Source organism: Streptomyces sp. NPDC059582 (assembly GCF_042735715.1).
Lineage (GTDB): Bacteria > Actinomycetota > Actinomycetes > Streptomycetales > Streptomycetaceae > Streptomyces.
Window position 1 is genome coordinate 56857 of the sequence record NZ_JBHWCC010000016.1, and the last position, 98342, is coordinate 155198.

Here is a 98342-nt window from a genome sequence, read left to right on the forward strand (position 1 = left end):
ATATTCGGGGGTGCAGCGAGGGATGACCATGGTCAAGGCGCACGTCTTCACGCACGAGTTGGTGGCCGGTCGATATCGGCTCCTCGACGTCGTCTCCCGCGAAACGAACCGGGTCTGCTGGTACGGCGAGGACCTGGAGGCCCAGCGCCCCTGCCTCCTGACCCAGATCGGGTTCCCGCCCGCCGCCGATGACGGCGACGCCGCCGGGGAGGGGGACGCGCGCCGGACCACCGGTCGCATCCTGCGCATGTCGGAGACGCTGGACCGGGTGTGCCCGGGCCGGGTCGTGCCGGTCGTGGACGCCGTCGAGGAGGCGGGCGCCCTGTGGACCGTCACGGAGTGGGTCGACGGCACGCCCCTGAGCGAACTCCTCGGCCGGCACGGCACGTTCAACTACGTCCGCACGGCGCGCATCGGGCTGGAACTGCTCGACGTGCTGGAGGCCGCGCACGGCCAGGGCATCACCCACGGCGAGCTCAGCCCGGGACAGGTGTACGTCCGCGACGGCGGCCCGGTCGTGGTCACCGGCTTCGGGCTGGCGGGCGCGACGCTCGCCCCCCGGGTCACGGCACCGTCGTACGCCTCCCCCGAGCAGGCACGTGACGAACGCATCGGTCCCGCGGCCGATCTGTGGGCCCTCGGCGCGATCCTCTACACGATGGTCGAGGGACGTCCGCCGTTCCGGGAGCGGGACCGGACCGAGGCCACCCTGAAAAGTGTGGACCGGCTGCCGCTGCGCACCCCGCTGCGCGCCGGGCCGCTCACCCAGGCCGTGCAGGGGCTGCTGCGCAAGGACTCCCGGGAGCGGCTGACCCGCCCGGTGGTCCGCGAGGTCCTCACCCGCGTGCTCAACGAGGATCCCGACGCGGTCCTGCCGACCGTGCCCACGCCCCGGCTGCGACGCGCGTACGCCACCGTCCGCCACGCCGGTCCGGGCTGGAGCGGCCGGACCATGGCCGCCGGGACCGGCCTCGCCGTCGTCACCGTCGCGGTCGCCGTCCTCGCCACGACCGGTCTGCCCGGCACCGAGAGCTCCGCGGCCGGCGGCCGCACCAGCCCCTCGGCGGCCGCGGCCCCGTCCGCCCCGGCGACGGCGCCGGACGACGCCGACGGCGAAAGAGCCTCCGGCACGCCGACGCCCCCACCGACTCCGACACCCACGCCCACCCCGTCGTCCTCGGCGTCCGCCAGCACCCTGCCGTCCGGGTACCAGCTCTTCGACGCGCCGGAGGGCTTCTCCGTCGCCCTGCCCGACGACTGGAAGCGGTTGCGCACCGAACGCTCCGACCAGGCCTACCGGGTCACCTTCGGCGCCGAGGGCGACCCGCGCACGCTCGCGGTGACGTACAGCGAGAGTGCCGGTGCGGATCCGGTCGCCGTCTGGCGGGACGACGTCGAGCCCGGGCTACGGCAGGACGCGGGCTTCCAGCGGATCGGGGCGATCCGTGCCACGACGTATCTGGGGTACCGGGCCGCCGACATGGAGTGGCTCGTCGACGTGGACGGCACCCAGGTGCGCACCTTCGGCCGCGGCTTCCTCCTCGGCGGCCGGCGCAGCTTCTCGCTGCGCTGGACGACGCCCGCCGCCGACTGGGGCAGGACGGCGAACCGGCAGGCGCTGGACGTCTTCCTGCGTACGTTCGAACCGGACTCGAACTGACCGGAACGGGACCCGGACGGATTCGAGCCGACCCCGTGGACCGAGGGGACCGAGGGGACCGAGGGGACCGAGGGGACCGAGGGGACCGAGGGGACCGAGGGGACCGAGAGGACCGAGAGGACCGAGGGGACCGAGAGGACCGAGAGGACCGAGGGGACCGAGAGGACCGAGGGGACCGAGGGGACCGAGAGGACCGAGGGGACCGAGGGGACTCATCGGAATCGCGCTCCGACTGATCCGGACCGGCGTCAGACCGAACCGCGTGGCGCGCGCAGGGAGCGCAGTCGCCCGCCGTGCAGGGGCTGGGTGAGCCAGCGGGCGGTGAAGGTGAGGTCGTCGAGCGAACAGGTCAGCACCAGCCGGTGCGGCGTCTCCAGGAAGGCCACGTGTGCCTTCAGGGTCCGCGCGTCGGCCCACCCGCCGCTGACGGCGGTGGGCAGCGGCTGCTCGGCGCTGTGCCATCCACCCGGCCCGAGGCCGAGTTCGAGGCGCTCGCCGTCCTCGGTGAGCGTCAGCGTCCAGCCGTCCGCGCCGGCCGAGACGCCGACCGAGGCCAGGCCCGGCTGGGCCGCGCACACTCCGCCGGCCGGGGTGAACCGGGCCCCCGACCAGGCCTCGGCCCGCTCGGGCGGGGCGCTCGCTCCCGCGGCCGGGGGCAGGGCGAGCCGCGCCAGCCGCCGCGCGAGGGCCGCGTCCGACTGCTCGCCCCCGGACCGGGGTTCGGGGCCGAAGGCGGGCAGCAGATGTGTCCAGACCAGGTTCAGCAGGTCCTGCATCTGCACGGTCGCGGCGGTCGTCGCGATCACGGCGTCGTACTCGGGCAGCACCAGGCAGAACTGGCCGTACGCCCCGTCGCCGCGGTAGCCGTGCCGGGACCGCCAGAACTGGAACCCGTAGCCCTGCTCCCAGTCCCCCCGGTCCGCCTCGGGCGTGCCGACCGCGGTCGGGATGTGCTTCCGGGTCGCCAGCTCGACCCAGTCCCGGGACAGCAGCCGTACGCCCTCCCCCACGCCTTCGCGCAGATAGAGCAGGCCCAGCCGGGCGACGGCGTCGGTGGTGGCGTGCAGTCCGCTGTAGCCGAGTTCACGGCCGGCCCGGTCCCGCAGCCACGACACGGCGCCGACACCGAGCGGGTCCAGCAGCCGGGGCCGCAGGTAATCGGTGAGGCGCTGCCCGGTCACCCGTTGCACGATCGCGGCCAGGGTGTACGTGGTGGGCTGGTTGTAGGCGAAGACCGTGCCCGGGTCGCGTTCGGGCGGCAGCAGCAGGAACCCCCGTACGGGCTCCTCGGGGTCGAGGGCGAGGGACTCGTGGACGGTGTCGGCGAGATGCCCGCTGGACATGGACGCCACATGCCGGACACGCATCGCGCGGCTGCGCGGATCCGTGATGTCGGCCTCGAACTCGGGAAAGTACGAGATCACCGGGTCGTCGAGCCCGATCAGCCCCTCGGCCAGGGCGAACCCGGCGGCCGTCGCGGTGAAGCTCTTGCTGAGCGAGTAGAGGAGATGGGGGCGCTCGGGCGTGTACGGGGCCCACCAGCCGGACGCGACCAGCCGGCCGTGCCGCATGATCATCAGGCTGTGCGGCTCGATGTCCGGGGCCGCCTCCAGGGCGTCGAGGAAGGCGTGCACACCCGAGGCGTCGACGCCCCGGTCGGCGGGGGTGCTCGTGGGCAGGGTACGAACGCTCATACGGGCATCCTGCCTCCGGCCGGGCGCCGGAACAGGCCGGAAGAGGAACGTGCGCCGGAAAAGCGTCGCCAAAGGGTCGATATAGGCTGCCGGTCTGCATGCCGCGTGGAGGCATCCAGACCGACCGGCCGCACCTCCAGCTGACAGGAGAGTCACCCGTGACCCTGGCGATCGTCCCGCCCGAGACCTCCCCCGCGCCCCTGTCCGACCTCGTGGCGCGGGACGCGCGCGAGTTCGGCGTCTACGCGCGGACCGGCGGCTGGGCCTTCGGCCTGATGGTGGCGCGGAGCGTACGGCCCGGCGGGCAGAGCGCGGACGAGACACCCAAGGTGTCGGCGAGGGAGTTCGCCGAGCTGGCCGGGTGTTCCGCCGAACGGGTCATGCGCTACTACAAGGCGTGGGACCGAGCCGCCGACGACGGCATGGTCCCGCACTTCGAGGCTCTGGCACCGGGTCAGGAGGTGGAACTGCCGGACGCCGAGGTGTGGCTGAGCTACTACGTCTCCCGCTCCGGCGCCACGTCCGAGCGCGGTACCGCCATCGCCGAGGCCGCCGCGGCCGAGGGCATCCGCCCGACGAAGGCGCTGGAGGTGGCCGAGAACCCGACCGCCCTGCGGGCCGCGATCCTCGCGGACCCCTCCACCGCGCGGGCGGCCCGGCAGGCGCTGCTGGACCGGGTCCGGGAGGACCCCGAGCTCCAGACCGAGCTGGCCCGTGACGTGGTACGCACCGACGACCTCAAGAAGGCGGTGGCGTCCGAGAGCCGGTCTGCCGACCGCATCGGGTACGTGCGTCAGATCGCCGAGTCCGGTCAGATCAGGACGCCGGCCGGGCAGACCGTCGACGCGCCCGTCCCGCTGCGCCAGGAGGCCGAACGGCATCTGTCGCTCCTCGACGAGCTGGAGGACGACGAGGACACCGTCGAATGGGCGGCCGAGGCCTACGGCACCATGAAGTCCCTCGTCGTCGAGGCGGTGGAGACGGACCCCGAACTGCGCGTGCAGGAACGGCGCACGAAGTTCTACAGCAGCCTCCAGAAGGCGACGAAGGTCTTCGAGGAGCTGACCTTCGACGACGCCGAGGAGTTCTACGAGGACGACATGGTCCAGCAGCTCGAGGAGCTCCGGAGCGCGATCGGCACGTGCATCGCCGCGCTGCGCGGGTCACGCGAGAATCACCCTGAAGGCTGAGCATTCCCCGCGCAGCAGGGGTACTAGAGGGCTCTACGACCGTTCTTCTCGGAAGGCCCGCTGTGATCCCCTTCGTGCGCAAGACCCTGGTGATGCAGTTCCGGGCGGGCGCCACGAACCGATTTCCGGTGCTCGCCCACCTGGGCTACGACGCCGAGGACCCGTTCGCCGTCACCGCGGTGTTCAGCCACGACGGCCGGGTCCTGGCACGGTGGCGGCTGGACCGGGAGATGCTCGCCGCCGGACTGCGCGGCCCGGTCGGGGTGGGCGACGTGCGGTTTCGCCCGGTGGCGACGGGCCAGTGGGAGGAGCTGCGCATGGAGTTCCTCGGCGACGCCCGGACCGACGGCGGCCGGCACCAGGCCGTGGTGTTCGCCTGGGCTCCGGCGGTCGCCGCCTTCCTGCGCGAGACCCGCGAGGTGGTGCCCCCCGGGCGGGAGCGGGTCCGCGTCGACGACTTCCTCACCCAGGTGCTGGCTGGTGGCTGAGCGCGCCGTGAGCTGAGTAGCCGTACTCATGCCGGGCTGCGCCCGGTGACGCCACCATGGGGCCCTCACCGACAAGGAGCCCGCTCATGCCCGCTGCGAGTCCCGTACCGCGCCGGACGACGCCCGCCGTGTTCGCCTGTGTGGCCGTGACGGGTCTGGCCGTGTCCGGCTGGAATCCGCACGACCGCGCCACATGGTTCCTGGAGACGGTCTGGGTGATCGTCGGACTGCCCCTGATCCTGCTCACCTGGCGGCGGTTCCCGCTGACCGGCCTGCTGTGCGGCCTGCTGACGGTGCACGCCCTGGTGCTCGCCCTCGGCGGCCACTACACGTACGCGCAGGTGCCGCTCGGGGATTGGGCGCGCGACACGTTCGGCCTGGACCGCAACCCCTACGACCGCTTCGGCCACCTGATGCAGGGCTTCGTCCCCGCCGTGCTGGTACGGGAGTTGCTCAGCCGTACCTCACCGCTGCGCGGCAGCCGCTGGCTGGCCCCGCTGACCGTGTGCGCCTGCCTCGCCTTCAGCGCCCTGTTCGAGATGTTCGAGTGGGCGGCGGCCGTCATCGGGGGGCATTCGGCGGACGCGTTCCTCGCCACCCAGGGCGATGTGTGGGACACCCAGTGGGACATGTTCTGCGCGCTGATCGGCGCCGGCGTCTCGGTGCTGCTGCTCGGGCGGGTGCACGACCGGCAGCTGGCCGCTCTGCGCCTCAGTGCGAGGTGTAGCGGTGCCGGGTCCACATCGGCAGCGCGAACCAGCACAGCAGGTACCACATGACCACGCCGGAGACCAGGTAAGGCACATAGCCGTCATGGGTCGCCACCCGCAGGATCAGCAGCAGCGCGGCGGTCATGGTGGCGAGCAGCAGAACCAGCCCGACGAACGTCAGCCGGGCGGCCCACCGCACCGCCTCGGGCTTGACCCGGCGCCCGGCCACGACGCGGTGCAGCGCCACCGGGCCGATCAGGGCGCCGGTCGCGGCGGCGCCCAGCACGACGGTCACGATGTAGATGACCTGGTCGACGTGTTCCAGTTGGGCGTACTTCGGGGTGAACACGACGGTGAGCAGGAAGCCGAACAGGATCTGGACGCCCGTCTGGGCCACCCGGACCTCCTGGATCAGCTCCCCCCACATGCGGTCGGCCCGCTCCTCCGCGGTCTCGTCCCGCCCTCTGCTCCGGTCCGTCCCGTCCCCGCCACCCGCCACGATGCCTCCTTGTCCCGGCCGCAGCCGTTCCCGTTCGCCTTCAAGTTCCCCGGGAACGGCCGTCGATACAGCCGAGGTGGCCGTCGCACTACCAGCGGGCTTCCACCTGGTCCTTGATCCGGCGGTCGTAGAGGTCCCGGATCGCGGCGAGGGTCGACTCGGACAGCTCGGGGAGCTTGGCGGCGGTCGCGTTGGCGCGCGCCTGTTCGGGTGAGCGGGCGCCGGGGATCACGGTGGTCACACCGGGCTGCTGGACGACCCAGCGCAGCGCGAGCTGGGCCGGGGTGTAGCCCTCGGGGGCGAGGGCGGCGAACTCCGCGGCCGCCTCGACGCCGGTCGCGAAGTCGACACCCGAGAAGGTCTCGCCCTGGTCGAAGGACTCGCCGTGCCGGTTGTAGGTGCGGTGGTCGTTCGCGGGGAAGACCGTGTCCTTGGTGTACTTACCGGACAGCAGGCCGGAGGCGAGCGGCACGCGGGCGATGATGCCGACTCCCGCCGCCCGGGCCGCCGGGAGCACCTCGCGCAGCGGCTTCATGCGGAACGGGTTCAGGATGATCTGCACGCTCGCCACGTTCGGCCGGGCGATGGCGGTCAGCGCCTCCTCGCAGGTCTCCACGCTGACGCCGTAGGAGGCGACGCGCTCCTCCGCGACCAGGGTGTCGAGGGCGTCGAAGACCTCGTCGGAGGAGTAGACGGGCGTCGGCGGGCAGTGCAGCTGCACCAGGTCGATGCGGTCGACGCCGAGGTTGCGGCGGGAACGGTCGTTCCAGGCCCGGAAGTTGTCCAGGACGTAGTTCTCGGGGATCTGGTCGACCCGGCGGCCCATCTTGGTGGCGATCTCCACGTGCAGGTCCGGCCGGCCGCTCAGGAACGCGGCGATGGTCTGCTCGCTGCGCCCGTCGCCGTACACGTCGGCGGTGTCGAAGAAGGTCACCCCCGCCTCCGCCGCCGCCTCCAGCACCGCCAGGGCTTCCTTGTCGTCCACGTCGCCCCAGTCGGCGCCCAGCTGCCAGGTGCCGAGGCCGACGACGGATGCGTGCTGGCCCGACCTACCGAATTCGCGCTCGTCCATACCGCCAGTCTGTCATCCGTCACGCGCCGGCGCGGACTTGGCTCCCGCCGCCCCTCACCTGGGCGTATTTCACCCACGCGAGTGAACCGCCGTGTGCCGTCGCCGTCTGCGCCGGGTCCCCGCACGGCAGGCGTCCGCCGGGCGCTACGGCGTGAGCTGGGCCTGCACCGTGGGGCCGTAGCGGTCGACGATCGCGTCGATCCCGGCCGAGCGCAGTTCGGCGCCCCGGGCGATGCCGAACATCACCCCCAGGCCGAGCAGCGTGGCCAGGGCGAGTTCGGCGCGCAGGCCCGCGTCGGGGCCGTCGAGGCGGTCGGCCAGGCGAGCGGTGACCTGGCTGCGGAAGTTGGCGCGCAGCACGTCCCCGTGCGCCCCGTGCAGGGGTGCGAAGGCGATCCGCAGGACGGGGTCGGCGCCACGTTCGACCTGGCTCTCCAGCACGTGACGGACCATGTGGCGGCCGAGTTCGCCCACCGGGGCGTCCAGCAGGAAGTCGGCGTCGGTGTCGAAGGACATCACGCGGGCGAACAGGGCGTCCTTGTTGCCGAAGTACTTCAGGATCAGCGGCGGGCTCACCCCGGCGCGCTCGGCGACGGCCCGCAGCGTGATGTCGGCGTGCGCGTGCCGGGCCAGCAGATGGCGGGCCGCGCGCAGGATGGCCGCCTTGGTGGCCTCGGCGTCCCGGCGGGCGGGGGCGGACACGCCGGACGGAGTGCTGCTCATGGCACTCATGCTCCCTTCATCGCGCCGCCGCGCGCGGAGCGGGTGCGTCCACGGGCACGCCGGGTGCCGTCGGACGGGGTGTCGCCCGGGATGGTCAGCGCCACCGCGCTCGCGGCCAGGGCCACGACGCCGGCGATCGCGAACGCCATCAGGTAGCCGTGCAGCGTCGGCACCGGGATCCCGCCGACCGGGCTGGTGTGGCGGACCAGGACCGCGGCGACGGCGGCGCTGGAGACGGCCTGGCCGATGGTGCGCATCAGCACGTTGACGCCGTTGGCGGAGGCGGTCTGGTCGGCCGGTACGGCGTGCAGGATCAGGGACGGCAGCGCGGAGTAGGCGAGGGTCGTACCGGTGGCCACCACCGCGGCACCCACCATGATCATCCATAGTTGGCGGCTGTCCGCGATGCGCACCGCGTACCCGGCCGCGATGACGCCGGCCCCGACGGCCAGCGTGACGCGCGGTCCGCGGGCCGCGGAGATGCGCGCCGAGAGCGGCGAGAACAGCAGCATGATGATCCCGCCCGGCAGCAGGCACAGTCCTGTCTGGACGATGGTCAGGCCGAGCCCGTATCCGGTGGCCCGGGGCGCCTGCACCAGCTGTGCCGTCACCAGGGTGTTGGCGTAGAACGCGAACCCGGTCAGCAGGGCGGCCACATGGGACAGGCCGACCTTCGGGCGGGAGACCAGGCGCAGGTCGACCAGAGGCAGGCGGGCACGCAGTTGCTGTCGGCACCACAGACCGAGCGTCACGGCCGCGGCGAGGAACAGCCCGGTGATCCGGCCGCTGCCCCACCCCCACTGGCCGCCCTGCGACACGCCCAGCAGCAGACAGATCAGCCCGGCGGCCAGTCCCAGCGCTCCGGTGATGTCGAACCGGCCGGGCGAGCGCACGGGTGACTCCGGCACCGCCCACCGGATCAGCGCCACCCCGGACGCGCCCAGGGTGGCCGTCACCCAGAACATGACGTGCCAGTTGGCGTACTGCACGATCAGGGCCGCGGCCGGCAGGCCCAGGGCCGCGCCGATGCCGACGGTGGAACTCATGAGCGCCACCGCGGAACCCCGGCGTTCCGGGGGCAGTTCGTCCCGCAGGATGCTGATCGACAGCGGTACGACGGCCGACGCGGCGCCCTGGAGGGCGCGGGCGGCGATGAGAACGCGGATGTCGGAGGTCAGGGCACAGGTGACGGAGCCCGCGGTCATCAGAGCGAGGGCCGCGAGCAGCACCCGTCGTTTGCCGTACATGTCGCCGGCCCGGCCGAGCACCGGGGTGAGCACGGCACCGGACAGGAGGGTCGCCGTGACCATCCAGGAGACCGTGCCCGGCGAGGCGCCCGTCAGCCGCGGCAGGTCCGGGAGCAGCGGTACGACGACGGTCTGCATGACGGCCATGAGCGTGCCGCCGAAGGCCAGCACGGGGATGGTGAGCCGGCCCCGCAGGGTCCCGGCACCGCGGCTGTCGGCAGTGCCGGTCGTGGGTCCGTCGGTGGTGGCGGACGGGTCGGGTATCGGGGCGGGCGACGCCATGGGCACTCCAGCGGCCGACGCGAAAGACAAACGGGTGAATGACGATTCACCTTATCGGTGAATCGTCATTCACCCCACCGGACCGGCGCGCGGGGCTATGTGCGGTCGGACAGCGTCCGGGCGTGCACGCCGCGCGCGACCTTCGGCCCCAGCCAGCGCTTGAGCCGGCGCAGCGCCTCCAACTGCCCGGCCGCCCTGTCGATCCGGTAGTAAAGCTGGGGCGGCACATGGGGCAGCAGGGGCGAGTGTCGCTGGCCGAGCAGGGCGAACATCTGCTCCGGGGGCAGGTGGATGTAGCGCGTGAGGTTCTCGTACCACTCGGCGCTGTAGCGGGCGGCGCTCTGGACGGACAACAGGGCCGCCCTGCGTTCCTGTTCGTAGCGGACGAGGGCGCTCGGAAGGTCGGTGTGGTCGCGCAGCGCGGCGGCGAGCGCCATGGAGTCCTCCAGGGCGAGGGTGGTGCCGGCGCCGATGGAGTAGTGGGTGGTGTGGGCGGCGTCGCCGAGCAGGACCAGGTTGCCCCGGTGCCAGGTGCGGTTGGTGAGGGTGCGGAAGGTCAGCCACTGGGCGCTGCCGTCACCGGAGGAGCGCCCGACCAGGGGACTGCCGTCCAGCACATGGGCGAAGAGCTTCTCCAGCCGGGCGAGTCCGTCGCTCTCGCTCGCCCGGTCGAGGCCGAGGCCCGTCCAGGTCTCGGGGGCGCATTCGACGACGCAGGTGCTGTGCCCGGGGCCGAAGGGGTAGCCGTAGCACCAGATCCAGCCGTGCCCGGTCTCGACGAACGCGAAGGTGAAGGAGTCGAAGACCTTGGGGGTGCCGAGCCAGATGTAGGAGTTGCGGCCCGGCCTCAGCTCCGTGCCGAAGTGTCCGGCGTGGTGGGTGCGCAGGGCGCTGCGCACGCCGTCACCCGCCACGACCAGGTCGGCGGCGGGCAGGTTCTCGGGGGTGACCTCGTGGTCGTACTCCAGTCGCACGCCGAGGGAGCGGGCGCGGGCGGCGAGGATCTCCAGCAGTCGGTGGCGGCCGATGCCGTGGCCCTCGTCGCCGGGCTGCCGGGTCGCCAGGTCCCGTACGTGGGCTACGCCCTGGTTCCAGCGGACCGAGCTCTCCTCGACGGCGCGCGCCGACTCGGGATCGTGCGTGTGGAGCTTGTCGAGCAGTTCGCGCCAGTACGTGACGCCCCAGCCATAGGTGGAGCCCTCGGGGTCGCGCTCGTGCACGGTGATGTCGTGGGACGGGTCCTGCCTTTTCAGCAGGATGGAGAGATACAGGCCGGCGGGCCCGCCGCCGACACAGGCGACCTTCACGCGCACCCCTACTAATTACCCAGAGCCGTCAGTTGACGACGCAGAGTAGCAGGCCATGGACGGGGGTCCGCGCCCCCCGGATCACGCCAGTTTCGCGAGGTGAGCGGCACCACCCCCGCCCCCTCCCCTCGCGAAAGATCGTCCGAAACCCGGCCGCCAGGGGCAGGATTTCCCCCGTCCGGGGGTCCGAAGCGCCCCGCGACGACAAGATCATCTTCGTTCAACCTTGCACGACATGTGGTTAATTGTCCGGATCGGAGCCAACCACTCCACAGCGATTTCTCCCGCTCTGAACCGGACCGATAGGCATACGGGGTCGTCAACCCAACACACCCCGGAGGTCCCGTATGCCCGAACTCAGCCGTCGTCGCGCCCTCGCCGCCGCGGCCGCCCTCACCGCCGCGGCCGCCGCCGCGACCGTCGCCGGACCGGCCGAGGCCGAAGAGCACTCCCACGACACCCCCGAGACGTTCGACGAGATCTACCGGGGCCGCCGGATACAGGGCCGGGCGAGCGCCGGGGGCGGTCACCACGGGGACCACCACCGCGGTGGCTACGCGGTGTTCGTCGACGGCGTGGAACTGCACGTGATGCGGAACGCCGACGGGACCTGGATCAGCGTCGTCAGCCACTACGCCCCGGTGGCCACCCCACGGGCCGCCGCACGCGCCGCGGTCGACGAACTCCAGGGCTCGCGGCTCGTCCCGTTCCCCGCCAACTGAACCGCCCGCACGCACCTTTGGAGCACCCGCACATGACCGTCCGCAAGAACCAGGCGAACCTGTCCGCCGACGAGAAGCGGCGCTTCGTCGCGGCCGTCCTCGAACTCAAGCGCAACGGCCGCTACGACGCCTTCGTCACCACGCACAACGCCTTCATCGTCGGGGACACCGACAACGGCGAGCGCACCGGCCACCGTTCGCCGTCGTTCCTGCCCTGGCACCGCAGATTCCTGCTCGAGTTCGAGCGGGCGCTGCAGTCGGTGGACCCCTCGGTGGCGCTGCCGTACTGGAACTGGTCCGCGGACCGCTCCACGCGGGCCTCGCTGTGGGCGCCGGACTTCCTCGGCGGCACCGGGCGCAGCCTGGACGGCCGGGTGATGGACGGCCCGTTCGCGGCGGCCGCCGGCAACTGGCCGGTCAACGTCCGGGTGGACGGCCGGACCTATCTCCGGCGCTCGCTCGGCACCGGCGTGCGCGAGCTGCCGACCCGGGCCGAGGTCGACTCCGTACTGGCGATGGCGACGTACGACATGGCGCCCTGGAACAGCGGCTCGGACGGCTTCCGCAATCATCTGGAGGGCTGGCGCGGGGTCAACCTGCACAACCGGGTGCATGTCTGGGTCGGCGGGCAGATGGCGACCGGGGTGTCCCCCAACGACCCGGTGTTCTGGCTGCACCACGCGTACATCGACAAGCTGTGGGCCGAGTGGCGGCGCAGGCATCCCGCCTCCGGCTACGCGCCGGCCGGCGGGACGCCGGACGTCATCGACGTCGGCGAGCGGATGAAGCCCTGGAACGACACGTCCCCGGCGGACCTGCTCGACCACACCGCCCACTACACCTTCGACACCGACTGAGCGGCGCGCGGCGGTGTCGGGGGGTGCCGCCGCCGGTCAGCCGGTGGCCGCCGTGCGGCACTCCGGGTGGCCCCAGCCCTGGTCGTTCTTGGCGATCGCCTCGCCCGCCGCGTAGGGACGTCCACAGACGCAGCGGCCGGGGAACTTCGCGTTGATCGTCCGCACGGAGCCGCCGCCACGCGGCCGGGAGGCGGCCTTGGACGACGACGGGGCGGACCGGCGGCGGGGCGCCCCGGCCGACGGGGTGTCGGGCGAGGGCGGCGGCTCCGGCGAGCCGAGGTCGCTGCCCGCGGCCTCCTGGACGGACGCCGCCTGGCTGGCGGCGCGGTCGGCGAAGTCGTTGAGCCGGTCGCCGTCGACCTGGTGGGCGGGCACGTAGCGGAACTCGACCGAGCGGCCGTCCAGGAGCTCGTCGATGCGTACGACGAGCTCCTGGTTGGCGACCGGCTTGCCGGCGGACGTCTTCCAGCCGTTGCGCTTCCAGCCGGGCAGCCAGGTGGTGACCGCCTTCATGGCGTACTGCGAGTCCATCCGGATCTCGAGCGGCAGATCGGGGTCTGTCGCTGCCAACAGCCGCTCCAGGGCGGTGAGTTCGGCGACGTTGTTGGTCGCCCTGCCGAGCGGCCCGGCCTCCCAGCGGGCGGGGGTCTCCGCCTCGTCGGCGACGACCCAGGCCCAGGCCGCCGGTCCCGGGTTCCCCTTCGATGCCCCGTCGCACGCGGCCACCACACGTTCACGCATGCGCACGATCATGCCACGGCCGGCCGGGGTGCCCGGCCACGGGTCAGGAGACGTCGGTGGCCTTCGGCATCTCCCCCGCCGTCGTGGTGATGTCGATCACCGAGAAGTTCGCGCCCTGCGGGTCGCTGATCGCCGCGAACCGGCCGAACGGGCTGTCCATCGGCCCGAACCGCAGCACACCGCCGAGCTTGGTCGCCTTCGCGACCGCCTCGTCGCAGTCGGCGACGGTGAAGTAGACGTTGACGTACGACGGCACCTCGGGCGGGAAGTCGTCCGTCATCGTCATCCGGCCGAGGACCGTCTGGTCGCCGAGGTCGAACATGCGGAAGTCGATCGCCTCGTCCTCCAGCTGCTTCGCCGTGTACGAGAAGACCGCGGGGAGGAACGCGTCCGTCTTCTCGGGCTCACGGGTGAAGACCTCGGCCCAGCAGTAGGCGCCGGGCACTGCCGTCGCCTCGAACCCCTCGTGGAGGCCGCCCTGCCACACGCCGAAGACGGCGCCGCTGGGCTCGCGGGCCAGGCACATGGTGCCGAACTCGCCGACCTGCATCGGCTCCATCAGCACCTCGCCGCCGTTCTCCCGGATCTTCGCCGCGGTGGCGGCGGCGTCCGGCGAGGAGAAGTAGAGGCACCACTGCGACTGGCCCTCCTGACCGGGCATGGGCGGTACGACCGCGGCGACCGCCTTGCCGTCCGCGTAGGCCTGCGTGTAGTTGCCGAACTCCGACGACGACTCGCCGAACGTCCAGCCGAGGACGTCGCCGTAGAAGCGCTTGGCTCCCTCGACGTCACTGAACATCGCGTCGGCCCAACAGGGGGTTCCCTCAGGTGGTACGGCCATGACTGCGGCCCTCTCGGATCGGTGGGACGGATCGGTGGGTTGTCCGATTCCTCACGCTAGTCACGGCCAGGGCCTCGCGCGCGCCGAACACGCTTCTCCGTTACAGACTGGAGGAGAGGAGGGAAGACCGACGGACCACGGACAGACACCCATGGACACCGACGGGCCCGGCGAAGCCGGGTGAACCCGGGGTGGCTCTGCGGCGGACGGGGCACGCGATGACGGACGGCACGATGCGGGCATGGGCGGTGGGCACACCGGGACCGGTGACGGAGGGCTCCCTGCGGCTCGTGGAGAAGGCGGTGCCGGTGCCCGCGGAGGACGAGTTGCTGGTGCGGGTGCGGGCCTGCGGGGTGTGCCGGACCGACCTGCATGTGACCGAGGGCGATCTGCCGGTGCACCGGGCAGGGGTGACGCCCGGACACGAGGTGGTCGGCGAGGTGGCGGGCCTCGGGACGGCGGTGCGCGGCTTCGCGCCGGGCGAACGGGTCGGGGTGGCCTGGCTGCGCCGCACCGACGGCACCTGCGCGTACTGCCTGCGCGGGGCCGAGAACCTGTGCCCGGCCTCGCGGTACACGGGCTGGGACGCCGACGGCGGTTACGCGCAGTACACGACCGTGCCGGCCGCGTTCGCCCACCGGCTGCCCGCCGACGTCGGCGACGTGGCGCTGGCGCCGCTGTTGTGCGCGGGCATCATCGGCTACCGGGCGCTGCGGCGGGCCGCGCTGCCGCCGGGCGGACGGCTCGGGCTCTACGGCTTCGGCGGCAGCGCCCATCTGTGCGCGCAGGTCGCGCTGGCGGAGGGGGCCACCGTGCATGTGCTGACCCGGGGCGCGGCCGCGCGGCGGCTGGCGCTGGACCTGGGGGCCGCCTCCGCGCGGGACGTCCACGAGATGCCGCCGGAGCCGCTGGACAGCGCGATCCTGTTCGCCCCGGCCGGTGACCTGGTGCCGCTCGCGCTGCGCGCCCTGGACCGGGGCGGGGTGCTGTCGATCGCCGGTATCCATCTCAGCGACGTACCGCCGCTGCACTACGAGAGCGAGCTGTTCTACGAGAAGGAGGTGCGCAGCGTCACCTCCAACACCCGCGCGGACGCCCGGGACTTCCTGGCGCTGGCCGCCCGCCACGGTGTGCGCGCGACCACGCACACCTATCCGCTGTCGCAAGCGGCGCGGGCGCTTCAGGATCTCGCGGCCGGCCGCTTCGACGGAGCCGCGGTACTGGTCGACGACCTCTCCTGACCTCCTCGTTCACACAGCTGTTCCAGCGCACGGCAGCACACAGAACACCCCTTCCGCATCATCCGACGGGTTTGCACTTCCATGGTGCGAAGCCGCCCCCTTCACGCCGTGTCCCGAGCGCCGCCCGGGCTGTTTGGCTTGGTCCAGCGCACGACCCACCAGCGCAACGACGACCACGACCGTTCCGCTCACCCTCGTTCACCTCCCAGGAGGGGATGTGTCCACACCGGACAGCGCCACCGGTCCCGCCCTCGCCGAAGCCGCACCCGTACCGCCGGCCGACGAACACCGCACCAGCCTCGGCACCCAGGCCGCACGACAGCTCGCCACCACCACCAAGTCCGCACCGCAGATGCAGGGGATCAGCTCACGCTGGCTGCTGAGATCACTGCCCTGGGTGGACGTCAGGGGCGGCACCTACCGGGTCAACCGGCGGCTGACGCTGCGGGTCGGCCGGGGCCGGGTGCAGTTCGAGCAGAACGGCGCCGACGACATCAAGGTCGTGCCCCGGACTCTGACCGAACTGCCGTCCCTGCGCGGCTACTCCGACATCGAGGTCCTCAAGGAGCTCGCCTCCCGGTTCCGCGTCCGGGAGGTGCGGGCCGGCCAGGTCCTCTTCGAGGCCGGGCAGCCGGTGACGGAGGCGTACCTGGTCGTCCACGGCCGGTTCACCCGCTTCGCGGCCGGCAAGTACGGCGAGGAGGAGATCGTCGGGGTCGTCAGCGGCGGCGACCAGCTGGGGGACGAGGGCGTCGGCGAACCCGACCCGCTGTGGCTGACCTCCATGCGGGCGGAGACGGCCGGGGTGCTGATGGTGCTGCCCTGGGACGTCGTCACGGAGCTCACCGAGCGGGTGCCCTCCCTCGCCGCGCACCTCCAGGCGTTCGCCGAGCGGCAGAAGCTGCCGATGAACCGCACAGGCGAGGCGGACGTCCCGCTCCAGGCCGGTCATGTCGGCGAGCCGACGCTCAACGGCGGCTACGTGGACTACGACCTCGCCCCGCGCGAGTACGAGTTGTCGCTCACCCAGACCGTGCTCAAGGTCCACACCCGGGTCGCGGACCTCTACAACAACCCGATGAACCAGACGGAGGAACAACTCCGGCTGACCGTCGAGGAGATCCGCGAGCGCCAGGAGTGGGAGCTGGTCAACAACCGGGAGTTCGGGCTGCTGCACAACGCCGACTACGGGCAGCGCATCAGCACCTTCACCGGCCCGCCGACCCCCGACGACATGGACGAACTGCTGTCCATGCGCCGCGAGACCAAACTGTTCCTCGCCCATCCGAAGGCGATCGCGGCCTTCTTCCGGCAGTGCAACCGGCGAGGTCTGATGCCCGGTTCCACGACCGTCGACGGGCATCGGATCCCGGCCTGGCGGGGCGTACCGATCTACCCGTGCGGCAAGATCCCGGTCAGTCGGCAGCACACCAGCAGCATCGTGGCGCTGCGCACCGGGGAGTCCGACCAGGGGGTCGTCGGGCTCTACCAGACGGGCATCCCCGAGGAGTTCCAGCCGGGGCTGAACGTGCGGTTCATGGGTATCGACTCCGCCGCGATCATCCGTTACCTCGTCACCGCCTACTACTCGATGGCCATCCTCGTTCCCGACGCGGTGGGGATCCTGGAGAACGTGCAGATCGGCCGGACGGCCGAGTGACCGCGTGGAGAACGACATGAGCACGCCCCCCGCCCCCGGCGCCCCGCTGTCCCTGCCCGGGCCGCCCAATCTCGCCCGCAGCCTCACGACCCGGCGCGGCGGGGCGATCCCGGGCCTGAGGTACCGGCCTGTCGCCCCCGCCGACCCCGAGAAGGCCGCGGAGATCGACCGCAGACTGGAGGAGTGGGCCCGCGGTCTCGACCTGTTCCCCGAGGCCTGGAACGGGGACTTCGCCGGATTCCAGTTCGGGCGCGCCGTGGTGCTCCAGCACCCGGAGGCGGCCGACCTGGAACGCCTCACGGTCGCGGGCAAGCTGCTGCTGGCCGAGAACATCGTCGACGACTGCTATTGCGAGGAGGACGGGGACAAGGGCGGATCGCGGCGCGGCCTGGGCGCCCGGCTGATCCTGGCCCAGTCGGCACTGGACCCGTACCACGGCACACCCGAACTCCAGGAGCAGTGGCTCCAGGGGATGCAGTCCGACGGACCGCTGAGGTCGTACTACTGGGCCCTGAAGGACTACTCCGCCCTCGCCACGCCCAGCCAGACGGACCGCTTCGTGCACGACATCGCCCGGCTTCACCTGGGCTATCTCGGCGAGGCGGCCTGGGGCGAGACCGGGTACCGGCCGCGGGTGTGGGAGTACCTGGTGATGCGCCAGTTCAACAACTTCCGGCCCTGTCTGTCGATCGTCGACGCGGTGGACGGCTACGAACTGCCCGAGGCGCTCTACGCCCGCCCCGAGATCCAGCGCATCACCGTGCTCGCGAGCAACGCGACCACGATCGTCAACGACCTGTACTCCTTCACCAAGGAGCTGGCCGACCCGACCCACCTCAACCTGCCGCAGGTCATCGCCGCCAACGAGCGGTGCGGACTCAAGCCCGCCTACCTGAGGGCCGTCGAGATCCACAACGAGATCATGGACGCCTTCGACGCGGAGTCCGCCCTGCTGGCCGCCACCTCGCCGCTCGTCGAGCGGTACGCCCGGGGCCTGTCGGACTGGGTGGCCGGCAACCACGAGTGGCACGCGACCAACACCCACCGCTACCACCTGCCCAACTACTGGTAACGCGCAAGCACGTCGCTGACTGACCGTCAGACAGAACACGAGGAGCCATAGTTGACCACCGTCCCCGCCGCCGTCCGCACGACAGCCCCGGTGCCGACCCAGTCCACGTACCAGAACCGCGTCGCGGACTACTGGAACGCCGAGGAGAACCCGGTCAACCTCGAACTCGGCAGGCTCGACGACCTCTACCACCATCACTACGGCGTCGGAGCCGTCGACTGGACCGTGCTCGACGAGCCGGATCCCCTGCGGCGCCAGGCGCGGATCACCGCCGAACTGCACCGCCTGGAGCACGCCCAGGCCGAGATCCTCGCCGGCCGCCTGGGCGCCCTCACCCCCGACGACCACGCCTTCGACGCCGGCTGCGGCCGCGGCGGCGGCAGCGTGGTGGCGCATCTGCGGCACGGCTGCCACACGGACGGGGTGACGATCTCCGCCAAGCAGGCCGCCTTCGCCAACGATCAGGCCCGCAAGCGGTGCATCGACGGCAAGGTGCGCTATCACCACCGCAACATGCTCGACACCGGCCTGGAGACCGGCGCCTACGCGGCGTCGTGGAACAACGAGTCCACCATGTACGTCGAGTTGGACCTCCTCTTCGCCGAGCACGCGCGGCTGCTGCGCCGCGGCGGACGCTACGTGGTGATCACCGGCTGCTACAACGACACCTACGGGCAGGCCTCCCGCGAGGTGTCCCTCATCAACGCCCACTACATCTGCGACATCCATCCGCGGTCGGCGTACTTCCGGGCCATGGCCCGCAACCGGCTCGTGCCCGTCCACGTCGAGGACCTCACCGAGGCGACGATCCCTTACTGGGAACTGCGCCAGCAGGCCGACCACCTGGTCACGGGCATCGAGGAGACGTTCCTGACCGCGTACCGCAACGGCAGCTTCCAGTATCTGATGATCGTGGCCGACCGGGTCTGAGCCGCGGTGCCGCACCGGTCCCGGGAAACGCCCCGGGGCCGGTGAAAACCGTTCGCCCACGGCGATCCCCGTGCGCTGGAATGGGGCCCATGTGTGCCCTGAAGATGCGTCCGGACGAGGTGGACCTCGATGCCTCGCTCGTCGGCCGGCTGGTCGCCGGGCAGTTCCCGCAGTGGGCCGGTCAGCCGGTCGAGCGGCTGAAGTCGTCCGGCACCGAGAACGCCATGTTCCGGCTCGGCACCGGTCTGGTCGTACGTCTGCCCCGGTATCCGGGCGCGGTCGGGGACGTGGAGCACGAGCAGCGTTGGCTGCCCCGGCTGGCACCCCGGCTGCCCGTCGCCGTACCCGAGGCGCTGGGCCGGGGCGAACCGAACGCGGAGTTCGCGTGGCCCTGGTCCGTCTTCCGCTGGCTGGACGGGCACAATCCCGTCGCGGGCGCCGTCGAGGAACCGCGACCGCTCGCCCAGGACCTGGCGGAGTTCGTCCGCGCGCTGCGCCGGATCGACCCGCAGGACGGGCCGCCGAACCCCCGGGGCGTACCCCTCGCGACCCGGGACGCGGCGACCCGCTCGGCTATCGCCCAGCTCGACGGCAGGATCGACACCGGCGCGGTGACGGCCCTGTGGGAGGAGGCCCTGCGGGCCCCCTCGCGGCAGGCACCGCCCGTCTGGGCCCATGGGGACCTGTCGCCCGGGAACGTCCTGGTGGCGGAGGGACGACTCCGTGCGGTGATCGACTTCGGCACCGTGGGCGTGGGCGACCCCGCCGTCGACCTCGTCGTGGCCTGGAACCTGTTGCCCGCGTCGGCCCGCGGGACCTTCCGGGACGCTGTGGGCGCCGACGACGCCGAATGGGCGCGCGGCCGCGGTTGGGCGCTGTCGATCTCGCTGATCCAGCTGCCGTACTACTGGCAGACCAACCCGGCGCTGGCGGAGAACTCACGGCACGTGATCCGCGAGATCCTGGCCGAGGCCGGATGACGCGGCCGGGACGACGCGGCCCGGCCGGCGACCCGCCGGGCCGGCCGGGCCGCCGGCCGCCCGGCGCCTCACTCGCCCGCGTAGGCCCGCTCCAGGGCGGCGACGTCGAACTTGCGCATGGAGAGCATCGCCTCGGTCGTGCGGGCCGCCTTTCGCGGATCGGCGTCGCCGATCATGTCGATCAGCGTCTCGGGTACGACCTGCCAGGACACGCCGTACCGGTCCTTGAGCCAGCCGCAGGGGCCGGGTTCCCCGCCGTTCTCGGTGAGCTTGGTCCAGTAGTAGTCGATCTCCTCCTGGTCCGCGCAGAAGATCTGGAACGAGACCGCCTCGTTGAACGTGAACTGCGGCCCGCCGTTGATCCCGACGAACCTCTGGCCGTTGGCCGTGAACTCCACGGCCAGCACCGAGCCGGCCGGGCCGGGACCGGCCTCGGTGTAGCGGCCGATCCGGACGATGCTGGAGTTCTTGAAGATCGACACGTAGTAGTGGGCGGCCTCCTCCGCCTGGCCGTCGAACCAGAGACACGTGGTGAATCCGTCGGTGGTCATGAGCACCTCCTGGGGCGTGGAACGCGGTCAACAGTGTCGACCCGTGCCGACCGGTAAACTCATCGGCCCGGCGGCCGACTCATCCGAGTGGCGCAGTCGCCGGGGCGAACCAGGGCGTGTTTCGAAAGTCCCGTCCGGCCGCCCTCCGGGCGGAGGACGCCACTTTCGAACCACGCCTTAGCATCCCGACCATGACGTCATCATTCGCCGACGACGGTGTCCGCCCCTTCCGTATCGACATCCCGCAGAGCGACCTGGACGATCTGCACGACCGCCTGGACCGCACCCGCTGGCCGGACGAACTGCCGGGCGCGGGATGGTCGTACGGGGTTCCGACGGACTATCTGCGCGAGCTCGTCCGCCACTGGCGGCACACGTACGACTGGCGGGCCGCCGAGGCACGGCTGAACGAGTGGCCGCAGTTCGTGACGACCATCGACGGGACGAACGTCCACTTCGCGCACATCCGCTCCGCCGAGCCGGACGCCACCCCGCTGATCCTCACGCACGGCTGGCCCGGCTCGATCGTGGAGTTCCTCGACGTCGTGGAGCCGTTGACCGATCCGGCCGCCCACGGCGGCGACCCGGCCGACGCGTTCCACGTCGTCGTACCGAGCGTTCCCGGCTTCGGGCTGTCCGGGCCGACCCGGGACAGCGGCTGGGAGGCGGGCCGGATCGCCGACGCGTGGGCGGAGTTGATGACCCGGCTCGGCTACGCGCGGTTCGGCGCGCAGGGCGGGGACTGGGGCGCCGCCATCTCCCGCGAGCTGGGACGCGCCCATCCGGACCGCGTGATCGGCGTGCATCTGAACCTGCTCCCGGGCGCGCAGCAGGCCACCGAGCCGACGCCCGACGAGTTGGACGCCCTCGGCACGCAGGAGCAGGAGCGGGCGCTGCTGTCATGGCGCCGGTGGAGCGAGTGGTCCCGCGAGGGCACGGGGTACGCCGTCCTGCAGTCGACCCGGCCGCATACCCTGGCGTACGCGCTCACCGACTCGCCCGTCGGCCAACTCGCCTGGATCGTGGAGAAGTTCCGGGAGTGGACGGACTCGGAGCTGCTGCCCGAGGAGGCCGTGGACCGCGACCGGATGCTCACCGACGTGATGCTGTACTGGCTGACCGGGACCGCCGGTTCCGCCGCCCGTATCTACTACGAGCGTGCGCACTCCACGGGTCGCGCCGCCCGCCCCACCGAACCGTCGACCGTGCCGACCGCGCTCGCGCTCTTCCCGGGCGAGCTTCAGCTCCCGCTGCGGCACAAGGCCGAGCGGACCGAGAACCTGGTCCGGTGGACCGAGTTCGACCGGGGCGGGCACTTCCCGGCGATGGAGGAGCCGGACCTGCTGGTCGGTGACGTGCGGGCGTTCTTCCGGCAGGTGCGCGAGAAGGGCTGAGGGCGGGCTCTGCCCGTGGCGAATCTGCCGCGGGCAGAGAAACCGCGGCGACGGGCCGCTCCGGGCCGACAGTGGAGTCGACGGCATCACCGCTCGACGGGAGGACCCATGACTCCACTCACCGCACTCACGCCCCGGGCCGAGGAGGGCGACACCCTTCCCACCCGGTTCGACGACCAACTGGCCGCCCAGCTGCTCGCGCAGCGGATCGTGCTGCTGGGCACCCAGGTCGACGAGGTCTCCGCGAACCGGGTCTGCGCCCAGTTGCTGATCCTCTCGGCCGAGGACCCGCGCACCGACATCGGTCTGTACATCAACAGCCCCGGCGGGTCCGTGCACGCGGGTCTCGCCATCTACGACACGATGCGGCTGATCCCGAACGACGTCTCCACGCTCGCGATGGGGTTCGCGGCCAGCATGGGCCAGTTCCTGCTGAGCGTCGGCACACCCGGCAAGCGCTACGCGCTGCCCCACGCGCGGATCATGATGCACCAGCCGTCGGCCGGGATCGGCGGCACCACCGCGGACATCGAGATCCAGGCGGAGAACCTGGAGTTCACCAAACGGACCATCGAGCGGATCATCGCCGAGCACACCGGCCAGAGCCCGGAGACCGTCTCCCGGGACGGCGACCGCGACCGCTGGTTCACGGCCGAGCAGGCCAAGGAGTACGGCATGGTGGACGCGGTCGTGGAGTCCCTCGCGGACGTTCGCCCGGCCGCCTCCCGGCGACGGACGGGGCTGTGACATGGGGACCTACACGATTCCGAACGTCGTCGAGCGGACCGCGCAGGGCGAGCGGTCGTACGACGTGTTCAGCCGGCTGCTGGCGGAGCGGATCATCTTCCTCGGCACCGAGATCGACGACGGCGTCGCCAACGTCGTCATCGCCCAACTCCTGCATCTGGAGTCGGCGGCACCGGAGAACGAGATCGCGATCTACCTCAACTCGCCCGGTGGCTCGTTCACCTCGCTGATGGCGATCTACGACACGATGACGTTCGTACGGGCGCCGATCTCGACGTTCTGCGTCGGGCAGGCGGCCTCCACGGCGGCCGTGCTGCTGGCCGGCGGCGACCCGGGGCGGCGGTTCGTGCTGGAGCACGCGCGGGTGCTGCTCGGGCAGCCGGCCAGCGGCGGCCGGCAGGGCATGGTCTCCGACCTCGCGCTCCAGGCCAAGGAGATGGTCCGGATCCGCGCCCAGGTGGAGGAGGTGCTGTCCCGGCACACGCATCACGACATCGCGACGCTGCGCGCGGACATGGACCGGGACAAGGTGTTCACCGCACGGGAGGCGGTGGCGTACGGGCTGGCCGACGAGGTGCTGGACCGGCGCCTCATGCCCTGACGCCGGCCCGTCACCCGGGCGGTCAGGCGACCAGGCAGAGCCCGTTGTGCGGCGAGGTGTTCCTCGTGGCACGGCTCCGGTCGGGCCGCCGCGCGAGCTCGCGGTGGGCCAGCGACAGCAGGTCGCCGAGCCCGAGACCGAGGGCGTGGGCGGCGGCCGCGAGCACCTCCGAGGAGGCCTCCTTGCGGCCGCGTTCCACCTCCGACAGGTACGGCATGGAGATACGGGCCTCGTCGGCGACGTCCTTGAGCGTGCGTTCCTGCGCGAGGCGCTCGCGGCGCAGGACCTCGCCGATCAGGTCGCGCCAGAGGGGTTCCCGGGGAGCGGGCGGGCGGGCGTCCGGGCGTTCGGACAGGGGGCGGGCGGTCCCCGGGCGCGCGGCCGGCGGGCGCAGGGGGATGACGCGGGCTTCGTTCGGCGCTTGGTTGCTCACCGTCCCAGCCTAGGAGCGGCGGTGGTGAGGGGAAGGGTCCGGCGTTCCGCCCTCGGTGGAATCGGCGCCGCCTGCCGGGGACACTGGTCGGGACCGCTCGGGCAGGGACGGAAGGGACGGGCCGCCGGTGCTGCGTGACACGTTCGACGAGGTGGCGGAGCTCTACGACCGGGTCCGGCCGCGCTATCCCCCTTCCCTGGTCGAGGAGCTGGCTCGGGCGGCCGGGCTGGGACCGGGCAGCCGGGTGCTTGAGATCGGCCCCGGCACCGGTCAACTGACCGTTCCACTGGCCGGGTTCGGCTGTGAGGTCACGGCGGTGGAGCTGGGGCCGGCCCTGGCCGCCGTGGCCCGGCGCCGGTTGCGGGAGTTCCCGTCGGCGCGCGTGGTGGTGGCGGACTTCGAGCAGTGGGAACCGCCCCGGGAAGCGTTCGACCTGGTGGTGAGCGCGACCGCGTTCCACTGGCTCGATCCGGCGCTGCGGGTGCCCCGGGTCGCCGACGCCCTGCGGCCGGGCGGGCTGTTCGCGCTGGTCACCACGCACCATGTGGCGGGCGGCACGGTGGACTTCTTCGCCCGTGCCCAGCGCTGCTACGAACGCTGGGACCCGGACACCCCGCCGGACTGGCGCCTGCGGGACGCCGCCGAGACCGCCACGGACACGGGTGAGCTGGAGCGGGAGTCACGCCTCTCGGACATCACGGTCCACTGCCACACCCAGGACCTCGCCTACAGCGCCGACGGGTACCTCGACGTCCTGCTGACCTACTCGAACCACCGGGCCCTCGACGCGACCGCCCGCCGAAATCTGCTGACGTGCATTCGGCAACTGATCGAGTCGGACTACGACGGCAGCGTCACCAAGCGCTACCTCCATGAGCTGATCACGGCTACGCGCGTGTGAGCGCCTACTGGCCGACCCGTCCGTCGATGCGTTCCCGGAGGAAGTCGGCGTGGCCGTTGTGCCGGGCGTACTCCTCGATCATGTGGACCAGCACCTCGCGCAGCGCGACCGGCTCGTCCCCGTCGATGCCGACGATGTCGAGGCTCCTGGCCCCGGCGACGAAACGTTCGGCGAACTCGACCTCGGCCCGCCAGGTCCGCCAGGCCTCGGCCACGACCTCGGGATCAGGCACGGCACCGTCGAAGTCCGCGTCGGGGCGGTCCTCGGCCCAGAAGTGACGCGGTACGTCCTGACCGGCCAGGACACGGCGGAACCAGTTCTGTTCCACCCGGGCCAGATGCCGCACCAGGCCCAGCAGCGAGAGGTTCGAGGGCGCCACCGCACGGCGGGCCAGGTCGTCGGCGTCCAGTCCGGCGCACTTCAGTTCCAGGGTCAGCCGCTGGTCCCGCAGGTACCCGACGAGCGTGTCGAACTCGCCCACGAACCCGCCGTCGCTGCGGGGATCCTCCTCGGGCCGGACGAAGACGTCCCACCATCCGAAGTTCCGGTCGGGCCGCGCGGACCGCGCCTGCGTGTCGTCTGTCATGCGGCCGAGGATTCGCCCCGCTCGCCATGACCGCCACCGAATTTCCACCGCCCTCGCACACGGCGTGCATGCGCCGCCGCGCCCCGGGTAGGCGAAGTGCCGAGGGGGCCGCCGGTGTCTCACTGTGCGGGCGGCCGAGGAGGCGGACGGGTGACCGTCACTTTCGTGGGAGGGGTCGGCAATGTCCACCGTCGTGATCCGGTCGGAGGCGGGATGCGCCGAGGAGAGCGCCGGAACCGGCACGGGTGAGGGACCGCTGCCGGGGGTCACGGACCCGCGGAGCGTGGCTCCGCGCGACGCGCGGGCGCTGTCCCGCCCGTTCTTCCGGCGCCTGGCGGAGCTCGACGAGGGCACGCCGGAGTACCAGTACGCGCGCAACACCCTGATCGAGATGAACATGTCGTTGGTGCGGTTCGCGGCCGGGCGGTTCCGCGGGCGCGGTGACGACATGGAGGACGTCGTCCAGACCGGGATGATCGGTCTCATCAAGGCCATCGACCGGTTCGAGCTCGCGCGCGAGGTGGAGTTCACGTCCTTCGCGCTGCCGTACATCGTCGGCGAGATCAAGCGCTTCTTCCGGGACACGACCTGGGCCGTGCATGTGCCACGCCGACTCCAGGAGTTGCGCGTCGAGCTGGCCAGGGCGCGCGACGAGCTCGCCGGGCGGCTGGACCGGGAGCCGACGGTGGCGGAGCTCGCCACGCTGATGAACCTCTCCGAGGCCGAGGTGGTCGAGGCGCAGATAGCCTCCAACGGCTACAACTCCACGTCCCTCGACGCCGCGCTGACCGGCGACGGAGGCGAGCACGGCGAGGCGGTTCTCGCCGACTTCATCGGCGTCGAGGAGGAGGGTCTGCGGCTCGTCGAGGACTTCCAGTCGCTCGCCCCGCTGATGGCCGGGCTCGGCGAACGCGACCGGCGGATCCTGCACCTGCGGTTCGTGGAGGAGGCCACCCAGGCGGAGATCGGCGAACGGCTCGGCTGTTCCCAGATGCATGTGTCCCGCCTGATCAAACGGATCATCACGCGACTGCGCGAGGGCATGCTGGGGGACCTGGACCGCGCCTGATCGGGGGGCCGCGCGGCCTGAGCCGGGTGCGGCTCGGTTCGGTGGTGCGGCTCGGTTCGGTGGTGCGGCTCGGTTCGGTGGTGCGGCTCGGTGCGGTGGTGCGGCTCGGTGCGGTGGTGCGGCTCGGTGCGGTGGTGCGGCTCGGTGCGGTGGTGCGGCTCGGTGCGGTGGTGCGGGTTGAGCCGCGTGCTGCGGCTCGGCTGCGTGGCGGCGGCTGGTCTGCGTGTCGGCCGCTCAGTCGCATGCTGCGACGTTGCGTGCTGCGGCCGATTCCGTGCCGCGGCTCAGTTCGCGCTCAGCCGCAGCACGGCGCACACGCGCTTGCCGACCGGCACCCGCTCGGCGCTGACCTGCGCGGCCAGAGCGTGCACGATCTCCAGTCCGTGCCGGCCCACGCGCTCGGGGTCACGGGGAAAGCGCAGGGGCAGGGCGGCGCTGCTGTCGTAGACGCTCACCGTCACCGCGGCGTCCGTGCCCTCCAGTTCCAGGATGTACGGCCCGTTGCTGTGCCGGTCCGCGTTGGTGACCAGCTCGCTCACCACCAGGAGCAGCGCGCCGCTGGTGCGCTCGCCGATCGTGGCGCACCACTCGGTGCGCAGCTGCTCGAGAAAAAGGCCGGCGAAGGCCCGCGCCTCCGCTATGCATCCGGGCTCGCCGGTGAAGTGGGTCGCCCGCCGCAGGGGCTCCACGGGTACATCGAAACCAGTCGGTATCACTGCCCCGTCCAGGTGCTTGATCATGCGTTTCTCTCTCGGAAGCCGGACTGGCCGGACGCTGCTGCACCTGTGCTCGTACCCCGAGCCGCGCCCCGCACTCCCCGTAACCGCTGTCCCTCTTCGGGAGGACGTGGCGGACCGCGCCCCGGTGGCACGGAGGGCGCCGGATCCGGGGCCTCGGCGCGGCGGTGTGCGGGCCTCCGGCCCGGCGTCAGGCGACCGGCATGGCCAACGCCGGGGCGGCCCGCTGCATCCGCAGCGCGTCGACGGACTCGGCGAGCAGCTCGTACTCGGTGGTGTCGTCGCTGGTGGCGATCCGCACCAGCCGACCGCCGGCCAGCTCCTCGGCGACCGACGCCTGCCGCTCCACGTCGGCGCACCAGTCCCGCAACAGCTCGGGAACGTCGGGGGCGCTCGCGGCGACCGGGACGAGCGCGCCCGACGGGAAGTGCGGGCTCTCCGGGCTGGGGTCCAGCCGCTCGGCGATCCAGGAGGCCCGGTCGCGCAGCCACCACAGGGCCAGTGCGAGGGTGGGCGCCCGATAGGTGCCGAGCGGTACGCCGATACGCCGCCCGTCGCACACGCCGTACGCGGTGACATGGCACAGGAATTCGTCGTGCACGGTTCACTCCCCCGTCGCGTCTGTCGCTTGCCGGTCGGGCCTCGCTTTCCGTGCGGCTCCTGTGCGATGAACTGCCCTTGACATTCGAGTATGTTGACTACTGAAACACTGTCACCACGACTTTCCGGCCACTCTCTTGGCATATTCGCGGCCGCTATTGGCCGAAACGTGACGAGTGGGTCGATCACCGGTATTACCCGCGAGGTAATCGACCTTTCCCGCGGAGCCGGGCATGGTCGATGGCACCGGATTGCAAGCACCGTTATCCGGGTCCTGACCAGCACATACGACCTCGACGGAGGCTGATTTCCCATGTCCGCGAACATCGACCGTCACAAGAACGCCGTCACCCGTTACTTCGAGGCCTGGAACGCCGCCGAGCCGGACGCCGTGGCAAAGACGGTCGCCGCCGCGTGGTCGACGGAGGGTACCTACACCGACCCGCTCGCCGACGTCCGCGGCCACGACGCGATCGCGGCGGTGATCGCGGCCGCGCACGCACAGTTCCCGGGATTCGTCTTCCGGCTCACCGGCGCCGTCGACGGCCACCACGACACGGCGCGCTTCTCCTGGGAACTGGTGAGCGAGGCCGACGGCTCGGCGCCGGTGGCCGGGTCCGACGTGATCACTCTGGACGCCGAGGACCGGATCAGGACCGTGCTCGGATTCCTGGACCGGGTGCCCGGCGGTGCGTGACCGAGGGGCCACCGCGGCGACAGCCTGACCACGCTCGCGGGTGAGGGGCGGGAGGGAGGGGGAGAGGGACAGGGACAGGGAGGCGGCCCGGTGGTCGGCCGCCCCCGGCGGGACCGCTCAGTCGGTGGCCGCGCCGCCCCGTGCCGTCTCCCGGTAGCGCCGCGGAGCGACACCGACCGTCCGCTTGAAGGCGTTGCTGAAGGCGCTCTCGGAGGTGTAGCCCACCGACCGGGCGAGCGCCGCCACCGAGGTCTCGTCCTCCCGCAGGGCCCGCGCCGCCAGGCTCATGCGCCAGTTGAGCAGGTACGTCAGCGGCGGTACCCCGGCCGCCTCCTTGAAGCGCAGGGCGAAGGTGGTGCGCGACATCGCCGCCGCCCAGGCCAGCTCCTCCAGCTGCCACGGCCGCTGCGGCTCACCGTGCATCAGGCGCAGGGCCGGGGCGAGCCGCTCGTCGGCGAGGGCCCGCAGCCAGCCCGCCGGGAGCCTGTCGGCGTCCGCGAGGCAGACGCGCAGCACCTGCACGAACAGCAGCTGGGCGAGGTGGTCCGAGGCGAACTCGCCGCCGGCCCGGCCCGCTGTCATCTCCCGCAACAGCTGCCCCGTCAGCCAGCTCAGCACCGGCGCCTCGACCGCGCCGGCCCGGACGTGGATCAGCCGCGGCAACGCCCGGCGCAGCAGGTCACCGCTGTCCCGGCTGACGTCGATGTGGCCCGAGACGCAGACGACGTCCTCGCCGTCGCCCAGGTGCGCCATGCGGTTGCGGGGATCCACGTGGACCTCACCCGCGCCCACCGGCTCCAGGCCCGGGTCGCTGCACAGGACGTAGGAACGTCTGCCGTCGGAGACGACGATGTCGCCCTCCTCGAGCACGAGGGGCGCTCCGCCCTCCTCGGGGACGAGCAGACAGCTGCCCCGCACCACGGCGTTGACCTTGAGTCTGTCCCGCCCCCGGAGCCTGATGGCCCACTCGCCGCCGGCCGTGAAGCCACCGGAGAAGACACAGCGGGCGTCGGCGACCGCGAGGGCGTCGGAGAGGGGATCCACGGACATGCCCGAACTATCGCGCAAGTAGTGCGGACTCTCAAGCATTCATCGTCCGGATTCGCGGATCTACGGTGGTCCGGACAGCTCGCCGCGGCCGTCCGCCGCCGGCGAGCGGACCACCCGTTCGACTCACCGACCGAGCGCACCTGAATCAGCTCGTCGGTTCAGCTCACCAGCAAGGAGTCACCGCCCATGGCCACCGCCCAGCAGCCACTTCCCTCCGGCTTCGGCCCCGCGTCCACCGCGGACGACGTCATCAAGGGCGTCGATCTCACCGGCAAGGTCGCCGTCGTCACCGGAGGCTATTCCGGCATCGGGCTGGAGACGGCCCGCGTGCTGCGTTCCGCGGGCGCAGAGGTCGTCGTGCCCGCCAGGGACGTCGACCGGGCCCGGACCGCCTTGAAGTCCGTCGAGGGGGTGGAGGGGGTCGAGGTCGAGCCGATGGACCTGATGGACCCCCCGTCGGTCGACGCGTTCGCCGAGAGCTTCCTGGCGTCCGGCCGTCCCCTGCACATCCTCGTCAACAGCGCCGGCATCATGGCGACCCCGCCGGCCCGCGACGCCCGCGGCTACGAGTCCCAGTTCGCCACGAACCACCTGGGGCACTTCCAGCTGGTCTCCCGGCTGTGGCCCGCGCTGGTCGCGGCCGGCGGGGCGCGCGTCGTCGCGCTGTCGTCGCGGGGCTTCCGCTTCTCCCCCGTCGTCTTCGACGACCTGCACTTCGAGCACCGCCCGTACGAGCCCTTCGCCGCGTACGGCCAGTCGAAGACCGCCAACTCCCTGTTCGCCGTCGAGCTGGACCGGCGCGGCCGAGCGGACGGTGTGCGGGCCTTCGCCGTGCACCCCGGCACGATCATCGAGACGGGGCTCGCCAAGCACGTGTCCGACGAGGCCGTACGGGCGGCCGGCGCCGTCGACGAGGACGGCCGTCCCGTGCGGGACCCCGCCCGGCAGCTCAAGACCGTCCCGCAGGGAGCGGCGACCAGCGTCTGGTGCGCCACGAGTCCGCTGCTGGCCGGGCTGGGCGGGGTCTACTGCGAGAACAGCGACATCAGCCCGCTGGTCGCCGAGGCGGACGAGGCCGCCTGGCGGGCGGGGGCCGAGACGAGCGGCGTCCTGCGGTACGCGGTCGACCCGGAGGCGGCCACCCGCCTCTGGGAGGAGAGCGAGCGCCTCACGGCTCGGTGAGCACCGCAGGGCTCGAGGCACGGCGAGGAGGACCGCGGGACCCGGGGACCACGATGGGCGTGGGATCCCGGGGCACGGCGGCCGTGGGATCCCGGGACCACGGCGGCCGTAAGGAGGTGACAGCCGCCGTAGGGGGACAGAGGGCGACGACCGCCGTACGGATCAGAGGGGGACGGCCGCCGAAGGCCTCAGCCCTTGATGACCGCGTCGATCCGCGCCAGCTCCTCCGCGTCGAAGTCGAGGTTGCGGATCGCACCGACGCTGTCCTCGACCTGCTGGGCGCTGCTCGCCCCGACGAGGGCGGAGGTCACCCGGCCGCCGCGCAGGACCCAGGCCAGGGCCAGCTGGGCCAGGGTCTGGCCGCGCGTCTTGGCGATCTCGTCGAGGGCGCGCAGCCGGCCCACGAGGGTCTCGGTGACCGCGTCCGAGTTCAGGAAGGGGCTGTCGCTCGCGGCCCGGGAACCCTCCGGGATGCCGTCCAGGTAGCGGCCGGTCAGCAGGCCCTGCTCCAGCGGGGAGAACACGATGGAGCCGACCTGGAGCTCGTCCAGCGCGTCCAGCACACCCTCCTCCTCGGGACGCCGGTCGAGCATCGAGTAGCGCGGCTGGTGGATGAGCAGCGGGGTGCCGAGCTCGCCGAGGATGCGCGCGGCCTCGCGGGTCTGCTCGGCGGAGTAGTTGGAGATGCCGACGTAGAGCGCCTTGCCCTGCTGGACCGCCGTGTGCAGCGCGCCCATCGTCTCCTCCATCGGAGTCTCCGGGTCGGGGCGGTGCGAGTAGAAGATGTCGACGTAGTCCAGGCCCATCCGGCTCAGGCTCTGGTCGAGCGAGGACAGCAGGTACTTGCGGGAGCCCCACTCGCCGTACGGGCCGGGCCACATCAGGTAGCCGGCCTTCGTGGAGATGACCAGTTCGTCGCGGTAGGGCGCGAAGTCCGCCCGGAGCGCCTCGCCGAACGCCGACTCGGCGGCGCCGGGCGGCGGGCCGTAGTTGTTGGCCAGGTCGAAGTGCGTGACGCCGAGGTCGAAGGCGCGGCGCAGGATGGCCCGCTGGCTCTCGACCGTACGGTCCGGGCCGAAGTTGTGCCACAGTCCGAGCGACAGCGCGGGGAGCTTGAGTCCGCTGCGTCCGGTGCGCCGGTAGGGCATGTCCGCGTAGCGGTCGGGGTGTGCGGTGTACAACGCGACTCCATCAGGGGTTGGTACAGGCAATCAGGTCCAGGGAACCGGTATCCACTCTCGCGCGCCCCGCGGGCAGTGGTCCAACAGAAGAATCCGATGGTATTCAGCGGATACGCTTCTCAATCATGGAACTGCGCCATCTCCAGCACTTCGTCGCCGTCGCCGAGGACCAGCACTTCACCCGGGCCGCCGAACGGCTGCTGGTGTCCCAGTCCGGTCTGTCGGCGTCGATCCGGGCCCTGGAACGGGAACTGCGGGCCCCGTTGTTCGTGCGCACCACCCGCCGGGTGACGCTGACCGAGGCCGGGCGGGCGCTCCTCGCCGAGGCGGAACGGATCCTGGCACAGGTCAGGTCCGCGCACGAGGCGGTGGCCGCGGTGCAGGGCGTGCTGCGCGGCACACTGGCGGTCGGCACCGAGCAGTGCATCGCCGGGGTGAACGTGGCGTCGCTGCTCGCCGCCTTCCGTCGGCGCCACCCGGACGTGGAGATCCAGCTGCGGCAGACCGGGTCGGGCGCGCTGGCCGAGGAGGTGGCCGCCGGGCGGCTGGACCTGGCGTTCGCCTACCGGACGGAGGCGGACAGCGACCAGCTGCGCTCCGTGTCGCTGGCCGGTGAGCCGATGACGCTGCTGTGCCACCCCGACCACCGGCTGGCCACGGCCGGTGCCGCGGTGACGCCTCAGGAGGTCGGCGGCGAGGTCTTCGTGGACTTCCACCCGGACTGGGGCGCGCGCCGCGCCACGGACGCCGCGCTGGCCGCGGCCGGGGTGCGCCGGAGCGTCGCCCTGGAGGTGAACGACGTGCACAGCCTGCTCGACCTGGTCGACGAGAACCTCGGTGTCGCCGTCGTGCCGCGCCACTTCCGGCACAAGCGGGAGTCGCTCACCGCGCTGCCGCTGAAGGGCACCGGCGAGAAGGTGTACGAGACCGCCGCGCTGCTGCCGTCACCGCAGGCCACCAGTCCCGCGGCCCGCGCGCTGATGGGGCTGCTGGAAACAGGGGGCGTGTGAGCGACGGCTGGGCGATGGTGGACGTATGCATGCAAAGGACGTCCTCATCGACGCGTACGACCGCATCCGGGAAGAGGTCCACGCCGTGGTCGACGGACTGGGCCCCGACGACCTCAACGCACGGCCCGGCCCGGCAGCCAACTCCATCGCGTGGCTGGTCTGGCACCTCGCCCGGGTGCAGGACGACCATGTGGCCGACGCCTTCGACCTGGACCAGGTGTGGGTGTCGAAGGAGTGGGAGAAACGCTTCGGCCTCGACCTGCCGCGCGGCGACATCGGCTACGGGCACTCCTCCGCGAAGGTCGCCAAGGTGCGCGTCGACGCCGGCGAGCTCTTGACCGGCTACTACGACGCCGTGCACGAACAAAGCCTCCAGGCCCTGCGCGGGCTGGCCGCCAAGGACCTGGAGCGCGTCGTCGACACCCGCTGGGACCCGCCGGTCACCCTGGGCGTGCGCCTGGTCAGCGTCCTGTCCGACGATCTCCAGCACGCCGGACAGGCCGCCTACGTCCGGGGACTGCTTCAGAGCGCGGCGGCGTAACCCGGCAGGACGACGTCCTCGATGAGGGCCTTGCGCTCGTCGAACGGGATGAACGCGCTCTTGACGGCGTTCACCGTGACCGTGCGCAGGTCCTCTAGGCTCCAGCCCGCCTCCGCGACGAGCAGCGACATCTCTCGGGTCATCGTCGTGCCGGACACCAGACGGTTGTCGGTGTTGAGGGTGACCCGGAAGCCCAGGTCCTTCAGGGCCGTGATCGGGTGTTCGGCGATCGAGGTGGCGGCGCCGGTCTGGAGGTTGGACGTCGGGCACATCTCCAGGGCGATACGGCGGTCGCGCACCCAGCCGGCCAGGTGGCCGAGCTTGCCGTCGACGATGTCCTCGGTGATGCGCACGCCGTGGCCGATGCGCTGGGCGCCGCACACCTGGAGGGCCTGGTGGATGCTGGGCAGCCCGTGGGCCTCGCCGGCGTGGATGGTGAACGGCACGCTCTCACGGCGCAGGTGCTCGAAGGCGGCCAGGTGGTCGGCGGGCGGGAAGCCGTCCTCGGCGCCCGCGATGTCGAAGCCGACGACGCCGCTGTCGCGGAACGCCACCGCCAGGTCGGCGATCTCACGGGTGCGGTCGAACATCCGCATCCCGCACAGCAGCGTGCCGACCCGGAGCGGGGTGCCCGCCGCCGCGGCCTTGGCCATGCCGGCCGCGAGTCCCTGCTGCACGGTCCCGACGACCTCGGGCAGGGTCAGCCCGCCGCTCACCATCAGCTCGGGGGCGTAGCGCACCTCGGCGTAGACGACGCCGTCCGCGGCCAGGTCGAGGACGTACTCCTCGGCGGTGCGCAGCAGGCCCTCGCGGTTCTGCATCACGGCGAGGGTGTGCTCGAACGTGGCGATGTAGCGGACCAGGTCGCCGGAGTTGGCCGCGTCGTAGTACCAGGCGGCGAGCGCGTCGGGGTCGGTGGTCGGCAGGGTGTGGCCGACCTCGGCCGCGAGTTCCACCACGGTGGAGGGGCGCAGTCCGCCGTCGAGGTGGTCGTGCAGGACGACCTTGGGCAGGCGGCGGAGGGTGTCGGCGTCTATGCGGGCGGCGGTCATGGGCGGTCTCTCTGTGACGGGCGGAACGAGGGCGCTACGCGGCAGAACGGGCTACTGGACGGCGGGCTGGAGCAGGTCCCAGCGGTTTCCGTAGAGGTCCTGGAAGACGGCGACGGAGCCGTACGGCTCGTGGCGCGGCTCCTCCAGGAAGGTCACGCCCGCGGCGCGCATCCGGGCGTGGTCGCGGGCGAAGTCGTCGGTGTGCAGGAAGAAGGCCACCCGCCCGCCCGTCTGGTCGCCGACCCGGCCGCGCTGTGCCTCGTCCTTGGCCCGGGCGAGCACCAGTCCGGTGCCCGCTCCCCCGGTCTCGGCCGTACCGGGTTCCACGACGACCCAGCGGGAGCCGTCCGGGCGCGGGGCGTCCTCGACGAGGCGGAATCCGAGCGCCTCGGTATAGAAGCGGATCGCCTCGTCGTAGTCGTCGACGACGAGGGTGACCAGGGCGATGCGAGTCATCGGGGCCTTCCGGTACGGGTGATTGACGGGAGAGGTTATACGTAAAACTCGATGCACGCCAATCACTCCGCACCCGGCTGGACATCCCTGCCGCCCGGGCGGCAGGAAGTCTGTACCTACCAGTACGTATAGGCCGGTACGCATCGGTGCAGTCGCCGCGCCCGGAAGGAGAGCACCGTATGGGCCGGCGCGGTACGCGGTGGACGCGGAGGGCCCGGCCCAGGTCCGAGGACCGATCCCCCGGCAGCGCGGCCGCCCGTCCGGGACGCCGCCTCGTGCGGGAAGGGTGCCGCCGTCCTCTCAGCCGGACTTCCGCCGCAGGGCGTCGAGCCGGCGCACCTCTTCGTCCGTGAGGTGCAGCGCGCCCGCCGCCACGTTCTCCACCAGGTGGTCGGGGTCGCCGGTGCCGGGGATGGCGAGGACGTGCGGACCCTGGCGCAGGGTCCAGGCGAGCCGGACCTGGGCGGGGCTCGCACCGTGCGCGCGGGCGACGGCGAGCACCTCCTCGCCGTGCGCGCCGGCGGCGCCCCGGGCGCCGCCGTCCCCGGCGATGGCGAAGAACGGCACGAAGGCGATCCCCTGTTCGCCGCAGAGCCGCAGGAGCTCGTCGGTCGCGGGCTCGTGGAAGTCCAGGGCGTACCGGTTCTGCACGCTCACCACCGGGGCGATGGCCCGCGCCTCGGCCAGGTGCCGGGGTTCGACGTCGGAGAGGCCGAGATGGCGCACGAGGCCCGCCGCGCGCAGCTCGGCGAGCGCGCCGAAGTGCTCGGCGACGGAGTCCTGTCGCATGCGCCGCAGATAGACGAGGTCGAGGTGGTCGCGGCCCAGCTGGCGCAGGTTCTCCTCGACCTGGCCGCGCAGCTCCTCGGGCCGCGCCGAGCGGCCCCACTCGCCCGCGTGGTCGCGGAACGGGCCGACCTTCGTGGCGATGACGAGGTCGTCGGCGTACGGGGACAGCGCGCTGTTGATCAGTTCGTTGGCCGAGCGCAGCGAGGAGAAGTAGAAGGCGGCCGTGTCGATGTGGTTCACGCCGAGTTCGACGGCCCTGCGCAGAACGGCGATCGAACGGCCGCGGTCGCTCGGTACGCCGTGGTGGAAGGCCGCGCTGCCGGTCAGCCGCATCGCGCCGAAGCCGATGCGACGGACGGACAGGTCGCCGAGCTGCCGGCTGCCCGCGGCGTCCGCGGTGATCGTCCGTGAGGTCATCGGCGGAGTCTGGCACACCCCGACGGGCGGGGGCGGGCGCATCCACCGCCCCCCGGCCCGGGTCAGGCCAGCGGCTTCTCCAGCACCGCCTTGCGGTGGCTGAACGTCTCGATGGAGTAGCGGCCGTGGTAGCTGCCCGTGCCGCTCTCGCCGACCCCGCCGAACGGCAGGTCGGAGACGGTGAGATGGGCGAGCGGAAGGCCGTACCCGAGGCCGCCGGAGGAGGTCTCGGCGGCGATCCGGCGGCGCGTGTCGTCGGAGTCGGTGAAGACGTACAGGGCGAGCGGCTTGTCGCGGTCGTTGATGAACTCGACCGCCTCCTCCAGGCCGGGCACGGTGACGATCGGCAGGATCGGGCCGAAGATCTCCTCGCTCATCACGGGCGACGCGGGGTCGACGTCGGCCAGCACGGTCGGCGCGATGTACTTCGTCGTACGGTCGGCGCCGCCGCCCACGACGACCCGGCCCGAGTCGAGCAGCCCGTGGAGCCGGTCGAAGTGCCGCTCGTTGATGATGCGGCCGTACTCGCCGGAGGCGGACGGGTCGCTGCCGAACAGTTCCTCGAGGGCGGCGGTGAACAGGGGTTCCAGGGCGGCGGCGGTCTCCGGGTCGGTCAGGACGTAGTCCGGGGCCACACAGGTCTGGCCGGCGTTGAGGAACTTGCCCCGGACCAGTCGGTCGGCGACGACCCGGAGGTCGGCACCCCGGTCGACGAACGCCGGGGACTTGCCGCCGAGTTCGAGGGTGACCGGGGTGAGGTGCTCGGCCGCGGCGCGCATCACGATACGGCCGACGGTGCCGTTGCCGGTGTAGAAGATGTGGTCGAAGCGCTCGGCCAGCAGGGCCGTGGTCTGCGGGACGCCGCCCTCGACGACGGCGACCGCGTCGGTGTCGAGATACGCGGGCAGCAGCGCGGCGAGGGCGGCGGAGGTGGCCGGTGCCAGCTCGCTGGGCTTGACGACGACCGCGTTGCCGGCGGCCAGGGCGCCGGCCAACGGGGCGAGCAGCAGTTGGGCCGGGTAGTTCCAGGGGGCGATGACGAGGACGACGCCGAGGGGGTCGTACTGCGTCCAGGCCGTGGCGTCGGCGCCGAGGTGGGCCGGGACGGGGGCGGACTCGGGGCGCAGCCACTCGTCGAGGTGGTCGAGGGTGTGGTCGATCTCGCGGATCGTGAAGTCGATCTCGGTGCGGTAGGCCTCGGTGGCGCTCTTGCCCAGGTCGGCGTGGAGGGCGGTGGCCAGATCGGCGCCCTGCTCGGTGAGCATCTCCCGCAGTCGGCGCAGCTGGGCGGTACGCCATTCGACGGGCTTGGTGCGGCCGGTGCGGAAGGTGGCGCGCAGCCGGGCCACGGTGGCCGCGGGCTGCTCGGGGATCTGGTTCACGGTGCCTCGCAGGTGGTGTGCGGGTCTGCGGCCCGCCGGTTCGTTCGTCCGCGGCCGGCCTGTCGCGCCGGCCGCCTCAGCTGGATGTAATTGCCAACCTTTCATGTGGCAAAGCACATGCCGGGGGCCCGGTACAGTCGCACCACCACTTTCCCCGATTCTTGATCACCTCGCGCGTTCGAGTTCTCCGCGTCGGCGTTCGAGGTACGCACGTTCCGCCGGGCTTGCGGTGAGCGCGATCGCCGCCTCGTAGGCGCGGACCGCCTCGGCGGGCCGGTCCAGGCGGCGCAGCAGGTCGGCGCGGACCGCGTGGAAGACGTGATAGCCGTCCAGGCCGAGGGCGTCCAGCAGGTCGAGCGCCGGGCCGGGGCCTCGCACCTCGGCGACGGCCACGGCCCGGTTCAGGGCGACGACCGGGCCGGGGGCGAGGGCCGTCAACTGGTCGTAGAGCCGCAGGATCTGTCCCCAGTCCGTGGCGGCGGCGGTCGGCGCGTCGCTGTGCACCGCGTTCACGGCGGCCTGGATCTGGTAGGGGCCGGGGCGGTCGCGGCGCAGGCAGCGGCGGACGAGGTCGTGTCCCTCGGCGATCAGCCCGCGGTCCCACCGGGTGCGGTCCTGCTCGGGCAGCGGGACCAGCGCGCCGTCGGCGCCGAAGCGGGCCGGGCGACGGGACTCGGCCAGCAGCATCAGCGCGAGCAGGCCGGTGACCTCGGGTTCGTCCGGCATCAGCGCCGCGAGGAGCCGGCCGAGGCGCACCGCCTCGGCGCACAGGGCGGGATCCCCGGTGTACCCCTCGTTGAAGATCAGGTAAACGACGGCCAGCACGCCCTTCAGCCGGTCGGGAAGGTCCGCGTCGCGGGGCACGCGGTACGGGATCCGGGCGTCGCGGATCTTGGCCTTGGCGCGGACCAGGCGCTGGGCCATCGTCGGCTCGGGGACCAGGAAGGCGCGGGCGATCTGCGCGGTGCGAAGGCCGCCGAGCAGGCGCAGGGTCAGCGCCACCTGGGCCTGCGGGGCGAGCGCGGGGTGGCAGCAGGTGAAGATCAGCCGGAGCCGGTCGTCGCGCACGGGTCCCTCCTCGGCGGGCGGATCGGCGGCGTACAGCCGGGCGGCCTCGGCCTGGCGGGCGTCCCGGGTGGACTCGCGGCGCAGCCGGTCGACGGCCCGGTTGCGGGCCGTGGTGATGATCCAGCCCGCCGGGCTCGGCGGCACGCCGGTCTCCGGCCAGTGCCGTACCGCCGTGGCGAAGGCGTCCTGGACGGCTTCCTCGGCGAGGTCGATGTCACCGAGGAAGCGGACCAGCACGGCCACCGCGCGCCCGTACTCCGCGCGGAAGACGGCCTCGACGTCCAGCGGCATCAGGCCTCGCCCATGAACGGGCGCACCTCGATGGGCAGAGTGGTGGCCCAGGTCGCCCGGCGGCCCCAGTGCAGGGCCGCGTCCAGGTCGGGCGCCTTGATCAGGCAGATGCCGCCCAGATACTCCTTGCCCTCGGCGTACGGTCCGTCGGTGACGAGGACATCGCCGTCAGCGGGCCGCAGCACGGTGGCCGTCTCCGTGCCGTGCAGGCCGCCCGCGAAGACCCAGGCGCCCGCCTCGTGCAGCTCCTGGTGGAAGGTCTCCAGGTTGCGTCCGATCTCCGCCATCCCCTCGGGCGAGGGCGGCTCTCCGTCGGTCGGCGTGATCACGCTGAGCAGGTAGTACTTCATGGCGGCCTCCTGGGCGTCGTGGCGTTCTCTCACCTCCTACACGAACGGCGGCCGGGCGGATCGACATCCCGCGCCACGACACCGGAAGAATCTTCCTCATGACCGTCGCACCGCACCCGCTCGTCAGCCGCGCCCGCCGTCTCGCGGACGGCCTCCTCGCCCCGCACGCCGAGCGCGTCGACCAGGAGGGCGTGCCCGCGAGCCATGTCGAGGCCGTCAAACGCTCCGGGCTGCTCGGGGTGAACGCGCCGAGTGAGTACGGCGGCTCGGCGGCACCTGGCGCGGTGGTGCGGGAGACGGCGGAGATCCTGGCCGGGGCGTGCTGCTCGACCTGGTTCGTGCAGACGCAGCACCACACGCCGGTGCTGACCCTCGCGAAGTCGCAACGTCCGGTGCGCGAGCGGCTGTTGGGCCCGCTGGCGAGCGGGGAACTGCTGTCCGGGGTGGCGTACGCGCAGCTGCGCGCCCATCCGCGGACGCCGGTGCGGGTCACGCGCGAGCGGGGTGGCCGACGGTTCGACGGGAGCGTGCCCTGGTACACGGGGTGGGGCCTGAACGACGTGATGCTGCTGGCCGGGGTGACCGACGCGGACGAGGCGCTCTTCGCCTTCGCCGAGGCGCGGGAGCAGCCGGGCCTGCGGGCGTCGCCGCCGATGCGGCTGGCGGCGCTCACCGCCGCGCGCACCGTGTCGCTGGAGCTGGACGGCCTGTGGCTGCCGGAGGAGGCCGTCGTCCTGTGCACACCGTACGACCGGTGGGCCGCGACGGACCGGGCGAAGGCGGTGAACGCCTCACCCGCGGTGTTCGGGGTCGCGCGGGCGGCGCTCGACCTGCTGGACGAGGACACCGCGGGCCCGCTGCGCACCCGTCTCGACGAGGTGCGGCGCCTCGCCTACGACCTCGCCGACCACCCGCTGGCACACGAGCACCTGACGGACCGGCTGGCGCTCAGGACGCGGGCGTTCGAGGTGCTGCGGGCGGCCACCACGGCGGCGGTGGTGGCCGGCGGCGGGCGCGCGATGGCCCTGACCAGCAAGGCCCAACGCCTTGCCAGGGAGGGCCTGTTCCTGCTGGTCCAGGGCCAGACGGCACAGTCCCGGCGGGCACACCTGGACGCGCTGGCCGGACGGGACTTCCGCAGCACTCCCTAGTGCCGTGGCAGGCGACGTCTGCCCGTGCAGGAGCGGCGTCCTGTGCGTGCTCCCGGCGGGCCGGCCGGAAGTCCTCGTACTGGACGTACTCGGGCTTTCGGCCTGTGCGGCGGGAGTGCGTGCCGGGCGTCGCGACGGGGCGAACGTCGCCTGCTGCGGCACTAGGACGCGAAGGGCACCCGCACGGCCGGCTCGGCCGTCGGTCCGGCCGGATGACGCCACACGCCGTCGGCGGCCAGCCTCGGCAGCACTCCCTCCCCGAACCAGTACGCCTCCTCCAGGTGCGGATACCCCGACAGCACGAACTCCTCGATGCCGAGCGCCGCGTACTCCTGGATGCGCTCGGCGACCTCCGCGTGACTGCCCACCAGCGCCGTGCCCGCGCCGCCGCGGACCAGTCCGATGCCCGCCCAGAGGTTGGGGTGGATCTCCAGTCCGTCGCGGGCGCCGCCGTGCAGCGCCAGCATCCGCCGCTGCCCCTCCGACTCGCTGCGCGCCAACCCGGCCTGTACGGACCTCACCGTCTCCGGGTCGAAGCCGTCGAGCAGCCGGTGCGCCTCCGCCCAGGCCTGCTCGGCGGTGTCCCGGGTGATGACGTGCAGCCGGATGCCGAAGCGGAGGGCGCGGCCCTCCCGCGCGGCCAGCGCCCTGATCCACGCGATCTTCTCGGCGACCTGCGCGGGCGGCTCGCCCCAGGTGAGGTAGACGTCGGCGTACCTGGCGGCGACCTCGCCCGCGACCGGCGACGACCCGCCGAAGTACACCTCGGGCACCGGGTCGGGTACCCTCGCCAGCTTCGCGTCCTCGACCCGGAGATGCTCGCCCGAAAGGTCGACGGTCCTGCCCTCCCACAACTCCCGCACGATCTCGAGGAACTCGCCGGTACGGCGGTAGCGCGCGTCCTTGTCGAGGAAGTCGCCGTAGGCGCGCTGCTCGTGGCTCTCGCCGCCCGTGACGACGTTGAGGAGCAGCCGCCCACCGGTCTGCCGCTGGTAGGTGGACGCCATCTGCGCGGCGAGCGTGGGCGAGACGAAGCCGGGGCGGAAGGCGACCAGGAACTTCAGGCGTTCGGTGTGCCGGCTGACCATCGCGGTGGTGAGCCACGCGTCCTCGCACCAGGCGCCGGTGGGGGTCAGCGCGCCGACGAAGCCGAGGTCCTCGGCGGCGCGGGCGATCTGGCTCAGATAGGCGACCGTCGGCGGCCGGTCCCGTCCGGAGGCGGTCGCCGGGGTGCCGTGGCCGCCGCCGACGACATGGCGGCTGTCGCCGTTGGTGGGCAGGAACCAGTGGAAGGTGAGGGACACGTGGGGTCTCCGATCGGGGCGGTCGGCCGCGGCGGCTCACGGCGGTCTGTGTCAGGCCTGAGTTCTGCCTGCGTTTTTGCTAGAGCAGGCCGTGGCGGGGCGGTTTCGTTCCGTTGAGCACGTACCGGCCGATGTGCTGGATCTTCCAGCGGGTCGGGTCGTGCAGCGTGTGGGTGCGCGCGTCGCGCCAGTGCCGGTGCAGATTGAGGGCGTTGAGCGCGGAGCGGGTGCCGGCCAGCTCGAACAGCGCGTCGGCGACCTCGACCGCGGTGAGCGCGGCCTGGACCTTGGCGGCGGCCACGGCGATCGACGCCTCGGCCGCCGTGTCGTCGGTGAGGTCGGCGTGCGCCGCGTCCACGGCACGGGCCGCCTCCCGCAGCAGCGCCTCGGACGCCCGCACCCGCACGGCGAGTTCACCGAACCGCTGGATGAGCAGGGGGTCCTCGGCGGCGGTCTCGACACCGCTCTCGAACCACGGCCGGCTCTTCGTCCGTACGAACTGCGCGGCCTGCGCGAGCGCTCCCCCGGCGATCCCCGCGTCGATTGCCGCGTGCAGCAACTGGGCAACCGCACCGTGAAGTTGCGGACCCTCGAAGGTGAGGTGGTGCGGCAGGACGCGGTCGGCGGGGACCGGCACGCCGTCGAGTCGGACGGTTCCGCTCGCGGTCGTGCGCTGGCCCATGCCGTCCCAGTCGTCGACCACCGTGAGGCCGGGGGTGTCGCGCGCCACGTACGCCACGTGGAGGAGGTCGTCCTCGGTGCGGGCCAGTACCGGGATCCAGTCGGCGAACAGGGCGCCGGTGCAGTAGTGCTTGACGCCGGTGAGGACGTACGAGCCGTCCGGCCGCGGGGCGAGGCGGGTGCGGATGTCCTGCACGTGCCGGGTGCCCGCCTCCGACTGGGCGTTGCCGAAGCGGCGCCCGGCGAGCAGCTCCGCGAAGAAGAACTTCTGCTGTTCGGGGGTTCCTTGACGGCAGATCACGTTGACGTAGACGAAGTGGCTCTGCGGGATCTGGGCGAGGCTGCCGTCGGCGGACCCCAGCAGCCGGAAGATCTCCGCGAGGGTCCGCGTGCGGACGTCGGCGCCGCCGTGCTCGGCGGGCACGGTGACGGCGAGCAGCCCGGAGGCGGACAGCCTGTCCACCTCGGCGTGCGGGAGCCTGCGGGCGAGGTCGCGCTCCGAGGCGCCGGCGCGGAACTCGTCGGCGAGGACCGTCGCGACGGCGACGGCTTCGGCGTCGTCGCTGATGACGTGGACGCTCATGGGCTCAGCTCGCCACGGCGAGCAGCGGAGTGCGGCCCAGCGCGGCCGAGAACTGGTCGACGACCTGGGTGAGGGCCTCCGCCGCGCCGGGGGCGACGGTCAGCGAGCCGTTCTCGTGCACGGTGATGTCCGTGTCGAGGGTGAACCAGCCCTGCACGATGTGCCCAGCGCCCATGGAGCTGAGCACCGGCCGCAGCGCGTAGTCGATGGCCAGGACGTGCGCGACGGAGCCGCCGGTGGCCAACGGCAGCACGGTCTTGCCGGTGAGGGCGTACTGCGGGAGCAGGTCGAGGAGCGCCTTGAGGACACCGGAGTACGACGCCTTGTAGACGGGGGTGCCGACGACGACGCCGTCGGCACGGGCGAACAGTTCGGTGGCCTCGACGATGGCCGGGTGCCGGAAGTCCGCGCCGAGGAGTGCCTCGGCGGGGACGGTGCGGATGTCGAGCGGGATCACCTCGTGGCCCTGGGCGATCAGCCGCTGGTCCAGGTGGCGCAGCAGACGGTGGGTTCGGGAGGAGGCGGAGGGGCTGCCGGACACGGTCAGGACGGTGGCCATGAGTTCTCTTTCGGGGCGGCGGGACGCGGCAGGTGGCGGCGGGGCGCGCCAGGGGCGGCTGAGTCGTCGGGCGGCCGCGGGGGCGGAGTCGAACTCGCTGTCCGGGAGTTGGGTTTCCAGCTCCCGGTCCAGGGGCTGCCGGCGAAGGTCGAGTCCTGACTGCGGTCGCGGAATTCCGGGAACGCCGAATTCACCTGGCGCGGTGATCCGGCGTGGTGAACTCGGCACTCGGGCAGCGGCGGGCGACGCAGGTCTGCCCGACGGCACAGAGAGGGAAAGAAACCGCGACGAAAAACCGGCGAAAAACGACGAGAAACCAGCGAATCGCAGCGACTTTCAGGCTGCGGCGCAACAGGAGGCGCTGGAGACGCGCGCGAGGTCGACGTGGCGTCGCCGCGTGAGGTCCAGTCGCATCGTCATACCGTCGATCGTGGCAGCCACCGCTCAAGGCAGTCAAGGAGAACCCGGCCGGTCTCGAATCGCGGACCATGGAATTTCACCGAGTTCGGTCAGTCGCGCTCACCACCCGGCGATCGCCGGGAGTTCGGCCCCGGCGAGCACGACGGAGCACAACGGCGCCTGCCCGTGCGTCCCACGCGGTCAGGCGCGTTGTGCTCCGTCGTAGTCCTCAGCAGTAGTGCTCGGTCGTCGTCCTGCGTAGTCGTGCTCGGTCGTCGTCCCCAGTAGTCGTGCTCCGTCGTCGTCCTCAGTCGTCGTCGCCCCGGGGGACCACCACGAGGAAGGCGTCCGACTTCAGATCCATCACCACGGTCGCGGGCTCGCCCTGCGCGCGGCGCGCAGCCGCGTACTCCTCCGCGGGCCAGGAGCCTCGCGGTGCTCCCGCGGGAAAGCGCTGCAACACCTTCGCGCCCATAGCGGCGGTCACCTCCGGAATCGCTCGTCCACCGACTTCTTCTTGTACGTGTCTGTCTCGTAGGGATCGCCTGCCCCCGATCGACGCGACCATGTGCGTCGGCCATGGACCCCGCTGCCGCCAGGTCCCCGCTCAGCCAGGCGAGTGCTCGGGCGCCGTGGACCCCGGCCCGGCCGTGTCGGCCGGCCGGTCGTCCGCGGCGGTCGCGGCGGGACTGCGGCTCAGCCGTCCCGGCCACCACGCCGCGGCGCCGATGTCCCGTACCAGGGCGGGCACCAGCAGCGAGCGCACCACGACGGTGTCGAGCAGGACTCCGAAGGCGACGATGAAGGCGATCTGCACCAGGAAGGCGAGCGGGATGACGCCGAGGGCCGCGAAGGTCGCGGCGAGCACCACCCCCGCGGAGGTGATCACCCCTCCGGTGGTGACCAGGCCCCGCAGCACGCCCTGGCGCACCCCGTGCCGCAGGGACTCCTCCCGGACCCGGGACATGAGGAAGATGTTGTAGTCGACGCCGAGGGCGACCAGGAACACGAAGCCGTACAGCGGTACGGACGCGTCCGTACCCGTGAAGCCGAACACGTGTGGGAAGACGAGTGCCGAGATGCCCAGCGTGGCGAGGAAGTTGAGCGCCACGGTGGCCACGAGCAGCACGGGCATCAGCAGCGAGCGCAGCAGCGCCATCAGGATGACGAGGATGATGGCGAGGACCACGGGGACGATGAGTGTGCGGTCGCGTTCGGCGGTGCGCAGGGTGTCGTACTGCTGGGCCGGGTAGCCGCCGACGAGGGCGTTCGCGCCGGGGACCGCGTGCAGCGCGGTCCGCAGCCGGGCCACGGTCCGCTTCGCCGCGTCGCTGTCCGCCGCGGCGGCGAGGGTGACCTCGACGCGCACTCGTCCGTCGACGACCAGGGCGCCGCCGCCGGGGCGGCCCGACTTCGCCACCCCGGCGGCGGAGGCGACGCCCTCGGTGTCGCGGGCCACCGCGACGACCCGGTCCAGGGTGTCGGCGTCGGCGACGACCACCGTGGGGTTGCCCAAGCCGCCGGGGAAGTGCGCGCCGAGGGACTTCTGCGCGGCGACCGAGGGTGCGTCGGCGACGAAGATCTCGTCGAGGGGGACACCCCGGGAGGTGAGGGCCGGCGCGAAGGCGGCACACGCCAGCAGCACGGCGAGGGTGGCCGCCCAGACCTTGCGCGGCGCACGGTCGACCAGGTTCGCGACGCGGTGCCAGATCCCGCCCCCGGCGGTGCCGCCGTCCGTGCTCCGGGGCTTCGCCGGCCAGTACGCGGCCCGGCCCAGCAGGACGAGGACCGCGGGCAGGAACGTCAGGGCGCTGAGCACCGCGCAGCCGATGCCGATGGCGCCGACCGGTCCGAGCGCCCGGTTGTTGGTCAGGTCGCTCAGCAGCAGTGCGAGCAGCGCGAGGGCGACGGTCGCCGCACTGGCCACCACGGCGCCCCAGGACTGCCGCAGCGCGGCCCGTACGGCCATGAACCGGTCGTCGTGCCGGGCGAGTTCCTCCCGGAAGCGGGCGGTCAGGAGCAGGGCGTAGTCGGTGGCCGCGCCGATCACCAGGATGGAGAGGATGCCCTGGACCTGACCGTCGACGCGGACCACGTCGTGGTCGGCGAGCACGTACACCACCGCGCAGGCGAGTCCCAGCGCGAAGACAGCGCCGAGGACGACGACCAGCGGCAGCAGCAGGCTGCGGTAGACCAGTAGCAGGATCACCAGGACGGTGGCCAGCGCGACGGCGAGGAGCAGGCCGTCGATCCCGGCGAACGCGTCGGACAGGTCCGCCTGGCTCGCGGCCGGCCCGGCCAGCTGGACCGTGCTGCCGGGCACTCGCTCGGCGGCGGCGCGGATCCGGTCGAGGGTGCCGGGGAGTGCGTCGCCGAGGTCGGGCCGCAGCTGGACCACGGCCTCCAGCGCCGCGCCGTCCTCGGCGACGAGCGCGGGCGGCACCCGGCCGACCACGCCGGGCACACCGGACAGGGAGGCCAGCGCGCGGTCGGCGTCCGCCCGCCGGTCACCTAGTCCGGCGCCGGATTCGCTGTCGGTCCCGCTGTCGGTGTCGCTGCCGGTCCCGCCGCCACTGTCGCTGCCGGTGCCGGTGCCGGCGGTCCAGAGGACGATCGCCGGCAGCGTCTCGTCCTGGCGGAAGGCCCGTTGTTCGGCGATGACTTCGGTCGACTCGGCGCTGCGGGGCAGAAACGCGGCCTGGTCGTTCGTCGCGACCTCGCCGAGGCGCCCGGCGAAGGGGCCGAGGACGCCGCCGATGCCGAGCCACACGACGAGCAGGAGCAGCGGGACGAGCCGACGGGCCCGTCGAGGAGTGGGGGACATGGTTCTCCGGGTTCCGAGGGGGCAGCGGCGGGTGCCTCGAGGGAAACAATCTCGAAGACAAGCAATCTCAATGACAAACAATCTCAATAGTTGAGATATACGGGTCGCCGGTGATCGTAGACGACGCCTGCTCTTCCGTCGCCGACCGGGCCACGGATGCACCGGCCCAGCCGCGGTTCCACCCGGTCACGCCGCGCTCCGCCGCGCGGTCACTCCCCGAGCGTCGTGGTCCCGGCGAGTTCCTCGTTCATCGCCGCGAGGAACCGCAGCACCAGAGCCAGTTCGTCGTCCGTGAAGTGGGCCCGTGCGGCCTCGGTGGCCTCCGCGAGGGGACGGAAGTACGTACGGGCCGTCGGCCGCGCGTCGGCCGCGTAGTACAGGTGGACCACCCGGCGGTCGGCGCTCTCCCGGACCCGGCGGATGTGTCCCGCGCGCTCCAGCCGGTCCACGCACGCGGTCACGGCGCCCGAGGTGAGTCCGAGGTGTTCGCGCAGCCGCTTGGGGGTCATCGGCTCGTCGGCGTCCAGGATGGCCGCGAGCGCCTGGACGTCCGTGGGGTGCAGCCCGTGCGCGCCCGCGAAGCCCTGCATCAGCCGGTTGATCCCGCCGTTCATCCGCCGCAGCTGGACGGCGAAGGCGTGCAGGTCGGTCGGCACCGCGCCGGCGGGGGACCGCTGTCCCCGCGCGCGCTGCTCCCGGTCGTTCGCTGTGGCCACGTGGCCAGCGTATAGACACCCGTACGCCGCATCCGGGGCGGTCTCGCGCGGGGAAGTCAGTGAGGGAGGGAGTGATCACCGGGGGCCGCGACGGGAAGGGCCGAGTGCACATGAACGCAGACGACCGCGTGAACGCGGGCGACCGCGAAGGCGGACTGCGCTGCCTGGTGACAGGCGCCACGGGGTACATCGGCGGCCGGCTCGTCCCGGAGCTGCTCGACGCGGGACACCGGGTGCGCTGTCTGGCCCGCTCCCCCGACCGGCTGCGCGACCATCCGTGGGTGGGCGACACCGAGGTGGTGCGCGGCGACGTCACCGACGCCGCGTCGCTGGGCGCCGCCCTGCGGGACATCGACGTGGCGTACTACCTGGTCCACGCCCTCGCCGGCGGTGGGGACTTCGAACGGACCGACCGCGAGGCCGCCCGGATCTTCGGCGAGCAGGCCAGGGCCGCGGGCGTACGACGGATCGTCTACCTCGGCGGTCTGACCCCCGCCGACGTCCCCGAGCGGGAGCTCTCGCCCCATCTGCGCTCCCGGGCGGAGGTCGGCCGCATCCTGCTGGACTCGGGTGTGCCGACCACCGTGCTGCGGGCGGCCGTCATCATCGGCTCGGGCTCGGTCTCCTTCGAGATGCTGCGCTACCTCACCGAACGGCTGCCGGTGATGGTCACCCCGAGCTGGGTGCACACCCGGATCCAGCCGGTGGCGGTGCGGGACGTGCTGCGCATCCTCGTCGGCAGCGCCCGGCTGCCCGCGGAGGTCAGCCGCGCCTTCGACATCGGTGGTCCGGACATCCTGACGTACCGGGAGATGATGGTGCGCTACGCCACCATCGCCCAGTTGCCGCGCCGGCTCATCGTCTCCGTGCCGATGCTCTCCCCGGGCCTGTCCAGTCACTGGGTCGGCCTGGTCACGCCGGTGCCCGCGGCCATCGCCCGGCCGCTGACCGAGTCGCTGCGGCACGAGGTCGTCTGCCACGAGCACGACATCGTCCGTCACCTGCCCGACCCGCCGGGGCATCCGTTCGGCTTCGACAAGGCGGTCCGGCTGGCCCTGACGCGGGTGCGCGAGGCGAAGGTGACGACGCGGTGGTCGTCCGCCTCGGTGCCCGGCGCACCGAGCGACCCGCTGCCCACCGACCCGGACTGGGCCGGGGGCAGCCTGTACGCCGACGAGCGCGAACGGACGGTCGACGCCTCGCGGGAGGCGCTGTGGCGGGTGGTCGAGGGCATCGGGGGCGAGAACGGCTGGTACTCCTTCCCGCTGGCCTGGGCCGTGCGCGGCTGGCTGGACCGGCTGGTCGGCGGCGTCGGACTGCGCCGCGGGCGCCGGGACGCGGCGCGGCTGCGGGTCGGCGACTCGCTGGACTTCTGGCGGGTGGAGGAGATCGAACCCGGGCGGCTGCTGCGGCTGCGGGCCGAGATGCGGCTGCCGGGGCTGGCCTGGCTGGAGATGTACGCGGAGACGGACGACGACGGCCGTACCCGGTACCGCCAGCGGGCCCTGTTCCATCCGCACGGACTGGTCGGCGAGGCGTACTGGTGGAGCGTCTCCCCGTTCCACGCCGTGGTGTTCGGCGGCATGGCCCGCAACATCGCGCGGGCCGCCGCGGCGGCGGACCCGCCCTCCCGGGAGGGGGAACGCGCACCGATCGAGTGACGCGTGCATCCGTCGGACACCCCGGGCCGGAAGCACCTCAACGCCCCTCACCCTCTCCCGGAGCCTGCCCCATGAACGTCTCGGTCGTCCTGTTCACCTCCGACCTGCGTCTGCACGACCATCCTGCGCTGCGGGCCGCCCTCGACGGTTCCCGTCAGGTCGTGCCGCTGTTCGTGCGCGACCGGGCCGTGGACGACGCCGGATTCGCCGCCCCGAACCGGCTGGCGTTCCTCGCGGACTGCCTGCGGGACCTGGACGCGGGACTGCGCGAGCGCGGCGGGCGGCTCGTGCTGCGCTCCGGTGACGTCGTCGAGCAGGTCTGCAAGGTGGCCGCCGAGACGGATGCCGACGAGGTGCACCTGGCGGCCGACGTCAGCGGCTACGCGCAACGGCGTGAGGAGCGACTGCGGCGCGCGCTGGAGGCGCAGGGCGTACGGCTGCACGTCCATGACACGGTGACCACGGCCGTCGCTCCGGGCGCGGTGACGCCGGCCTCCTCGGACCACTTCGCCGTCTTCACGCCCTACTTCCGGCACTGGTCGCAGCAGGCGCTGCGGGACACCCTCGGCGCACCGCGCGCCGTGCCGGTCCCGGACGGCGTCGGCTCCGAGGAGATCCCCTCCCGTGGCAGCCTCGGCGTGTCGCCGCTCCTGGCGGCCGGCGGCGAGACGGAGGGCAGGAGACGGCTCACGTCCTGGCTGCGCTCCGGCATCGCCGACTACGAGGGCGGCCGCGACGACCTCGGCGGCGACGCGACCTCCCGGCTCTCGCCGCACCTGCATTTCGGCACCCTCTCCGCCGTCGAGCTCGTCCACCGGGCGCGTCACGCGGACGGTCCCGGCGCCGAGGCGTTCGTACGACAGCTCGCCTGGCGCGACTTCCACCGCCAGGTGCTCGCGGCGCGCCCGGCGGCGGCCACGGACGACTACCGCACCAAGCGGGACCGCTGGCGGTCCGAGCGCACGGCGCGGGACGAGGTGGCGGCCTGGCGGGAGGGCCGCACCGGCTACCCGGTGATCGACGCGGGGATGCGCCAACTGCGCGACGAGGGCTGGATGCACAACCGCTGCCGCCTGCTGACCGCGAGCTTCCTCGTCAAGACGCTGTACATCGACTGGCGGGTCGGCGCCCGGCACTTCCTGGACCTGCTGGTCGACGGTGATGTCGCCAACAACCAGCTCAACTGGCAGTGGATGGCGGGGACCGGCACCGACACCCGCCCGAACCGGGTGCTCAACCCCGTCGCCCAGGGCAGGCGCCACGATCCCGACGGGGCCTACGTCCGGCGGTGGGTACCGGAACTGGCGGACGTGGCGGGGCAGTCGGTGCACGAGCCGTGGAAGCTCCAGGGCCTGGACCGGGCCGCCCTCGACTACCCGGAGCCGATCGTCGACCTCGCGGACGGTCTGGCCCGCTTCCGGCAGGCCCGCGAACGCGACTGACGGCGATGGGGGCGCGGGCGCGGGACGCGCAGGGGGCGGGGCGCGCGGGGGGCGGGGCGCGCAGGGGGCGGGGCGCGCGGACCGGGCAGCGCGCGGACCGGGTGCCGGCCGTCTATCCGCCGTACGTCCCGTACAGCCCCGCCAGCAGGTCCACCGCGTCCTTCAGGGAGTTCGGCCGTGCCATGCCGTGGGTGGAGCGCCCGAGCCAGCCGGGACCGGCGAGTATCACCAGCGGCTGCCGGCGCGCGCCCTTCACGCCCCACTGCGCGGCGGCGACGTGCTGGGCCAGCGGCAGGGTCGCCGAGGAACGTGCCTGCGCCCACAGCACGACGGCCGCGGGGCCCAGCCGGTCGACCGCGGCCATGAGCGCCTCGGCGGGCACGGCCGCCCCGAACATCCGGGTGGGGAGGCCGGCTTCGCTCAGCCCGGCGTTGAGCGCCTCCAGCGGCAGCGTGTGCTGTTCGCCGGGGACGCACGCCAGGACGGCCGGCCCGGGGGCGGCGGCGTCGCCGCGCCGCGGCTGGGGCCGGGTGTGCCGGTGCAGCGTGCCGGACACCTGCCAGGACAGCAGATGTTCGACCTCGACGTAACGGTCCCCGGAAGAGGCCCACTTGCGTCCGACCGCGTGCAGCGTCGGCACCATCACCTCCTGCCAGGCGACCGTCAGCCCGTGCTCCTCGACGGCCGCGGACAGCTGCTCCCGGACGGCGGGGGCGTCGAGCCGGACGGCGGCACGGGCGATACCGCGGCACTCCTGGCGCACGTCGCCGAGCGGCAGCGGGCCGGCCGGCCGCGCACGGCCCGCCGGCCGCGGCGCGGCGTGGGCGATGGCAGCGGCAGCGGTGTCGTCGGCACCGGACGGGACATCGTCCGACTGCGCCTTCGCGACCCGGGCCGCCTCGGCGGGCGGTACCCCGGTGGAGGTCAGCCGGCACATCGTCTCCAGCATCGCCACGTCCTGCCCGGTCCAGCGCCGGTGACGGCCGTCGGAACGGACCGCGGGACCGATGCCGTACCTGCGGTCCCAGGAGCGCAGCGTGGTGGGTGACACCCCCAGCCGACGTGCCACCGCACCGGTGGTCAGACCCGTGGCGGCGAGCTCCTCCGGCGATTCACCCATGAGGCCGACTATACGATGCAGAACCGATGCACATTGAGCCTTTCGCCCTCCTGCTCGCACCATGACGGCACCGGGGCTCGCCGACGGTGGCGTGGACCGGTCCGTACGACGCGAGGAGTCTCCGTCATGAGTCCGCAGCCGAGTCCCGCACCCCCTGCCGTCGCGCTGTGGGCCCCGGCGCAGGAGTCGCTGACCGACGAGGAGCTGGCACGGGGTCTGGTGGCGGGCGACGAGGACTGTCTGGCCGCCGCCTACCATCGCTGGTCGGCTCTGGTGCACACGCTCGCCCGGCGTTCCCTGGGGGACCCGCGGGAGGCGGAGGACGTCACACAGCAGGTGTTCCTCGGGGTCTGGCGCGGCCGCCTGGGCTACCGGCCGGAGCGCGGCACGATCGCCGGGTGGATCGTCGGCATCACCCGGCGCAAGATCGCCGACGCGCTGGCCGCGCGCACCCGTCGCGCGGACCTCCTCTCCTCGGCCGGTTCCGCGCTCGCGCTCCACGACCCGGCTGCGCAGTGCCCCGAGGCCGTCCTCGACCGGGTGCTCGTCCACGAGGAGCTGGCCCAGCTCCCGGCGCCCCAGCAGCGGGTGCTGCGGCTGACCTTCTACGAGGACCTGACCCAGACCCAGATCGCGGAGCGCACCGGGCTGCCGCTGGGCACGGTCAAGAGCCACGCGCGCCGTGGGCTGCACCGGTTGCACAGCTGCCTGCGGCAGGAGATGTGCGCCTGAGTGGAGAGACAGGCGAACGGACCACCTCCTCGCACGCATTTTCGATGCACAAACAGTGCGTCGAACTCGCCCGTCGTGTCCTGCCGGACCGAGCCGTCGCTGCCTCAGGCCCGGAGCAGGCCCGGAGCAGGCCCGGAGCAGGCCCGGACAGCTCGCACTCCGCCCGGACAGCTCGCACTCCCGAAGGACTCCCCCGTGAAAGAAGCCGTGCACCTCGGCAGGAATCCCTCGCCGCGGCCCGACCTGGAAGAGCTGCTGAGCATGGTGGCACTGGGCGACCAGGGTGCCTTCGCCACCCTCTACGACGCCGTGGCGAGCCCCGTCCTCGGCGTCGTGCGCAGTGTGCTGCGCGACCTGGCGCAGTCGGAGGAGGTTGCCCAGGACGTGCTGGTCGAGGTCTGGCGCACCGCCCCCCGGTACCGGCCCGACCGGGGCACCGCCGTCAACTGGATCCTCACACTCGCCCACCGCCGGGCGGTGGACCGGGTCCGGTCGGCCGAGGCCGCCGCCGCGCGGGAGCACCGGGCGGCGCTGCTCGACCGGATGCCCCCGTACGACGAGGTGACCGAGCAGGTGGAGGCGCAACTCGAACGGGAACAGGTACGGCGCTGCCTGGGCACACTGACGGAGATCCAGCGGCAGGCCGTCACACTGGCGTACTACCGGGGGCTGACGTACCGGCAGGTCGCGGAGGACCTCGCGCTGCCCCTCGGCACGGTCAAGACCCGGCTGCGCGACGGGCTCATCCGGCTGCGCGACTGCCTGGGGGTGAGCGCGTGATCCCACCGAACCGCACACGTCGACGGGGGCCTGCGCCCTGCTCGCCCGCGCCGACGACGAGCGCGCCGCATGCGAGCGTCGTGTCGCCCGCCGCGAGAGACGAAAGCGGCCGGACGACGGGCCGTCAGCGCCGCGGCGGCCACGGGAAGAACCCGCTGGTGCGGGCGACGTACCCGGCGTAACCGGGACGCCCCTCCATGTGCCGCTCCAGCAAAGACTTTCCGCTCCCCTTCAGCAGCAGGAAGCTCATCACCACGGGCGAGACGAGCGACACCGCGGCCGCCGCGCCGGCGTCGCACGCGATCAGGTACAGGCCCCACCAGACGCAGAAGTCGCCGAAGTAGTTGGGATGCCGGGTGTAACGCCACAGACCCCGGTCCATGATCCGGCCTCGGTGGGCGGTGTCGGCCTTGAAGCGGGCCAGCTGGGCGTCGCCGACCGCTTCGAAGAACAGGCCCACCGCCCACAGCGCCGTGCCCGCCCAGGCGAGGCCGGACATCTCGGCCCGCACGTACGGCGCGGCCTGGACCGGCAGCGAGACCAGCCACACCAGAGCACCCTGGAGCAGGTACACCATGCGCAGGGCGTACAGGTCACGGTTGCCCGGAGCCTTCGCGAGCAACGCCTCGTAGCGCGGATCCTCCCCGTGGCCGCGCCCGCGCCGGGCGATGTGCACGGCGAGGCGCAGACCCCAGACGGACGTCAGGACGCTCACCAGCACCCGGCGCCCGGTGTCGCCCTCGCCCGCCGAGGCCGCGCAGCTGACGAGGGCGACCACGGTGAAGCCGACACCCCAGGCGCTGTCCACGATCCGGTGCATGCCCCGGCGTACCGCGACGGCGAAGGTGACCAGCATGACGGCGAGCGCGGCGAGGGCCGCCCACAGCAGGTTGAGGGCGAAGGCCCCCCAGGCGAACCCGTTCACGGCCGGCCCCGTCCCGCGTACCACCCCGCCGGTGTCGCGGGCATGCCGCTCAGACCGTCGGCGGTGGGGCGCACGCCGAGGATCTGGTCGACGCCCATACGGCCCTGCTCGAAGGCGAGCGCGCCGCCGACCAGGTACAGCCGCCACACCCGCGCCGTCTCCTCGCCGACAAGCCGTACGACGTCGCTCCAGCGGTCCTCCAGCGTGCGGTGCCAGGCGCGACGGTGCGGACGTAGTGCTCGCGCAGCGACTCCACGGAACGCACCTCGAGCCCGGCCCGCTCCAGCAGCGAGACGGTCTTACCGAGCGGCCGCATGTGCATGTCGGGCGCGATGTACGTCTCGATGAACGCCCCGCCGCCGGGCGCGGTGGCGCCCCGCGACATCTGCTGCACCAGCACCCGGCCACCCGGCCGTGCCAGCCGGTGCAGGGAAGCCGCGAACGCCGGGTACTCGGCGTCGCCGACGTGCTCGCCCATCTCGACGGTGGCGACGGCGTCGTAGGCCCCGCCGCTGATGTCCCGGTAGTCCTGGCAGACCACGTCCACCCGGTGCTCCAGGCCGCGTTCGCGCACCCGTTCGCGCACATGGGCGGCCTGCTCCCGGGCCAGGGTGACGGCGGTGACCTGCGCCTTGTACTCCTCGGCCGCGTACAGGCCGAGGGAGCCCCAGCCGCAGCCGATGTCCAGCAACCGGGCGCCGGGCACCAGGCCCAGCTTGCGGCAGACCAGCTCCAGCTTGGCGTGCTGCGACTCCTCGGCGGTGCCGCCGGGCTCCTCGCCCGGCCAGTAGCCGCACGAGTAGGCCATGGTGTCGTCGAGAAGCAGCCGGTAGAAGTCGTTGGACAGGTCGTAGTGGTGGCTGATGGCGGCCCGGTCGCGGGCCCTGCTGTGCAGGCCGCCGCGCAGCCGCGCCTGCGACGCCGGGGCGGCCGGGCGCGGGCCGACGGCGCCGAGCCGCAGCGCCGTACCGAGCGCGCGGGCCCGGTCGCCGAGCGCGGGCCGCGGCGCGTGCGGGCCCTGCTCCCGTACGGCGGCCCACAGGACGCGCAGGCCCTGGGCGAGATCGCCGTCCACGTCGAGTTCGCCGGTGACGTACGCCTGGGCGAGTCCGAGTTCGCCGGGCTGCCACAGCAGTCGGCGCAGGGCGCGCCGGGAGCGTACGACCACGGTGGGGCCGTCGGCCGGGCCGGTCTCGCTGCCGTCCCAGGCACGCAGCCGTACCGGCAGCGGGCCGCCGAGCGCGTCCTCGACGACTGCGGCGAGCCGGTGCGCGGCACCGGTGCGGGTGATGCGGGCAGGGCGCGCGGTACTCATCGGGTGTGGCCTTCCTTCGTGTCCTTCGTGTCCTTCGTGTCCTTCGTGCACAGGTACTGCTGTAGGTCGAGGTAGCCGGAGCGGAATCCGGCCTCGGAGTAGGCCAGGTACAGGTCCCACATCCGGCGGAAGGTCGCGTCGAAGCCGAGGGCGGCGATCTCGTCCGTGTGCCCGGCGAACCGCTGCCGCCACAGACGCAGGGTCTCGGCGTAGTGCGCCCCGAAGGCGTCGCGCCGGGTGACGGTGAGCCGGGTGTGGTCGCGGACGGTCTGTTCGACGGCTTCGACGGAGGGCAGCAGGCCGCCGGGGAAGACGTACTTCTGGATCCAGGTGTAGGTGTTGCGGGTGGCCAGCATGCGGTCGTGCGGCATCGTGATGGCCTGGAGGACGGCGCGTCCCCCGGGGGCGAGCCGCTCGTCGAGGGTGCGGAAGTAGACCGGCCAGAACTCCTCGCCGACGGCTTCGATCATCTCGACGCTGACGACGGCGTCGTAGGTGCCGCGGGCCTCGCGGTAGTCGCACAGCTCGACGGCGACCCGGTCGGCGAGTCCGGCGTCGCGGACGCGGGCCAGGGCCAGGTCGCGCTGCTCGCCGGAGAGGGTCAGCGACGTGACGTGCGCCCCGCGCGCGGCCGCCCGGATCGCGAGTTCGCCCCAGCCGGTACCGATCTCCAACAACCGTGTGCCCTCGCCCACTTCGGCGAGGTCCAGCAGCCGGTCGATCTTGCGGTGCTGGGCGGCGGCGAGGCCTTCCCAGCGGGCCGGGAACCCGCGGAAGACGGCCGAGGAGTAGCTGAGGGTGTCGTCGAGGAAGAGGGCGAAGAGGTCGTTGGACAGGTCGTAGTGGTGACTGATGTTGCCGCGGGCGCCGTCGGGCGTGTTGCGCCGGCCGCCCGGCTGCCGCAGCGCCCACAGCCCGCGCAGCCGCTGGAGCGGGGCGGGGATCAGGTCCGCCGCGTGGGCGGCGAGCACGGTGAGGGCTCCCACCAGGTCGGGGGCGTCCCACTCGCCGGCCAGGTAGGACTCGCCGAAGCCGATCAGGCCCTTGGCGCCGATCCGGCCGTGGAACGCGCGGGGATCGTGGATCTCCAGCAGCGGTCCGCCCCGGCCGGCCTCGGTGCCGTCGCCGTACCGCACCCGCAGCGGCAGCCGGTCCAGGGCCCGGCGCACGACCGCCGCGGCGACGGCGGTACGCGGCCACGAGGCGTCCGGCGGGGCCGCCACGTCCGGCCAGCGGGCCGGGTCGACGCCCGCGGGGCCCGAGCGTACGGCGCGCCGCGCGGCGGCGGGACGGGGCTCGACTGTCGTCATCTCACGCTCTCTTCGGTGGTGCGGGTCGGTGTGGACGGGCGCGCGGGGCGGGGTTGGACGGGAAGTCCCCGCAGCAACAGGCGGATGCCGTGCAGCCGGATGGCGGCGGACACGACGGCGGTGGACCACGGGTGGCGCAGGGCCTGGCGCAGTACTTCCGTGCGCGTGACCTCGCGCCGGGCGCCGCGCACGGTCGCGGTGAAGGGACGGCCGCCGTCCCGCTCCAGGTGCACGGTGAGGTCGAGCCGCCGGTCCGGGGCCGGCAGGCGCATGCGGTAGCGGCCGTCGACGGGGAAGAACGGCGAGACGTAGAACTCCTTGTCGACGTGCGCGGTCCCCGACGGGTTCGGGCGCAGCAGGTAGCTGTGCCGTTGGCCGTAGGTGTTGTGGACCTCGGCGACGACGTGCCGCGGAACGCCGTCGGGGTCGTGGCACCAGTAGAGGGTCAGCGGGTTGAAGACATGGCCGAGGACGCGGGCGTGCGTGAGCATCAGCACCGGGCCGCCCGGCGCTCGCACCCCGTGCGCGGCGAGGAACTCCTCGAGGCCCGCCCGGACGGAGCGCCCGTCGCCGGCGAAGTGGTCACGCGGGTCGAACCGGGCCAACGGCCGCAGCGGAAGCGGGAGTTCGGGCGGCTGGTCGATGTCGACGAGCCACATGTACGTGCGGTGCCGCAGCGCGTACCGGGTGGGTGCCGTGCGCACATGGGTGATGGTGCACGGGTAGAGGGCGGGTACGGGTGTCACCAGCGCACCCCGAGTGTCTCGGCGGCCCGCACGCCGGAGCCGCAGCCGTCCTCGTGGAACCCCCAGCCGTGATAGGCGCCCGCGTACGCGGTGACGGACGTGCTCAGCTCCGGGAGCCGTTGCTGGGCGGCGACCGACTCGGGCGTGTAGACGGGGTGTTCGTAGACCATGCGGGCCAGCACCCGGCCGGGGTCGACCCGGTCCTCGCCGCCGAGGGTGACCACGAACGTCTCGGTCGCGTCGAGGCGTTGGAGCCGGTTCATGTCGTAGCTGACCCGGACCCGGTCGGCACCGGCGGCGCAGGAGGGGAGCAGGTGGTTCCAGGAGGCGCGGGCGCCGCGGGCTCGCGGGAGGAGCGTGGTGTCCGTGTGCAGGAGGGTGGTGTTGCGGCTGTAGCGGAACGCGCCGAGGATCTCCTTCTCCTGCGGGGTGGCGTCGGCCAGCAGTCGCAGCGCCTGGTCGGGGTGCACGGCGACGACGACGGCGTCGTACGACTCGGTGGTGCCGTCGTGGCCGGTGATCTCGGCCCCGTCGGCGTGCCGGCGCAGGGAGCGGACCGGGGTCGCGGTGCGCACCTCGTCGAGCCGTTCGGCGACGCGGTCGACGTAGGTGCGGGAGCCTCCGGTGACCGTGCGCCACACCGGCGAGCCGCCGACCGAGAGCATGCCGTGGTGCGCGAGGAAGCGGAACAGGTAGGCCGCCGGGTACCGTTGGGCGGTGGCGGAGTCGCAGGACCACACCGCCGACACCAGCGGCGCCATGAAGTGCGCGCGGAAGTACGGCGAGAAACCCTCGCGGTCCAGGAACCCGCCGAGCGTCAGCGCGTCGTCGGCGTCCCGGCGAAGCTGTCCGCGCGCCGCCCGGTGGAAGGCCGGGATCTCGGTGAGCATGCGCAGGTAGGCGCCGCGCACGGCGTTGCGGGGCCGCGCGAGCAGTCCGGCCGGGCCCCGGGCCCCGGCGTACTCGAGGCCGCAGCCCTCGCAGCGTACGGACAGGCTCATCTCCGACTCCTGGGTGGCGACGCCGAGTTCGGCGAAGAGACGCAGGAGGTTCGGGTAGGTGCGGCGGTTGTGCACGATGAAGCCGGAGTCGACGTGGTGGACCCGGCCGTCGGGTGATGTCAGCCGGTGGGTGTGGGCGTGTCCGCCGAGCCTGTCGTCGGCCTCGTACAGGGTGACGTGGTCGGTGCGGGCGAGCACATGGGCGGCGGTCAGACCGGCCACCCCGCTGCCCACGACGGCGGTCCGCCGCCGTCCGACCCGCGCCGCGTCCCCGGAACCCTCCGGCATGTCCTGCCACCGCCTTCTTCCCGCCGCGTCCCACCAGGGGCTGTCACGCGTAATCCGTGGCTGGGACGGGAGTGGATTGGTCGGTGTTCGCCCGGCGGGGACGGGTGGAGCGCGGCCGGGCCGGGGGCGGCGGCCACCTGACTCACGGCTGTTCCATCGGTCTCCACACTCCCCCTACACATAAGGGAGAAATAAGGGCAGAATGGACACACACGGCATATACCGCTACCGCATCAGACGCGGTCGGGCCTGCTACCCGAAGGAGACGAGTCATGGCCAACGTCTCGCCCACCAGAGGTGACATATCCACTCACCCCGACGTAACCGAAATGCGGGAGCGCTACGCCCGCATGCTCGGCGGTCGTGATGTGGCGCTCGTGGACGGACCGGTGTTCCTGCTCGGTCTGTACTGCGCCGTATCCCCATGGATACTCCACTACACGACGAGCCAGCCCTCACTCGTGGCCCACAACCTGATCATGGGAATCGCGATCGGCCTGCTGGCCCTCGGGTTCACCGCCGCTCCGGCACGGATGTACGGACTCAGCTGGGCCATGTGCGCCCTGGGCGTGTGGATGATCATCTCGCCATGGATCGTCGGCCGGAACCCCGACGCCGGCGTCATAGTGAACAACATCGTCATCGGCGCCCTGGCGCTGATCCTCGGGCTGGTGTGCGCGGTTACGGCGGCGAGGACGGCGAAGACGGCAAGGAACGCACACAGGCCATAAAAGTCTCGCAACTATCACAGGAGGCGAGTCAGAGGCCGGCCGGTCCGCGTGCCGCGGGCCGGCCCGCCCGTGTCCGCTCAGTCGTGGGGCACCAGCCACGGTTCCTGCGGAAGCGGACCACCCGTCTCAAGAAGAGACTTGAGGTTGGACAGCACCGCCGGCCAGCCCGTGGACACGTCGGCGAGTTCACCCTCGCCCGACAGGTTCTCGTGGGTGACGGTGAGCCGGACGATGTCCGCGTACGGCTGGATGTCGAAGGTGACCCTGGAGCACCTGTCCTCGCGCCCCTCGTCCGCGGGCGCCGCCCAGGTGGTCACCAGCCGGGTCGGGCGTTCACTGGTCACCACGGTGCCGACCACGTCGGCGATGCCGGAGCCGTCCGTGCGGACGTGTTCCCAGCGGGAGCCGGGCCGCCAGTCCGAGACGTTGGCATGCCCCCAGTAGGAGGCGGTCAGGTCGGCGTCGGTGAGGGCGTCCCAGACCTTCTCGGGCGTGCTCGCGATGTAGGTGACGTAGACGAATTCGGGCTTGTCGGTCATGGCTTCCTCGGCTTGTCGCTTCACGGCGCCGAGCACGCGCAGGCGCGGGCGCTCGAACTTGTCGATCCACCGCTCCTGGATCTCGTGGAGCGGGACCGGATTGAGGTAGTGCAGCTTCTCCCGCCCCCGCCGCACGGTGGCGATCAGGTTGGCGGCCTCCAGGACGGACAGGTGCTGGGTCACCGACTGCCGGGCCATGGCGATGTGCTCGCACAGCTCACCCAGCGTCTGCCCGTTGTCCTGGTGCAGCCGGTCCAGCAGCCGCCTGCGCGTGCCGTCGGCCAGCGCCTTGAAGACCTTGTCCGTCGCGGAGTCGTCGTCTGATCGCACACCCGACGTTATGCAGGCGATTGCCTGCATGTCAAGCGCAGGTGTTCACCTGCATGTCGATACGGCACCGCGCGCCCGGTTGCCGCCGTGAGCGGCTCCGGGCGCGCGGTGTGCCGGACGTGGACAGTGAGCGGTACGGCGTAAGGGGCGCGCGGCGCGCCGAGGACGATTGTGAGCGCCGCTCCGATGGGGCGTCCGATCAGGTGCCGGCGGGCTCTCCCTCCGGCGCGGGCGCACCGGCGTACTCCTCGACGATCTCCTTCTCCCCGAACGGCCACACCTTCTCCAGCCGCGCCCAGACCAGGAACGCCACGCAGCCGAGGCCGACCCAGGCCAGGGACCATTCGATGGGATGGCGGCCCGGGGAGTTCTTGTCGGCGTAGCCGTAGATCACGCACCAGCCGACGAAGGCCAGGATGCTCGGCAGCGGGTAGAGCCACATCCGGTACGGGCGGCGGAGCGTCGGTCGGCGCCTGCGCAGGACCGTCAGCGCGACGATCTGGGCGAGGGCCTGGACGATCACCATCACCGTGGTAAGGAGCTGGATCAGTGTCGCCAGGTCGGTGTGACGGCCGATGAGGAAGCCGATCGCGGTGATCACGCCCATCGTGGCCAGGCCCAGCATGGGGAACCGGTGCCGGGGGTGCAGCTTCCCGTACGGGCGGAAGAACACCCGGTCACGGGCGGCGTCGTAGGGCACCCGCGAGCCGCCGAGGAGGCCGGTGAACACGGAGGCGAAGGCCGTGATCAGGATCAGGACGGTCACCGTGTCGGCGGCGCCCTTGCCCCAGGTCTCCTCCAGCACCGCCGACGCCACCGAGGTGGAGGCGATGTCCTGCGGGTCGGCCATCCGGTGCCAGTCGATGACACCGAGCGTGCCGATCTGGAGCAGCAGGTAGATCGCCATGATGCCGAGGATCGAGAAGAGGATGGAGCGCGGCAGCGTACGGCCGGGATCCTTGATCTCGGCGCCCATGTACGCGGTGGTGTTGTAGCCGAGGTAGTCGTAGATGCCGATGGTCAGGCCCGCGGCGAAGCCGAGCCAGAAGTGGTCGCTCGTGAGGTCGAAGGCGTGCGCGGGGTAGGTGAAGGCGAGGTGCGGGCTGAAGTCGGTGGCCGCGGCGACGATCACCAGCAGCACCGAGGCGATCATCACGGTCCACATCACGGCGGTGATGCGGGCGATGTGCTCGATGCCGCGCCAGAGCAGGAGGACCACCAGGGCGATGATCCCGAGGCCGATCACATCGCCCGTGGTCCGCCCCAGATCGGGGGCGAGATAGCCGAGGTACTGGACGAAGCCGACCACGCCGGTGGACATGATCAGCGGGATGAAGAGCATCGCCGTCCACACGAACAGGAACGGCATCAGCCGTCCCGTGCGGTATTGGAAGGCCTGCCGGAGATAGACGTAGCTGCCGCCGGAACCGGGCATGGCGGCGCCCAGTTCGGCCCAGACGAGCCCGTCGCACAGCGCCAGCACCGCGCCCGCGACGAACCCGATGACTGCTTGGGGACCGCCGAACGCGGCGACCATCAACGGGATCGTCACGAACGGACCGATGCCGCACATCTGGCTCATGTTGATGGCGGTGGCCTGGAACAGGCCGACGCGGCGGACGAAGCCACCCGTGGGTGGCGGGCTACCGGACATGGGGACTCCTGACGCGCGACAGGGACAGGGGCTCGCCCGGCGGGACCGAGTGGCCGAGTGGCCGATATAGTTAAGGAGACTTACAAGAGGCGTCAAGTATGCGCGGGGAATGCACGAGAATGGTCTGATGTCCGCAAGCGACGCCGTAGAGCGAGCCGTAGAGCGACCGGAACCCTGGAACCGGCAGCGCCTGCGCAGCACGAACGAGCGGCTTCTCCTGGACCGGTTGCGCGGCCTCGGCGCCGCGTCACGCGCCCAACTGGCCCGTGAGACCGGGCTCTCCAAGCCGACCGTGTCCAGCGCGCTCGCCTCGCTGAAGACCGCGGGACTGGTCCGCGAGGTCGGCACCCACGCCCCCGAGCGCGGCCGCACGGCGGTGCTCTACGCCCCCGACCCGGCCGCCGGGTACGCGCTGGGCGTGGACGTCGGCCGCGGCTGGCTGCGGGTGGCCGTCGCCGACCTGGACGGCACGCTGGTCGCCCGGGCCGACGTCCGCAACCGGGCCCGCGGCTCCGGCGCCCTGGCGGACCTGATCGTCTCCGCCGCCCGCCAGGTGGTGGCCAACTCCGGCGTGGACCCGGCCGAGGTGGTGCACGGGGTGGTGGGAACCCCCGGGGTGTACGACGAGAAGCAGCGCCGGGTGCGGTACGCGATGCATCTGCCGGGCTGGGGCCGCGCCGGGCTGCTGGACCGGCTGCGCACGGACCTGGGCGTTCCGCTGGAGGTGCACAACGACGCCAACCTGGCCGCGCTGGGCGAGTACACGTACGGGGTCGGGGCGGGCAGCCGGCTGTTCGCGTACATCCTGATCGGCACCGGACTCGGCATGGGAGTCGTCAGCGAGGGGCGGCTGTTCACCGGCGCGCACGGACTGGCCGGGGAGATCGGGTTCCTGCCCTGGCCGGGACAGCGCAAGCCGGAGCGGCTGGAGGACGCGGTGTCGGGGGAGGCCGTCGTGGAGGCGGCGCGCGGGTTCGGGATGAGCGGGCAGCTCACCGCGAAGGCGGTGTTCGACGCGGCTCGGCACGGCAACCCGGCCGCGCGCCGGGCGGTGCAGCTGGAGGCCGAGCGGATCGCCCACACGGTGGCGGCGGCGACCGCCGTGCTCGACCCGGACCTGGTGGTGCTCGGCGGGGGCGTCGGCCACAGCGTGGACCTGCTGCTGGGCCCGGTCCGGGAGCATCTGCGCACGCTCACGCCGTTGCGCCCGAAGATATCCCCGAGCCGGCTGGGTGAGGACGCGGTACTGCTCGGCGCGGTGGCGACGGCGCTCGGGACGGCGCGTGACACGGTGTTCGAGCGCAGGTCGTCCACGGCGTGAGCGACAGGTCACCGGAAGTGTCGGTGACGGGCCGTCACAAAGGGTCGGCGACAGGCCGTTGACCGTGTGGGCGGCAGGCCGCGCAGGGCGTCGGCAACAGGCCGCCACGGTGATTGACACGCCCCACTCCGCGTCCTAGCTTGAGCCGAGTTAGTAAAGTTTCCTAACCTTACGAGGCTGGAGACCGACGTGTTCCCTCGCCCCGCCGCCCGCCGCCTCGCCGCGTCCGCCGTGGCCCTGGGCCTGGTCTGCTCGCTCGACCCTGGCGCGTGGGCCGGGGCCCGCCATCTGGCACCGCCGCACGGGCAGGCCTGGACCACCAGGGTCCCCGGCGCGGCGGGCACCGCCACCCGGCTCTCCGGCTACGCGATCCAGTCCACGGCGAAGGTGCGCGACACACCGGCGGCGGTCTCCTCCCCCGGCTACCCGGCGACCGGCTGGCACCCGGCCGGGCCCCGCTCCACCGTCCTGGCGGCCCTGCTCGCCGACGGCGTGTACGCCGACCCGTTCTACTCGACCGACCAGCAGAAGATCCCGAAGGCCGACTTCCAGGTCCCGTGGTGGTACCGCTCCGACTTCACGGTCGCCGACCCCCGGCAGCGCACCTATCTCGACTTCAGCGGGGTGATCTCGGCGGCGGACGTCTACGTCAACGGCCGGCAGGTGGCCGGGACCTCGGACGTCACCGGCGCCTACACCCGGCACGAGTTGGACATCACCTCCCTCGTCCAGGCGGGCACCAACACGGTCGCCTTCCGCATCCGGCCCAACGAGCCGAGCAGCATGCTGACGATGGGCTGGCTCGACTGGCTCCAGCCGCCGCCCGACCAGAACATGGGCATCGTGCGTGACGTCCTGGTCCGCCGCGGCGGCCCGGTCGCGCTGCGCGACGCGCACGTGGTGACGAAACTGACCGTGCCGTCGCTGGCGGCGGCCGACCTGACGGTGAAGGCGCGGGTCCGCAACGACTCCGGCGCTGCCGTCACGGCCGAGGTGGCCGGCCGCGTCGGCGAGGCGTCCTTCACCCGGACGGTCGCACTCGCCGCCCACGAGACGAAGACCGTGGCCTTCACCCCCGCCGACGTCCCCGGTCTCCGGCTGGCGTCGCCGAAGGTCTGGTGGCCGGCGGGCATGGGCGAACAGCCCCTGTACGACCTGGACCTGACCGCGTCCGTCGCGGGCACGGTGTCGGACGGCACGCACGAGAGCTTCGGCATCCGCGACGTCCAGGCACCGCTGAACTCCGACGGCGCCCGTCAGTACCGGATCAACGGCCGCAGGCTGCTGATCAAGGGCGGCGGCTGGTCACCGGACGAGTTCCTGCGCTGGGACACCACCTACGTCGAGGACCGCCTGAAGTACGCCCTCGACCTCGGCCTCAACACCATCCGGCTGGAGGGCCACATCGAGCCGGACGAGTTCTTCGACCTCGCCGACCGGCTCGGCGTCCTCACCCTGCCGGGGTGGGAGTGCTGCGACAAGTGGGAGGGCCAGGTCAACGGGACCGAGAACGGCGAGAAGTGGACGTCCGCCGACTATCCCGTCGCCAAGGCCTCGATGGCCGCCGAGGCCGCCCGGCTGCGCGACCACCCGAGCGTCATCTCCTTCCTGATCGGCAGCGACTTCGCACCCGACGCCACGATCGAGAAGAACTACCTGGACGCTCTGGCGGCCGCCGACTGGCCGACCCCCGTGGTCGCCGCCGCCTCCGACAAGTCCGCACCGCGGTCGGGGAGTTCCGGGATGAAGATGACCGGACCCTACGACTGGATCCCGCCGGACTACTGGTACGCCAAGCGGGAGGGCGGCGCCACCGGCTTCAACTCCGAGACCAGCGCGGGCCCCGACATCCCCACCCTCGACACCCTGCGCCGGATGATGACCCCCGCCGAGCTGGACACCCTCTGGAAGAACCCGGACGCCAAGCAGTACCACCGCTCCCCGTCCGCCACCTTCGGCACGCTCAAGCTCTACGACAACGCCCTCACCGGCCGCTACGGCGCCCCGAGCAGCCTCACCGACTACGTGCGCAAGGCGCAGCTCGCCCAGTACGAGGCCGTGCGCGCCCAGTTCGAGGCGTACGGGCGCAACGCCACCGACTCCTCGAAGCCGTCCACCGGAGTGATCTACTGGATGTTCAACAGCGGCTGGACGTCCTTGCACTGGCAGCTGATGGATCGTTACCTCGACCAGGGAGGCGCCTACTTCGGGGCGAAGAAGGCGAACGAGCCGCTGCACGTCCAGTACTCGTACGACGACCGCTCGGTCGTCGTGGTGGACAACCGGCACGCCCCCGCCGAGGGACTCACCGTACGGGCCACGCTGTTCGACCCCGACGGCACGCAGAAGTACGACACGACGGTCAAGGGGGTGACGGTCGACGGGGACGGCGCGCGCACCACCGCACTGACACTGCCGTCGTCCGTGAGCGGACTGTCGACCACATACCTGGCCCGCCTGGTCCTGTTCGACTCGGCCGGCACCGAGCTGAGCCGGAACGTGTACTGGCTCTCCACCAGGCCGGACACCCTCGACTGGGCCCGCACCGACTGGTATTACACGCCGACGACCGCCTACGCGGACCTGAAGGGGCTCGCCTCGATGGCGCAGGCGCCGGTGTCGGCCACGGCGTCGACACGGTCCTCGGGCGACCTGTCGACCACGACGGTGACCGTGCGGGCCACGGGGAGCGCGAAGACCCCGTCGCTGATGACGGACGTCCATCTCGTGGACGCGGCGGGCCGGCCGGTCCTGCCGGTGCGGTGGTCGGACAACGACGTCAGCCTCTGGCCCGGTGAGTCGATGACGCTGACCGCCACCTACCGGACGGCCGATCTGCACGGCTCCGCGCCGCGTGTGCGGGTCTCCGGCTGGAACACGCCGGAGCGGACCGTCCCGGCGCCATGACCGGGTGGGCCCGGCGCCGAGCCGGGCCCAGGACGTCAGCTCACGTCGAGCGCCCTTTCGTTGGCTGCTGAAGTCGCTGATGCCGCCGCTGGTGGCACTCCAGGTGAGCGGCCCGAGACCAGCGACGCCGGTGGTGACTCCGCGTCGGGACCTTCTGGATCCGGGCATCCGTCAAACCTCCCAGAGGGGTGCGGACATTGCGGGTGCGCTCGCCAAGTCCTGGCGTGCAGAACCAACATGGGGATCTACACGCGTGGAGCAAAAAGGCCACCTGGCATGGCTGTGCGAGGACCATCAAGCGCGGGCAGTAACCGGAAGGGACTGCACCAGGCTCCAGCGGGCAGATGCAGTGCAGCGAGGGTCCGACACAGAGGGGCGGAAATGGAGATCTCCGGCATCGTCAGTGCCATCATCATCGGCATCATCATCGGTGTGCTGGGACGGCTCGTCGTTCCGGGACGTCAGCGCATCGGCATCCTGTGGACGATCGGCGTCGGCATTCTGGCCGCGTTCGTCGGAGCGGCGATAGCCGCCGCCTTCGACGTGGCCGACACCGACGGCGTCGACTGGATCGAGTGGCTCATCCAGATCGGCCTCGCCGCGCTGGGCGTGGCCGCACTGGACCGGTCCCGGGCCCGGCGGTGAGGCGCGGCGCGAGTGGCGCCACGCCTCGGTAGCCCGCGACAGCCACGACGGTCTACCCGGGGAGACACGATGGGGCGGCCCCGACACCGGGGCCGCCCCTTGCCGCGCCGCCGACCTCCCGAACAGGACGGCGCGGCCCGGACCGCCGTAAATCCCGTTGCGGGCGGCGGTCGTGTTGCAGTTGGCTGCTGCGGCTCGACCCACCTCCACGCCCACCGTGACGGAGCCGCCTTGTCCCCGCGCATCACCCCGCTCACCGATCCCGAACCCGGGCCGTCCAGCCGTCGCCTGGCCTGGCTGGCCTCCGACGAGGACGGAGAGCCGGTCGGATCCGCGTTCCTGCGTCTGTTCACCCGGGCGGGGCAGGAGCACCTGGCCGAGCTGGAACTCGCGGTGCACCGGGCGCAACGGCGCACGGGCGTCGGCACCCGGCTGCTGGACGCGGCCCTGGCCGCGGCGCGGTCGGAGGGGCGGCGGGCGGTGCTCGCCCAGGCCCGGCAGGGCTCCCCCGCCGACCTGTTCCTGGCCGCGCGGGACTTCCGGCCGGTGCTGTCCCTGACGTACGCCCGGCTGTCGACGGCCGACGCCGACCCCGAGGCGCTCGACGCGCTCGTCGACCGTCCCCACCCGGGCTACCGGCTGACGGCGTGGGACGGCACCGTGCCGGCCGAGCTGGCGCGGACGTACGCCGACTCGCGGCGCGCCATGGACGACATGCCGATGGAGGACACCGACTACGGCACGGTGGTCTGGGACGTGGAGCGGGTGGTCGCGGCCGCCGAGGCGGTCGCCCGGCGCGGCGATCTGCTGCACACCGTCGCCGCGGTGGACACCGCGGACGGCCGCGTCGTCGGCTTCAGCGAACTGGTCGTGCCCGGCGACGGCCTGGGTGACGGACAGCACTACGGCACCGCGGTGCTCCCGGAGCACCGCGGCCGCGGCCTCGCCCGCTGGATGAAGGCTGCGTCGATCCGCCGGGCACTCGAGCGGCACCCGGGGCTGGGCGGGCTGCTCACCGACACGGCAGACGGCAACGCGCCCATGCTCGCGGTCAACGACGCGCTCGGCTACGTCCCGACGCACCGGTCGGTGGAGTACCAGCACGATCTGTGAGCCGCCGGGACGCGGCCCTCACCTGGCCGCGAGCCACTCGCCGTACCAGGCCACGGTGGTGTCCACGGTCTCCGGGAGCGGTGTCGCGGTGACGCCGAAGGCCTCCTCGAAGGCGGCGGAGTCCACGATCTGCGGCTCCGTGTGCTGGTAGAACATCTCCGCGTACTCGGCCATGAACCGCTCGTCGAACGGGCCGACGGGGCGGGCCTCTTCGAGGATCGCCACGTCCAGTGCGGCGCCCACCCGCTTCTCGATCATGGCGTGGATCTCCCGTGTGCTGACGGCGGGCGCGGTCGGCAGGTGCCAGACCCGGCCGTCGCCCTCCGGGTGCTCGCCGAGGGTGGCCAGGCCCGCGGCCACGTCCGCGATGTTCGTGTAGCTGTGCGGCAGGTCGATGTCCCCGAAAGCCATCACCTGTCCGCCGGTGAGCGCGCCGGGGAACACCGCGGCACCCAGGGAGGAGTTGAGCACGCCCGGGCCGACGAAGTCGGCGGACCGGCCCAGGACCACCCGGGCACGTCCCTCACGGTGTGCGTCGAGGTACTTCTCGTCGAGCTCGGCGCGCATCCGGCCCTTGCGGCTCGTGGCCCGCCACGGGGAGTCCTCCGTCATGACCGCTCCCCCGGTCTCGCCGTACGGGTAGAGCGTGTCCAGCACGACCAGGCGCGCTGCGGACGCCTCGACGGCGCTCAGGACGGCCTCCTGGATGCGGGGCATCACCTCCACCTGGAGGTGGTAGCCGACGTTCACGCAGTGGTAAACGACCGCGGCGCCGGCCACGGCCGCCCGCGCGCCCTCGGCGGTGCTGACGTCGGCGGCGAACCGCTCCACCCCGTCGAGCGCCGGGCCCTCGCCCTTGCGGTCGACGAGCCGTACGGAGTGGCCCCGGCGGGCCAGTTCGCCGGCGAGCGTGGTACCGGCGGGCCCGGCGCCGAGGACGGCGTGCAGGTCCTGGCCCTGGTTGCGGTTCTCGTCGGTGACAGCGGACATGGCGATCTCCTCGGTCCGTGGTTCTCGACTTCCGGCCCTGATGGCCAGTCGCTACAGTTAGATACTGTAACTGTTGTGATGATGCCTAGCAAGTGTGGGGCACCCCGGCCTTCGTTAGGGTGTGTCGCGCACTGGAGAGAGGAGTCGCCGTGACCGGCACGGGGCAGAGCCCGAGGGCGCGCTATCGCGAGCAGACGCGCGCGGAGATCAAGGACATCGCCCTGCGGCAACTGGCCGAGGGCGGTACCGGGGCGGTGGCCCTGACGCGCATCGCCAAGGAGGTCGGGCTGTCGGGGCCCGCCCTCTACCGGTACTTCGACAGCCGCGACGCGCTGCTGACGGACCTGATCCGCGACGCCTACGCGGACCTGTCCGCGGCCGTCGCCGAGGCCGCGGACACCCTCGCCGAGCGTGGTGGGGCCCGCGCCCGTCTCCAGGCGCTCGCGGGTGCCTGCCGGGAGTGGGCGGTGGCCCAGCCGCACCGCTATCTGCTGATCGAGGGGACCCCGGTGCCCGGCTACACCGCGCCCCCGGACACGCTGGACAGCGCGCGGGCGGTGCTCGGCCCGTTCCTGGCGGCCTTCGCCGGGGCCCAGCCGTCGGCGGCGGTGCGCCCCGTCGTGGCGCAGATGTCGGTGTGGGCGGAGCAGGACACGGCGGTCGGCGACTGGGCCCGCGGCGGAGTTCCCGCGGGGGCCGAGGGGGTCGCGCTGGCCGGTGCGGTGCTCGTCTGGACCCAGCTGCACGGGGCGATCGGCCTGGAGGTGTCAGGCCAGTTCAAGGGCATGGGCCACGACGGGGGCACGCTGCTCACGGCCCAGCTCGACGCCCTGGCGGACACGTTCGACCTGACGTGACCCGGCCGCCGCACGCGCCTGCGCGTGCGGCGTGGTGCCACCTGGGGTGAGGTGCCCTGCCGCCCGGCCCGGGTCCGGCCCCGACCGGCTGCCGAGGCCCGGGCCCGGCGGCGCGTTACACGCACGAGGCGATCCTGCCCGGCCGATCCGGCTGAGGTGGCCCGCGGCGCGGGCGCGCTACGGCACACACGTACGGACTCGTCGGCCCCCGCCCGACCGGCTGCCGAGGTCCAGGCCGCCGGCGCGCTACGGCACGTATCCGCACGTGACCGTCGGCCCCGACCGACCGCCGCGGCCCCGGGCGCCGGCACGCTACGGCACGTACGCGTACGGGCCCGGCCCGGCCCCGTCCGATCCGGCAGACGTGGCCCGGGCCGCGGACGCGCTACGGCGCGTACACGTACGGCGTCGTCGTGCTCAATTGCGTGAAGCCGAGGCGTTCCAGGATGGGGCGGCTGTCGGCGGAGGCGTCGACCTGGAGGTAGCGGTAGCCGAGGTCGGCGGCGACGCGGGCGCGGTGGGCGATCAGGGCGCGGTAGATGCCCCGGCCGCGCCAGGCTTCGACGGTGCCGCCACCCCACAGTCCGGCGAACGGTGTGCCGGGGACCAGTTCCATGCGGGCCGAGCTCACCGGCTCGTCACCGGCGAGAGCGACCACGGCCACGAGGGACTCCGGGTCGGCGGCGAGGCGGGCGAGCACCTGATGGCGCAGCCGGGCGCCGTCCGTGCCGAAGGCTTTCTCGTGCGCCTCGACCATCAGGTCGACGCCTGCGGCGTCGGTGACGGGCAGGACGCGGACTCCGGCGGGCGGCTCGGCGTCGAGGGACAGGCCGGCCGTCTCGGCCACCACCAGCGCCTCCTCGGGCTCGGGCGTGAACCCGGCCGCCAGGAGCCGCCGCCCGAGGTCGACCGGCAGGTCATGCGCGTAGAGCTTCCACTCGAACGCGCGGCCCAGCCCGGTGAAGTACGCGATCTGCTCGGCGATCACCGCGTCCGCGCCCGCCGCGTCCAGCGCCGACCAGGTGATTCCGTTCCAGCCCTGCGCGGAGGCGACCTGACGGACCACCCTGCCGGTGTGCTCGACGCGGGCGTCGGGGCCGTCGGGGCGGACGCCTTCGCGCATGACCCGGTCGTAGAGGGCGAGTACCGCCGCGTGATCCAAGTGACTCATGCGTCGACTTCAGCAGTCGGGACCGGCCGCCTCAACGCATTTACGACCGGCACGTCTTCCGTCGTACGCGGAGGGGCCTCGGCGGGCCGCCCGCGGCACGTAGCCTGCGGTTCCGGATCATGGGATGAGGAGAGGAGTGCGCCATGGTGAAGGACGCCGAACTGCCGTATCTGCGTCGGTGCGTCGAGCTGGCCGCCGAGGCGCTGGCCGCGGGCGACGAACCGTTCGGGTCGGTGCTGGTGGGCGCGGACGGCTCCGTACTGGCGGAGGACCACAACCGGGTGGCCTCCGGCGACCGTACGCGGCATCCGGAGTTCGAGCTGGCCCGCTGGGCGGCGGCGCGCATGACCGTCGGGGAGCGGGCGGCGGCGACCGTCTACACGTCCGGCGAGCACTGCCCCATGTGCGCGGCCGCGCATGCCTGGGTGGGGCTCGGGCGCATCGTGTACGTGGCGTCGTCCGAGCAGCTGGCGGGCTGGCTCGGCGGATGGGGGGTGCCCGCGCCGCCGGTGCGGAGCCTGCCGGTCGGGGAGATCGCCCCCGGGGTGGTCGTGGAGGGGCCGGTGGACGCGCTGGTCGAGGAGGTACGCGCCCTGCACCGGCGCTTCCACCGCGGCGACGCCTGACGGAGGGCCCCGCTCATGAGGCCCTCCGTAGGTCATGCCGAACCGGGAGAAAGGGTTCGGTCAGCGATCCGCTTGCGGCCGGAAGCGCCGGTAGAGGGCGGCTCCGCCCAGGACCAGGGCGGCACTGCCGGCGAGGGCCGGCAGCGTCTGGTCCGCTCCCGTGTGGGCGAGGGAGGTCACGGTCTCACCGGAGTCGTACGACATGGACCGCGGCTTCTGGGGCGTCGGCGGGACGACGCGGTCCACCGGAGTCGTGGGCTGCACCGGCTCGGCCGGGGGTTCCACGGAGGTGTTCGTGGACTCGTTGCCGACGGACGCGTTGCCGGCGCCGACCACGGTCACGGCGTTCCCGCTGACGTTCACCGGGAGGTGAACCGGGAGCTCCAGGCCGTTGCCGGAGAGGAGGCCGGGCGAGTCGGCCGCCTCGCCGTGCGCCTCCGCGCCCCCCTGGGCCGCGGCCCCGCCGGGCGCCGCCGCTCGATCGGACGCCCCCCGGCCGGAGGCCGCCCGGCCGGGTGCGCCGGCTCGGACCGCCCCGGACCCGGCCGAGTCACGGTTCGCGCAGGTGTTGCCCGCGGCCGGGTTCAGCAACCCCGCCACGTTCACGGTGTTCCCGCACACGTTCACCGGAACGTGCACCGGGAGCTGAATCGCGTTACCGGAGATCAGACCCGGCGAACCGGCTGCGGAACCGTCCGCCGCGGAACCGGCGTAAGCGGGAATCGTGACCGCCATAGCGCCGGAGGCGGCGGCTACTGCGATCACACCGTTTCGGGTAACCCGTCTCATAGGTTCCCTGCCTTCCAGACATGGTCGCGGGCGCTCGCCCGCACCCCGTAGAACGCGGCTCGAACCATCGGAGTTATGGCTTATCGCCCCTTCACCCCATCGAGCGGCACAGCACTCGAACTGGCAGCAATACGGTCATACCGGCGTCAACGACGGCAGGGGTACGAAAGGAGGATCCTTCGCCCGGAGGCGAGGATTCCGGGGTCCGCCTATCGTGAGCGGGAGTATGCGCCCCGGACCGTTGTGGGGGCGCCCTGGAGGCACCGATGCCGGCAAAGCTGTCCACGCGTCCCGCGATACGGCGCCGTGCGCTGGGCGGGGCCGTCGGGCTGGCCCTGCTGGGCGCGGGGCTGCCGACGGCGGTCGCGGACGGCGTCGAGACCGAACTGTCCCGGTTCTACCACCAGAAGATCACCTGGTCGGCGTGCCCGGGTCATGGCATACCCGCGGATCTGCGGTGCGGGAAGGTCACGGTCCCCCTCGACTACGCGCGGCCCGCTTCCGGCACGCTCGACCTGGCCCTGGCCCGCTACCGGACGACGGGGAAGTCGCACGGCTCGGTGCTGCTCAACTTCGGCGGCCCGGGCGGCTCCGGGGTCGACGAACTGGCCTCCGGCGGCAAGGACTTCATGGGCCTGACGAACGGCTACGACATGGTCTCCTTCGACCCCCGCGGCGTCGGCCGGTCCTCGCCCGTCAGCTGCGGTGAGGGCCGGCAGGAGGTTGCGACGACCACGAAGGAGACCAACAGCCTGGAGGACCCGCAGGCCGCCCTCGGGCAGCTGAAGCAGGCGGCTCAGACCTGCGCCCGCTACTCCGGGCCGGTCCTGCCCCACATAGGCACGGTGAACTCCGCGCGGGACCTGGACGTCATCCGCCAGGCCCTCGGCGACAAGAAGCTCAACTATCTCGGGTTCTCCTACGGAACCCGGCTGGGCGCGGTGTACGCGGCGCAGTTCCCGGACCGGGTGGGCCGGATGGCGCTCGACGGGGTGGACACCCTGACCGAGTCACTGGCCGAGCAGGGCGTGGCGGCGGCCGCGGGCCAGCAGGTCGCGCTGGAGGACTTCCTCGACTGGTGCGTGAAGGACGTCTCCTGTCCGTTCGGACAGGACGCGCGCAAGGCCAGGGAGCAGATCGTCCAGGTCGTCCGCTCGCTCGATCTGGACCCGGTGCCGACGGGCTTCGGCCCGCCGTTCTCCGGCCAGGACCTCGTGGGCGCGCTCGGCCGGGGGCTCTACAGCAAGAAACTCTGGCCCCTCCTGGAACGGGCCCTGGCCGAACTCGTCGAGGAAGGCGAGCCACGCGCGATCATGGGGTTCACCTCCGGCGGCCAAGGCCTTCCGGTCCGGCAGGAGAGCGGTGCGCCGCGCTCCGGGCACCAGCCCGACGGCGGCCTCGTCGACCAGGCCGACATCCCCGTCGACAACCTTTCGGCGGCACTGGTGGCGATCAACTGCGCGGACGACCCCGACCGCCCCACCGCCGCACAGGTCACCAAGGACCTCGACCGGCTGCGCGGAGCGTACGACCAGGCGTCCCCCGTGTTCGGCAGGTACCGGCTGACCCAGGTGCTGATGTGCTACGGCCGCCCCAGGGGCACGGACTACATCCGCGACGACGTCAAGAACGTGGACACGCCGAAGATGCTCCTGGTCGGCACCCGCGGCGACCCGGCGACGCCCTACCGCTGGACCCTGGAGACGGCGAAGCGGCTCGGTCCGTCGGCCGTGGTGCTCGACAACAAGGGTGACGGGCACACCGGGTACACGTCGTCGAAGTGCGTGCACAGGAAGGTCGACGCGTTCCTGCTGTACGGCTCCCTGCCGGCCGACGGCAGCTCCTGCGGCGCCGACGACGACTGACCCGGGACGCGATCCACACGGCACCCACACCACGTGAACCCGTTACGGCGTCTCGCCCGTCCTCGCCGTCGCCCTGGGCAGGCGGCGCCCCACGCAGTCGACCCGTACGCGCCCGTGACCGGAGGGAACCGCCGATGCACCGCCGACTCCGCACCCGTCCGGCCGTCGCCGCCCCGGCCGCCGCGCTCCTGCTGTCTGCCGCCGTCGTCCTCGCCCTGTTCGCGGCCGCACCGCAGAGCCGGGCCGACGCCGGGCCCGACGGGTGCCGGGAGCGGGCCGTCACGCTGCGGGCCGCGGCCGTGCCCGGTAATCCGGCGGTGGTGCGCGTGAGCGTGACCAACCACGGCCGGTCCGTGTGCGCCCTGGACCTGATCCCCACCGTCGTCTTCGGGAACCTGGACGGCGCGGCGCTGCCGCTGCCCTCCGCGGCGGGCGGGACGTACCGGCTCGGACCGGGGCGGACGGCGTACGCGGCCGTACGCACGGTCGCCGAGCCGACGGACCCGCAGGCGCGCGGGGTGCACGCGCTGACCGTGGCCGCCGACCCGTCCCACCGGGGCCGCGCGTTCACCGCGGCGCAGCTCGGGACGGGCGGCACGATCCGGGTGTGGGAGCCGGTGACGACGTACTGGCAGCCCTCGGCCGCCGCCGCGGACGGGGTGCTGGATCACGGCTGACGCCACACCCCGTCGCCGCGCTCCCCGTCCGCCGGGCCACACGCCGGGGACGCCCACGGCGACGTCCCCGGCTGAGCCCCTTCCCCCCGCGAGGTCGCCGCCCCCTCGTCGGCGAACTCGGCCCTGCCGCGCGGGCACATCCTCACCCGGGGTCACTCGGAACTGCTACATCCTTCAATCTCCATGGAAGTTGCCTGGTCCATACCGGAGTGGGAAGGCTAGATTGCGGAGGAGGAGCCGATGGGAGGAGTCGGCGTGCTGCGGCTGCATTTCTCGGGTGACGATCTGGCCCGCACACGTATCGCTGCCGGGCCCGATCCGTTGTGGGAGGTCGTGCTCAGTACCAACCTGCTCGGCAACCGGGACGGACCCGCCGTGTTCGACCCGTGGCGGGCCGAGGCGCGCGAGCAACTGCGCCGGCTGCCCGGCTGGATGCCCCGCCTGCTGCGCACGGTGGCCCCCGCCTACGGCGACTTCCCGGACTTCCTCACCCCACAGGAGGGACAGCAGGGCCTGACGGAAGGCATCGAGGCCGTGCTGAACACACCGCGCGGCCGGCTGCGCCGGGAGCTGCTGACCCTCGGCCCATTGCCGGATCACGTGTCGGACCTGGCGCGCGGGGACGTCGAGGCGTTACGGGCCCTGGGCGCCGCGCTGCGGACGTATCACGACACGGCACTGAGGCCGCACTGGCCGCGCGTGGCCACGCAGGCGGAGGCCGACCGGTCGGTGCGCGCCCGGGCCTTCATGCTGGGTGGCGTCGAGGCCGTCCTGAACAGCTTCCGGCCGCTGTTGCGCTGGCATCCGCCGGTGCTGGAGGCCGACTACCCGCTGGACCGGGACCTTCATCTGGGCGGCCGCGGGCTGGTCCTCGTCCCCTCCGTGTTCTGCTGGCGCCGCCCGGTCACCCTGATCGACCCGCGGCTGCCGCCGGTGCTGGTGTATCCCGTGGCCCGCTCCGCCGACTGGTGGAGCGGGCCCGCGCCGGAACCCGGACGGGACCGGCTGGCCGGGCTGCTGGGCGTGAGCCGGGCCGCCATCCTGCGGGCCGCGGCCGACGGCTGTTCGGCCGGCGAGCTGGCCCGCCGGGCCGCCGCCTCACCGGCCGCGGCCAGCCACCATCTGCGGGTCCTGCGGGAGGCCGGACTGGTCACGGCCACCCGGCGGGGCACCACGATCCTCTACACCCTCACCCCGGTCGGCCACGCCCTCCTCGCCGAGAACCCCGCCGCCTGAACGAACCCGGTCCGGGGGCCCTCAGGCCGCCGGGCCGGTCACGAACCGGGCGATCGCCGCGGTGAGTTCGGCCGGCTTCTCCACCGGGAGCTCATGACCGGCGTCGAGGATGCGGACCTCCGCGTCCGGGTACGCCTTCGCCATCCGCAGCATCTGCTGCACCGGCAGCTGGATGTCGTAGTAGCCGTGGACCAGCAGGGTGGGCGTGCGGATCTCGCCGACCCGGTCCAGGACGTCGAAGGCCCGCATGGCGCCGTACAGCGTCATCACGACCTCCCGCGGGGTGTCCGCGGAGGAGCGCACGTACCGCCGGATCTCCTCGCGCGGGTAGCCGGGGGCGAACGCGCGCTGGATGTTGGTGGCGACGAACAGCTTGAAGGGCACGAGGGTCGAGGCCGCCATCAGCAGGCCGCGGCCCCGGCTGTAGGTCATCCGGCTGATGGAGTTGACCAGCACCATGCGCTCGACGCGCTCGGGGTGTTCGAGGGTGATGGTCTGGGAGATCATCCCGCCCATGGAGTGACCGACCGGCACGAACCGCTCGATCTTCAGATGGTCGAGCAGGGCAAGGACGTCGTTCGCCAGTTCCGCGATCGTCCGCACCCCCGCCCCGCCGCTGTCGCCGTGCCCGCGCAGATCGAGCCGGACCACCCGGCGCCGCTCAGCGAAGTGCGCCACCTGGTGGTCCCAGCGGTGCCGGTCGGCGGTCCAGCCGTGGATGAACACCAAGGGCACGCCCTCACCGTCGCGGGGGCCCTCGTCGTCGTACGTCAGGGCTGCGCCGTCGACTTCGAGCTGCGGCATGGGAGCCTCCTGGAGTGCGGTCCGGCCAATCCGGTTACTGACCGGTACGGTAACCGGCCACCCCCGCGGCCGTCACCGCCGTTCGCCGAGGAATCCGAGGATGTGTCCGAACACGTCGAGGGCGGCGCCCCGGCCCAGGAACGTGTCGAGGTGGCCGTAGCCCGGGATCTCGGTGTACGTCACGTCCAACTGCGGCTGCCGACGGGCGAGTACGTCCCGGCACAGCTCCTGCGAGTCCAGCCACAGCCCGTTCTCGCTGCCCGCGAGCAGCAGCACCGGGGTGTCGATGCGGCCGGCCGCGTCCAGCGCGTTGGGCGGCAGGGCCCGGTAACGGTGGTCGGTGTCGTGCCAGCGGACCACGCTGCGCGCCAGCTCGATCCGGCGCAGGTGGGGCAGGATCCACAGCGGCGCGGGGCCGAGCAGTTCCGCGAGCCGGTCGTGGGTGGCGTCCGACAGGTTCTCGTGCACGAAGAGGGACGCGCCCGTGCCCCAGGCCGAGTTGTGCAGGATCTGGCAGGTCGGATCGGGACAGCTCGCCCCGCGGGAGGCCAGCGCGAACAGCGGCGTGTACTTCGACCACAGGCCGACCTTGCGGAAGTCGACCGGGACGTGGTCGATCCGGGTCTTCAGCAGCTCCCCCGCCACCGTCATCCGCAGGGAGGTGCGGCCCGCGAGCTTCGGCGTCAGGAAGACCCCCTGGGACACCACGCCCGCCAGGCCCGGCACCAGGCCCGCCGTCATGCTCAGCGACAGGGTGAGGGAACCGATGCAGTGCGCGACCGCGAACAGCGGGCGGTCACCGATGCGGCCGCGGATGTAGGAGACGGCCCCGGGGATGTCGTACAGGGCCACGTCGTCGTAGGTGTACCGCTGTCCGGTCTCGTTGTACGGCAGCCGGCAGCTGCCCCGCCAGTCCAGCAGCCACGGCTCGTAGCCCTCGTCGACCAGGACGTCGACCAGGTTGCGGGTCTCGGGCTGGAGGAACATGTCGGCGGACGCGGTGTGCCCGTGCAGCAGCAGTACGGCGGGGCGGCCGGTGTCGCCGGTCTCGACGCGGGTCAGGCCGAGGCGGACGCCGTCGGCGGCCCGCAGCGGGATCTCCTCGACGGCCGCCGGGTCGAGGCGGTGGCGCAGCGGGCGCGGGGCGGTGGCGGTGCGGACCCTGCGCAGCGGCGGCCTGCCGACGGTGGAACCGGTCTTGAAGATCATCGCTGGTGCTCCGTGAGGGTGGGGGTGCGGCGCAGGTCGAGCAGGTCCGCGGCGGCCCGGGCGAACGGGCCGATCAGTCCGCGGCCCATCTCCAGACCGAACCAGGCCAGCCAGGTCAGCTTGGCGGCCCGCTTCTCCTGACCGGTCAGATGCGGGGCGACCTCGATGCCGTCGATCTGGTCGCGGACGTAGGAGTCGGCGGGGACGACGACCTCGCCGGCCAGCGTGGCCGGTGCGCCGTCGCGGCCGATCTCGACGGCCAGTGCCCGGGTCTGCCGCCACAGGTCGCGGCGGGCCCGGGCGTACTTGTGGCCCTCCAGCCACCACAGTCCGCCGTCCGCGTCGCGCAATATCAGCCGGTAGCGCAGGAGTTGGTGACGCAGGCCGTGCCGCTGCGGGATGCCCTCGTCGGGGCGGACCCAGATGTCGCCGTGCTCCACGGTCAGCGGTTCGGGGTGGACGGCGGGGCACCGCACCTCGCCGGCCACGTCCACCCGGCGCTCCTTCACCAGTTGGTACATGCTCGCGATGGAGAGAGTGAGCGTCATCGAGCAGGGGGTGCCGCTGCCGCCATCGCCGATATCGAGGTCGACGTCTGTGCCGCCGTCGCCGTCGTGTTCGCCGTCGATCGGGTGCACGCCGCCTTCGGTGGTCTCGGTGAACCACAGGTAGGGCTGGTCGTCGCGGTGCGGGAGGCGGGCCAGGCCGTCGCCCGCGAGGCTCTCGAACGTCTTCAGCTGTGCCCGGGCGTCGTAGCGGGCCGCGAGCGGCAGGCCGAGCGCCCGGACGAGTGCGGCGGTGCGGTCGTCGTCGGCGGCCGGGCCCTTCAGAGTCGCCTCGCACAGCCTGAGCGCGGTCGGGCTGCTCAACACCCGGTTGAGGAAATCGAGTTCGGGGACGGGGTCGGCTTCGAGACGGGCCAGGGCGTCGGTGCGCCACTCGTCCCAGTCCCGCACCCGCACGTGCATGCCGCCGAACGCCATGTCCCGTACGACGTCGTCGAGGGTGTTGGGTACGCCGGTGAGGTTGTAGTCGAAGCCCCAGGCGTCGGGCTCGCAGACGACGGCGACCGCGACACGGCTGACCCAGTCCACCGGGGCCGCGTTGAGGTAGCGGAAGGCGGGCACCGTGCGGAACCGGCCGAAGGCGGAGATCAAACCGCTGCTGAGGTCCTGCGGGTTGTAGGCGCCGGTGCCGGTGTGGCCGGCGATGCCGCCGGGGCGCAGCGCGGACACCACCAGGCCGTGGTCGCGGGCGCGGCGCAGCGCTACCTCGGCGGCCCACTTGGACTGGTCGTAGCCCGCGACGAGGCGGTCGACGTGGGCGAGCGGGTCGTCCTCGCCCATGGACGTGATGCCGACCTCGTTGAAGACGGCGATGGACGAGATGTGGTGCAGGGGCTTGGGCCGCCCGGTCGCGGCGAGTTCCGCCAGGGCCAGCGCGCCGAGCACGTTGCTGCCGCGCAGCGACTGGTAGCCGCGCAGGAAGTCCACGGCCGCCGCCACGCCGACGATGCTGTCCAGTTCGTGCGCGAGGGTGTGCCACAGCTCCTCGGACAGCCCGAGGCGCGGCCGGCGGATGTCGCCGGGCAGCACGGTGATCCGGCGGCGGACCTCCGCCGACCAGGGCAACCGGTAGCCGCGCAGTTGCTCACCGAGCCGGGCGACGGCCGCCTCCTCGTCGGCGGCGCGGACCAGGCAGTAGACGTGCGCGTCGCTGTGCCGCAGCAGGTCCAGCAGCATGTGGCTGCCGAGGAATCCGGTGGCACCGGTGAGCAGGATCCGTCGCGGGGGCAAGGGCTCGGGCACATCGGTGAACGGCAGCCGGTCGGCGAGCGCGAGATCGGCCAGGATCTGGTCGAGATCCTCACGACGGGCCCTGGCGTGAGGGGCGCCGGGCCCGCCGGGCAGGAGGGCGGCAGCGGGGGCCGCGGGGGTGGTGCGCTGGTCCGCGGCGGGGAGGGTACGGGGCGCGGGGGCGGGGAGGGTGCCTGCGGCGGAGAGGGGGAGCGGGCCGGGGCTCAGGGGCGCCGCCGTGGCCGTCCGGGGCGCGGAGGCTGTTGAGGTCCCCGGACTGAGGGAGACCACCGGGGCAACTTGCCCGAGTGGAGCCGGAGTTGCCGGTGGCCCGCCCGCCGTCAGCCAGCGCCGGGCGAGACTGATCGGGCGCGCGTCCGCGAACACGTCGTCGAGGTCGAGTTCCACGCCCAGGTCGCGTTCCAGTTCCGCGACGAGTTCCACGGCGTGCACGGAGCTTCCCCCGGCGTCGAAGAAGTCGGCGTCGGGCGCAAGGCGGCCCTCGGGCAGGTGACGGCCCGCCGCGTCGGCGATGGCGGCCGCCAGCACGTCCACGTCCGAAGCCGAAACCGAAGCCGAAACCGAAGCCGAATCCAAGGCCGAAGCCGAGGCCGAGGCCGAAGCCGGAATCGAACCCAAGGCCGAGGCCAAAGCCGAAGCCGAGGCCGAGGCGGCGACCGGAGCCCCGCCCGGAACCGCGAGTACCGCGGGCACCTCGGGCACGGGCTGTGCCTCAGCCGCCGGTGGCTGTGCCGTCGTGTCCCCCGTCGCCACCTTGGCCAGCAGGTCGGTCACGCTGAGGCCGCCGCCGCCCCGCTCGATCGACTCGGCGACCCACCGCCGTCGCCCGGCTTCCTCGTTCACGTCACGCATGAGAGCCCTTCACGTTGTGCACGGTCCTTTCCGTCATGGCCGCTCGGTCCCCGTTCAGCGCTGCCGCCAGGAGCGGAACGCGCGCAGGTGTTCCGGTGTGGCCACGGTCTCCAGCCGCTCGTCGTCCTGGTGACCGCCGCCCAGCGCGGCGATCAGCCGACGGGCCGGCGCGTTGCGTTCGGTGCGCTCCGCCGTCAACCTGACCTTCGTGCAGCCCAGTTCGTCGGCGCGGTCGGCCAGCCACTGGAGCAGACGTTCCTCGACCCCGCGGCCGAGCGCCCGGCAGCTCATCAGCCAGGCCAGTACGTCGAGCCGGTCGCCGTCGGCCCGGACGGCGAGGAGGCCGATCTGGCCGTAGTCGCCGAAGCGGTCGCGGGCCGCGGCCGTCCACACCTCGCCGCGCTGCCGCCAGCGGGCGAGATCGCCCCCGTCGGCGGAACGGGCTCGTAGGGTGAACTGATTGGTCCGGCGGACCAGTTGCTCGGCCCTGGGCACGTCCTCCTCGGACACCTCACGGATGTCGACCCGGAGTTCCAGCCGGGCGAGGAAGTCCTCGAACCCGCCCTCCTCACGGACGGCGTCCCGCTCCCGCTCCTGTGCGTAGAAGCGGGCCCGCAGGGCGTCCTCGGCGGTCGCCGCGGCCGGGACCAGCGGCCACAACCGGTCCAGGAAGGCGTCCAGTTCACCCGCCGGCGGGCAGGTCACCGACAGCACCTGCGGCAGTGCCGCCCGCATCTTGGCGATCTCGGCCGGGTTGTCGTCCAGGAACAGGAAGCTGTCCAGGCCCAGGTCGAGCGTGCGGGCCGCCTCCGCGAGTCGGCCCGGCTTGGGGCCCCAGGCGGCGGAGACCACACTGAAGTGCTCGGCCGCGAGCACGCTGTCCGGGCGGTCCAGGACGGCACGGACCGTGGCCTCGTCGTTGTTGCTGACCAGGACCAGCAGAGCACCGGCCGCCCGCCACTGGAGCAGCCTGCGGGCGAGCAGGGCGCGCGGTCCGGTGAGGTCCACCGCGTCGGGGCCGCTCTCGCCGGCGACCCCGCCCCACAGCGTCTCGTCGCCGTCGACGGCGATCACCTTCGGCGCGGGCCGCCGCACCGCTCGTACGACCTCGGCCAGGCGCAGGGCGACCGCGGCCTGGAAGGGCGGGGTGAAGGGCAGGTGGGCCAGTCGCTCGGTCCGCTCGTCGAAGGGTTCCTCGACGGGGTGGTGCCGGGTCCACTCGTCGCAGCCGAGGACCGCGATGCCGGGCGACTCGGCCAGTTCGGCGGCGACTTCGCGCTCCCAGCGGGTGAACCGCCGCGCCACCGCGCCGCTCGGCGGGAAGCCGACGACCAGCGGCTTGCGGGTGCGCTCGGCCAGGGCCCGCAGCGCGGCCGGGTAGGCGGTGCGCAGTTCCGCGAGCACGGTGTCGTCGAGCGGGCCGAAGCGCTCCAGGTCCGTCGCCCGCAGCAGCACCACGCCCACCGCGGTGGCGGGGTCGGCGAAGACGCCGGAGGGGTCCTGGAGGGCGGCGAGCACCTGGTGGTACGGGGCTTCGGCGACGCCCAGTTCGCCGTCGAGGGCGGCCTCGCACAGCGGCGGCAGGTTGCCGAGGGCGAAGGTGGCGGCGAGGGCGAGGGACCCGCGGGCCGCGGGCCGCGCGGTGGCGTGGGCCGGGCGGACGACCGCCCGCGGATCCTGGGCCGCCTCCGCCAGCAGTTCGAGGAACTCCTCCCCCAGCCGGGTGGTGCTCGGCGCGTCCAGGATGTCGAGGTTGTGGTCGAGGCGGACCCGCCCCGCGTCCGGAGTCATGGTGATCATCAGGTCGAGATCGGAGTAGCCCGTCCCGGCCGGCAGCACCTCCAGGTTGTCGAGGCGGCCGGCGGACCGTACGTAATTGAAGTAGACCTCGACCAGTGGGGCGTCGGGCCGGTGCAGGCCCTGTCGGGCGAGGGTGGCGAGGACGTCGGAGAACATGGCGCCCTTGGCCAGGATCCGTCGCAGCCGCTCGTCCGTGCGGCGCAGCACCTCCTCGACCGTGTCGTCCGGCCGGGCCTGGGCCGGGAACGGCACGGGGATGCCGTAGAAACCCACCGCGCCGTGGGCGTCGGCGTGGATGCGGGTGTCCACGGGCACGGCGAGCACGAACCGCTCGCGTTCGCGCATCCTCGCGAGCAGGACGGTCAGGGTGCCGAGGCAGAAGGCGGCGGGGGTGACGGCGAGACGGCTCGCGACCGTCGAGACGCGTTCCAGGAGGCCTTCGGGGAGGACGACGGTGACACTGCCGGCCCGGTAGGTCCGGTTCGCGGGGCGCGGCCCGGCGAGGGTGAGGTCGAGGCGCTCGCTGCCGTGGAACGCCTCGCGCCAGTCGGCGCCCGAGCCCTCGCCGCCCTGTTGGGCCTCGATCAGCAGGTCGACGTCCCGGTTGGTGAGCGTGCCGTCGAGCTCGGTGCCGGAGAGTTCGGCGTCGATCTCCGCGGCCACGAGCAGCAGCGACTGGAGGTCGCTGACCGCGTGGTGGGCGCCGAACACGAGGATCTGGCCCGCCGCCGCGCGGTCGAGCAGTTCGAACCGCCACAGCGAGGTGCGCGCCAGGTCGAACGGCAGCTCCAGCAGCGCCCGGAGCGTGTCGGCGGCGTCGGACCCGCCGTCGCCGGTGGTCCAGCGCAGCACCGGATCGGCCGGTGCGCGATCCACGCGCAGGTGCCGTGTGCCGTCGGCAGCCGTGACGACGGCGGTGCGCAGGGCCGCGTGCCGGGCGACGAGCCGGGTCAGGATGCCGGTGAGCGTCTCCCGGGTGGTCGGCACGGTGAGCCGGACGGCGAGGCCGACGGCGTGTGCCGCGCCGGGCATGCCGGCCCGGGCACTGCGCAGCAGGCGTACCACGTCACGGGTAGCGGGCCGCAGCTGTGTCTCGGGCACCTCGGTGGGCCGGTCGGCCGCCCGCTGCGGGACCTCGGCGCGTTCCGGCAGGCCGTCGGCGAGGGCTCGGGCGAGGCCGCGGATGTCGGCGGCGGCGAACAGGTCCGCGGTGGGCAGTTCGACGCCCAGCTCGCGGGCGAAGGCGTTGCGCAGCCGCACCAGCATGAGGGAGTCCAGGCCCAGTTCCTTCAGCGCGGTGGTGGCGGCCGCGTCCACGAGGCCGCCGGAGACCTCGACCACCCGGGCGCGTACGTAGGTCTCCAGCCAGGCGACGCGGTCGTCGGCGCTCGCCGCGAACACCTTCTTCACGAGGTCGTCCGAAGCGGTCGGGCCGGTCGGGGCGGTGACCAGGTCGGCCAGGATCGGGCGGGTGCGGGCCGCGTCCGGGTCGAGGGCCAGCAGCTCCCGGTCGAGGGCGACGGGGGCGAGCTGGCGCCGGGAGGTGCCCAGGACGCGCTCGAACAGCTCGCCGCCCTCCTGCGGGGAGAAGGCGACGAGGCCCGAGCGGCCGGTCTCGGCGGCCCGGGTGTCGGACCCGGCGACCATCCCGACGCCGGCCCAGGCGCCCCAGTCGAGGCTCAGCGCGTGGCGGCCGGTGCGGGACAGGTGGTGGGCCCAGGCGTCGAGGAAGGCGTTGGCCGCCGCGTACGGGCCCTGTCCGGCGGAGCCGAGGAGGCCGGCCACGGAGGAGAACAGGACCAGGTTGCCGGCCTCGGGAGCCAGTTCGGTGAGCAGCGCGGTGCCCAGCACCTTGGGTGCGAGGACCCGCAGGACGCGTTCGTCGGTCAGGTTGGCGAGGGTGGCGTCGTCGAGGACACCGGCCGCGTGCACGATCCCGGCGAGGGGGCCGCTCTCGCGTCGCAGGGTGTCCAGGGCGGCCGTCAGGGCGGCGCGGTCGGAGACGTCGGCGCGGGCGAGGTGCACGGTGACACCGCGCGCCTCGATGTCCTGGATCCAGCGGGCGGTGTCCGCGTCGGGCGTGCCCCGGCTCATCAGGGCCAGCCGACGGACGCCCCGCCGGACCAGCCGTTCGGCGACGACCCGGCCGAGGCCGCCGAGGCCGCCGGTGATCAGGTGGACGCCGTCCGGGGCGGTTCCGTGGCCCTCGTGGTCGTCGGGGCGGGTGCGGGCCAGACGTGGCACGAACCGGCCCGCGTCGCGCACGGCGACGAGCCGTTCGTCGTCCGCGTGCCACAGCTGTGTCCACAGGGCGTCGGCCCCGCCGTCGGCGGGCAGGTCGACGAGGGTGGTCGCCAGCTCCGGGTGCTCCTGCGCCACGGTGAGGGCGAAGCCCCACGCGAGCGCCTGCTGAGGGTACGTCACCTGTGCGCTTTCACCCACGGGTTGGGTGCCGCGCACGACGACGAACAGGCGGGGTGCGCGGCCGGGTCGCGGGCGGTCGGCGAGCGCGCGCACCAGGTGCAGGGTGCTCAGGCAGCACGACCGGGCGGCTTCCTCGGCGGTACGGGTGTCCTCGATCGTGGGGGCGTCGAGGGCGGACAGCTGGACCACCCGCTCGGGCGGCCCGTCCGCGAAGGCCTCGTCGAGGAGGCGGGCCAGCTGCCGGGGGTCGGCGGTGTCGAGGACGTAGCGGCCGGCCCCCTCCGGCTCGTAGGCCCGGCCCCTGCGGGCGATCACGTGCGGTACCGAGGTGCCCAGTCGCCGGGCGAGGTCGGCGGCCGTGCCGGTGTCGTCGGCGAGGATCAGCCAACTGCCCGTGGTGGGCGGTTCCTGGGCGACCGGGCGGGGCTGCCAGCGGGTCTCGAAGAGCGCGCCGTCCAGCGGGGAGAGCGCGGCGAGGCGGAACTCCGTAGCCTCCAGCAGCAGTTGCTCGCGCTCGTCCCACAGCCGCAGGTCGAGGGTGGCGGTGTCCGCGGTCATCGAGCGCAGTTCGCAGGTCACCCAGGCGGGCGTGGTCCGCAGTCCGGTGTGCCGCAGCCGTCCGAACCCGGCGGGCACGAAGGCCCGGCCCTGCGGTGCGTCGGCCGGCAGCGCGGCGGCGTGGAAGGCGGCGTCGAGGACGGCCGGATGCAGCAGGTGTCCGGCGGCGGGGCGGGAGGTGAGGCGGCCGAGCGCCTCGGTGGCGTTGCGGTGACCGGTCTCCAGGCCGCGGAAGAGCGGTCCGTAGTCGATGCCGAGGGCGGCGAGCCGGGCGTACACGGCCGGTATGTCGACCTGCTCGGTGCATCGCTCGCGCAGGTCGGCGAGGGGTGTGCCGGTCGTGGTCCGCGGGGCGCTGACGGCGACCCGGCCCTCGACGTGCCGCTCCCAGCGGGCGCGCCGCTCACCGGCCGGCCGGGAGGAGACGGTGAAGGCCCGGAAGCCGTCCTCGGCGGGCCGCAGCAGCAGTTGCAGCCGTACGGGCCGGGCCGCGTCCAGCCGCAGGGGCTGGACGAGGCCCACGTCGGCGAGCGTCACCTCGCCGCCGTCCTGGAGCGTGGCCGCGGCCTCCAGTGCCAGGTCGAGGAAGGCGGCGCCGGGCAGCCAGACCTCGCCGGTGACCTGGTGGTCGGTCAGGTAGGCGAATCGGCTGTCGCGCAGGTCGATGTCGCTCTGGAAGAGGTGCCGGTCGGGTTCGTCGCTGGCCTCGACGTGGGTGCCGAGCAGCGGCGAGCCGCCGGTGGCGGTGGCCGGTGCGGGGGCGAGCCAGTGACGTTCGCGGGCGAAGGCGTACGTGGGCAGGTCGGACCGGCGGCCCTCGCCGTCCGGGAACAGCGCGGTCCAGTCGGGGGTGCGCCCGGCCGCGTACAGCTCCCCTGCCCTGCGCAGGAGTACGGCGGGGCCGTCCTGCTGTCGGCGCAGTGAACCGACACCCACGGCGTCGATCCCGGCCTCGGCCGCCACAGCCTCGACGGCGGGGAGCAGCGAGGGGTGCGGGCTCAGCTCGACGAAGTAGCGGTAGCCGTCGTCCAGCATGCGCCGGACGGTGTCAGCGAAGCGGACGGGCCGGGCGAGGTTGGCGTACCAGTAGGCGGGGTCGAGACGGTCGCCCGGTATGGGCTCGGCCAGCACCGTCGAGTACAGGGGCGTGGGCGTGCGCGAGCCCCGGACGCCGCAGATGCGGTCGAGGAGTTCGTCGCGCAGGGGGTCCATCAGGGGGGTGTGCGAGGCGAACGGCGTCGACAACGGGCGGGCGCCGACGCCCTGTTCGTCCAGTCGGCCGCGGAGTTCGGCGAGCGCGTCGGCGTCCCCGGAGATCGCGGTGGAGCGGGCGCTGTTGACCGCCGCGACGAACAGCCGGTCCGGGTAGGGCGCGAGGAGTGCCTCGGCCTCGGCGGCCGGCAGTTCCACGGCGAGCATGCCGCCCCGCCCGACCAGGGGGACGACCGTCTGCGCGCGACCGGTCACGACGGTCACGGCGTCGTCCAGGGTGAGGGCGCCCGCGCAATAGGCGGCGGCGATCTCACCGAGGCTGTGGCCGACGACGGCGTCGGGGGCGACGCCGAGGGCGCGCCAGGCGGCGGCGAGTGAGGAGTTGACCGCGAAGAGGACCGGTTGCAGGTACTCGGTCCGGTCCAGCGGGGAGAACTCCTCCGGCGCCCGCAGCACGTTGCGGACCGACCAGCCCGCCTGGCGGTGGATCGCCTCGTCGATCCGGGCGAGCTCCTCGCGGAACGGCCTGGACCCGGCCGCCAGTTCCACGGCCATGCCGGGCCACTGTCCGCCGTGTCCGGCGAGGACGAAGGCCACCTTGCCGGTCCGGTCCTCGCGGGGCGCGGCGAGGGGCGCGCGACCGGACGCCAACGCGTCGAGATGGGCGACAAGTTCGTCGCGGTCGCCCGCCACGAACGCGGTGCGCCGCTCGAAGTGGCTGCGGTGCCGGGCGAGGGTGTGGGCGACGTCCGGGAGGCCGGTGTCGTCGCTGACGTGCCGGGCCAGCCGCGCCGCCTGTGCGCGGGCGGCGGCCTCGGTCCGTCCGGACAGCACGAACAGCCGCTTCTCCGGGGCGATCTCGGTCCGTGCCGGGAGCTCGGTGGGCGGCGCCTCCTCGACGATCACGTGGGCGTTGGTGCCGCTGATGCCGAAGGCGCTGACACCGGCGCGCCGTGGCCGCTCCCCCGTGGCGGGCCAGTCCACCGTCCGCCGGAGCAGTTCCAGTCCGCTGTCGGCCCAGTCGACGTGGCGGCTGGGTCGGTCCGCGTGCAGGGTGGCCGGCAGGGTCCGGTGACGCAGGGACTGGACCACCTTGATCAGGCCGGCGACGCCGGAGGCCGCCTGGGTGTGCCCGATGTTGGATTTCAGCGAGCCCAGGTAGAGCGGGCGGTCCGTGGGCCGGGAGGCGCCGAAGACCTCCGCGAGGGCGTTCGCCTCGATCGGGTCGCCCAGGGTGGTGCCGGTGCCGTGGGCCTCGACGTAGTCGATGTCGGCGGGGTCGAGCCGGGACAGCTCCAGGGCCCGCCGGACCACCTGTTCCTGTGCGGGGCCGTTCGGCGCGGACAGGCCCTGGCTGCGGCCGTCCTGGTTGACGGCCGTGCCGCGCAGCAGTGCGAGCACCTCGTCGCCGTCCCGGCGGGCGTCGCTCAGCCGCTTGAGTACGAGCATGCCGGCGCCCTCGGCCCAGACGGCGCCGTCGGCGTCGTCGGAGAAGGAGCGGCAGCGGCCGGTCGTGGACAGGCCGCGCAGTCGGCTGAACTCGACGAAGGTCTGTGGTGTGACCATCAGGGTCACACCGCCCGCGAGGGCGAGGTCGCACTCACCGGAGCGCAGCGCCTGGGCCGCCAGATGGGTGGCGACCAGGGCGGACGAGCAGGCCGTGTCCACGGTGAGCGCCGGACCGTGCAGGCCCAGGGTGTAGGCGAGCCGGCCCGAGGCCACGCTCAGCGCCGACCCGGTGCCGACGTACCCGTCGAGCTGATCGAGCCGGGAGCCCGACAGATAGTCGCTGCCGAACATGCCGACGTACACACCGGTGGTGCTGCCCGCCAGGTCGGCGGGCACGATCCCGGCCCGCTCCAGGGACTCCCAGGCGGTCTCCAGGAGCAGGCGCTGCTGCGGGTCCATGGCGGCGGCTTCCTTCGGGGTGATGCCGAAGAACCCCGCGTCGAACGACTCGATGTCGTCGAGGAAACCGCCTTCGCGGGCGTAGGTCTTGCCCGGGGCGTCGGGGTCGGGGTCGTAGAGCGACTCGACGTCCCAGCGTCCCGCGGGGAACGGGCCGACGGCGTCCCGGCCGTCGACGACCAGGCGCCACAGGTCGTCGGGGTCGCAGACGCCGCCGGGGAGGCGGCAGGCCATGGACACGACGGCGATCGGCTCGTCGGCGGCCGTGGTCGTGGCCGGAGTCCGGAGTGGCCCGGCCCGGCGCATCGCGCCGCTGTCCGGCGCGAGGGCGGTGCTGAGCAGGTACGCGGCGAGGCGGCCCGGGCTCGGGTGGTCGAAGAGCAGGGTGGCGGGGAGCCTGGCACCGATGCGGGTGCCGATGCGGTTGCGGAGTTCGACAGCCGTCATCGAGTCCATGCCGAGGTCGCGCAGCGGCTGGTCGGGCCGGACGGAGTCGGCCGAGCGCAGGCCGAGGGCGCGGGAGGCCTCCTCGCGGACCAGGGCGAGGACCCGTTCGGCGCGTTCGGCCTCGGGCAGCCGGGCCAGGCGTTCCGCCAGGCCGCCGGGCTGCCCGGTGGTGCGGGGCGCGGGAAGCAGCGAGCGCCACAGCGTCCCGTCGGCTGCCGCGCTCTCGCGCAGGCGGGGCAGGTCCAGGATCCAGGCCACGAGGTGCGGGGCGCCTCGGCGCAGGGCGAGGTCGGTGAGGTCGCGGCCCTGTTCGGGGGTGAGGGCGCGGTATCCCGCGCGGGCCATCCGCTCCAGGTCGGCGTGCTCGGCGGCCAACCCCTCACCGGCCCAGGCTCCGAAGGCGACGGCGGTGCCGGGCAGACCCAGGGCCCTGCGGTGGTGGGCGAGTTGGTCGAGGAAGACGTTGGCCGCCGCGTAGTTGCCCTGGCCGGCGTTTCCGACGACGCCGGCCGCCGAGGAGACCAGCAGGAACAGGCCGAGCGGCAGGTCGGCGGTGAGCCGGTGGAGGTGGGCGGCACCGTCGGCCTTGGGGCGCAGTACCCGGGTGAGGCGTTCGGGCGTCAGGTCGGCGATCACTCCGTCGTCCAGGACACCGGCACAGTGCACGACACCGCGCAGCGGCCGCTCGTCGCCGATGGCGGCGAGCACGGCGGCGAGGGCGTTCGGATCGGCGACGTCGCAGGCCGCGACGTCGACCTCGGCGCCGAGTGCGGCGAGTTCGGCCATGGCCCCGGCCGCGCGTGGGTCGGCGCCTCCCTGGCGGGACGTCAGCAGCAGGCGTGGTACGCCCTGTTCGGCGAGCAGCCGGGCGAGGTGGCGGCCGACCGCTCCGAGACCGCCGGTGATCAGCACGGTGCCGTCGGTGGGCAGGGAGGCGGCCGGCTTCGCCGCGCGGGCCCGTATGAGTCGCGGGGCGAGCAACGTGGTGGCCCGGACGGCGAGTTCGGGTTCGGCGGGATGCGCGAGGGCGGCGGTGAGCTCTTCGGGGACGGTGTCGTCGAGGTCGAGCAGGGTCAGCCCGAGGTCGGGGTGCTCGGTGCGAGCGCTGCGGGCCAGGCCCCACAGCACGGACTGGGCGAGCCCGGGCACGCCGTCGCCGTCACCGGCCGCGACCGCTCCGCGCGTGACCCATACGGTCCGGGCGGGCGCCTCGCCCGGCGGCAGGGCGATCAGCGCCTGCAGCTCGGCGAGCGCATCGGCCGCCAACTCATGGGCGACGGAGGCTGGTTCCGTGCCCTGCGGCGGGCGCGGCCAGATCCGTACGACGACGTCGGCGTCCGTGTCACGCACCGGGACGCCCGCCGCGGCGAGGGCGCGCAGGATCGATCCGACCACGGGGTCCGACGGCTCGCCGCGCACGGACCACGTGCCGCCGTGCGGCTGCGCCGGTGGCACCTGCGTCCACGCCACCTCGTACAGATGGCGGCCGTTCTCCGCGCCGGTGTTCAGGTCCGCCGGGTTCACCGCCCGCAGCCGGACGCCCTCGAGCCGGCCCGCCGGGAGGCCGTCGGCGTCCCACAGGGACACGTCCAGCGTGAGGTCGGTCGCCGAGCCGCCGGTGCGCCGGACGGAGGCGGTGAGCTCGGTCGCACCGCCGGGCGGCAGCACGCAGCGGCCCACCGATACGGGCAGCAGCACCCGGGGATCGGACGGGTCGAGCGCGGCGGCCACGTGCAGGGCCGCGTCGAGCAGTGCGGGATGGACGGGGTAGGGGTCGGCCACGTCCCGGGCCACGGCGGGCAGCGACAGCCGGGCCAGCAGCTCGCCGTCGCCGGTCGGGACGGCCTCCCGCACGCCCCGGAAGGCGGGGCCGTAGCCGAGGCCGAGCGCGGTGAGGCGGTCGTAGCCGTCCGGGCTCCAGGCGGGTTCGGCGGCCTGCGGCCACTCGGGCGGCGCTCCGTTCGTCGTCGGCGCGGGCGGGGCCGCGGACGCCGTCGCGTGCAGGGTCCAGCCGACGGCCTCGGCGCCGCGCGGGCGGCTGTGCACGGTGACTTCCGGCACGGGGCCCGCGGTGCTCACCTCGACGGACACCTCGACCGTGCCGGTGGACGGCAGGGTGAGGGGGCTGAGCAGGAGCAGGTCGGCGACATCGGCCGGCCGGTCCGGGCGGGCCGTGTCGAGGGCGGCGCGGCACAGTTCCAGCAGGGTCGTGCCGGACACCACGGTCCGGCCGAACACGGCGTGGTCGGGCAGCCAGTCGGTGGTGGCGGGCGACCATTCGTCGCGGAAGGTCCAGCGGGTCTCGTCGGCGGACTGGAGCTGGATGCCGAGCAACGGGTGCGCGGCGCGGTCGAAGAGGCCGGGCCCGCCGGTGGCGGACTCGGGCTCGGTCCAGTGGCGCTGTGGGTCCCAGGCGTAGGTGGGCAGGTCGGCCGGACCGGTGACGGGGACCAGCCGACGCCAGTCGATCGGCCGTCCGTGGACGTGGAGTTCGGCCGCCGCCAGGTCGAGGCAGGTGGGTCCGTCCTCGTCGCGGCGCAGGGAGCCGACGGCGACGAGGTCGTGGCCGGCGTCCTCACCGACCGTACGCAGGGCGGTCGACAGGGCCGGGTGAGGGCTCAGTTCGACGAAGTGGCGGTAGCCGTCGGCCGCCATGCGCTCCACGGTGGCCGCGAAGCGGACCGGTTCGCGCAGGTTGGTGTACCAGTAGTCGGCTTCGAGTGCCTCGGTGACGGGTTCGCCGGTGACCGTGGAGTACCAGGCGACGGACGTGGGGCAGGTGGTGACGCCGTCGAGTTCGTCGAGGATCGTCGCGCGGACCGCTTCGACCTGGGTGCTGTGGGAGGCGTAGTCGACGTCGAGGCGGCGGACGAAGACCTGTTCCCGGTCGAGGTCGGCGAGCAGGGCCTCCAGGGGCTCGACGGCGCCGGCGAGGACCGTCGAACGGCCGCTGTTGACGGCGGCGACCGAGACCGCGTCGTCGAGGCCGGCGAGCCGGGCCGCCACCTCGGTGTGCGGGAGGGCGACGACGGCCATGGTGCCGGAGCCGGACAGTCCGGTCAGGGCCTGGCTGCGCAGGGCGACCACGGCCGCCGCGTCGCTGAGACTGAGCGCCCCGGCGACGCAGGCCGCGGCGACCTCGCCCTGGCTGTGCCCGATCACCGCGTCCGGCCGTACACCACGCGCCCGCCACACCGCGGCCAAGGACACCATCACCGCGAAGAGCACCGGCTGTACGACGTCCACGCGCTCCAGGGAGGGGGCGCCCGCGTCACCACGCAGGACGGCCGCCACGGACCACTCGGTGAACGGGCGCAGGGCGCCGTCGCAGCGGTCGAGTTCGTCCGCGAACACCGGGTCGCGCTCCAGCAGGTCCCGGGCCATGCCCGCCCACTGCGCGCCCTGCCCGGGGAAGACGAAGGCCACCCTGCCCGCGGGGAGGGCCCGCCGGGGGCCGACGGTCAGGTCGGGGTCGGCCGTTCCGGCGGCCAGCGCGCGCAGGGCGGTGCGCAGTTCGTCACGGTCTCCGGCGCGCAGGACCGCGCGCTGCTCGAAGTGGGTGCGGTGGTGGGCGAGCGTCGCGCCGACCGAGGGCAGCGGCGGGCCGGGGTGCGCGTCGAGGGCGTCGAGGAGGCGGGCGGCCTGGCCGCGGAGGGCGGGGAGCGTACGGGCGGAGAGCGGGAAGAGGGTGGATCCCTGGCGGTGTCCGGCATCCGTCGAAGCGTCAGAAGCGGTACGGGCAAGGGCGGCACGATCACCGGCACCGGCACCAGCACCGGCACCGGCACCGGCACTGGCACTGGCACTGGCACTGGCACTGGCACTGGCACCGGCACCAACGTCCTCGCCAACGCCGTCGGACAGCTCCCCCGGCGCCTCCTCCAGCACCACGTGCGCGTTCGTCCCGCTGATGCCGAACGCGCTCACCCCGGCCCGCCGCACCCGGTCCGCGCGCCGCGGCCATGACTGCGATGCGCTGTGCACGCGCAGGCCGCCGCGCGCCCAGTCGACGTGCTCGGTCGGGGTCCCGGCGTGCAGGGACGCCGGGATCCGCTCGTGACCGAGGGCCAGTACCGTCTTGATGACGCCGCCGATGCCGGCCGCGGCCTGGGTGTGGCCGATGTTCGACTTCAGGGAACCGACGCCGAGCGGCCGGTCGGCCGGGCGGTCCGGCCCGAAGACGGCGGCCAGCGCGTTGCCCTCGATGGGGTCGCCGAGCCGGGTGCCGGTGCCATGGGCCTCGACGTGGTCGATGTCCTCGGGGCGCAGGCCGGCCGCGTGCAGTGCGGCGCGCAGCACCCGTTCCTGGGCGAGGCCGTTGGGGGCACTCAGGCCCTGGCTGCGGCCGTCCTGGTTGATCGCCGAGCCCTTGACGACGGCGAGGACCCGGTCGCCGTCACGGCGGGCGTCCACGAGCCGCTTGAGCAGCACCAGGCCGCAGCCCTCGGCCCACACCACGCCGTCCGCGTCGGCCGAGAAGGGGCTGCACCTGCCGGACGGAGACAGGCCGCGCAGCCTGCTGAACTCCACGTGTCCGCGCGGGGTGACCAGCAGGGTCGCGCCGCCCGCGAGCGCCAGGTCGCACTCACCGCTCGCCAGGGCCCGGGCGGCGAGGTGGAGAGCGACGAGGGAGGAGGAGCAGGCGGTGTCGACGGTGACGGCCGGACCCTGGAGGCCGAGGGTGTAGGCGATGCGCCCGGAGGCGACACTGGACGCCGAGCCGGTGCCCACGTGGCCGTCGAGCCGGTCGAGGGACGCGGCGGCCAGGTAGCCGCTGTCGTAGAGGCCGATGTAGACGCCGGTGCAGGTGCCGTTCAGGGTCTCGGGGAGGATTCCGGCCCGCTCGACGGCCTCCCAGCCGGTCTGCAGCAGCAGCCGCTGCTGGGGGTCCATGGCGGCGGCCTCGCGCGGCGAGATGCCGAAGAAGGGCGCGTCGAAGCGGTCGATGCCGTCGAGGTATCCGCCACGCAACGTGTAGGCCTTGCCGGTGGCCCCGGGATCGGGATCGAGGAGTCCCCGGGTGTCCCAACGGCCCGCGGGAACGTCGGAGATGGCGTCCTCACCGGCGGCCAGCAGTCGCCACAGCGCCTCGGGGTCGTCGGCGCCGCCGGGGAAACGGCAGGCCATGGAGATGATCGCGATGTCGTCGTCGGCCTGTGCGGGCGGCTGAGCGGACTCCGTCCGCATGGGTTGCCGAACTGACTCCGCCCCGACGGTGGGCCGTTCGTCGAGTACCGCGTCGGCGAGCGCGGCGATGGTGGGGTGGCTGAACAGGAAGGACGGCTCCAGGGTGCGGCCGACGTGCTCGGACAGCTCGACTCCCAGGGCGACCAACTGCCGCGACCCCAGGCCGAACTCGGCGAGCGGCCGGTGCGGGTCGACGGTCAGCGGGTCGAGTCCGGCCGTCTCGGCGACGGCCGACGCCAGCCAGGCCCGTACGCCCTCGGTGGTCGTCAGGGACGGGTCGGGGGTCTGCTTCGGGGACTCGTTCGCAGGCATCGGGAAAAGGTGTCCTCGTGAACTGGGGCTCAGGCGGAATTCCGTACGCCCGAGGCGCGAATGCCGGTGGCGTGGCGGCGGCTGCGGGTGTGCGCGGCCCGCGGGGCAGGACGGCGTGCGCGGGGGCGTGAGCCGGGCCGCGGCCGGTGTCGGACCGCCGGCGCGCGCGGGGCACGCCGGTGGACGGTGTCATCGCGGGGCGGGCGCGCCGACCGGGGAGAGGGTGCCGTCGAGGTAGGCGGCGCGGGAGGCGCGGCGCTGGATCTTCCCGCTGGACGTCTTCGGGATGGTGCCGGGGTGGACGAGGACGACGTCGTGCACGGGCAGGCCGTGGGCCTCGCCGATCGCGGCGCGCACCAGGTCGGTGATCTTCTCGGTCTCGTCGGCCGCGTCGGCGGACACCTCGGCGACGAGGACGGGCAACTCGCCCTCCACCCCGGCGTCGACGGAGAAGGCGGCGGTGCAGCCGGGCCGCAGTGCCGGGTGGGACATCTCGGCGGCGAGTTCCAGGTCCTGCGGGTAGTGGTTGCGGCCGTCGACGACCATCAGGTCCTTCAGCCTGCCGGTGACGAACAGTTCGCCGTCGCGCAGGAATCCGAGGTCGCCGGTGCGCAGGAAGCGGCCTTCGTGGCCGGCCAGGGTGGCCCGGAAGGTCTGGCGGGTGGCGAGAGCGTTGCGCCAGTAGCCCTTGGCCACGCTCGCGCCGCTCACCCAGATCTCGCCGACCTCGCCCTCCGGGAGTTCGACGTGCTGTTCGGGGTCGGCGACCGCCACGGTCATGCCGGGGCCGGGCCGGCCGCAGCCGATCGCGGCCGCGTCCGTCGCACCGGAGTGCGGTCCCGAACCGTCGGCGTCGAGGAGGACCGGCGCGGCGTCGACCGAGCCGCCGGTGACCATCACGGTGGCCTCGGCCAGGCCGTAGCACGGGTAGAAGGCCTCGCGGCGGAAGCCCGCCGGGGCGAACGTCCCGGTGAATCGCCGCAGGGTGGCGGCGCGCACGGGTTCGGCGCCGTTGAAGGCGACCTTCCACGAACTCAGGTCGAGGGCGTCGACGAGTTCGGGGGTGGCGTGCTTCAGGCACAGCTCGTACGCGAAGTTGGGGCCGCCGCTGGTGTGCGGGCGGTAGCGGCTGATCGCGGTGAGCCAGCGGTCGGGCCGCTGAAGGAAGTGCAGCGGCGAGAAGAGCGTGGCGGTCACCCCGAGGTAGACGGTGTTCAGGACCGGGCCGATGAGGCCCATGTCGTGATACGTCGGCAGCCAGCTGAGGAGCAGCTCACCGTCGTACTCCTCGATGGTGTCGGGGGTGTGGCCCATCCGTTCGGTGATGACCCGCTCGTTGTCGAGCAGGTTCCCGTGGGTCACGGCCACGCCCTTCGGGGCGGAGGTGGAGCCGGAGGTGTACTGGAGGAAGGCGACCGAGTCGGCGGTGAGGTCGGGTTCGGTCCAGGAGTCCGCCGCGTCGTCGGGTATGTCCTCGGTCACCACGCAGGTGACATCGACGAGTTCGGGCAGGTGCCGCGCCATGTCGGCCAGGGCGGCGACGACTTCACGGCCACCCAGGATCACCTTGGCGTCGGCGTCGGCGATCAGACGCTTCATCCGGGTCAGGGCCCGGTGGTTCTGCGCCCGGCCCCGCGGGGGTACGCCCGGTACGGCGATCACGCCGGCCGAGAGGCAGCCCAGGTAGCCGGAGATGAACTCCAGGCCGGGTGGGTAGAGCAGCATGGCGCGGGAGCCGGCCAGCCCGCGGTCCTGGAGCCAGGCGGCGACGGCCCGGGAGCGGCGGGCCAGGCGGGCGTAGGAGATGTCCGCCGTCTCTCCGTCACTGTCACCCGTGACGAGGTAGCGGTAGGCGATGCGGTCGGGCCGTTGCGAGGCGTGCGTGGTCAGGACATCAACCAGGGAACGAGCCATGTGACGAGATTCACCTGTCCGAATCAATGAGAAGGGCACTGGAGTTCGAGAGTCGCGTGCCGCTGATGCGCGGAATTCGCTGTCGATCCGGCCCCCTTGCCAGATCGCCCGTCTCGACAACCCGCCCGGGAAGTCGCGGCACCCCGGCCGCCCACTCCCCGCGTCCCCCGCTCGGCGTGTTACCAACGGGTAGACCATAGCAAGTCCGTTCGCCCGGAAGGCCGGACTCATGTAAACCCTGCGTGTCGGCCAACTGGCCTGTGACCAGGACTAATTGCGCGTTAAACCGATCGCGTCGACCGGTGTGCGGAGGCGTGCGCCGATGTCGTCGGAACTCCACAGGGCCCCGCACGATCGGACAGGTCACGCGGTGCCCATGACCGCGCCCGCACCCCGGAACGCGCCCGACCGGACCATGGAGCAGCCGACGACCATGGCGGTCAGGGTCGGCAGGCTCGCCCTCCGCGGCGACCACGCGGCGGGCACGAACACCCGAACTGCGAAAATGCCGAGATGATCCGAATGATCGGCTGACTCCCCCAAATGCCTGATACGCGGATCAGTCCTATCGTTCTGTTATGGAGCACGCACTCAGTCCCGCGACCCTCACCGAGCTGCGTCGGCCCCGCCCGTACCCGGCGGTGTCCGTCCTGACCCCGACCCACCGCCGTGAGCCCGACAGCACCCAGGACCCGGTCCGGCTGCGCAATGTGCTGGCCGAGGCCAAGCGACAGCTGGAGTCCGATCCCGCGGTCACGCGGGAGCGGCGCACGGAAGTCGTCGACCAGCTGGACCGGGCGCTGGCCGAGATCGACCTCGCGCACGCCGAGGACGGCCTGGTGATCTTCGCCGCCCCGGGTGAGCACCAGGTGTGGTCGCTGGCGCGTGCGGTGCCGGAACGGGTGGTCCTCTCGGACACCTTCCTGACCCGCAACCTGGTCTCCGCGCAGGCCGCCGAGCGGCCGTTCTGGGTGATGTCGGTCTCGGCGGACCGCGTCACGCTGTGGAACGGCGGCGTCGACCGCGTCACCGAGGAGCACCTCGGCGGCTTCCCGCTGACGCGGGGCACCGAGAACTTCGACGCCGAGCGCCGGCAACGGATCGGCGACCTGCCCAGCACCTTCCGCGACGAGGACACCCGCCACTTCTTGCGCGAGGCGGACACCGCGATGGGCAGGATCCTGCGCGGCGATCCGCGTCCGCTGTACGTCACCGGCGAGCAGGCGGCGCTGTCCCTGCTCGACGAGATCGCCGGCAGCGCCAGCGGGAACGCGGTGCACATCCCGCACGGCGGTCTCGCGCACGGCTCCCCCGAGGCGGTGTGGCAGGCCGTACGTCCCCTGGTGGCCGCCGAGGGCCGCAAGGGCGTGGACAGCGTGAACCGGGAGCTCGAATCCGCCCGCGGCCGCAAGGAGTTCGCGGCCGGGGTGGACGAGGTCTGGCGCAACGCCCGGGAGGCGCGGATCCGGCTGCTCGCCGTCGAGGAGAACTACCGCGTCACCGTGCGCGACGACGGTGACCATCTGATCCCGGCCGTCAGCGGCGATCTGGACGCCCGCGAGGACATCGTGGACGAGATCGTCGAGCAGTGCCTGGAGACGGGCGCGGAAGTGCGCTTCGTACCGGACGGCACCCTGGGTGACGCCCCGGGGATCGCGGGAGTGCTTCGCTACTGAGCCGGGTCCCGGCACCCGGGCCCTCTTGACGACCATGAAACGCTGGTCGCCGTGGAGTCGCTGGAGCCGCCCCGGTGCGCACCGCCCGCGGACCGCGGTCCCGGCGCCGTGTTCGTGTGCCGGACCGCCGTGCCCGCTCGTCGGCCGCCGGTGTCCCGGTCCCGCCTCGGCCGCCCGGTCGCGGCGCTGCCCGGCGCACGCGGCCTTCCCGGACGACCGGCCCTGCCCGGCGC

79 protein-coding genes and 2 pseudogenes are annotated in these 98342 nt (G+C 73.0%); 37 read left to right on the forward strand and 44 right to left on the reverse strand.

Features of this window, described 5'->3' with window-relative positions; translation table 11 throughout:
- The first annotated feature begins 22 nt into the window (after nucleotides 1–22).
- Nucleotides 23–1660: a serine/threonine protein kinase gene (locus ACFV0T_RS16305; protein ID WP_385778957.1), complete on the forward strand. Its 1638-nt coding sequence runs from the start codon at nucleotides 23–25 to the stop codon at nucleotides 1658–1660.
- Nucleotides 1661–1908: 248 nt separating this feature from the next.
- Here the strand turns inward: ACFV0T_RS16305 and ACFV0T_RS16310 are convergent, their stop codons facing one another.
- Nucleotides 1909–3354, reverse strand: a complete 1446-nt coding sequence (locus ACFV0T_RS16310; protein WP_385778959.1) for a serine hydrolase domain-containing protein — start codon at nucleotides 3352–3354, stop codon at nucleotides 1909–1911.
- A gap of 158 nt (nucleotides 3355–3512) precedes the next feature.
- Here ACFV0T_RS16310 and ACFV0T_RS16315 point away from each other — a divergent pair, with 158 nt between their 5' ends.
- From ACFV0T_RS16315 to ACFV0T_RS16325, 3 genes are all read left to right on the forward strand, one after another.
- On the forward strand, nucleotides 3513–4544 hold the full coding sequence (locus ACFV0T_RS16315; protein ID WP_385779093.1) for a hypothetical protein: 1032 nt from the start codon (nucleotides 3513–3515) through the stop codon (nucleotides 4542–4544).
- Nucleotides 4545–4606: 62 nt separating this feature from the next.
- A complete protein-coding gene (locus ACFV0T_RS16320) occupies nucleotides 4607–5032 on the forward strand; it encodes an SsgA family sporulation/cell division regulator (protein WP_385778961.1) in 426 nt (141 codons plus the stop codon).
- A gap of 86 nt (nucleotides 5033–5118) precedes the next feature.
- Entirely contained in the window at nucleotides 5119–5811 is a 693-nt protein-coding gene (locus ACFV0T_RS16325; RefSeq protein WP_385778963.1) for a DUF2238 domain-containing protein, read from the forward strand.
- Here the strand turns inward: ACFV0T_RS16325 and ACFV0T_RS16330 are convergent.
- The 5 genes from ACFV0T_RS16330 to ACFV0T_RS16350 all read right to left on the reverse strand — a co-directional run bounded on the left by ACFV0T_RS16330 (nucleotide 5744) and on the right by ACFV0T_RS16350 (nucleotide 10878).
- Entirely contained in the window at nucleotides 5744–6169 is a 426-nt protein-coding gene (locus ACFV0T_RS16330) for a DUF6328 family protein (protein WP_385779094.1), read from the reverse strand. The two genes, ACFV0T_RS16325 and ACFV0T_RS16330, sit on opposite strands and share 68 nt — an antisense overlap.
- Before the next feature lie 160 nt (nucleotides 6170–6329).
- Nucleotides 6330–7313 (reverse strand): aldo/keto reductase, encoded by a 984-nt coding sequence (locus ACFV0T_RS16335; protein ID WP_385778965.1) that lies wholly within the window; start codon nucleotides 7311–7313, stop codon nucleotides 6330–6332.
- A 144-nt stretch (nucleotides 7314–7457) separates the two neighbouring features.
- On the reverse strand, nucleotides 7458–8045 hold the full coding sequence (locus ACFV0T_RS16340; protein WP_385778966.1) for a TetR/AcrR family transcriptional regulator: 588 nt from the start codon (nucleotides 8043–8045) through the stop codon (nucleotides 7458–7460).
- On the reverse strand, nucleotides 8042–9565 hold the full coding sequence (locus ACFV0T_RS16345; protein ID WP_385778968.1) for an MFS transporter: 1524 nt from the start codon (nucleotides 9563–9565) through the stop codon (nucleotides 8042–8044). Before ACFV0T_RS16345 ends, ACFV0T_RS16340 begins: the two co-directional genes overlap by 4 nt.
- A gap of 95 nt (nucleotides 9566–9660) precedes the next feature.
- A complete protein-coding gene (locus ACFV0T_RS16350; protein ID WP_385778970.1) occupies nucleotides 9661–10878 on the reverse strand; it encodes an FAD-dependent monooxygenase in 1218 nt (405 codons plus the stop codon).
- A gap of 341 nt (nucleotides 10879–11219) precedes the next feature.
- Between ACFV0T_RS16350 and ACFV0T_RS16355 the strand changes: the two genes are divergently transcribed.
- Both ACFV0T_RS16355 and ACFV0T_RS16360 read left to right on the forward strand, forming a co-directional pair.
- On the forward strand, nucleotides 11220–11594 hold the full coding sequence (locus ACFV0T_RS16355; RefSeq protein WP_385778971.1) for a tyrosinase cofactor: 375 nt from the start codon (nucleotides 11220–11222) through the stop codon (nucleotides 11592–11594).
- A gap of 32 nt (nucleotides 11595–11626) precedes the next feature.
- Nucleotides 11627–12451, forward strand: coding sequence for a tyrosinase family protein (locus tag ACFV0T_RS16360; protein WP_385778973.1), 825 nt, complete (start codon nucleotides 11627–11629; stop codon nucleotides 12449–12451).
- Nucleotides 12452–12487: 36 nt separating this feature from the next.
- Here ACFV0T_RS16360 and ACFV0T_RS16365 read toward each other — a convergent pair whose 3' ends face one another.
- Nucleotides 12488–13204 (reverse strand): ribonuclease H, encoded by a 717-nt coding sequence (locus ACFV0T_RS16365; protein ID WP_385778975.1) that lies wholly within the window; start codon nucleotides 13202–13204, stop codon nucleotides 12488–12490.
- A 31-nt stretch (nucleotides 13205–13235) separates the two neighbouring features.
- Nucleotides 13236–14033, reverse strand: a complete 798-nt coding sequence (locus tag ACFV0T_RS16370) for a VOC family protein (protein ID WP_385778977.1) — start codon at nucleotides 14031–14033, stop codon at nucleotides 13236–13238.
- Between the two features lie 233 nt (nucleotides 14034–14266).
- On the opposite strand from ACFV0T_RS16370, the gene ACFV0T_RS16375 reads away from it, so the two are divergent.
- The 5 genes from ACFV0T_RS16375 to ACFV0T_RS16395 all read left to right on the forward strand — a co-directional run bounded on the left by ACFV0T_RS16375 (nucleotide 14267) and on the right by ACFV0T_RS16395 (nucleotide 19916).
- Entirely contained in the window at nucleotides 14267–15274 is a 1008-nt protein-coding gene (locus ACFV0T_RS16375; protein ID WP_385779096.1) for a zinc-binding alcohol dehydrogenase family protein, read from the forward strand.
- Between the two features lie 217 nt (nucleotides 15275–15491).
- A complete protein-coding gene (locus ACFV0T_RS16380) occupies nucleotides 15492–16934 on the forward strand; it encodes a family 2B encapsulin nanocompartment shell protein (protein WP_385778979.1) in 1443 nt (480 codons plus the stop codon).
- Between the two features lie 16 nt (nucleotides 16935–16950).
- On the forward strand, nucleotides 16951–18006 hold the full coding sequence (locus tag ACFV0T_RS16385) for a family 2 encapsulin nanocompartment cargo protein terpene cyclase (RefSeq protein ID WP_385778981.1): 1056 nt from the start codon (nucleotides 16951–16953) through the stop codon (nucleotides 18004–18006).
- Between the two features lie 51 nt (nucleotides 18007–18057).
- Complete coding sequence (locus ACFV0T_RS16390; protein WP_385778983.1) at nucleotides 18058–18936, forward strand: geranyl diphosphate 2-C-methyltransferase; 879 nt, start codon at nucleotides 18058–18060, stop codon at nucleotides 18934–18936.
- Nucleotides 18937–19025: 89 nt separating this feature from the next.
- Nucleotides 19026–19916: an aminoglycoside phosphotransferase family protein gene (locus tag ACFV0T_RS16395; protein ID WP_385778985.1), complete on the forward strand. Its 891-nt coding sequence runs from the start codon at nucleotides 19026–19028 to the stop codon at nucleotides 19914–19916.
- A 68-nt stretch (nucleotides 19917–19984) separates the two neighbouring features.
- Here ACFV0T_RS16395 and ACFV0T_RS16400 read toward each other — a convergent pair whose 3' ends face one another.
- Nucleotides 19985–20467, reverse strand: a complete 483-nt coding sequence (locus tag ACFV0T_RS16400) for a VOC family protein (RefSeq protein WP_385778987.1) — start codon at nucleotides 20465–20467, stop codon at nucleotides 19985–19987.
- A gap of 191 nt (nucleotides 20468–20658) precedes the next feature.
- On the opposite strand from ACFV0T_RS16400, the gene ACFV0T_RS16405 reads away from it, so the two are divergent.
- The 3 genes from ACFV0T_RS16405 to ACFV0T_RS16415 all read left to right on the forward strand — a co-directional run bounded on the left by ACFV0T_RS16405 (nucleotide 20659) and on the right by ACFV0T_RS16415 (nucleotide 23209).
- Entirely contained in the window at nucleotides 20659–21861 is a 1203-nt protein-coding gene (locus ACFV0T_RS16405; RefSeq protein WP_385778989.1) for an epoxide hydrolase family protein, read from the forward strand.
- Nucleotides 21862–21969: 108 nt separating this feature from the next.
- Nucleotides 21970–22608, forward strand: coding sequence for an ATP-dependent Clp protease proteolytic subunit (locus tag ACFV0T_RS16410; protein ID WP_385778991.1), 639 nt, complete (start codon nucleotides 21970–21972; stop codon nucleotides 22606–22608).
- Between the two features lies 1 nt (nucleotide 22609).
- Nucleotides 22610–23209: a ClpP family protease gene (locus ACFV0T_RS16415; protein WP_385778993.1), complete on the forward strand. Its 600-nt coding sequence runs from the start codon at nucleotides 22610–22612 to the stop codon at nucleotides 23207–23209.
- A 22-nt stretch (nucleotides 23210–23231) separates the two neighbouring features.
- Here the strand turns inward: ACFV0T_RS16415 and ACFV0T_RS16420 are convergent, their stop codons facing one another.
- Complete coding sequence (locus ACFV0T_RS16420) at nucleotides 23232–23642, reverse strand: helix-turn-helix domain-containing protein (RefSeq protein ID WP_385778995.1); 411 nt, start codon at nucleotides 23640–23642, stop codon at nucleotides 23232–23234.
- 127 nt (nucleotides 23643–23769) lie between these two features.
- On the opposite strand from ACFV0T_RS16420, the gene ACFV0T_RS16425 reads away from it, so the two are divergent.
- Nucleotides 23770–24543, forward strand: a complete 774-nt coding sequence (locus ACFV0T_RS16425; RefSeq protein WP_385778997.1) for a class I SAM-dependent methyltransferase — start codon at nucleotides 23770–23772, stop codon at nucleotides 24541–24543.
- Nucleotides 24544–24547: 4 nt separating this feature from the next.
- On the opposite strand, the gene ACFV0T_RS16430 is transcribed toward ACFV0T_RS16425, so the two are convergent.
- On the reverse strand, nucleotides 24548–25129 hold the full coding sequence (locus ACFV0T_RS16430) for a DinB family protein (protein WP_385778999.1): 582 nt from the start codon (nucleotides 25127–25129) through the stop codon (nucleotides 24548–24550).
- A 181-nt stretch (nucleotides 25130–25310) separates the two neighbouring features.
- On the opposite strand from ACFV0T_RS16430, the gene ACFV0T_RS16435 reads away from it, so the two are divergent.
- Nucleotides 25311–26198 carry an RNA polymerase sigma factor SigF gene (locus ACFV0T_RS16435; protein ID WP_385779001.1) on the forward strand — a complete coding sequence of 296 codons (888 nt, stop codon included), beginning with the start codon at nucleotides 25311–25313 and terminating at the stop codon, nucleotides 26196–26198.
- Between the two features lie 284 nt (nucleotides 26199–26482).
- Here the strand turns inward: ACFV0T_RS16435 and ACFV0T_RS16440 are convergent, their stop codons facing one another.
- A complete protein-coding gene (locus ACFV0T_RS16440) occupies nucleotides 26483–26938 on the reverse strand; it encodes an ATP-binding protein (protein WP_385779003.1) in 456 nt (151 codons plus the stop codon).
- Between the two features lie 187 nt (nucleotides 26939–27125).
- Complete coding sequence (locus ACFV0T_RS16445) at nucleotides 27126–27536, reverse strand: hypothetical protein (RefSeq protein ID WP_385779005.1); 411 nt, start codon at nucleotides 27534–27536, stop codon at nucleotides 27126–27128.
- A gap of 312 nt (nucleotides 27537–27848) precedes the next feature.
- Between ACFV0T_RS16445 and ACFV0T_RS16450 the strand changes: the two genes are divergently transcribed.
- A complete protein-coding gene (locus ACFV0T_RS16450; RefSeq protein ID WP_385779007.1) occupies nucleotides 27849–28232 on the forward strand; it encodes a nuclear transport factor 2 family protein in 384 nt (127 codons plus the stop codon).
- A gap of 117 nt (nucleotides 28233–28349) precedes the next feature.
- On the opposite strand, the gene ACFV0T_RS16455 is transcribed toward ACFV0T_RS16450, so the two are convergent.
- Nucleotides 28350–29282 (reverse strand): AraC family transcriptional regulator, encoded by a 933-nt coding sequence (locus ACFV0T_RS16455; RefSeq protein WP_385779009.1) that lies wholly within the window; start codon nucleotides 29280–29282, stop codon nucleotides 28350–28352.
- A 186-nt stretch (nucleotides 29283–29468) separates the two neighbouring features.
- Between ACFV0T_RS16455 and ACFV0T_RS16460 the strand changes: the two genes are divergently transcribed.
- Entirely contained in the window at nucleotides 29469–30464 is a 996-nt protein-coding gene (locus ACFV0T_RS16460; RefSeq protein ID WP_385779011.1) for an oxidoreductase, read from the forward strand.
- Nucleotides 30465–30652: 188 nt separating this feature from the next.
- Here ACFV0T_RS16460 and mgrA read toward each other — a convergent pair whose 3' ends face one another.
- Nucleotides 30653–31645, reverse strand: coding sequence for an L-glyceraldehyde 3-phosphate reductase (mgrA, locus tag ACFV0T_RS16465; protein ID WP_385779013.1), 993 nt, complete (start codon nucleotides 31643–31645; stop codon nucleotides 30653–30655).
- Nucleotides 31646–31770: 125 nt separating this feature from the next.
- Here mgrA and ACFV0T_RS16470 point away from each other — a divergent pair, with 125 nt between their 5' ends.
- Nucleotides 31771–32655, forward strand: coding sequence for a LysR family transcriptional regulator (locus ACFV0T_RS16470; protein ID WP_385779015.1), 885 nt, complete (start codon nucleotides 31771–31773; stop codon nucleotides 32653–32655).
- Nucleotides 32656–32680: 25 nt separating this feature from the next.
- Nucleotides 32681–33196 carry a DUF664 domain-containing protein gene (locus tag ACFV0T_RS16475; RefSeq protein ID WP_385779017.1) on the forward strand — a complete coding sequence of 172 codons (516 nt, stop codon included), beginning with the start codon at nucleotides 32681–32683 and terminating at the stop codon, nucleotides 33194–33196.
- On the opposite strand, the gene ACFV0T_RS16480 is transcribed toward ACFV0T_RS16475, so the two are convergent.
- The 6 genes from ACFV0T_RS16480 to ACFV0T_RS16505 form a co-directional block, all read right to left on the reverse strand.
- A complete protein-coding gene (locus tag ACFV0T_RS16480) occupies nucleotides 33178–34248 on the reverse strand; it encodes an adenosine deaminase (protein ID WP_385779018.1) in 1071 nt (356 codons plus the stop codon). The genes ACFV0T_RS16475 and ACFV0T_RS16480 overlap by 19 nt on opposite strands.
- Before the next feature lie 51 nt (nucleotides 34249–34299).
- Nucleotides 34300–34704, reverse strand: a complete 405-nt coding sequence (locus ACFV0T_RS16485; RefSeq protein ID WP_385779020.1) for a VOC family protein — start codon at nucleotides 34702–34704, stop codon at nucleotides 34300–34302.
- 300 nt (nucleotides 34705–35004) lie between these two features.
- Nucleotides 35005–35910 carry an aldo/keto reductase gene (locus ACFV0T_RS16490; protein WP_385779022.1) on the reverse strand — a complete coding sequence of 302 codons (906 nt, stop codon included), beginning with the start codon at nucleotides 35908–35910 and terminating at the stop codon, nucleotides 35005–35007.
- A gap of 62 nt (nucleotides 35911–35972) precedes the next feature.
- Nucleotides 35973–37292: an aldehyde dehydrogenase family protein gene (locus tag ACFV0T_RS16495; RefSeq protein ID WP_385779023.1), complete on the reverse strand. Its 1320-nt coding sequence runs from the start codon at nucleotides 37290–37292 to the stop codon at nucleotides 35973–35975.
- A gap of 165 nt (nucleotides 37293–37457) precedes the next feature.
- The gene (locus tag ACFV0T_RS16500; RefSeq protein WP_385779025.1) at nucleotides 37458–38651 is read right to left on the reverse strand and encodes an RNA polymerase sigma factor; all 1194 of its coding nucleotides are present in this window, start codon (nucleotides 38649–38651) and stop codon (nucleotides 37458–37460) included.
- Nucleotides 38651–39001, reverse strand: coding sequence for a YciI family protein (locus ACFV0T_RS16505; protein WP_385779097.1), 351 nt, complete (start codon nucleotides 38999–39001; stop codon nucleotides 38651–38653). The genes ACFV0T_RS16500 and ACFV0T_RS16505 overlap by 1 nt, the downstream gene beginning before the upstream one ends.
- Nucleotides 39002–39099: 98 nt before the next feature.
- On the opposite strand from ACFV0T_RS16505, the gene ACFV0T_RS16510 reads away from it, so the two are divergent.
- Complete coding sequence (locus ACFV0T_RS16510; RefSeq protein WP_385779026.1) at nucleotides 39100–40152, forward strand: acyl-CoA dehydrogenase family protein; 1053 nt, start codon at nucleotides 39100–39102, stop codon at nucleotides 40150–40152.
- A gap of 161 nt (nucleotides 40153–40313) precedes the next feature.
- On the opposite strand, the gene ACFV0T_RS16515 is transcribed toward ACFV0T_RS16510, so the two are convergent.
- The 7 genes from ACFV0T_RS16515 to ACFV0T_RS16545 all read right to left on the reverse strand — a co-directional run bounded on the left by ACFV0T_RS16515 (nucleotide 40314) and on the right by ACFV0T_RS16545 (nucleotide 47218).
- A complete protein-coding gene (locus tag ACFV0T_RS16515) occupies nucleotides 40314–41456 on the reverse strand; it encodes an LLM class flavin-dependent oxidoreductase (RefSeq protein WP_385779028.1) in 1143 nt (380 codons plus the stop codon).
- Between the two features lie 79 nt (nucleotides 41457–41535).
- The gene (locus ACFV0T_RS16520; protein ID WP_385779030.1) at nucleotides 41536–42720 is read right to left on the reverse strand and encodes an SfnB family sulfur acquisition oxidoreductase; all 1185 of its coding nucleotides are present in this window, start codon (nucleotides 42718–42720) and stop codon (nucleotides 41536–41538) included.
- A 4-nt stretch (nucleotides 42721–42724) separates the two neighbouring features.
- Nucleotides 42725–43279, reverse strand: a complete 555-nt coding sequence (gene ssuE, locus ACFV0T_RS16525) for an NADPH-dependent FMN reductase (RefSeq protein WP_385779032.1) — start codon at nucleotides 43277–43279, stop codon at nucleotides 42725–42727.
- A gap of 336 nt (nucleotides 43280–43615) precedes the next feature.
- Nucleotides 43616–43699 (reverse strand): putative leader peptide, encoded by an 84-nt coding sequence (locus ACFV0T_RS16530; protein WP_356032329.1) that lies wholly within the window; start codon nucleotides 43697–43699, stop codon nucleotides 43616–43618.
- 286 nt (nucleotides 43700–43985) lie between these two features.
- The gene (locus ACFV0T_RS16535; protein WP_385779034.1) at nucleotides 43986–44153 is read right to left on the reverse strand and encodes a hypothetical protein; all 168 of its coding nucleotides are present in this window, start codon (nucleotides 44151–44153) and stop codon (nucleotides 43986–43988) included.
- A 132-nt stretch (nucleotides 44154–44285) separates the two neighbouring features.
- Nucleotides 44286–46502 carry an MMPL family transporter gene (locus ACFV0T_RS16540; RefSeq protein ID WP_385779036.1) on the reverse strand — a complete coding sequence of 739 codons (2217 nt, stop codon included), beginning with the start codon at nucleotides 46500–46502 and terminating at the stop codon, nucleotides 44286–44288.
- Nucleotides 46503–46711: 209 nt separating this feature from the next.
- On the reverse strand, nucleotides 46712–47218 hold the full coding sequence (locus tag ACFV0T_RS16545) for a MarR family winged helix-turn-helix transcriptional regulator (protein ID WP_385779037.1): 507 nt from the start codon (nucleotides 47216–47218) through the stop codon (nucleotides 46712–46714).
- A 110-nt stretch (nucleotides 47219–47328) separates the two neighbouring features.
- On the opposite strand from ACFV0T_RS16545, the gene ACFV0T_RS16550 reads away from it, so the two are divergent.
- Together ACFV0T_RS16550 and ACFV0T_RS16555 are read left to right on the forward strand one after the other, a co-directional pair.
- On the forward strand, nucleotides 47329–48879 hold the full coding sequence (locus ACFV0T_RS16550) for an SDR family oxidoreductase (protein ID WP_385779039.1): 1551 nt from the start codon (nucleotides 47329–47331) through the stop codon (nucleotides 48877–48879).
- A 71-nt stretch (nucleotides 48880–48950) separates the two neighbouring features.
- The gene (locus tag ACFV0T_RS16555) at nucleotides 48951–50321 is read left to right on the forward strand and encodes a cryptochrome/photolyase family protein (RefSeq protein ID WP_385779041.1); all 1371 of its coding nucleotides are present in this window, start codon (nucleotides 48951–48953) and stop codon (nucleotides 50319–50321) included.
- Nucleotides 50322–50433: 112 nt separating this feature from the next.
- Here the strand turns inward: ACFV0T_RS16555 and ACFV0T_RS16560 are convergent, their stop codons facing one another.
- Nucleotides 50434–51441 carry a MerR family transcriptional regulator gene (locus tag ACFV0T_RS16560; protein ID WP_385779043.1) on the reverse strand — a complete coding sequence of 336 codons (1008 nt, stop codon included), beginning with the start codon at nucleotides 51439–51441 and terminating at the stop codon, nucleotides 50434–50436.
- A gap of 126 nt (nucleotides 51442–51567) precedes the next feature.
- Here ACFV0T_RS16560 and ACFV0T_RS16565 point away from each other — a divergent pair, with 126 nt between their 5' ends.
- Nucleotides 51568–52173 (forward strand): sigma-70 family RNA polymerase sigma factor, encoded by a 606-nt coding sequence (locus ACFV0T_RS16565; RefSeq protein ID WP_385779044.1) that lies wholly within the window; start codon nucleotides 51568–51570, stop codon nucleotides 52171–52173.
- Nucleotides 52174–52368: 195 nt separating this feature from the next.
- Nucleotides 52369–52953 (forward strand): sigma-70 family RNA polymerase sigma factor, encoded by a 585-nt coding sequence (locus ACFV0T_RS16570; protein ID WP_385779046.1) that lies wholly within the window; start codon nucleotides 52369–52371, stop codon nucleotides 52951–52953.
- A gap of 124 nt (nucleotides 52954–53077) precedes the next feature.
- On the opposite strand, the gene ACFV0T_RS16575 is transcribed toward ACFV0T_RS16570, so the two are convergent.
- The 5 genes and pseudogenes from ACFV0T_RS16575 to ACFV0T_RS16595 form a co-directional block, all read right to left on the reverse strand.
- Complete coding sequence (locus ACFV0T_RS16575) at nucleotides 53078–53878, reverse strand: DUF1295 domain-containing protein (RefSeq protein ID WP_385779048.1); 801 nt, start codon at nucleotides 53876–53878, stop codon at nucleotides 53078–53080.
- Nucleotides 53875–55193: pseudogene (locus ACFV0T_RS16580) on the reverse strand (class I SAM-dependent methyltransferase). The gene ACFV0T_RS16575 and the pseudogene ACFV0T_RS16580 overlap by 4 nt, the downstream one beginning before the upstream one ends.
- Entirely contained in the window at nucleotides 55190–56503 is a 1314-nt protein-coding gene (locus ACFV0T_RS16585) for a class I SAM-dependent methyltransferase (protein ID WP_385779050.1), read from the reverse strand. Before ACFV0T_RS16585 ends, ACFV0T_RS16580 begins: the two are co-directional and overlap by 4 nt.
- A complete protein-coding gene (locus tag ACFV0T_RS16590; protein ID WP_385779052.1) occupies nucleotides 56500–57249 on the reverse strand; it encodes a DUF1365 domain-containing protein in 750 nt (249 codons plus the stop codon). Before ACFV0T_RS16590 ends, ACFV0T_RS16585 begins: the two co-directional genes overlap by 4 nt.
- Nucleotides 57246–58538, reverse strand: coding sequence for an NAD(P)/FAD-dependent oxidoreductase (locus ACFV0T_RS16595; RefSeq protein ID WP_385779054.1), 1293 nt, complete (start codon nucleotides 58536–58538; stop codon nucleotides 57246–57248). Before ACFV0T_RS16595 ends, ACFV0T_RS16590 begins: the two co-directional genes overlap by 4 nt.
- A gap of 272 nt (nucleotides 58539–58810) precedes the next feature.
- Here ACFV0T_RS16595 and ACFV0T_RS16600 point away from each other — a divergent pair, with 272 nt between their 5' ends.
- Entirely contained in the window at nucleotides 58811–59269 is a 459-nt protein-coding gene (locus tag ACFV0T_RS16600) for an SPW repeat protein (protein ID WP_385779056.1), read from the forward strand.
- 77 nt (nucleotides 59270–59346) lie between these two features.
- Here the strand turns inward: ACFV0T_RS16600 and ACFV0T_RS16605 are convergent, their stop codons facing one another.
- Nucleotides 59347–60138, reverse strand: coding sequence for an ArsR/SmtB family transcription factor (locus ACFV0T_RS16605; protein ID WP_385779058.1), 792 nt, complete (start codon nucleotides 60136–60138; stop codon nucleotides 59347–59349).
- A gap of 199 nt (nucleotides 60139–60337) precedes the next feature.
- Nucleotides 60338–61792, reverse strand: coding sequence for an APC family permease (locus ACFV0T_RS16610; RefSeq protein ID WP_385779060.1), 1455 nt, complete (start codon nucleotides 61790–61792; stop codon nucleotides 60338–60340).
- A 127-nt stretch (nucleotides 61793–61919) separates the two neighbouring features.
- On the opposite strand from ACFV0T_RS16610, the gene ACFV0T_RS16615 reads away from it, so the two are divergent.
- From ACFV0T_RS16615 to ACFV0T_RS16630, 4 genes are all read left to right on the forward strand, one after another.
- Nucleotides 61920–63113 (forward strand): ROK family transcriptional regulator, encoded by a 1194-nt coding sequence (locus ACFV0T_RS16615; RefSeq protein WP_385779062.1) that lies wholly within the window; start codon nucleotides 61920–61922, stop codon nucleotides 63111–63113.
- A gap of 189 nt (nucleotides 63114–63302) precedes the next feature.
- The gene (locus ACFV0T_RS16620) at nucleotides 63303–66020 is read left to right on the forward strand and encodes a sugar-binding domain-containing protein (protein WP_385779064.1); all 2718 of its coding nucleotides are present in this window, start codon (nucleotides 63303–63305) and stop codon (nucleotides 66018–66020) included.
- A gap of 381 nt (nucleotides 66021–66401) precedes the next feature.
- A complete protein-coding gene (locus ACFV0T_RS16625; RefSeq protein WP_385779065.1) occupies nucleotides 66402–66665 on the forward strand; it encodes a GlsB/YeaQ/YmgE family stress response membrane protein in 264 nt (87 codons plus the stop codon).
- A 231-nt stretch (nucleotides 66666–66896) separates the two neighbouring features.
- Nucleotides 66897–67778, forward strand: a complete 882-nt coding sequence (locus ACFV0T_RS16630; RefSeq protein WP_385779067.1) for a GNAT family N-acetyltransferase — start codon at nucleotides 66897–66899, stop codon at nucleotides 67776–67778.
- Between the two features lie 18 nt (nucleotides 67779–67796).
- On the opposite strand, the gene ACFV0T_RS16635 is transcribed toward ACFV0T_RS16630, so the two are convergent.
- A complete protein-coding gene (locus tag ACFV0T_RS16635; protein WP_385779069.1) occupies nucleotides 67797–68768 on the reverse strand; it encodes an NAD-dependent epimerase/dehydratase family protein in 972 nt (323 codons plus the stop codon).
- 149 nt (nucleotides 68769–68917) lie between these two features.
- Between ACFV0T_RS16635 and ACFV0T_RS16640 the strand changes: the two genes are divergently transcribed.
- Nucleotides 68918–69625, forward strand: coding sequence for a TetR/AcrR family transcriptional regulator (locus ACFV0T_RS16640; protein WP_385779071.1), 708 nt, complete (start codon nucleotides 68918–68920; stop codon nucleotides 69623–69625).
- Nucleotides 69626–70010: 385 nt separating this feature from the next.
- On the opposite strand, the gene ACFV0T_RS16645 is transcribed toward ACFV0T_RS16640, so the two are convergent.
- Nucleotides 70011–70787: a GNAT family N-acetyltransferase gene (locus ACFV0T_RS16645; protein ID WP_385779100.1), complete on the reverse strand. Its 777-nt coding sequence runs from the start codon at nucleotides 70785–70787 to the stop codon at nucleotides 70011–70013.
- 152 nt (nucleotides 70788–70939) lie between these two features.
- Between ACFV0T_RS16645 and ACFV0T_RS16650 the strand changes: the two genes are divergently transcribed.
- A complete protein-coding gene (locus ACFV0T_RS16650; RefSeq protein ID WP_385779072.1) occupies nucleotides 70940–71422 on the forward strand; it encodes a nucleoside deaminase in 483 nt (160 codons plus the stop codon).
- A gap of 60 nt (nucleotides 71423–71482) precedes the next feature.
- Here the strand turns inward: ACFV0T_RS16650 and ACFV0T_RS16655 are convergent, their stop codons facing one another.
- Nucleotides 71483–72211, reverse strand: a complete 729-nt coding sequence (locus tag ACFV0T_RS16655) for a chaplin family protein (protein WP_385779074.1) — start codon at nucleotides 72209–72211, stop codon at nucleotides 71483–71485.
- Nucleotides 72212–72477: 266 nt separating this feature from the next.
- Here ACFV0T_RS16655 and ACFV0T_RS16660 point away from each other — a divergent pair, with 266 nt between their 5' ends.
- The 3 genes from ACFV0T_RS16660 to ACFV0T_RS16670 all read left to right on the forward strand — a co-directional run bounded on the left by ACFV0T_RS16660 (nucleotide 72478) and on the right by ACFV0T_RS16670 (nucleotide 75989).
- Nucleotides 72478–74076 carry an alpha/beta hydrolase gene (locus ACFV0T_RS16660; protein ID WP_385779076.1) on the forward strand — a complete coding sequence of 533 codons (1599 nt, stop codon included), beginning with the start codon at nucleotides 72478–72480 and terminating at the stop codon, nucleotides 74074–74076.
- A 134-nt stretch (nucleotides 74077–74210) separates the two neighbouring features.
- On the forward strand, nucleotides 74211–74753 hold the full coding sequence (locus tag ACFV0T_RS16665; protein ID WP_385779077.1) for a DUF4232 domain-containing protein: 543 nt from the start codon (nucleotides 74211–74213) through the stop codon (nucleotides 74751–74753).
- 240 nt (nucleotides 74754–74993) lie between these two features.
- A complete protein-coding gene (locus ACFV0T_RS16670; RefSeq protein WP_385779079.1) occupies nucleotides 74994–75989 on the forward strand; it encodes an ArsR/SmtB family transcription factor in 996 nt (331 codons plus the stop codon).
- Between the two features lie 21 nt (nucleotides 75990–76010).
- On the opposite strand, the gene ACFV0T_RS16675 is transcribed toward ACFV0T_RS16670, so the two are convergent.
- From ACFV0T_RS16675 to ACFV0T_RS16695, 5 genes are all read right to left on the reverse strand, one after another.
- Nucleotides 76011–76793 (reverse strand): alpha/beta fold hydrolase, encoded by a 783-nt coding sequence (locus ACFV0T_RS16675; RefSeq protein WP_385779081.1) that lies wholly within the window; start codon nucleotides 76791–76793, stop codon nucleotides 76011–76013.
- 72 nt (nucleotides 76794–76865) lie between these two features.
- Nucleotides 76866–78002, reverse strand: a complete 1137-nt coding sequence (locus tag ACFV0T_RS16680; RefSeq protein ID WP_385779082.1) for an alpha/beta hydrolase — start codon at nucleotides 78000–78002, stop codon at nucleotides 76866–76868.
- Complete coding sequence (locus ACFV0T_RS16685; RefSeq protein WP_385779084.1) at nucleotides 77999–80353, reverse strand: thioester reductase domain-containing protein; 2355 nt, start codon at nucleotides 80351–80353, stop codon at nucleotides 77999–78001. The genes ACFV0T_RS16680 and ACFV0T_RS16685 overlap by 4 nt, the downstream gene beginning before the upstream one ends.
- 372 nt (nucleotides 80354–80725) lie before the next feature.
- On the reverse strand, nucleotides 80726–94519 hold the full coding sequence (locus tag ACFV0T_RS16690; protein WP_385779086.1) for an SDR family NAD(P)-dependent oxidoreductase: 13794 nt from the start codon (nucleotides 94517–94519) through the stop codon (nucleotides 80726–80728).
- A 189-nt stretch (nucleotides 94520–94708) separates the two neighbouring features.
- Nucleotides 94709–96433 (reverse strand): fatty acyl-AMP ligase, encoded by a 1725-nt coding sequence (locus ACFV0T_RS16695; protein WP_385779088.1) that lies wholly within the window; start codon nucleotides 96431–96433, stop codon nucleotides 94709–94711.
- A gap of 578 nt (nucleotides 96434–97011) precedes the next feature.
- On the opposite strand from ACFV0T_RS16695, the gene ACFV0T_RS16700 reads away from it, so the two are divergent.
- Both ACFV0T_RS16700 and ACFV0T_RS16705 read left to right on the forward strand, forming a co-directional pair.
- The gene (locus ACFV0T_RS16700; protein WP_385779090.1) at nucleotides 97012–98109 is read left to right on the forward strand and encodes a chemotaxis protein; all 1098 of its coding nucleotides are present in this window, start codon (nucleotides 97012–97014) and stop codon (nucleotides 98107–98109) included.
- Between the two features lie 51 nt (nucleotides 98110–98160).
- A pseudogene (locus tag ACFV0T_RS16705) lies at nucleotides 98161–98342 on the forward strand (hypothetical protein); the annotation flags it as partial.

Excerpts from the sequence above, each read along its gene's own strand:
- ACFV0T_RS16660 (WP_385779076.1), top strand. The coding sequence starts at position 72,478 with ATGCCGGCAAAGCTGTCCACGCGTCCCGCGATACGGCGCCGTGCGCTG.
- ACFV0T_RS16440 (WP_385779003.1), bottom strand. The coding sequence starts at position 26,938 with ATGATCAAGCACCTGGACGGGGCAGTGATACCGACTGGTTTCGATGTA.
- ACFV0T_RS16410 (WP_385778991.1), top strand. The coding sequence starts at position 21,970 with ATGACTCCACTCACCGCACTCACGCCCCGGGCCGAGGAGGGCGACACC.
- ACFV0T_RS16365 (WP_385778975.1), bottom strand. The coding sequence starts at position 13,204 with ATGATCGTGCGCATGCGTGAACGTGTGGTGGCCGCGTGCGACGGGGCA.
- ACFV0T_RS16435 (WP_385779001.1), top strand. The coding sequence starts at position 25,311 with ATGTCCACCGTCGTGATCCGGTCGGAGGCGGGATGCGCCGAGGAGAGC.
- ACFV0T_RS16585 (WP_385779050.1), bottom strand. The coding sequence starts at position 56,503 with ATGACGACAGTCGAGCCCCGTCCCGCCGCCGCGCGGCGCGCCGTACGC.
- ACFV0T_RS16560 (WP_385779043.1), bottom strand. The coding sequence starts at position 51,441 with ATGGGTGAATCGCCGGAGGAGCTCGCCGCCACGGGTCTGACCACCGGT.
- ACFV0T_RS16610 (WP_385779060.1), bottom strand. The coding sequence starts at position 61,792 with ATGTCCGGTAGCCCGCCACCCACGGGTGGCTTCGTCCGCCGCGTCGGC.
- ACFV0T_RS16540 (WP_385779036.1), bottom strand. The coding sequence starts at position 46,502 with ATGTCCCCCACTCCTCGACGGGCCCGTCGGCTCGTCCCGCTGCTCCTG.
- ACFV0T_RS16595 (WP_385779054.1), bottom strand. The coding sequence starts at position 58,538 with ATGCCGGAGGGTTCCGGGGACGCGGCGCGGGTCGGACGGCGGCGGACC.
- ACFV0T_RS16385 (WP_385778981.1), top strand. The coding sequence starts at position 16,951 with ATGAGCACGCCCCCCGCCCCCGGCGCCCCGCTGTCCCTGCCCGGGCCG.
- ACFV0T_RS16335 (WP_385778965.1), bottom strand. The coding sequence starts at position 7,313 with ATGGACGAGCGCGAATTCGGTAGGTCGGGCCAGCACGCATCCGTCGTC.
- ACFV0T_RS16650 (WP_385779072.1), top strand. The coding sequence starts at position 70,940 with ATGGTGAAGGACGCCGAACTGCCGTATCTGCGTCGGTGCGTCGAGCTG.
- ACFV0T_RS16695 (WP_385779088.1), bottom strand. The coding sequence starts at position 96,433 with ATGGCTCGTTCCCTGGTTGATGTCCTGACCACGCACGCCTCGCAACGG.
- ACFV0T_RS16460 (WP_385779011.1), top strand. The coding sequence starts at position 29,469 with ATGGCCACCGCCCAGCAGCCACTTCCCTCCGGCTTCGGCCCCGCGTCC.
- ACFV0T_RS16550 (WP_385779039.1), top strand. The coding sequence starts at position 47,329 with ATGAACGCAGACGACCGCGTGAACGCGGGCGACCGCGAAGGCGGACTG.
- ACFV0T_RS16330 (WP_385779094.1), bottom strand. The coding sequence starts at position 6,169 with ATGTGGGGGGAGCTGATCCAGGAGGTCCGGGTGGCCCAGACGGGCGTC.
- ACFV0T_RS16325 (WP_385778963.1), top strand. The coding sequence starts at position 5,119 with ATGCCCGCTGCGAGTCCCGTACCGCGCCGGACGACGCCCGCCGTGTTC.
- ACFV0T_RS16505 (WP_385779097.1), bottom strand. The coding sequence starts at position 39,001 with ATGAAGTACTACCTGCTCAGCGTGATCACGCCGACCGACGGAGAGCCG.
- ACFV0T_RS16415 (WP_385778993.1), top strand. The coding sequence starts at position 22,610 with ATGGGGACCTACACGATTCCGAACGTCGTCGAGCGGACCGCGCAGGGC.
- ACFV0T_RS16530 (WP_356032329.1), bottom strand. The coding sequence starts at position 43,699 with ATGACGATGCGACTGGACCTCACGCGGCGACGCCACGTCGACCTCGCG.
- ACFV0T_RS16405 (WP_385778989.1), top strand. The coding sequence starts at position 20,659 with ATGACGTCATCATTCGCCGACGACGGTGTCCGCCCCTTCCGTATCGAC.
- ACFV0T_RS16565 (WP_385779044.1), top strand. The coding sequence starts at position 51,568 with ATGAGTCCGCAGCCGAGTCCCGCACCCCCTGCCGTCGCGCTGTGGGCC.
- ACFV0T_RS16615 (WP_385779062.1), top strand. The coding sequence starts at position 61,920 with ATGTCCGCAAGCGACGCCGTAGAGCGAGCCGTAGAGCGACCGGAACCC.
- ACFV0T_RS16485 (WP_385779020.1), bottom strand. The coding sequence starts at position 34,704 with ATGACTCGCATCGCCCTGGTCACCCTCGTCGTCGACGACTACGACGAG.
- ACFV0T_RS16655 (WP_385779074.1), bottom strand. The coding sequence starts at position 72,211 with ATGAGACGGGTTACCCGAAACGGTGTGATCGCAGTAGCCGCCGCCTCC.
- ACFV0T_RS16635 (WP_385779069.1), bottom strand. The coding sequence starts at position 68,768 with ATGTCCGCTGTCACCGACGAGAACCGCAACCAGGGCCAGGACCTGCAC.
- ACFV0T_RS16520 (WP_385779030.1), bottom strand. The coding sequence starts at position 42,720 with ATGAGCGTCCACGTCATCAGCGACGACGCCGAAGCCGTCGCCGTCGCG.
- ACFV0T_RS16340 (WP_385778966.1), bottom strand. The coding sequence starts at position 8,045 with ATGAGTGCCATGAGCAGCACTCCGTCCGGCGTGTCCGCCCCCGCCCGC.
- ACFV0T_RS16625 (WP_385779065.1), top strand. The coding sequence starts at position 66,402 with ATGGAGATCTCCGGCATCGTCAGTGCCATCATCATCGGCATCATCATC.
- ACFV0T_RS16355 (WP_385778971.1), top strand. The coding sequence starts at position 11,220 with ATGCCCGAACTCAGCCGTCGTCGCGCCCTCGCCGCCGCGGCCGCCCTC.
- ACFV0T_RS16450 (WP_385779007.1), top strand. The coding sequence starts at position 27,849 with ATGTCCGCGAACATCGACCGTCACAAGAACGCCGTCACCCGTTACTTC.
- ACFV0T_RS16690 (WP_385779086.1), bottom strand. The coding sequence starts at position 94,519 with ATGCCTGCGAACGAGTCCCCGAAGCAGACCCCCGACCCGTCCCTGACG.
- ACFV0T_RS16510 (WP_385779026.1), top strand. The coding sequence starts at position 39,100 with ATGACCGTCGCACCGCACCCGCTCGTCAGCCGCGCCCGCCGTCTCGCG.
- ACFV0T_RS16665 (WP_385779077.1), top strand. The coding sequence starts at position 74,211 with ATGCACCGCCGACTCCGCACCCGTCCGGCCGTCGCCGCCCCGGCCGCC.
- ACFV0T_RS16375 (WP_385779096.1), top strand. The coding sequence starts at position 14,267 with ATGCGGGCATGGGCGGTGGGCACACCGGGACCGGTGACGGAGGGCTCC.
- ACFV0T_RS16475 (WP_385779017.1), top strand. The coding sequence starts at position 32,681 with ATGCATGCAAAGGACGTCCTCATCGACGCGTACGACCGCATCCGGGAA.
- ACFV0T_RS16535 (WP_385779034.1), bottom strand. The coding sequence starts at position 44,153 with ATGGGCGCGAAGGTGTTGCAGCGCTTTCCCGCGGGAGCACCGCGAGGC.
- ACFV0T_RS16360 (WP_385778973.1), top strand. The coding sequence starts at position 11,627 with ATGACCGTCCGCAAGAACCAGGCGAACCTGTCCGCCGACGAGAAGCGG.
- ACFV0T_RS16490 (WP_385779022.1), bottom strand. The coding sequence starts at position 35,910 with ATGACCTCACGGACGATCACCGCGGACGCCGCGGGCAGCCGGCAGCTC.
- ACFV0T_RS16305 (WP_385778957.1), top strand. The coding sequence starts at position 23 with ATGACCATGGTCAAGGCGCACGTCTTCACGCACGAGTTGGTGGCCGGT.
- ACFV0T_RS16500 (WP_385779025.1), bottom strand. The coding sequence starts at position 38,651 with ATGCCGCTGGACGTCGAGGCCGTCTTCCGCGCGGAGTACGGGCGCGCG.
- ACFV0T_RS16455 (WP_385779009.1), bottom strand. The coding sequence starts at position 29,282 with ATGTCCGTGGATCCCCTCTCCGACGCCCTCGCGGTCGCCGACGCCCGC.
- ACFV0T_RS16370 (WP_385778977.1), bottom strand. The coding sequence starts at position 14,033 with ATGGCCGTACCACCTGAGGGAACCCCCTGTTGGGCCGACGCGATGTTC.
- ACFV0T_RS16700 (WP_385779090.1), top strand. The coding sequence starts at position 97,012 with ATGGAGCACGCACTCAGTCCCGCGACCCTCACCGAGCTGCGTCGGCCC.
- ACFV0T_RS16600 (WP_385779056.1), top strand. The coding sequence starts at position 58,811 with ATGGCCAACGTCTCGCCCACCAGAGGTGACATATCCACTCACCCCGAC.
- ACFV0T_RS16395 (WP_385778985.1), top strand. The coding sequence starts at position 19,026 with ATGTGTGCCCTGAAGATGCGTCCGGACGAGGTGGACCTCGATGCCTCG.
- ACFV0T_RS16430 (WP_385778999.1), bottom strand. The coding sequence starts at position 25,129 with ATGACAGACGACACGCAGGCGCGGTCCGCGCGGCCCGACCGGAACTTC.
- ACFV0T_RS16555 (WP_385779041.1), top strand. The coding sequence starts at position 48,951 with ATGAACGTCTCGGTCGTCCTGTTCACCTCCGACCTGCGTCTGCACGAC.
- ACFV0T_RS16480 (WP_385779018.1), bottom strand. The coding sequence starts at position 34,248 with ATGACCGCCGCCCGCATAGACGCCGACACCCTCCGCCGCCTGCCCAAG.
- ssuE (WP_385779032.1), bottom strand. The coding sequence starts at position 43,279 with ATGGCCACCGTCCTGACCGTGTCCGGCAGCCCCTCCGCCTCCTCCCGA.
- ACFV0T_RS16470 (WP_385779015.1), top strand. The coding sequence starts at position 31,771 with ATGGAACTGCGCCATCTCCAGCACTTCGTCGCCGTCGCCGAGGACCAG.
- ACFV0T_RS16680 (WP_385779082.1), bottom strand. The coding sequence starts at position 78,002 with ATGATCTTCAAGACCGGTTCCACCGTCGGCAGGCCGCCGCTGCGCAGG.
- ACFV0T_RS16345 (WP_385778968.1), bottom strand. The coding sequence starts at position 9,565 with ATGGCGTCGCCCGCCCCGATACCCGACCCGTCCGCCACCACCGACGGA.
- ACFV0T_RS16675 (WP_385779081.1), bottom strand. The coding sequence starts at position 76,793 with ATGCCGCAGCTCGAAGTCGACGGCGCAGCCCTGACGTACGACGACGAG.
- ACFV0T_RS16310 (WP_385778959.1), bottom strand. The coding sequence starts at position 3,354 with ATGAGCGTTCGTACCCTGCCCACGAGCACCCCCGCCGACCGGGGCGTC.
- ACFV0T_RS16400 (WP_385778987.1), bottom strand. The coding sequence starts at position 20,467 with ATGACCACCGACGGATTCACCACGTGTCTCTGGTTCGACGGCCAGGCG.
- ACFV0T_RS16670 (WP_385779079.1), top strand. The coding sequence starts at position 74,994 with ATGGGAGGAGTCGGCGTGCTGCGGCTGCATTTCTCGGGTGACGATCTG.